The following is a 115343-nucleotide window of genomic DNA, read 5'->3' as shown; positions in this document are numbered from 1 at the left end:
TGACCTCTGCATCGTTTCCCATCAGTTCTCGACTGACGGATCAGCCATTCCACTTTATGTTCCGTCACGCTCTATTCTTGGTCGTTGCCGTTTCAGCATCTTCGGTTGTCCTTTGTAAGCCCTTAGACTTTTGGTTTCGGAACTCTAAATACATCGTTGGGATATCGGTTGCACTGCTTGTCATTGTTTTAGTTGCAGGTAAGTCTGTTAATGGTGCTTCTCGATGGATCCCCGTTGGACCAATTAATTTACAGCCGGCAGAGATTGCCAAGCTCTCTCTGTTTATGTTTATGTCTGGATACTTGGTTCGTAAACAGGATGAAGTTCGTCAGACATTCTTTGGTGGCTTCATTAAACCAATAATGGTTTTTACGGTATTTGCGGTATTACTCCTGCGTCAACCTGACTTAGGTACGGTTGTTGTGATGCTGGTGACCCTGTTTGGTATGTTATTTATCGCGGGGGCCAAGTTAACGCAGTTTTTGGCGTTAATGATTGCAGGGATAGTTGCTGTTGTAGGCTTAATTTTGATTGAGCCTTATCGTATGCGACGTGTCACGTCATTTCTTGACCCATGGGAAGACCCATTCGGCAGCGGCTATCAATTGACACAATCGTTGATGGCATTTGGCCGAGGTGAATGGTTTGGTCAAGGTCTGGGTAACTCGATTCAAAAATTGGAATATCTACCCGAAGCCCATACCGACTTTGTGTTCGCGGTGCTCGCAGAAGAACTCGGCTTTGCCGGCGTTGTATTGGTATTAATGCTGATCTTCAGTTTAGTGTTAAAAGCGGTTTATATCGGTAAGCGAGCCTTCGAAGCGGGCGAAATGTTTGGTGGTTATTTAGCATTTGGCATTGGTATTTGGTTTGCTTTCCAAACCTTAGTTAACGTTGGTGCGGCAGCAGGCATTGTGCCAACCAAGGGGCTCACCCTACCTCTGATCAGCTATGGTGGCTCAAGCCTATTAATCATGTCTATTGCAGTTGCCATATTGCTGCGTATCGATCACGAATGCCGTTTAAAGCGCGGTCAGAAAGAACAACAAGACGATGAAGAAAAATAAACGTTTGATGGTGATGGCCGGTGGTACTGGTGGTCACGTTTTCCCAGGCTTGGCCGTAGCGAAGCAGTTGCAACAGCAAGGTTGGGAGATTCGCTGGTTAGGTACCGCGGATAGAATGGAAGCGGATTTAGTGCCAAAACATGGCATTGAAATCGACTTTATCAAAGTAAAAGGTCTACGAGGTCAAGGCGTTAAACGTCTTCTTGCGGCACCATTTCAAATTGTTAATGCCATCATGCAGGCTCGTGCTCACATGAAACGTTGGCAGCCAGACGCTGTGCTTGGCATGGGCGGTTACGTGAGTGGCCCTGGTGGTATTGCGGCTTGGATGAGCGGAATTCCTGTTGTGCTGCATGAGCAAAATGCCGTCGCAGGTCTCACAAACCAATGGCTATCGAAAATCGCTAAGAAGGTGTTTCAAGCTTTCCCTGGCGCGTTTCCAAAAGCAGAAGTGGTTGGTAATCCAGTACGTGAAGACGTAACCCAGCTCGATGCTCCTGCTGCACGCATGCAAGAACGACAAGGTCCAATTCGTATTCTTGTGATGGGTGGTAGCCAAGGTGCACGCATTCTTAACCAAACGCTGCCAGAAGTGATGGCAAAATTGGGCGATGATTACTGTATTCGTCATCAAGCGGGTAAAGGTTCCGCGGAAGAAGTGAATGCGGCATACCAAGCGAATGGTGTGGCGAATGCAGAAGTAACAGAATTCATTGACGACGTTGCAGAAGCTTATGCATGGGCTGACCTTTTGGTTTGTCGTTCAGGAGCGTTAACCGTTTCTGAAGTATCAGCGGCGGGCGTGGGGGCTATCTTTGTTCCGTTTATGCATAAAGACCGTCAGCAAGCACTGAATGCAGACCACTTGGTGGATTGTGGTGCGGCGAAAATGATTGAACAACCAGATTTAACCGTTGAGTCACTGACTCAGCAGATCCAACAATTGGATCGACAAGCTTTACTTACAATGGCTGAGCAAGCGCGTGGCGCTGCAAAATTGAATGCTGACCGAGTTGTCGCACAAGCCATTGTTGCTTTGACCGAAAAGCGTTAACGAATTATTGAGAATAGAATTGATGACAATCCAACATACACAAGACTTAGCTCAAATTCGCGCAATGGTGCCAGAGATGCGCCGCGTGAAATCCATCCACTTCATCGGTATTGGTGGTGCGGGCATGAGCGGCATTGCAGAAGTACTGTTGAACGAAGGCTACCAAATCACAGGTTCTGACCTATCAGAAAACCCTGTGACCGAGCGTTTAGTATCAAAAGGTGCAACGGTATTTATTGGCCATCAAGCCAGCAATGTTGAGAATGCCAGTGTTGTTGTGGTTTCAACCGCGATTAACGAAGAAAATCCAGAAGTGATGGCGGCGCGTGAATTGCGTATTCCTATCGTCCGCCGCGCAGAAATGCTGGCTGAGTTGATGCGTTTCCGTCATGGTATTGCTGTTGCGGGTACGCACGGCAAAACAACGACTACGGCACTTGTAACGCAAATCTATTCTGAAGCAGGCCTTGATCCAACGTTCGTTAACGGCGGGCTGGTGAAGAGCGCTGGCACGAATGCACGTCTAGGTTCAAGCCGTATTCTGATTGCTGAAGCAGATGAGAGCGATGCGTCATTCTTGCACCTGCAACCCATGGTGAGCATTGTCACCAATATTGAAGCGGATCATATGGATACTTATGGAGGTGACTTCGAAACATTGAAGCAAACCTTCATCGACTTTTTGCACAACCTACCATTTTACGGCCAAGCGATTGTGTGTATCGACGATCCAGTCATTCGTGAGTTGATTCCACGTATCAGCCGTCAGGTGATCACTTACGGTTTCTCAGAAGATGCAGACGTACGCATTGAAAACTACCGTCAAGAAGGTCAGCAAGGTAAGTTCACCGTGGTTCGTGAAGGTCATGCGAATCTAGACATTACATTGAATATTCCAGGTCGCCACAATGCACTGAATGCTTCGGCAGCGATTGCGGTAGCCACAGAAGATGACATCAGTGATGAAGCCATTCTTAAAGCGATGGCTGGTACTGAGGGGACTGGGCGCCGTTTTGACCACCTTGGGGAGTTCGATACCGGTAATGGTCTAGCTATGTTGGTGGATGACTATGGTCATCACCCAACAGAAGTAGGTGTAACGATTGATGCCGCACGTAGTGGTTGGCAAAATAAGCGTTTGGTGATGATTTTTCAGCCGCATCGCTACAGTCGAACGCGTGATCTTTACGATGATTTTGCCAATGTACTTGAGCAGGTTGATGTATTGATCATGTTGGATGTCTATGCGGCAGGAGAGAAACCCATTGCTGGCGCTGATGGACGTGCGCTATGTCGCACAATTCGCAGTCGTGGCAAGGTAGATCCCATTTTTGTTCCTGAAATTGAACAACTACCATCAGTTTTGGCTAATGTTATACAAGACGGCGACTTGATCTTGACTCAAGGGGCGGGCGATGTTGGTAAAGTAGCGAAGCAACTGGCTGTTCTTGAGCTGAATGTTAATAAGATGCTCGGTTAACAGCGATGATTGATACAAAGCACAGATAAAGACCTAGATCTCGATTTTGTATCAAGAACGTTGTGATTTATCACTATCAGTGTTTGATAGTTTACAAGAGCTCAGTATAATCCCAAGGTTAAAGTCAATGCTTTTATTAGTGTGTAATAACACGATAAAAAGCACAGGACAAAAATCAGGAAACGAAGACGTTGTTGAATATTGCACTGAATGAAGAGCGGCTTAACACGGAGAATCACCGTGGTCGCCAAGAGAAGATCTTGGGTGCGCTATTTTTCGTTATCGTGATGACAATAATTAGTTCTGTTTTGTACTCAGCGATCAGTTGGATGTGGGATGACCAAAGGTTACCTCTTTCCAAAATCGTACTTCAGGGAAAGCTGGAGTATGTCACAGCAGACGATGTTCAAGCAGCGTTTGGCAGTATTGATCACATTGGAACCTTCATGTCACAAGACATTGATGTGTTGCAACAAAGTGTAGAGGCCCTTCCTTGGGTAGCCCATGCGGCTATTCGAAAGCAGTGGCCAGACACGGTAAAAGTATTTTTGACAGAACATCACCCCGTCGCCATTTGGAATGGCATCGAACTGTTGGACAACAATGGTTTGGTATTTGAAGGGGATGTCGGCCTACTAAAGGAAGAGAAAGTTAAGCTATATGGACCCACTGCAACCGGGCCGGAAGTCTTGCAAACCTATCGTGAACTTCGACCTAAATTTCAGCAGCTGGGTCTTGCAATATCGTCTCTAGTATTAAACGAGCGACGAGCTTGGCAAATCATCCTTGATAACGGTATTCGACTAGAGCTCGGTAAAGAATCTTTGGATGAGCGAATAGAGCGTTTTTTCTCACTCTATCATAAGCTTGGAAGCGACACGCAAAGAATCAGTTATATCGATCTTAGGTACGATACGGGAGCCGCGGTTGGTTGGTTTCCTGAACATGAGTTAGAACAAGAGAGTACAGATGACTAAGGTCGCCGATGACAACATTATTGTTGGTCTTGATATAGGCACTGCAACCGTTTCAGCTCTAGTGGGTGAGATTCTACCAGATGGCCAAATAAACATTATTGGTTCAGGTAGCAGCCCTTCACGCGGCATGGATAAAGGCGGCGTGAATGATTTGGAGTCGGTTGTTAAATCAGTACAACGCGCGATTGATCAAGCAGAGCTAATGGCCGAATGCCAAATTAGCCGTGTATTCATTTCGTTGTCTGGTAAGCATATCGCAAGCCGAATTGAAAAAGGCATGGGCACCATATCTGATGAGGAAGTGTCTCAAGAAGATATGGATCGCGCTATCCATACCGCAAAATCGATTAAAATCGGTGATGAACAGCGAATCCTACATGTGATTCCGCAAGAGTTCACCATCGACTATCAAGAAGGGATTAAAAACCCACTTGGTTTATCTGGAGTGAGGATGGAGGTTAGCGTCCATTTGATCTCCTGCCATAATGATATGGCACGCAATATTATTAAGGCGGTAGAACGCTGCGGCCTTAAAGTGGAGCAACTTGTTTTTTCTGGGCTTGCTGCAAGTAATGCGGTAATCACCGAGGATGAAAGAGAGCTTGGGGTTTGTGTGGTTGATATTGGCGCTGGAACAATGGATGTATCCATTTGGACTGGTGGCGCATTACGTCACACTGAAGTGTTTTCTTACGCAGGAAATGCTGTCACTAGCGATATTGCTTTTGCTTTTGGTACACCAGTGAGTGATGCCGAAGAAATAAAAGTAAAATATGGCTGTGCCTTGAGTGAACTAGTCAGCAAGGATGACACGGTTAACGTACCAAGTGTCGGTGGACGACCTTCACGCAGTCTGCAGCGTCAGACTTTGTCAGAAGTGATTGAGCCGCGATACTCAGAGCTTATGGGACTGGTTAACCAAACTATCGACTCAGTACAAGCAAAATTGCGCGAAGAAGGCATTAAGCACCATCTTGCCGCAGGTGTTGTTCTTACCGGCGGTGCTGCGCAGATTGACGGAGTGGTAGAGTGTGCGGAGCGCGTATTCCGCAATCAAGTAAGGGTCGGCAAACCGCTCGAAGTCAGCGGCTTAACTGATTATGTAAAAGAGCCGTACCATTCTACGGCAGTTGGATTACTTTATTACGCAAGAGATATGCAGTCTAGTGACGATAGCGATTATAATGAACCTAAGCGTTCTTCCGCATCTGTGACTAACTTTTTCGGTAAATTGCGTAATTGGATAAGAAATGAGTTTTAACCTGAGTTGCAGGATAAACGGAGACAACACATGTTTGAACCGATGATGGAAATGTCTGACGATGCAGTAATTAAGGTCGTTGGAGTTGGTGGTGGCGGTGGTAACGCCGTTGAACACATGGTGCGTGAATCCATCGAAGGAGTGGAATTCATCAGCGTCAACACTGATGCGCAAGCACTTCGTAAGACAAGCGTTGGTAATGTCATTCAAATCGGCGGTGATATCACTAAAGGTCTGGGGGCAGGTGCGAATCCACAGGTCGGCCGTGAGGCTGCTCTCGAAGATAGAGACAGAATTAAAGATTCCCTAACTGGCGCCGACATGGTGTTTATCGCCGCAGGTATGGGTGGCGGTACAGGTACAGGCGCTGCACCTGTTATTGCTGAAGTGGCTAAAGAGCTTGGCATTCTAACCGTAGCGGTAGTAACGAAACCGTTCAGCTTTGAAGGCAAGAAGCGTTTGGCATTCGCTGAGCAAGGTATTGATGAGCTGTCTAAGCATGTTGATTCTTTGATCACGATTCCAAACGAGAAGCTACTTAAAGTTCTTGGTCGTGGTGTAACGCTATTAGAAGCTTTTGCAAGTGCGAATGATGTTCTTAAGAACGCGGTTCAAGGTATTGCAGAGCTCATCACTCGTCCCGGCATGATCAACGTCGACTTCGCAGACGTACGTACTGTGATGTCTGAAATGGGTCACGCAATGATGGGTAGTGGCATCGCGAAAGGCGAAGATCGTGCAGAAGAAGCAGCGGAGATGGCAATTTCTAGCCCACTTCTGGAAGATATCGATCTAGCGGGCGCTCGTGGTGTCCTTGTTAACATCACTGCAGGTCTTGATATGCGTCTTGATGAGTTTGAGACAGTGGGTAACACAGTGAAAGCATTCGCATCTGACAATGCCACCGTGGTTATCGGTACTTCTCTAGACCCAGACATGACTGACGAAATCCGTGTAACAGTGGTTGCTACGGGTATCGGCAATGAGAAAAAGCCAGACATCACATTAGTTGCTGGTGGTAAAGCGAAAGTTGCACCAACGCCTGCTCCGCAACAACAAGCGGTGCTACCACAAGTTGAGGAAAAACCGGCACAAGTTTTGCAGACTCAAGTGCAAGAGAAACCGCAGGTAACTCCTCAGCCAACAAACACTGTTTCTTCTTCTGTATCTGTGGGTCAAAGCTCTGCAGCACCGAAACAAGAGAAAGAGAGTGGTTATTTAGATATCCCAGCATTTTTGCGTCGTCAGGCTGACTAATCTTTAATCCATAAATTTGACAGAGTTCAAAATTATGGTAGCATTCACGGTCGACGTTACAGGCGGCCGTGTTTTGTAGCATTTTTTAGAGAGGCAAGCAGATGATCAGACAAAGAACTCTGAAAGAAATAGTGAAAACAACTGGTGTGGGTCTCCACTCTGGTCGTAAAGTGACACTTACTCTGCGCCCAGCTGCTGCAAATACAGGCATTATTTACCGTCGTACAGATGTAAATCCACCTGTAGATTTTCCAGCTGATCCGGCATCTGTTCGTGACACTATGTTATGTACAGCATTGGTTAACGACGAAGGTATTCGCATTTCAACGGTTGAACACTTGAATGCAGCACTTGCTGGTATGGGTATCGACAATATTATTGTTGAAGTTGACGCACCTGAAATTCCAATTATGGATGGTAGCGCAAGCCCGTTCGTATATCTGCTGCAACAAGCTGGTGTCGAAACGCAAAATGCGCCAAAGCGTTTTATCCGTATTAAGAAACCAGTTCGTTTTGAAGACGGCGATAAATGGGCTGAATTTGTACCATTTAACGGCTTCCGTATGGACTTTGAAATTGACTTTAACCACCCTGCGATCGAGTCAGACGAGCAACGTCTTCTGTTTGATTTCTCATCTCAAGGTTTCGTTCGTGAGATTTCTCGTGCGCGTACGTTTGGTTTCATGCGTGATATCGAATACCTACAATCTCAGAACTTAGTTCTGGGTGGTAGCTTTGATAACGCAATCGTACTGGATGATTACCGTATTCTTAACGAAGAAGGCCTACGCTTTGAGAATGAGTTCGTAACACACAAAGTATTGGACGCGATTGGTGATCTTTACATGTGTGGTCATGCCATCATCGGCGAATTCCGAGCGTACAAATCAGGTCATGGTTTGAACAACCAACTTCTACGTGCCGTTCTTGCTGATCAAGAAGCATGGGAATGGACAACATTTGAAGAAGAAGCGGGTTCACCGGTTGCTTTTGCAGAACCAAACATGGTTCTAGCATAATACTAAATGCGCAGACGTAAATAGATTAAGAAAGCCAGGCAATGCCTGGCTTTTTGCTATCTGTAAATAAGTCGTTTAAAAAACGCTCATTTGTTGCTCTTCTTTTCTGCCATGTCAGCGAGACGCTTTAAACGCTCTTTAATTTTAGGCGGAGCGATATCTGCAATGATCATTAATGAGTTAGCCGCCGCTTCAGTGAGAGGTGGGCGTTTTGGCCGATCATCATGTTCAAAGCGATTTCGGTACAAAGAAGGGTTAATTCTCACCTCAACACTCATGAGTTTGGCGTAGCCTTGTGTACGCAGTTTATTGAGGATCATTAAACGATCGTAATCGACCTTCATTTTGATCGCTGCACTAGAGACATCAATCAACAAGTGGCCATTGCGAATATTTGCTACTCGGCAATGATCGGCGGTGCCTTTCGGTAAGATCGATTGTAGAGCTTGGTTTAGCTGTAAGATCTCTCCAGCATGCTGTTGAATCTGCTTAAACTGAGATTCAGCAATAAGATCGTCTGTAGCTGTTGGGCGATGATCACGCATAGGCAAAATCTAATTTTGTTGAGATATTGGTATTCTAGAGCAGCTTTCCATCTAGGTATAGTTTACATTATTGTCTTTATTACCCAATTGCCCTCGAAATTAACGCAAAAAGAGGTGCTTTTTAGGTAGAAATACACGCTAAGTATATCAAGATGATGATAATTGTACTGAGAATATCGATTTCGAATCTCAATGTATGAGCAAATACTGGCTAATCCGTCACCACTTTGATTAAAAACTTCAGAGTGCTTCAAACAAATACGTCTATTAATGGTTGTATGGATGAAAAATCCTTACACTAAGCCACATTGTTTCAAAATTTGGCCTTGAAATGCGGATGTTTGAACTCAATATCTTTGTTAAATGATTTATCTCAGTATTCTTAGTTCAAAATTGGCAGAGACTGAAGGCATTACGAGTAGATCGGGAACGGTCTGATTAAAGAGAGATTCACGAAAAATGATAACTAAGCTACTGACAAAAGTGATTGGCAGTCGCAACGACCGAACACTGCGCCGCCTTAGAAAAATTGTAAAAGAGATCAATAACTACGAACCAACATTTGAAGCTCTATCTGATGAAGAGCTAAAAGCGAAAACTGTTGAGTTCCGTGAGCGCCTAGAGCAAGGCGAAACTCTTGATAAGCTACTTCCAGAAGCTTTTGCTACGGTTCGTGAAGCATCTAAGCGTGTTTACGGTATGCGCCACTTCGACGTACAGCTAATCGGTGGTATGGTTCTGAACGGTGGCCAAATCGCGGAAATGCGTACTGGTGAAGGTAAAACTCTAACTGCAACTCTTCCTGCTTACCTCAACGCACTACCAGGTAAAGGCGTGCACGTTGTTACGGTGAACGACTACCTTGCAACGCGTGACGCAGAGACAAACCGTCCTCTGTTTGAATTCTTAGGTATGACCGTTGGCATCAACGTGCCAAACATGCCTCCTCAGGCAAAGAAAGAAGCTTACCAAGCCGATATTCTTTACGGAACCAACAATGAGTTTGGTTTTGACTACCTTCGTGACAACATGGCTTTCCGTAATGAAGATCGTGTTCAGCGTGAGCGTTTCTTTGCCGTTGTCGATGAAGTGGACTCAATTCTTATCGATGAAGCTCGTACTCCTTTAATTATCTCTGGTCCAGCAGAAGACAGTTCAGATCTATACACACGTATTAACCTACTTATTCCGCAGCTTCAGAAACAAGATAAAGAAGACTCAGAAGAGTATCGTGGTGACGGTCACTACACTGTGGATGAGAAGTCTAAGCAAGTATACCTGACTGAAACAGGCCAAGAATTTGTCGAAGAACTGATGGTGAAAAATGGCTTGATGGAAGAGGGTGACACACTTTACTCTCCAACGAACATCAGCCTACTGCACCACGTGAACGCAGCACTTCGTGCACACGTATTGTTCGAGCGTAACGTAGACTACATCGTCAATGACGACGGTGAAGTGGTTATTGTTGATGAACACACGGGGCGTACGATGCCAGGCCGTCGTTGGTCTGAAGGTCTTCACCAAGCGGTTGAAGCGAAAGAAGGCGTTAAGATTCAAAACGAAAACCAAACACTGGCATCGATCACATTCCAGAACTACTTCCGTTTATACGAAAAACTGTCAGGTATGACAGGTACAGCGGATACCGAAGCATTCGAATTCCAATCGATCTACGGTCTAGAAACGGTGGTTATTCCAACTAACAAACCGATGGTCCGTAACGATATGCCAGATGTGGTGTACCGTACTGAAGCAGAGAAATTTGCGGCAATCATCGAAGATATTAAAGAGCGCGTAGAAAAAGGTCAGCCGTCTCTTGTTGGTACGGTTTCTATCGAGAAATCAGAGCTATTGTCTAACGCACTGAAGAAAGCGAAGATTAAGCACAACGTACTGAACGCGAAATTCCACGAGCGTGAAGCGGAAATTGTTGCAGAAGCAGGTACGCCAGGTGCGGTCACCATCGCAACGAACATGGCGGGTCGTGGTACAGATATCGTGTTAGGTGGTAGCTGGCAAGCAAAAGTGGAAGCACTGCAAGATCCAACTAAAGAACAAATTGATGCGATTAAAGCTGAGTGGAAGCAAGTTCACGATCAAGTGCTAGAGTCTGGTGGTCTACACATCATTGGTACTGAGCGTCACGAATCTCGTCGTATCGATAACCAGCTACGTGGTCGTTCTGGTCGTCAAGGTGATGCGGGCTCATCTCGTTTCTACCTATCAATGGAAGATTCACTACTACGTATCTTCACATCAGATCGTATGGCGAGTCTTATCCAAAGTGGTATGGAAGAAGGCGAAGCGATTGAATCTAAGATGTTGTCTCGTTCAATTGAAAAAGCACAGCGTAAAGTGGAAGGACGTAACTTCGATATTCGTAAACAGCTTCTTGAATACGATGACGTGGCGAACGATCAACGTAAAGTGGTCTATGAACTTCGTGATGAGTTGATGAGTATTGATGACATCAGCGAGATGATCGAACAAAACCGCGAAGACGTTATGACCGCTATCATTGATGAGTACATCCCGCCACAGTCTTTAGAAGATATGTGGGACGTGGAAGGTCTTCAAGAACGTTTGAAAGCGGACTTCGATCTTGATGCGCCGATTAAGCAATGGCTTGAAGAAGATGACAAACTGTATGAAGAAGCACTGCGTGAAAAGATCATTAATCTAGCGGTTGAAGTATACAAAGTGAAAGAAGAAGTCGTAGGCGCTCAAGTTCTGCGTAACTTTGAAAAATCGGTCATGCTTCAAACACTGGATACGCTATGGAAAGAGCACCTAGCGGCGATGGATCATCTTCGTCAAGGTATTCATCTACGTGGCTATGCACAAAAGAACCCGAAACAAGAGTACAAGCGCGAGTCGTTTGAATTGTTTGAAGGCCTACTAGAAGCGCTGAAAACCGATGTGATTACGGTATTGTCTCGAGTTCGCGTTCAGCAGCAAGAAGAAGTTGAGCGTATGGAAGAGCAACGTCGTGCGCAAGCTGAAGAAGCCACTCGTCGTGCGCAAGCTCAACATGCAGCGGCACAAAATCCACTTGTGGAAGATGAAGCTGCTGCGGAGGGTTCAAACCAACCAATGGTTCGTGATGAGCGTAAAGTGGGACGTAATGAGCCTTGTCCATGTGGCAGTGGTAAGAAGTACAAACAGTGTCACGGTCAAATTAACTAATTGAGTTTGATTATGTATTAAAAAGAGTCGCTTAGGCGGCTCTTTTTGTATCGATAGATCTAGGGATAAACCCATGAAAAGAATTCACATTGTTGCAGCGATCATTTTCAACCAAGAAAGGTCGCAAATTTTTATTACTAAGCGTCCCGATGATAAGCACAAAGGTGGCTTTTGGGAGTTCCCCGGCGGTAAAGTTGAGCAAGGTGAAAGTGTTGAGTTAGCGATGGCTCGTGAACTGGAAGAAGAGATCGGCATTACGATCACCGAGCAATCTCTGTTTGAACACCTTGAATATGATTACCCAGATAAGTCATTGAAATTTGATTTTATTTCTGTAACGCAGTTTGATGGTCAACCTTATGGAAAAGAAGGGCAGCAAGGTCGTTGGGTTGAAATAGGCGCATTATCAAACTATGCCTTCCCAGAAGCGAACGTACCGATTCTGGAGCGAGTGATTAAAGAGTTTTCTTAACTCACAGCGAACTGTCTTGTGGTTAACACGGGATATTGTTAGTTTAAAAAGATTCAGTGAAACGAAAGAGAACGAGAGTAAGCCTCGTTATCCAGAGAAGGAGAGAAAGCGCAATGGTTCGTATTGCAATCGCAGGTGCTGCAGGCCGTATGGGTCGTAACCTAGTTAAAGCATCACACCTAAATCCAGAAGCATCCGTTACTGCGGGATCTGAACGTCCTGAGTCTTCATTAGTTGGTGTCGATGTGGGTGAGCTTTGTGGGGAAGGTAAAATTGATGTCTTCTTGACCGATGATCTTGCTAAGGAAATCGACAACTTTGATGTGATCATCGATTTTACCTCTCCAGTCAGCACGTTAGCTAACCTTGAACTGTGTAAACAGCATGGTAAGAGCATTGTGATTGGCACAACAGGCTTTAGTGAAGCAGAGCGAGCATTGATTGAGGACGCGGCAAAGCAAGTCCCTGTTGTTATGGCTCCTAACTATTCTGTTGGCGTGAATCTTGTCTTCAAGCTACTAGAAAAAGCCGCCCAAGTAATGGGTGACTACTGTGATATTGAGATTGTAGAAGCGCATCACCGTCATAAAGTTGATGCCCCATCTGGTACTGCGATTGGTATGGGCGAAGCGATTGCAGGTGCGATGGGCAATAAGTTAAGCGATGTTGCCGTTTACGCTCGTGAAGGTATCACAGGTGAACGTACCAAAGACGAGATCGGTTTTGCGACGATTCGTGCTGGTGATATCGTGGGGGAACACACGGCAATGTTTGCTGATATTGGTGAGCGTGTCGAAATCACTCACAAAGCGACCGATCGTATGACTTTCGCAAACGGAGCAGTAAAAGCAGCCGTGTGGTTAAATGCTAAGCCATCAGGTTTTTATAGCATGACCGATGTGTTGAGCTTAAATGAGCTTTAAGTACATAATCATTCACCGGCGCAAGCCGGTTTTTTTATGTTTATCGAAAATGATGTAAAAAAATCTAGTAAGATTTTTGGCCTTTCTGGGGTGGGTTAAGTGTGGTTTATGTGGCTTTTGTGGTTGTTTTTGCTTGAAGTGTCTAAAAGTTTGGTTTGTTTTTTTGGTGATGAACGTTTGCGTGATGATCACATAAATTTTTGTGAACTGTAATATGTTCAATTTTGTAAAATCTATAAAAGTGTCATCATGCTAGGTCTAATTTTAGATAAAACTTATTTTTTTAAGGCTCTTTGCTTGAAAATGGATTTACCTGCTAGAAAGCAATGATTTATTTTTCGAACGGTATTGACACTTTCTAAGTCCATCCTTAGAATACCGCCAATTTGTCAAAAATACCTGTTTATGTAGATATTCAAGGTAAAGGAAGGCAGGTTTGCAACTTAATTTATTTTTTATGCATTTTTATTCTGGAGGTTGTCTTGGGTAAATTAGCACTGTTAGTCCTAGAAGATGGGACAGTGTTCCGCGGTGTGTCCATTGGAGCAGATGGTATTTCCGTTGGTGAAGTTGTTTTTAATACCTCGATGACGGGGTACCAAGAAATTCTCACTGATCCTTCCTATTCTCAACAAATCGTTACTCTTACTTATCCTCACATTGGCAATACCGGAACCAATTCCGAAGACGAAGAATCCTCTTCAATCCACGCTCAAGGCCTTGTGATTCGCGATCTCCCTCTTATCGCTTCTAACTTCCGTAATGAACAATCCCTTTCTGATTACCTTAAGTCGCAAAACATTGTCGGCATTGCAGATATCGACACGCGTAAGCTGACTCGTATCCTACGTGAGAAAGGTGCGCAAAACGGTTGTATCGTTGCGGGCTCTTCTATAGACGAAGCCCTAGCATTAGCGAAAGCGAAAGAATTCCCTGGCTTGAAAGGAATGGATCTTGCGAAAGAGGTTACAACAAAAGAAGCGTATCAATGGAAACAAGGTTCGTGGACGCTCGAGGGTGGACTTCCTGAAGCGCAAGACGACAGCGAGTTGCCATATCACGTTGTTGCCTACGATTTCGGCGCAAAGCGTAACATCCTGCGTATGTTGGTGGATCGCGGCTGCCGCTTAACGGTTGTGCCTGCTGAAACTTCAGCAGAAGAGGTGCTGGCTCTAAATCCTGATGGCGTTTTCTTATCAAACGGCCCAGGTGACCCAGAACCATGTACTTACGCCATTGAGGCGACCAAAGTATTTCTAGAGAAAAATTTACCAATCTTTGGTATCTGTCTTGGCCACCAAATTCTTGCGTTAGCATCAGGTGCTAAGACGGTGAAGATGAAGTTTGGCCACCATGGTGCGAACCACCCAGTAAAAGATTTGGATCGTAATGTTGTAATGATTACGTCTCAAAACCACGGTTTTGCAGCAGACGAAGCAACACTACCTGAAAATCTACGCGCGACTCACGTATCGCTATTTGACGGCTCTCTGCAGGGTATTCACCGTACAGACAAGCCAGCATTCAGCTTCCAAGGTCACCCAGAAGCGAGCCCAGGTCCAGAAGACGCGGCACCGCTATTTGACCACTTTATCGAACTAATCAAAAAACACAGCGCTTAATTCGGAGTAGTAGATAATGCCAAAACGTACTGACATTCAAAGTATTCTTATTCTTGGTGCTGGTCCGATTGTAATCGGTCAGGCATGTGAGTTTGACTACTCTGGCGCACAAGCGTGTAAAGCTCTGCGTGAAGAGGGTTACCGAGTTATTCTGGTGAACTCTAACCCTGCAACCATTATGACTGACCCAGATATGGCCGATGCGACTTACATCGAACCAATCCAATGGGAAGTGGTGCGTAAGATCATCGAAAAAGAACGCCCAGACGCAGTACTACCAACAATGGGTGGCCAAACGGCACTGAACTGTGCGCTTGATCTAGAAAAACACGGTGTTCTTGCGGAGTTCGGCGTCGAGATGATTGGTGCAACCGCAGACGCGATCGACAAAGCGGAAGACCGTTCTCGTTTCGATAAAGCGATGAAGTCTATCGGCCTTGAGTGTCCACGAGCAGATACTGCAAAAACCATGGAAGAGGCATACAAAGTTCTCGATATGGTTGGCTTCCCATGTATCATTCGTCCATCTTTCACCATGGGTGGTACTGGCGGTGGTATTGCGTACAACAAAGAAGAATTTGAAGAAATCTGTCGTCGTGGTCTAGACCTTTCTCCTACCAATGAACTTCTTATTGATGAGTCACTTATCGGTTGGAAAGAGTACGAGATGGAAGTGGTTCGCGACAAAGCAGACAACTGTATCATCGTATGTGCGATTGAAAACTTTGACCCAATGGGTATCCACACAGGTGACTCCATCACGGTTGCTCCAGCTCAAACGCTGACAGACAAAGAATACCAACTAATGCGTAACGCTTCTCTAGCGGTACTGCGTGAAATCGGTGTTGAAACGGGTGGTTCAAACGTACAGTTTGGTATCAATCCGAAAGATGGTCGCATGGTTATCATTGAGATGAACCCACGTGTATCTCGTTCTTCTGCGCTAGCATCGAAAGCAACAGGTTTCCCTATCGCGAAAGTGGCAGCGAAACTGGCGGTTGGTTTCACGTTAGATGAGTTAATGAATGACATCACTGGTGGCGCAACTCCAGCATCATTCGAGCCAACCATCGACTACGTAGTCACTAAAATTCCTCGTTTTAACTTCGAGAAATTTGCCGGTGCTAACGACCGCCTGACTACTCAGATGAAGTCAGTTGGTGAGGTAATGGCAATCGGTCGTAACCAGCAAGAATCTCTACAAAAAGCGCTACGCGGCCTAGAAGTGGGCGCGACTGGCTTTGATGAGATGGTCGACCTAGACGCACCAGACGCATTGACGAAAATTCGTCATGAACTGAAAGAAGCAGGCGCAGAGCGTATTTGGTACATCGCAGATGCATTCCGTGCGGGTATGTCAGTTGATGGCGTATTCAACCTAACGCAAATCGACCGCTGGTTCCTAGTTCAAATAGAAGACATCGTTAAGCTTGAGCAAGATCTTAAAGCGAAAGGCTTTGCTGGTTTGAACAAAGAAGAGCTTAACAAGCTGAAGCGTAAAGGTTTTGCGGATGCGCGCCTATCTAAGATTCTAGGTGTTGCGGAAAGTGAAATCCGTCGCCTACGTGACCAGTACGACATCCACCCAGTTTACAAGCGCGTAGATACGTGTGCGGCTGAGTTCTCATCTGATACGGCTTACATGTACTCATCTTACGATGATGAGTGTGAAGCGAACCCAACAGACAAAGAGAAGATCATGATTCTAGGCGGCGGTCCAAACCGTATCGGCCAAGGTATTGAATTTGATTACTGTTGTGTACACGCATCACTAGCACTACGTGAAGATGGCTACGAAACCATCATGGTTAACTGTAACCCTGAGACCGTTTCAACAGACTACGACACGTCTGACCGTCTGTACTTCGAACCAGTAACACTGGAAGACGTACTAGCAATCGCTCGTGTTGAAAAGCCAAAAGGCGTTATCGTTCAATACGGTGGTCAAACACCACTTAAACTGGCTCGCGCACTTGAAGCGGCTGGCGTGCCAATCATCGGTACGAGCCCAGATGCCATCGACCGTGCAGAAGACCGTGAGCGTTTCCAAGTTGCGGTTGACCGTCTAGGTCTTCTACAGCCAGAAAACGCAACAGTAACCACGATGGAGCAAGCGGTAGAGAAATCTCGTGAAATCGGTTACCCACTGGTTGTGCGTCCTTCTTACGTACTGGGCGGTCGTGCGATGGAAATCGTATACGATGAGCAAGACCTACGTCGTTACTTCAACGAAGCTGTTAGCGTATCAAACGAATCTCCAGTACTACTAGATAGCTTCCTAGATGACGCAGTTGAAGTGGATATTGATGCTATCTGTGACGGTGAGCGAGTGGTTATCGGCGGTATCATGGAGCACATCGAGCAAGCGGGTGTTCACTCAGGTGACTCGGCATGTTCTCTTCCTGCATACACGCTAAGCCAAGAAATTCAAGACGTCATGCGTGAGCAAGTTGAAAAACTAGCGTTCGAGTTGGGTGTTCGTGGTCTGATGAACACGCAGTTCGCGGTGAAGAACAACCAAGTATACCTAATCGAGGTTAACCCTCGTGCAGCGCGTACGGTACCGTTCGTATCGAAAGCAACGGGTGCACCAATCGCTAAGATTGCTGCTCGTGTCATGGCGGGTCAATCTCTAGAGTCTCAGGGCTTTACGAAAGAAATCATCCCACCATACTACTCTGTAAAAGAAGTGGTACTGCCATTCAACAAGTTCCCGGGTGTTGACCCACTGTTGGGCCCAGAAATGCGCTCTACTGGTGAAGTTATGGGGGTTGGTGCAACGTTTGCGGAAGCTTATGCGAAAGCAGAGCTTGGCTGTGGAAATGTGTACCCAGAAGGTGGCCGTGCACTACTGTCTGTTCGCGAAGGCGACAAAGAACGTGTTGTTGACCTTGCATCAAAGCTATCTAAGCTTGGTTACCAGCTAGATGCAACACACGGTACAGCAGTCATTCTTGGCGAAGCGGGCATTAATCCACGTCTAGTAAACAAAGTACACGAAGGTCGTCCTCACATTCTTGACCGTATTAAGAACAATGAGTACACCTACATCGTGAACACTGCCGCTGGTCGTCAAGCGATTGAAGATTCTAAAGTTCTACGTCGCGGTGCACTAGCAGAGAAAGTGAACTACACGACAACGCTAAACGCTGCATTCGCAACTTGTATGTCACACACAGCAGATGCGAAGAGCACAGTGACTTCGGTTCAAGAGCTGCACGCAAAAGTGAAAGCGAGCCTAGAAGCGTAATAGATAAAAATCAGTAAGCCCGAAAAATAGGGCTTATATGACAACCTCATTGCCCGCTCATCTGAGCGGGCTTTTTTGATCTCATAAGAATTAATGAAAATCTAGAATAGGTTAGTGTCTTGAGTTTCCTTTTTCTCGTTTGTGAGGCGGTGTTATCGTTGCCTTCTTTTCGTTACACATTTTTACCAGGACGCATAAGTGGAAATCACTTTTGAGATTTTAATTGGATTGTTTTTTGTCGCATCAGTCGCTGGATTTATTGATGCTATGGCTGGTGGCGGCGGTCTATTGACTCTACCTGCTCTGCTGGCGGCGGGGCTAAGCCCAACTCAGGCGCTGGCGACCAACAAGCTACAAAGTTCATTCGGCAGTTTTTCAGCCAGTTGGTACTTTGTTCGTAATGGTATCGTTAGCTTGAAAGAGATGCGCCTTGCCATTTTATGTACTTTTATTGGCTCAGCCATTGGTGCTGAAGCGGTGCAGTATATTGATGCAGGAATATTAACTAGCCTTATTCCAGTATTGCTGATCGCGATTTCACTCTACTTCTTATTTGCTTCAAACTCGAAAGCCGCAGGCGGAGATCGGAAGCTTTCTGAAGCTATGTTTGCGTTATGCGTTGGTGGTGGCGTTGGCTTCTATGATGGCTTTTTTGGCCCAGGAACGGGGTCTATTTTTGCACTTTGTTTTGTTGCGCTTGGTCATTTCTCGTTAGTCGATGCAACTGCCCGAACTAAAATACTGAACTTTACCTCAAACATTGCGGCGCTGCTGTTTTTTATTCTGGCTGGTTTGCCAGTATTGGAAATCGGTTTCACCATGGCTATAGGGGGCTTTATTGGTGCTCAGCTAGGTGCCAAAGCCGTGGTGACTAAAGGCCAAAAGTGGATTCGACCTCTAGTAATTACCATGTCTATGCTGATGGCGATGAAACTTCTTTGGCAACAACATCAGCAATGGCTTCTATCACTGTTTTAATTCGTTCGCTGCGATACGCATTATGGCGTAAGCAGATGTGAATCGGGCGAATCAGCGGTGCTAGCTCGTCAAATGCATAGCAATACTCAGGTGCAATGTTTAAAGTTTTTACTATCGATTTGGGGATTAAAGCTGGTGCCATTCCACCCAGAGCCAACTGTGCGGCAGCAGTGTATGAGTCCATCTCCATTAAAGGCTGAATGTCGTGTTTGGACAACACAGCTTGCTGGTAAGTATTGGCTGGATTATTCAAATCATTGGTGAGAATCGTCTTTGGCATTTCAGTGAGCTTATGTTTACTGATGATAGAGAAAGGCTCATCCGCTAGATGAAAACTCATCAAACCATGATGTGGAGGTAAGTAGCCCGCGCAAAATCCCAGCGTGGCTTTGCCTGATTTAACGTTTTCAACGATTCGTGGCGTATGGTTGGTTGAAATTCTGAGGTAAGGATCTTGGGTCAAGCGCTCTTCCATGATCAAGCTGAGGTAACCTGCAACTAACGTTTCTGAGCAATCCATTCGAATCAACGATGTATCTTCGAGTTCTTGTTGATCGTGAATTTGACCACGTAATTCGTTAAAGGTTGGTTCAATGATACTGATCAGTGCAACAGCATCAGAGGTTAGCTTAATGTGGCGTCCACAGGGCTCAATCAGTTTCTTACCGAGCTTTTTTTCTAGATTCGCAATGCGTTTGCTCACGGCTGATTGGCTGATGTAGAGCTGACTGCCAGTGCGACTCATGGTTTTTTCTTTGCTCAGTACTAATAGCGTTTCAATGCCTTCCAGTAACATTATCTATCCATGAAAATGGGGAATAGTCACACCAATATAACCAAGCTTTCGGTCAGATGCTAATCGTGTGTTGAGAAATAAAAAGAGCCGATTTTTAGGTCGACTCTTCTCGAGAAACTTGCGATGCTGATTACTTATCGATTGATGGCAAAGGTTGGCAGTGATAAGTGCCAGCGAATTGCGCCCAGACGGATCATCAGCGTTGATATCACCCCAGCGAGTAAGGCTACAGAATGGTCGTAACCCATACTTAATGCTGTGGTATGGAAAATGCCACCAATGATACAAGCCGTTGCGTAGACTTCACTTCTCAAGACCATAGGGACTTCACGAGCTAGCACGTCTCGAATGATGCCACCGCCACAGCCGGTAATTACGCCCATGATCACTGCAACCATGCCTGATGCGTTATAGGCGAGAGCTTTCTCTACACCGATACCAACAAACACCGCCAAACCAATCGCATCACATACAGGAAGTACCCACCAAGGTAGGCGTTTAGGACGACGAACCAGAATCATAGTCAGTAAACAGGTGATGAAAATAACCCAAAGATAGGTGGTGTCAGTGATCCAAAATACCGGGGTTGCACCGAGCGCCATATCGCGAATGGTGCCACCGCCAATTGCGGTGACGCTACCGAGTACGATCACTCCGAAAGGGTCCATCTTTAATCGGCCTGCGAGTAAAACACCAGAAACCGCAAAGACAGCAGTACCGAATAAATCGATCATATAAAGCAGCATGGAGTCCATGTTACTTAGTACCTTTTAAACAAATTGTGGGGAACAGAAATAGGGTGGAAATTTTACGGGATTTCCAATGAAAACGTTAGCGTTTTTGCCGCACGCTTTCAAAGTGTTCACACACCTCTGTGATCGCGTTTAAGGTTCTTGGGGTCGGGCGGTTGATCAAATCGGCATTCAGAGACCAAACATGGCCATTTTTAAGCGCGGGGATGTCGTTTTTCCAGGCAACCCACTTACCATCATCACTCATTGCATGGCGAGAAGTGAACAGCACTTCAGGCTGGCGAGTCATCACTTGCTCGATGCTGACTTGCGGGTAAGGAGCAATGCCTTTGGCAAAGATATTCTCACCACCACAGAAGGTGAAAACTTCACTTGGCCAATTATTGCCCGCAACGGTGATGATCGGCTTTTCACTCAACTGATAGAAGTAGCGGACTTTCTCTTCGGTATTGTACTTTTCTTTTAACGCTTTCAGTTGTGCACGAAAATTTGCGGCGCTCTTTTGTCCTACTTCCGGTCTTTCACTGTACTGGCTGAGCTGTTCAATATTTTTGGCAATATCTTCTAGCGTCCCCGTTGTTGAAGAGTAAATAGGGATGCCAAATTGTTTGAGCTTCTCAAGTTCTTTGGCAGGATTCCCTGCAGGCCAAGCGATAACCAAATCGGGCTGAAGAGCAATGATGCGTTCAAGTTTGATACCTTGGTAGTTTGATACTCTTTCTAGGCCTTTAGCTTGCTCTGGGTAGTCACTCATCTCACTGACCGCTATCAGTTTGTCTCCAAGACCTGCGGCATAGGCGATTTCCGTTGCGTGTGGCGCTAGGCTGATGACGCGTTGAGCGGGTTCATTGGCAAAAGAAGCGGCAGAGAAGAAAAGAGGAAGAGCAAAGCAAAGTTTGTTCATCATAGTCCTTGATAAATGAGTCCGAGGATAAGGCTTTGGATAACGATCCAAGCCAAAATACGCCATACAATGAGGGTTTGGATTTGTGCCAAATGAATAGCAGATGGTGCGATACGACCACCAATTTTTGCTCGTTCAGCTCTTTGACCTTGGTACAGTGCTGGGCCGCCAAGTGACAATTGAAGCTTGTTACCAATCGAGCACAACAACCAAGCTGGTCCTGGAAGCGGCCAAGATTTCGCTTGTTGAAGCATGGAGGTGGAAACACTTGATAGGTTTTTCCCCATGCTAATGAACATGGCAAATAAGCGTAAAGGAACAATCTCCAATCCAGCCGTTAGCTGAATAGCAGGCTTACCAAAAGGTGAATACTGGCGGCGACTTGGGGACCAAGCGCGAGCGAGCTCTGCCGTTAGGCGATACATTAATGCGCCAATTCCACCAGTAAATCCATACCAGAACAACACGCACACAACGTTACGTCCGTAGCCCATGATGATGGTCTCTGCACCTGCTTTACCAATCCCTAAGAGCGATAAGCTGTCTGTATCGCGGTTAAGGTAAGGCTTGAGTAGTGCTCGGCACTGCACTTTGTTCTCATTCGACATTGCAGTGACGAGTTGTTTAGCTAGTGATTCGTTGTTTCGCCAGTCAAGAGCAATAAGCAGTAATGCCAGCTCAAATAAGGGCGCTTGCCAAACTAAGAGCTTCATCGCGAGCAGTAATATCAAACAGGGTACAAGCATAAGAAGCAGTGCGAGCCCGCCAGAGAGAACGCTTTGTGAGTAGTTGTGGTTGTTATTAACTTTATTCGCCAGTTGTTCTGCGAATTTATGCCACAAAGTGACGGGGTGTGCAGCGTGTGGAATGGGGATTAATAAGTGGAATAGTAATGCGCCCCACATGACGAGGAGCGCACCGTTGGCATAGATCTGTTGAAAGGTTTCTTCCATGAAATCTGAGAGACTTACTTAGTCAGTTCCAACATTTTGAACACCATTTCTGAAGAGCTTTTCGCTGCTAGCGGTAGGAATTCTTCGAAGCTCATTGGTGATTCTTTGTCTGCTACGTCAGAGATAGCACGAACAACAACAAACGGTGTGTTGAATTGATGGCAAGTTTGAGCGATAGCAGATGCTTCCATCTCTACTGCGATAACAGATGGGAAGTGTTTACGAATGAACTCTTGGCGTTCTGCAGTGCAAACAAACGCATCACCAGTACAGATAAGACCACGAACTGCGTGAGTGTTTTCCATTTGAGCCAGTGCTTTTTCCGCAAGATCCATTAGCTTCTCATCTGCTTTGAATGCTGCTGGTTGGCCTGCCATTTGACCCATTTCGTAACCAAACGCAGTTACGTCTGCATCGTGGTGACGAACTTCTGTTGAGATAACAACGTCGCCTAAGTTTAGGCTTGAGTCAAAACCACCCGCTGAACCGGTGTTGATCACTACATCTGGTTGGTATTCATCAAGAAGAATAGTGGTGCCAACAGCTGCCGCTACTTTACCGATGCCAGACTGAAGCAGTACCACATCTACGTCGTTAATCTGACCAGAGAAAAACGTACAACCTGCTTTGTTTACGGTTTGGCAGTTTGTCATAGCTTCTTTCAGGATGGTGACTTCTTGTTCCATCGCACCGATGATACCAACTTTCATAACACTCTCTTTGGGTAAAATTTGTAAGTTGGCGAGAGTATACCACTCTGCACCAAGATGTGGTGCTATTTGATTAATTTGGCCGTGGTTAGCAGAGAACGCAATTGGTCTGCGCGTTTGCGATTGACGCCAAAGTCGGAATAGCCTACACGAGACTCCGAGCGAACAATTAGCGTGTCACCTTCGATTTTTAATTCTAAGTCGTCTACAAATCGCATGATTTTAGATGTGCATTCAATACGTAGGTAATTGCCTGCTTTGAGGGCTGTCTTCGCCCCCGGCAGCGCAAGCGCCACTTGCTCAATCGCATCGATGTTCGCTGAATCAGTTAGGGTAAATGGCGTTAGATTATATTCTTCACGCGTGTCTTGGGTGGAAACGCAGTTTGGTTTGTCACCACAAGGTGATTGAGAACGATCTGTCATGGTTGTGACTCCTTGGCTACAAGCGGTTAAGCCGAGCAAAGTGATGGAGAGGAGAGCGACTTTTTTCATTATTCTATTCCTTATATTAGGAATTTAATTATATGTAATAAAAGAAAAAAGGATCCAACAATAGGATCCTTTTTGAGATGTTAGCTGTGATTAAACTTCGAGGTAATCGAGAATGCCTTCCGCCGCTTTTCGACCTTCATCAATTGCAGTCACGACCAGATCAGAGCCTCGTACCGCATCACCGCCAGCGAAGATCTTTTCGTTGCTGGTCTGGAATTGGAACGCTTGTTTTGCAGGGGCTTTGATACGACCCCACTGATCCAAATCGACATCAAACGGTGCTAACCAGTCCATTTTGTGTGGTTGGAAACCAAATGCCATGATCACGATGTCTGCCGGTAGAACGTGCTCGCTGCCTTCGACGGGCTCTGGACGGCGGCGACCTGCTTCATCAGGTTCGCCAAGTGCGGTTTTCACCACTTTGACCCCCGAGACTTTGCCTGATGCATCCACTTCAATCCCCAAGGGCTGCAGGTTGAACATGAACTTTACGCCTTCTTCTTTGGCATTTTTCACCTCGCGGCGAGAGCCTGGCATGTTGGCTTCATCACGACGGTAAGCACATATAACATTTGATGCGCCTTGGCGGATAGAGGTACGAACACAGTCCATTGCGGTATCACCACCACCCAATACCACGACGCGCTGTTTCGCCATGTCGATAAATGGCTGGTCGTGTTCTAAGCCCATCACTTTGTAAGTATTGGAAATCAAGAATGGCAGAGCATCGTAAACGCCCGGCGCGCCCTCATTTTCTAATCCAGCACGCATGTACTGGTAAGTACCAACCCCCAAAAAGACGGCATCGTACTTATCAAGCAGCTCTTGCATGTACACATCTTTGCCTACTTCGACATTCATACGGAACTCTACGCCCATCTCGGTAAAGACGCGGCGACGGTTTTCCATCACGCCTTTTTCAAGCTTGAATGAAGGAATACCGAAGGTCAGTAGACCTCCAATTTCAGGATAGCGGTCAAATACGACTGGTTTCACGCCATTGCGCACAAGTATATCGGCGGCGGCCAAGCCTGCTGGCCCTGCACCAATGATGGCAACCTTTTTATCGGTCCATTCCACTTTGGACATGTCAGGCTTCCAGCCCATTTCGAACGCTTTGTCGGTAATGTATTTTTCAATGTTACCGATGGTGACAGCGCCAAAGTCATCATTGAGGGTGCAAGAGCCTTCACACAGACGATCTTGCGGACAAACTCGACCACAAACCTCTGGCAAGCTGTTGGTTTGGTGTGACAGCTCAACGGCTTCAAGGATGCGACCTTCATTGGCAAGTTTTAGCCATTGAGGGATGTAGTTGTGGACTGGGCACTTCCACTCACAATATGGGTTACCACAATCCAAGCAGCGATCCGCTTGCGCGGTCGCTTGTTGCTTGGTAAACGGTTCATAGATTTCAACGAACTCGATCTTACGAATTTTGATGGGTTTCTTCGCAGGATCAACGCGCTGGACATCGATAAATTGGTAAACGTTCTGGCTCATGATTCAAACATCCTCCATGATTACTGGGCTTGAACGCGCAGTTCTGCGGCGCTACGACTTTGGTGACCAAGCAGGGTGCGTAAGTCTGCTGCTTGTGGTTTCACCAAGTAGAACTTTGGAATCCATTCATCAAAGTTCGCCAAGATATCTTCTGCGTAGCTTGAGCCGGTTTCTTCAAGATGCTCAGCAATCAGACCACGTAAGTGCTCTTGGTGGATGTAGAGATCCGACAGAGAAATTGCTTCAATTGATTCGCTGTTCACGCGACCTTGGAAGTCTTGGTTCTCATCCAATACGTAAGCAAAACCGCCAGTCATGCCTGCACCAAAGTTCACGCCTGTTGCGCCAAGAATGGCAACAATACCGCCAGTCATGTACTCACAAGCGTTATCTCCAGCACCTTCAATGACGGCAATCGTGCCTGAGTTACGCACGCCGAAACGCTCACCTGCTTTACCTGCTGCGAACAGTTTGCCGCCCGTTGCGCCATACAAGCAGGTGTTACCAATGATGGTCGCTTCATTACACTTAAACGCCGTGCCAAGGTGAGGCTTGATCACGACCTTACCACCAGCCATGCCTTTGCCGACGTAGTCGTTCGCATCACCAGTGAGGTAAAGCTCTACGCCACCCGCGTTCCAAACACCAAAGGATTGCCCTGCGGTTCCATCTAGGTACAACTTGATTGGCGTTGCCGCCATGCCTTGGTTGCCGTAACGCTGAGCAATTTCACCCGATAGGCGAGCGCCGACAGAACGGTCGGTGTTGATCACGTTGTAAAAGAAGCTTGCTGATTGACGTTTCTCAACTGCTTGCAATGCGTCTTCAACGATCTTCTGGTTTAGCTCCGCTTTATCAAATGGTTTGTTTGGCTGTGTCCAGTAAAGGGGATGTCCCTCTGGAGAGACTGGCGCTTCGAGAATATTGGAGAGATCCAACTTTGATTGTTTCGCTGTCAGACCTTCAACGGTTTCCAACAAATCCGTACGACCAATCAAGTCAGTCAGTTTTTCAGCCCCAAGTTCCGCGAGCAATCCACGCACTTCGTCCGCCAGACCAATGAAGTAGTTCATTACCATTTCCGGTAGACCTTTGAAGTACTCTTTACGCAGTGTCTCGTCTTGAGTTGCAACTCCAGTTGCACAGTTGTTGAGGTGACAAATACGTAGGAACTTACAACCCATTGCCACCATTGGCGCAGTACCAAAACCGAAGCTTTCTGCACCTAGAATTGCCGCTTTAACCACGTCTAGGCCGGTCTTTAGACCACCATCTACTTGCAGGCGGATCTTATGGCGCAGACCATTAGCAACCAGTGCTTGTTGTGTCTCCGCCAGTCCCAACTCCCAAGGGCTACCAGCGTATTTCACTGAAGTTAGCGGACTTGCTGCGGTACCACCGTCGTAGCCGGAGATGGTAATGAGATCAGCGTAAGCTTTCGCTACCCCCGTTGCGATGGTGCCAACGCCTGGCTCAGAGACTAACTTCACTGAAACTAGCGCATTGGGGTTGACTTGTTTCAGGTCGAAGATCAGTTGGGCTAAATCTTCAATAGAATAAATATCGTGGTGCGGAGGAGGGGAGATCAGAGTAACCCCTTGTACCGAATAACGCAGCTTAGCGATTTCTGCTGTGACTTTGTGTCCTGGCAGCTGGCCACCTTCTCCCGGTTTCGCACCCTGTGCAATCTTGATTTGCAGTACGTCCGCATTAGTTAGGTAATGAGGCGTTACACCAAATCGACCTGAAGCAATTTGTTTGATGCGCGAATTACGCTCAGTACCGAAGCGACGAGGATCTTCACCGCCTTCACCCGAGTTAGAGTAACCACCCAGGCGGTTCATCGCTGTTGCAAGCGCTTCGTGCGCTTCTGGGCTAAGTGCACCAATCGACATTGCTGCCGAGTCAAAGCGTTTGAACAGTTCAGTGCTTGGCTCGATTTGCTCAAGTGGTAGCGGTGAATCTGATTTTTTCAGCGACATTAAGTCACGCAGCATGGCAACAGGACGTTGGTTTACCTGTTTAGCAAAGCTCTGATAATCGTTGCTTTCACCTGATTTCACTGCGGTTTGCAGTGTGCCGACCACATCTGGGTTGTATGCGTGATATTCGCCACCGTGGACGTATTTCAGTAAACCGCCATGCTCGATGGCTTTACGTTTCGCCCAAGCTTTACGGGAAAGGTTGTACAAGTCTTGTTGGAAGTCGTCGAAGTTCGCGCCCTCAATGCGAGTGGTTACGCCTTTAAAGCATAAGTCGACCACTTCTTGGCTCAAACCAACGGCTTCAAACAGTTGTGAGCAGCGGTAAGAGGCGATGGTCGAGATACCCATTTTCGACATGATCTTGTACAGACCTTTGTTGATGCCTTGTTGATAGTTTTGCATCACATCGCGATAGTATTTTTCTAGTGCTTTATCATCAATCAGTTTACCTAGCGTTTCATACGCAAGGTATGGATAAACCGCAGTGGCACCAAAGCCAAGCAAGACCGCAAATTGGTGTGGGTCACGTGCTGTGGCGGTCTCAACAACAATGTTGGCATCACAACGTAGGTTCGCATCGATCAGGCGAGTTTGAACCGCACCGACCGCCATTGCTGCAGGAATTGGCAGTTTGCCTTTGACCAACGCGCGATCCGAAAGCACCACTAGTACCGTGCCTTCACGGACGACTTGTTCTGCTTGATCACACAGTTCATCAATGGCTTGTTTTAGATTTTTCTGCTGTGGATCATAGTTGATATCGAGAATGGTATTACGGTAGTGATCGTCACCAAGCTCGAGTAACTGTTGCATGTCGGAATAAAGCAACACTGGCGAATCGAAGGTCACTCGATATGCGTGACCATCGGTTTCACAGAAGACGTTCATCTCCTGACCGATGCTAGTCGCCAGTGACATTACGTGTTTCTCACGCAGAGGATCGATTGGCGGGTTGGTTACCTGGGCGAACTTCTGGCGGAAGTAATCAGTTACCAAGCGCTCTTTAGAAGACAGAACGGCGATTGGGGTGTCATCACCCATAGAGCCGACCGCTTCTTGGCCCATATCACCAAGGACACGCAGTACTTGATCGACTTCTTCATTGCTCATGGCGAATTGCTTTTGATAAGTCTTAAGCAAATCTTCATCAAAGCTGCGCTCGCCCACTTGATCTTCAGGTAGCTGAGCAAAAGGTGTGAGCTTATGAACGTTGTTCTCCATCCATTTGCGATAAGGGTGACGAGATTTCAGATCGTTATCGATCTCGCGAGACTGCCAAAGTTTACCTTTACGGGTGTCTATAACCAGTAGTTCACCCGGACCAACGCGTCCTTTCTCGGCAACTTCATCGGGAGCGTAATCCCAAATCCCCACCTCAGATGCTAGGGTGATCAACTTGTCTTTGGTAATCACATAACGAGCAGGACGCAGACCATTTCTATCGAGGTTACAGGCAGCGTAACGGCCATCGGATAGTACGATACCTGCCGGGCCATCCCATGGTTCCATGTGTTTGGAGTTGAAGTCGTAGAACGCTCGCAGATCCGGATCCATGTCTGGGTGATTTTGCCATGCTGGTGGCACAAGCATGCGCATGGCACGGAATATATCCATGCCGCCAGCTAAAAAGAGGTCTAGCATATTATCGAGGCTGGAAGAATCTGAACCTGTCTCGTTAACAAATGGTGCTGCCGTTTGTAGATCTGGCAACAGTGGTGATGAGAACTTGTAAGCACGTGCTCGCGCCCATTGGCGGTTACCTTCAATGGTGTTGATCTCACCATTGTGAGCAAGGTAACGAAACGGCTGAGCCAGTGGCCAACGTGGCTGAGTATTGGTTGAAAAACGCTGGTGGAACAGGCAGATAGCGGATTCCATGCGTAGATCAGCAAGATCAAGATAGAAGCGTGGTAAGTCTGCAGGCATACACAAACCTTTGTACACCAAAACCTGTGTAGACAGGCTACAGATGTAAAAATCTGGATCTTCTGTGATTTGTTTCTCGATGCGACGGCGTGCGATATAGAGGCGACGTTCAATGTCACGCTCGCGCCAACCTGCCGGTGCAGAGATAAAGACTTGCTGAATATTTGGAAGCGAATCAGCGGCAATAGGCCCGAGGACTTCTGAGTTGGTTGGAACCTTACGCCAGCCTGCAATGGTTAAGGTTTCTTGGGCGAGCTCTTTATTGACGATGTTTTTAGCGAGCTGAGCTTTCACCGGATCTTGGTTGAAGAAAATCATCCCTACGGCGTATTGCTTACCAAGATTGAAACCACTTTCTTCGGCGATAAGGCGTAAATAGGAGTCGGGCTTTTGAAACAAAAGACCACAACCATCACCGGTTTTGCCATCGGCGGCGATACCACCACGGTGAGTCATGCGATCAAGTGCAGAAATTGCTGTACGTACCAACTTGTGACTTTGTTCGCCTTCCATGTGCGCGATTAAGCCAAATCCACAGTTGTCTTTCTCAAGACTTGGATCATAAAGAGCCATTGCAATTCTCCCTTTGCTTATCTGTCATCCCTACAGATATATCAACACTGCTCAAGTTGATAACGATGACTAACTACGCGTCACTTTCTAAGTTTTATGTATTTCTATTCAATAAAATTCGTTAAATATATTAACAAAAGTTGTGCGTTTTATTTGCACCAAATTCACAACCTATAGCTTATTGTAAAAAAGGTCAAGTTATTAGTGAATCATCGCGCGAATATGCGATTTACCATTTAATTGGCTAAAATAATTCAAGTAATTCAGCGATATAGGCTATTTAATGTTACGGAGTCTTAATATTTGGTCTTGAGGGAAATAAAAAAGACCAGCACAAAATGCTGGTCAAAATATAAAGATTGGAAGGAACGGTCTTCTTTCCTGATAATCAGCCATCTATAGTGCTGATGGCTGGATTTACGGATCGAAAAGAAGAAGTGAGCGAACGCTGTTTACGTAGAAAGCATCAATGAATCTGCTTTTGCTTCTAGGTTTGTGCCACCCATTAGGTAACCATCGATAGCACGGGCACATTCACGACCTTCGTTGATGCAACGCACAACCAGAGATTGGCCTGTTCGCATATCACCTGCAGCAAATATACCTTCTTGGTTAGTGGCAAAACCTTGTGTTGCTACGTTACCGCGATCATCTAGCGCGATATCCAGTTGAGCAATCACCCCGGTTGGCTCTGGGTGTAGGAAACCCATCGCAAGGAATGCCATATCACATGGGATCACACGTTCACTGCCTTCTACTTCTTTGAAGCTTGGGCGCTCGCTTGGCTTAGCATCTTGCCAAACAATATCGGCCAGACGAAGGCCAGTGACTTCACCTTTGTCATTACCAATGAATTCTTTGGTCAGGATGTTCCAGTGACGATCAACGCCTTCTTCGTGAGACGTCGACGTACGTAGGATCATCGGGTACTGTGGCCATGGCATATTGGCAGGGCGCTTCTCTGGTGGAATCGGCATGATTTCAACCTGAGTGATGCTTGCTGCGCCATGACGGTTGGAGGTACCTACACAATCAGAGCCAGTATCGCCACCACCGATGACGACCACATGCTTACCTTTTGCATGGATCTCTTCTGTTTTGAGATCCATGTTGTTAGCACGACGGTTGTTCTGTCCTAGGAATTCCATCGCAAAATGAACGCCTTTTAGCTCGCGGCCTGGAACTGGTAAGTTACGAGGAACGGTTGAGCCACCAGTCAGTAGAACCACATCGAATTCTTGACGCAGTTGCTGGGCATTCACATCAACACCAACGTGTTGGTTAACTTTGAATTTGATGCCAGCCTCTGCCATCAGATTGATCTTACGATCAATCACATCCATTCCCAGTTTGAAGTCTGGGATCCCAAAACGCAGCAGACCACCTACTTTCTCGTCTCGCTCGAATACCGTGACGGTATGACCTGCGCTGTTTAGCTGCTCAGCAGCCGCAAGACCCGCAGGGCCCGAACCAATGATCGCGACGGTTTTACCAGTGCGAGAACGCGGTGTTTTTGGTTTGGCATACCCTTCACGATACGCCGTTTCTACGATGGTTTTCTCGATATTACAGATGGTGATTGGGTCTTGGTTGATGCCAAGTACACAAGCACTTTCACATGGAGCAGGGCAAACACGACCAGTAAACTCTGGGAAGTTATTGGTCGAGCTTAGAATGTTCCATGCTTCTTCCCAGCTATCACGATAAACTGCGTCGTTAAACTCTGGGATGATGTTACCGATAGGGCAGCCGCTATGACAAAACGGCACGCCACAATCCATACAACGAGAAGCTTGAGTATTGATCTTGTCACCAAACTCCTCGTTCAGAACGAACTCTTTGTTGTTCTTGATGCGTTGAGCTGGGTCGACCTTCTGTGGAAGTTCACGACCATGCTCTAAAAATCCAGTAGGCTTACCCATTATACTGCCTCCGCTTGAGTTTCGTTTCCTTGAGACTGTGCTTCAGCTTTACGTTTTTGAAGAACCGCTTTGTAGTCACGCGGCATCACCTTAACCATAGAGGCTAGGCTAGCTTCAAAATTGTCTAGGAAAGACTGAGCGACTTCACTTCCTGTGAATTGAACATGCTTAGTTAGCATGTCGAGCAATAGATCTCTGTCTTCTTGCTCGATTGGATCTAGGTCTACTAGCTCTGGGTTCAGTTTTGACTCAAAGTCGCCTGATTTATCCCATACGTAAGCCACACCGCCACTCATGCCTGCGGCAAAGTTACGACCTGTTGAGCCAAGGATAATTGCTGCACCACCAGTCATGTATTCACAACCGTGGTCACCAACGCCTTCTACAACCACTTTCGCGCCTGAGTTACGAACACAGAAACGTTCACCAGCCATACCGCGAATGAAAGACTCACCTGAAGTTGCCCCGTAGAAACAGACGTTACCAACCACGATGTTGTCTTCTGCGACAATGCTCGACTTCGCATCTGGGTATAGCACTAGCGTGCCGCCAGACAAGCCTTTACCCCAGTAGTCGTTGGCATCACCTTCAACTTCGAATGTCACGCCCTTAGCTAGGAATGCACCGAATGACTGACCAGCAGAGCCTTTGAACTTAACGTTCATTGGTTGAGGCAAGCCTGCGTCTTTGTACACTTTCGAGATTTCGTTCGACAGCATGGTACCCGCAGAGCGGTCTGTGTTGACGATAGGGAACTCGGCATTTACCGCTTCACCTTTCTCTAGAGCAGGAATGGCGGCTTGAATCAGTTTGCGATCCAAGACATCTTCTAAGTTGTGGTTTTGCTGTGTTTGATTGAACACGCCATCCGCTTCGCGCGCTTGTTCAACGTGAAGAACTGGTGATAGGTCAAGATTCTTGTATTTCCAATGAGATACATCTTGGCGAACTTTTAGTTTTTGTCCTTGACCAACCATTTCGTCGATCGTACGGAAACCAAGTTCAGCCATGATTTCACGTAGACCTTGTGCCATGTACTGGAAGAAGGTTACGACGTCTTCTACGCGACCATCAAAGCGTTCGCGAAGTGTTTTGTTCTGAGTTGCGATACCAACAGGACAGGTGTTCTTATGACACTTACGCATCATGATACAGCCTTCAACCACCAACGCTGCGGTTGCTACGCCCCATTCTTCTGCACCTAGTAGTGTTGCGACTGCAAGGTCACGAGGTGTCTTCATCTGACCATCTGCTTGAACCACGATACGATTACGTAGACCATTCTTCAGTAGCGTTTGGTGAGTTTCTGCCAAGCCAAGCTCCCAAGGAAGGCCGGTATGACGGATTGAAGACATTGGTGATGCACCCGTACCTCCGTCGAAACCTGCGATAAGCACAACGTCAGCTTTCGCTTTCGCTACACCAGAAGCTATCGTACCTACGCCAGCTTCCGATACCAGCTTCACGTTCACACGGCCTGCGCGGTTCGCGTTCTTCAAGTCGTAGATCAGCTGAGCCAAATCTTCGATTGAGTAAATATCGTGGTGTGGCGGTGGCGAGATCAGACCGACGCCAGGCGTCGAGTGACGTGTTGCACCGATCCAATCATCAACTTTATCACCCGGTAGCTGACCACCTTCACCTGGTTTCGCACCTTGAGCCATCTTGATTTGCAGCTCTTCAGCGTTAGTTAGGTAGTAAGAGGTTACGCCGAAACGACCTGAAGCCACTTGCTTGATTGCAGATCGTTCCCAATCGCCGTTCTCTTTGCGCTCAAAACGCATTGGGTCTTCACCACCTTCACCAGAGTTCGACTTCGCGCCAAGGCGGTTCATCGCAACAGCCAGTGTGGAGTGTGCCTCGTAAGAAATAGAACCGAATGACATAGCACCTGTCGCGAAGCGTTTCACGATGCTTTCAATTGGCTCGACTTCGTCGATAGAGATAGAACCTGCTGGGTTCTTAATGAACTCAAGTTGGCTACGCAGGGTTACCGCGTTGTCGCCTTGCTTATCTACTGCTGTCGCGTACTGCTTGAACTGCTCGTAGTTCTTGTTGCGCGTAGACTCTTGCAGTAGAGAGATAGTTTCTGGGTTGAAGAGGTGCTTCTCACCACGTTGTTTCCATTGGTAAACACCGCCAACATCCAACATTTGAATTGGGATTTCGCGTTGTGGGTAACCGATGCGGTGACGGATCAGCACTTCTTTGGCGATATCATCAAGGGTTAGACCCTGGATACGAGAAACCGTACCTGTGAAGTATTTGTCTACCACTGATTTGTGGATACCCAAAGCTTCAAAGATTTGCGCACCATGGTACGACTGTAGCGTAGAGATACCCATCTTCGAGAAGATCTTCAGAAGACCGCCATTGATCGCTTTACGGTAGTTGTTGAATAGGTCGCGAGGGTTCGCTTCTGGATCCAACTTCTTGGTGCGTTGTAACTCAACGATGGTTTCAATAACCAAGTATGGGTTAACCGCATTCGCACCGTAACCAAGTAGCGTTGCAAAGTGGTGCGTTTCACGCGCATCACCGGTTTCAACCACGATGTCACACTTCGCACGTAGACCTTTACGGATTAGGTGGTGGTGTACTGCGCCAACCGCCAGCATTGCAGGGATCGCCGCATGGTTTGAGTTCACTGCACGGTCTGTTAACAGGATGATTGAGTAACCATCGATAACAGCGTCTTCTGCGTATTGGCAGATACGTTTTAGTGCACGCTCAAGTTTGCCTTGATCTTCACTAGCTTGGAATACAATATCCAGTGTCTTCGCTTGTAGGTGCTCGTTATCGATCGCACGCAGTTTTTCAAGCTCAGAGTTCGCCAGAACAGGCGATTCCAATTCGACTTTCTGACAGTGAAGTGGGGTTTCAGTCAGAAGGTTTTGGTCTTTACCTAAGTAAGTATTCAGCGACATGACCATACGCTCACGGATCGGATCGATCGGTGGGTTGGTTACCTGTGCAAACAGCTGCTTGAAGTAGTTTGAAAGATGCTGAGATTGGTGAGATAGAACCGCAAGCGGCCAGTCGGCACCCATTGCTGATAATGGCTCTTTCGCGTCATTCGCCATTGGGACGATGATTTCGTTTACTTCTTCACTGCTCACACCGAAAGCTTGTTGACGGTGTAGCAAACGCTCAGGAGAAGGTTGGCTGAATTGGTTGCTTGCGTCTGGCAGCTTCTTCAAGCTCAGTAGGTTGTCTTCTACCCATTTCTCGTAAGGCTGGGCCGTTGCGATGGTGTCTTTGACTTCTTCATCAGAGATGATGCGACCTTGCTCTAGGTCTGCAACGAAGATACGACCTGGTTGTAGACGACCGCGGAATTCAACGTTCTCTGGCTCAATATCCACCACACCAGATTCAGAAGCCATTACTAGGAAGTTGTCTTTGGTCACTGTGTAGCGAGAAGGGCGCAGACCGTTACGGTCCAGTGTCGCACCAACTTGAACACCGTCAGTAAAACATACTGAAGCTGGGCCATCCCATGGTTCCATGATGTTCGCGTGGTACTGATAGAACGCGCGACGTTTAGGATCCATGGTTTTGTTTTCTTGCCATGCTTCCGGGATCATCATCATCAATGCATGTGGCAGGCTGCGGCCAGAAAGCACTAGGAGCTCAAGTGCCATATCAAAGTTAGATGAATCTGAACTGCCTTCCTGACAGATAGGAAGCAGCATGTCGATTTCAGCCTGAGTGAACAGATCTGATTCTAGGATTGCTTCACGGGCTTTCATCCAGTTCAAGTTACCGCGAACTGTGTTGATTTCACCGTTGTGTGCAATGTAACGGAAAGGCTGTGCAAGACGCCATTTCGGGAAGGTATTGGTAGAGAAACGAGAGTGTACCAGTGCCAGTGCGGTCACCATGGTCGGGTTTTGCAGATCAAGGAAGTACTGAGGTACTTGCTCTGTCGTCAACTGACCTTTGTATACCAATGTCTTGTAAGACATTGAGTTAATGTAGAAGTCGTCACCAATATTTGAAACGCTTTCTAGGCAAACACGTACCGTGTAGTTACGAAGTACGTACAGTTTGCGCTCTAGCTCTTCAGGTGTGATGCCAGGACCACCAGAGATAAACACATGCTCAAACTGAGGCTCTGTGCTTAGCGGATCTGCACCGATCATTGAGTTATCGGTTGGCAGTACACGGTAGCCGATAACTTCAAGGTCTAGACGCTGTGCGTTGCGTTCTAGAATGTCACGGCATTGTTCGCGTTTGTATTCGTCTTTCGGGAAAAGAACGACACCAACCCCATACTTTTCAAACGAAGGCAGTTTAATGCCTAGCTTAACAGCTTCTTCTAATAGGAATTCATGAGGTTTTTGTAGCAAGATACCCGCACCGTCACCGCTGCATGGGTCACAACCTTGACCACCTCGGTGTTCCATGCGAGCCAGCATATCCAATGCTTGAGTCACGACTTCATGAGATTTACGGTTTTTAAGGTGAGCAACAAAACCGATACCACAAGCGTCATGCTCCAGCTCCGGAGTGTACAGCCCCTGTGAATTTTGCTCTCTATCTACCATAGATACATCCTTCCAGTTCAATGTCGACGCAAGAATCCCGGACAGATCTCGACTGCCTTAGGTGCGCTCTGTGCGTCTTGTCCTTTATATTTATGATTCGCCACTGGCCGAGGTTGACCAGTCTTGATTCCTTTCCGTATCTCGCAGGAAAAGTATTGCGAGAAAAACAATCCTTGGTGATATCCCTTTATTTATTGCCACAATTTAGTGACTTATATAGGTGGGAACGAGATAACACCGACAATTCCCGTAATTGATGTCGTCTTTTTAATAACAAAAATTACGAGATTGTGTAAGTATCCTACAATTTAGTGACTTCGTAATGCAACGAAAAGTCGCTTTTGTGAGCTAAAAAAATTGTTTAAATATGCACTTTTTGTTTAACATTTGCGCAACAATGCATGCTTTGAATTGTATTTATGCAGGTTTATTGATTTCACACCACTCATGCATCGTTTGAATTGACTAAAATTGTTTGTTTTTTCTTGCAGGGATGTAATTTACTTACATTAATCGTAGTGAGATGCATTACGGTTTACAATTGGTGAGAATCTATGCAGTTACATGAATTGGTCAATACGTTAGGCCAAGACCTTCAGCGTCGTTATGGCGAAAAAGTCCATAAATTGACTTTGCACGGCGGCTTTAGTTGCCCAAACCGCGATGGTACCATTGGTCGTGGTGGTTGTACGTTTTGCAATGTGGCGTCTTTTGTTGATGAAGATGTGCAAATCAAAGGTATCCATGAGCAATTGAAAGATCGCGCCGGTGAGATCCACCGCGCTAAAAAGTACCTGGCATATTTTCAGGCATACACCAGTACCTATGCTGAAGTGCAAGTTCTTAAGAACATGTATGAAGAAGCGCTCAAGGCGGCAGATATTGTCGGTCTGTGTGTGGGGACGCGGCCAGATTGCGTGCCAGATGCCGTGCTTGATTTGCTTTCTGATTATGTGAATCAAGGCTATGAAATCTGGTTGGAACTGGGGCTTCAAACGGCCAATAACGAGACACTTAAACGCATCAACCGCGGCCATGATTTTGAATGTTATGCCGAGATCACCAAGCGTGCCCGTGCTTTAGGCATTAAGGTATGTACTCACCTGATTGCGGGCTTACCAAAAGAGACGCGCGTCGATAATGTCGAGACGATGCGAAAAGTGCTTGAAGTGGGCACGGATGGCGTCAAATTGCACGGATTGCACATTGTTGAGGGTAGCACCATGGCAAAGGCATGGCGTGCTGGTAAACTGGAAGCGCCGGAGCTGGAAGAGTATGTCGCGGTTGCTTCTGAATTGATCCGCATGACCCCCCCAGAAGTGGTCTACCACCGCGTTTCATCTGCGGCACGTCGACCAACCCTGCTATCCCCCCTGTGGTGTGAAAACCGTTGGTTAGCGATGACAGAAATTGGTCGTGCACTCAACAAAGAAGGTGCGCAGGGCAGTTTAGTTGGCAATCCCTTTGTCTACTCTAAGCCAGAATTAAAGATAGATTGAGTAAGTAGAGCGATCAACCGGTGGTCGCTTTGCATTTTAAAGGTTTATCTCCCTCATTTCCTCCCTTTGCCCTTGAGACGGAATCCGATGGGCGACAATTTCTATTTAGCGATAGTTTCTGCGCTTAGGCCGACCAAATTAAGATGGTTGGCCAATGCGTATCTGCGCGGCCTTAAATTATTGCTGATGCTTTGTGACCATTTGCTATAAGTTGAAAATAGACAGTTTAAATTGGCGTATTAAACACGCTAAACTGCATGTACTTTGGTGATTCCTCTTTGCTGGCCCTGAAGCATCTTCGATCACCAATATGTAATTCAGAAAAATTAAACAGACTGCACCTAAATGAACGGTTGTTTAAGCCTATCTAAATCCAAACGCTCAGGGCTCTATATCTCGCTTGTTCCATGGAGTAGTGAATGAAGCCCATGAAAAATCTCGCTCAGTATTACGTAGACTTACTCGTTAGGCTGGGGATTGTCCGTTTCTCAATATTATTGGCATTGGCATTAGTCGCATTGGCTGTTGTTGTTCAAGTCGGTATTACCTTGGCATTACAAGGCAATGTCGATGATATTGATATTGTCCGCTCTGTCTTTTTTGGTTTACTTATTACGCCTTGGGCGGTGTACTTCCTTTCCGTGGTTGTTGACCAGTTAGAAGAGTCTCGTCAGAGGCTAACTAAGCTGGTCGCTAAGCTTAAAGACATGCGCTCTCGTGACCAAGAGTTGAACTTTCAACTGCAGCAGAACATTGAAAAACTTAACCAAGAAATTGAAGAGCGTATTAAAGCCGAAGAAGGGCGTGAAGAAGCGATGCAAGATCTTGAAAATGAGGTCTTTCAGCGTGAACGCACTCAGTTAGAGTTGGCTGAGCGAACAGCATTATTGCGTTCTTTTATCGATGCATCTCCGGATCTGATTTATTACCGTAATGCCGATGGCGTATTCTCTGGTTGTAACCGTGCGATGGAAGAATTAACAGGCAAAAAAGAGCATCAATTAGTGGGATTGAGCCCTTGGGATGTCTATAGCAAAGAAGTGGCGGAACACATTGTCGACACTGACCAGCAAGTGTTCGATGACAATCAGGCAATCACTTACGAGCAGTGGCTTGAGTACCCTGATGGTCGCAAGAAGTACTTCGAGTTGCGTAAGGTGCCTTTTTATAGCAAGGATGGGCGCCATTTAGGCTTGGTCGGCTTTGGTCGTGATATTACAGAACGTAAGCGTCATGAAGAGTCATTAGAAAAAGCCAGTCGTGATAAAACCACCTTTATCTCTACGATCAGTCATGAACTGCGCACGCCACTGAACGGCATTGTCGGTTTGAGCCGTATGCTGCTAGATAGTCCGTTGGATGATGAACAGCGCAAGCACATGCAAACGATCAATGTTAGTGCGATTACCTTAGGTCATATATTTAACGATATCATTGATATGGATAAGTTTGACCGTCGTAAGTTGGAGTTGCTACCTGCCCCTTTGAACTTTGAAGACTTTGTTGCTGAGGTTGAGAGTCTCTCGGCATTAATGGCTGAACAGAAAGGATTGCGTTTTGATCTCGAGCGTTTGAGCACGCTACCTAAAGCGATAGAAGTGGATGCTACCCGCTTGCGTCAGGTGATCTGGAATCTGGTCAGCAACGCGATGAAATTCACCAAAGAGGGCGGAGTGGTCATGACCGTCAGTGCTGAAGTCGATGAAGATTACGCGACCATTATTATGGAAGTCGAAGATACCGGTATCGGTATACCAGAAGAAGAGCTCGATAAGATCTTTGCGATGTACTATCAAGTAAAGTCAGGCAAAGATAACTTGCATGCGGTTGGGACCGGTATTGGTTTGGCCGTATCAAAACAGTTGATCAATATGATGGAGGGTGATCTGACTGTTGCGAGTGAAGAAGGCTTCGGTAGTACCTTTACCGTGTCGATTCATGTACCGATTGTGGCGTTAGAAAAGCCGGTTATCGATGCGAAACGTGATAACGTGCATCTAAATATCTTTATGGTTGAGGATATTGAACTTAACGTGACAGTCGCCAAATCACTGTTAGAGAGCCTGGGTCACACCGTTACTGTTGCGATGACGGGTGAAGAGGCGCTAATTAACTTTGTTCCTAATGAATACGACTTAGCGCTACTCGATATCCAATTGCCGGACATGACCGGTTTTGATGTGGCGAAGTACTATCGTGAACACTACGATAATTTGCCGCCACTGGTGGCACTGACGGCAAACGTCATGAAAGACCGCCGCGAGTACCTAGATAATGGAATGGACGATGTAATCAGCAAACCGCTTGCGGTACAAGCCCTTCAAGCTGTGATTGATAAGTTCTTTGTTGAGTGCGTTGAGTGTGAGAAGGAAGTGGTTGTGGAGTCAGAAGTGGTAGAAGAGGTTACGCCAACCCCACCTCCTGTCATCAACACCCACTTGCTTGATCTGGATATGCTAGAGTCTTATGTGGATATCGTTGGTGTTAAGCCAGTGTTCGACAGTATTAAGATATTCGAAGATATGATGCCAGCGTACATAGGGGTTCTGGACTCAAACATGACCGCAAAAGATCAAGATGGAATCGTGTCGGAAGCACATAAAATTAAAGGGGCTGCGGGTTCGATTGGTTTAAAACACATTCAAAGTGTCGCGCAGAAAGCACAATCGCCAGATATGCCAGCTTGGTGGGAAAATATATCCGATTGGGTAGATGAAATTAAAAACGAGTATCAAAATGATATTCAGGTACTAAAAAGTTGGTTGGAACAGAGGAAATAATATGAAGAGACTGTTATCTGCAACACTAGCGATTGCACTGCTGGCAGGTTGTAGTTCTGCTCCACAAATTGTTTGGCAGGAAAATAGCCAAGTCACAATGAATCAAGTGAGCATTGAGCTTAAGAGTAACCTTTGGGTGAACCTAATGCCAACCATTGGTGAAGTGCAAGAACAGAACGTACACGGTGCTTTGTATTTACAAGCAAACAAAGATTTGCCTGCGAACTTGACGGTTGATGCTCTGATCATTAAACAAGGTGACTCTGAGTGGCAGATAAATGGTGACTTGCTAGAACTACGTACGCACAGTGAAAACCAATGGGAAGTGGTGTTTGTGTGGCAGATTGAAGCTAATATGGAAAATCCAGTTGATATTGCACTGCTACTTGACGATGCTGGGAAACAAGCTTGGTTAGTCGAAAAAGGCATCCGAATCGACAAGGTGTACTGAATATACCAAATCGAAGGTAGAAAAAGGGCTTGCTCATGGAGCAAGCCCTTATTATTTGTTCTGGGGCAGATTAGTCTTCTAGATCGCCACAGAAGCGGTAACCTTCACCGTGAATAGTCGCGATGATTTCTGGCGTACCTGATACAGATTCGAAGTGCTTACGAATACGACGGATCGTTACGTCTACAGTGCGGTCATGTGGTTTAAGCTCACGACCAGTCATCTTCTTAAGAAGATCCGCTCGAGTTTGAATCTTACCAGGGTTCTCACAGAAGTGCAGTAGTGCGCGGAATTCAGAACGAGGTAGTTTGTAGCTATCACCAGCAGGGCTCACTAGCGAGCGACTGTTGATGTCTAGCACCCAGCCGTTAAACTCGTATTTTTCTACCGAACGTTTCTCTTCTTGCACTGCATTGCTGCTCATAGAGCGGCTCAGTAGGTTACGAGCACGGATAGTCAATTCGCGAGGGTTGAATGGTTTTGTGATGTAATCATCAGCACCAATTTCAAGACCTAGGATCTTGTCTACTTCATTGTCACGACCAGTTAGGAACATCAGTGCGATGTTCGCTTGCTCGCGTAGTTCACGAGCTAGCAGGAGGCCATTTTTGCCTGGAAGATTAATGTCCATAATGACCAAGTTGATTGCATTTCCTGACAATACTTGGTGCATCTCTTCACCGTCACTGGCTTCAAAAACAGCGTATCCCTCTGCTTCAAAAATACTCTTAAGAGTGTTACGAGTTACTTGCTCATCTTCTACGATAAGGATCTGCGGGGTTTGCATTGGCGGTACCTAAATTTGTGACAAAATTGTGCTAATAGAATAAATTCTAGGCAAAAATATAACATACAGGTAATGTGATTTTGATAATAAATCAACTTGTTCAAAAAAACACTTCTTTCAGCTATTCGCCTTCCGTGGAATTTTGCCAACTCACCAGTATCCAATGGCGACGTTTATTCTAAAGGGCTTGTTTACCGTTCAACTCCTATCTGACAGGGACTTTAGAACGTGAACACCCTAAGACATGGTGCGGATTTTATATTGTTAACAGCATGCTAACAATGCTCAAATGTTAATTCCATGCAGTTTGTTGATTTACATCAATTGATGAAATGTAACAGTTATTAATTGCTTAAAGGTTATGATAGAAAAAAGTAACGCGAGCATAGACGCAAAGTTATGGAATGCTTATGCAGGTTCAGTGTTTCGGTTTAAGACTCAATGGCAGGTTTCAAGCTATGCAGTGATAACCGCTTGGAACCCTAATAGTAATCAGCGGTCAAAAGAAGAGAATTGCATAAGTAATCAGGCGTTAGAAAAACAGCTAAACCACGTCAATTATGTGCCAGTTACCGTTGGTGATGATTCGTTTGAGTGGTATGAAGAAAGCTATGCGGTTGAACTTTCACCAGCGGAAGCCATTATTTTGGCTAAAACGTTTGATCAAAATGCCATTTACTATGTTGTCAATGGCGTACTCTACCTCATCGCCTGCGTAGAACCTTTGGTACGGAAAAAGATTGGTGCAATCGAGGAGAGACTGGTGTAGCAAAATACGATTCGCTGGAGCGCTGCTCGGGCGATAAAATTCATGGAGGATATATGAGAGACATAACCCCCGATATTTGCGATCAATTTGAAGAGCAAGTGATGTTACTGAATTTGCCACTGCAGAGCTTTGGTGGACGTTCGGCGTTCTTTGGTGAAATTGTCACGATACGTTGTTATCACGATAATTCAAAAGTTCGCGAAGTTTTGGAACAAAATGGGACGGGAAAAGTGCTTATTGTGGATGGGCATGGCTCGTGCCAAAAAGCATTACTTGGCGATCAGCTCGCTATGCTCGGTGTTGAAAATGGCTGGGAAGGCATCATCGTTTATGGCGCAATACGTGATGTGGCACAGCTCTCTCAAATGACGATTGGCGTCCAAGCGCTCGGAACTTGTCCCTTTAAAACCGAGAAACGAGGTATGGGAGAGGTGGATGTAACGCTTACCATGCAGAACCAAATCGTTCAGCCAAAACACTACGTTTATGCGGATTTAAATGGGGTGTTGACTTCTAAAGAGGTGTTTGATGTTTAGAAACGAAAACCTAATCCAACTTCAAAGCCTTGTTGCCAGTCTTGATAATCTAATGTTGCGTGAAGATCTAAACTCTCGGTGATCTTTACTCGGCTCGATACTTCGGCAGCAAGGTTGCGATCTTCTTCGCGCACGCCCTCCACCGTTTCACCTTTGTATGAACGAACGGTACTCTTTACGGTCACGCGATCATTAAAGTGATAGCTGATCCCACTGAGAAAACCACTTTGGTTTTGAGTTGGGGAGTTGTTCACACGAGCGCCAACGTAAAGATCAACAGAATCAAACAGTTCGTATGAGTAACCACCATCAATATTCCACACATCGAAATGGTCGTTTTGGAAGTTTTCACTTGAAATGAAAAGTTTGTGAGGTGATGACACCGTTTTTCCTGGAAGATAAGGTAGGACATTTGCCAAGGAAATGCTAGGCACAATAGATAGCAACAGAAAAATCCATTTTTTCATGTCGACCACTCCTTATGTCTAACTTTGTTATTAGTATTAGCTGAAAGCTTTCACTATTAAAGCATAGAATATGAAAGCTAGCTCATTAATTTGACGATATGTTTGATCCTATAGGGCTTGATCACGATTTACTTGTGTTGAATTGCATTAGAGAGTGATCAATTCTTTGATCTTGTCCTTTGCTGCCAAGCTCAGCCATCTTTGAGTTAAACTCTTTTTCTTTGTAGGAAGCGTACTCACATACGTACAGAAAAATGAATTATCGGCAAAGTGCTTTCTCGTGATTGTTCTTTAATTTCAATAGGGTTACTTAGAATAAACCGCTGAAAGACCGAAGAATAGACAACTTTTTATTGACTCGGCATGGGAAAGTCGGTAAACGTAGAGTTAAGTAAACGCGAAATTATCGTTGAATATTTATGACACCTAGTAACTTAGTAGCAATAACCATGACCATTATTATTACCGACACATCGCATGTTGGGGCAGGCTGCTGAGCGAAAGAAATTCAAAAAAAAGGCCTGTATCCAACAAGATACAGGCCTTTTTTTATGCTTTTTTAAACGAAATTTAGACAGAATTAAGCAGATACATCGGAGGAAGGGATGCGAGTATTGAAGTTTGGCGGTTCATCACTAGCGGATGCAGAGCGCTTTTTAAGAGCTGCGGATATTATTGCGAATAACGCTCAACAAGAAGAAGTAGCCGTTGTGCTATCGGCTCCGGGGAAAACGACGAATAAGCTTGTTGCCGTGATTGAAGGAGCACTACGTAACGGAGAAGCTGAGCTACAAATTAATGAGTTGGAAGAGTCATTTAAAACACTTTTAGCCCAGATCCAAACGGTATTGCCGGGTATTGACGCCGCGGCATACGATAACCAAGTCAAAACCTCACTTTCCCAGCTGCGCCAGTTTGTTCACGGTATTAACCTTTTAGGCATGTGCCCAAATAATGTCAATGCACGCATCATTAGCAAAGGTGAGCGTATTTCTATTCAGTTGATGAAAGCAGTGCTTGAAGCCAAAGGACAGCCAGCAAGCCTGATTGATCCAGTTGAATACCTATATGCGAAGGGCGACCACTTAGAAGCAATGGTCGACGTTGAAGTTTCTACTCAAAACTTCCGCCAAAAACCACTGGTGCAAGGTCATGTAAACATCATGCCTGGTTTTACCGCCGGGAATGAAAAAGGCGAGTTGGTTACCCTAGGTCGTAATGGTTCTGATTATTCTGCAGCGGTTCTTGCAGCGTGTCTTCGTGCTGATTGCTGCGAAATTTGGACAGATGTAGACGGTGTTTATAACTGTGACCCACGCTTAGTTGAAGATGCTCGCCTGCTTAAATCTCTTAGCTACCAAGAAGCGATGGAGCTTTCTTACTTCGGTGCATCCGTTCTGCACCCGAAAACCATTGCACCCATCGCACAATTCCATATCCCATGTCTGATCAAAAATAGCTTCAACCCACAAGGTGCGGGCACGCTGATTGGTCAGGACACGGGTGAAGATAACCTAGCTATCAAAGGCATCACGACGCTAAACGACCTGACAATGGTCAACGTATCAGGCCCTGGCATGAAAGGCATGGTGGGCATGGCAAGCCGTGTTTTTGGTGCCATGTCTTCTGCAGGTGTGTCTATTGTACTTATCACTCAATCCTCTTCTGAGTATAGCATCAGCTTCTGTATTGAAGCGGAAGATAAACTAAAAGCGCAGCAGGTACTTGCCGAAGCGTTTGAATTGGAATTGAAAGATGGCTTATTAGAACCTGTAGAGTTCATTGACGACGTGTCTATCGTGACGCTAGTGGGTGATGGTATGCGTACTTCACGTGGCGTCGCTTCTCGCTTCTTTTCTTCTCTTGCTGAAGTGAACGTCAACATCGTAGCGATCGCACAGGGGTCATCTGAACGTGCTATTTCAGCGGTTATCCCAGAAGATAAAATCTCTGAAGCGATCAAAGCGTGTCACGAAAACCTATTTAACTCAAAGCACTTCCTCGATGTCTTCGTTGTTGGTATTGGCGGCGTTGGTGGTGAGCTGGTGGATCAGATTGAACGCCAACAAGCGAAGCTTGCGGAGAAAGGCATTGTGATTCGCGTATGTGGCTTGGCAAACAGCAAAGGTCTTCTACTTGATAGTGAAGGTCTGCCTCTAGAGCATTGGCGTGACCGTATGTCGGCAGCAACTGAAGAGTTCAGCCTAGCGCGTCTGATTTCTTTGGTTCAGCGTAACCACATCATCAACCCAGTATTGGTTGACTGTACTTCAAGTGAAGATATCGCAAACCAATACGCTGATTTCCTAGCTGCTGGCTTCCACGTGGTGACGCCAAACAAGAAAGCAAACACAGCAAGCATGACTTACTATCATCAGCTTCGCGATGTTGCGCGCAGCTCACGTCGTAAGCTGATGTACGAAACAACCGTAGGCGCTGGTCTACCGGTAATCGAAAACCTGCAAAACCTAATCTCAGCTGGTGATGAACTTGAGCGCTTCAGTGGCATCCTTTCTGGCTCTCTATCTTACATCTTCGGTAAGTTAGATGAAGGTATGAGTTTAAGTCAAGCAACCAACATCGCTAAGCAAAACGGCTTTACGGAACCTGATCCTCGCGACGATCTATCAGGTATGGACGTGGCGCGTAAGCTGCTTATCCTTGCTCGTGAAGCGGGTATGTCGCTAGAGCTAGAAGACGTTGTGGTTGATCAAGCTCTGCCACCAGGCTTTGATGATTCAGGCAGTGTTGATGAATTCATGGCGCGCTTACCAGAAGCGGATGCGTACTTTAAAGAGCTATCAGCTAAAGCGGCAGAAGAGGGCAAAGTGTTGCGCTACGTTGGTGAAATCGTTGATGGTAAGTGCACAGTCAGCATTGCAGCCGTGGATGAAAATGACCCAATGTTTAAGATCAAAGACGGTGAAAATGCACTGGCATTCTACAGCCGCTACTATCAACCAATTCCACTCGTGCTGCGTGGTTATGGTGCGGGTACTGAAGTAACGGCAGCTGGCGTATTCTCTGATGTGATGCGTACTTTAGGTTGGAAGTTAGGGGTATAACCACAATGAGTTCAAGTGATATGGGTGTTGTAGTTTATGCTCCAGCATCAATAGGTAATGTAAGCGTTGGTTTCGACGTTCTGGGGGCGGCAGTGTCCCCAGTTGATGGCACATTATTGGGTGACAGTGTCTTGGTTAAATCTGGGCCTGAGCCGTTCAGCCTAAAGACGGCTGGTGATTTTGTTGAGAAGTTACCAACCGAGCCAAAAGAGAACATCGTTTACGATTGTTGGGTAGTGTTTGCCCGTGAGCTAGACAAAAAAGGCATCGAGCTAAAGCCACTTGAAATGACGCTAGAAAAGAACATGCCAATTGGCTCAGGTTTAGGCTCAAGTGCTTGTTCTATCGTTGCTGCGTTAGATGCATTAAACCGATTCCATGGTCAGCCGCTTAACGAGACAGAGTTACTGTCGCTGATGGGAGAAATGGAAGGCAAGATCTCTGGTGGGATTCACTACGATAACGTCGCGCCGTGTTACCTTGGTGGTGTGCAATTGATGCTTGAAGAGTTGGGCATCATCAGCCAAGAAGTGCCTTGCTTTGACGATTGGTACTGGGTGATGGCGTATCCGGGCATCAAAGTGTCCACAGCGGAAGCGCGTGAGATCCTACCATCTCAATACCGCCGACAAGATATCATTGCTCATGGTCGTCACCTTGCGGGCTTTATTCATGCGTGTCATTCTGGTCAGCCAGAACTTGCTGCAAAAATGATCAAAGACGTGATCGCAGAACCGTATCGTGAGAAACTGCTTCCAGGGTTTGCGAATGCACGTCAATACGCCGCATCTGCGGGTGCACTGGCAACGGGTATTTCTGGCAGTGGTCCGACATTGTTCAGTATTTGCAAAGAGAAAGATGTCGCTGAGCGAGTTGCTCGCTGGTTAGAACAGAACTACGTACAAAACGAAGAGGGATTCGTCCACGTTTGTCGTCTCGATAAGCAGGGTTCGAAAGTAACAGGAAGTGAGCTATGAAGCTTTACAATATAAAAGAAAATGATGAACAAGTTTCCTTTGGCCAAGCCGTTCGCCAAGGGCTAGGCCGTAACCAAGGTCTATTTTTCCCATCGGAATTACCAAAATTTGAAGACGTTGATGCGCTACTGGCAGAAGACTTTGTCTCTCGTAGCACGAAAATCCTATCAGCACTGATTGGTGATGAGCTGACGGAAGAGCAAGTAAACGCATTGGTTGATGCTGCATTCCAATTCCCAGCACCAATCAATCAAGTGAAAGACGGTGTTTACGCATTGGAGCTTTTCCATGGTCCAACGCTCGCATTTAAAGACTTTGGTGGACGCTTTATGGCGCAATCACTTGCAGCCGTTTCGGACGGCGGCAAAATCACCATTCTGACGGCGACTTCTGGCGACACTGGCGCAGCCGTTGCACACGCTTTCTACGGTATGGAAGACATCAACGTTGTGATTCTTTACCCGAAAGGCAAGATCAGCCCACTGCAAGAGAAGCTATTCTGTACGCTTGGTAAGAACATTCATACCGTCGCGATTGATGGCGACTTCGATGCGTGTCAGGCGCTTGTTAAGCAAGCTTTTGATGATGCAGCACTGCGTGAAGAGATCGGTCTGAACTCTGCAAACTCAATCAACATCAGCCGCTTGATGGCGCAAATCTGTTACTACTTTGAAGCCGCGGCGCAAATGAGCAAGCAAGAGCGTGAAAACCTAGTGGTGTCTGTACCAAGCGGTAACTTTGGTAACCTAACCGCAGGTCTACTGGCAAAAGCACTGGGTCTGCCTATTAAACGCTTTATCGCTGCAACTAATGCGAATGACACTGTGCCACGTTACCTAGAAACGGGTAAGTGGGAGCCAAAACCAACGGTTGCAACGACATCAAACGCAATGGATGTAAGCCAACCAAACAACTGGCCTCGTATCGAAGAGCTATGCCGCGTGAAAGAGTGGGGCTTGGAGACGCTAGGTAAAGGTGCGGTTTCAGATGAGCAGAGCGCACAATCTGTGAAAAATCTTTACTCACTCGGCTACCTATGTGAACCGCACGGTGCGATTGCTTACTGCGTTCTCGAAGAGCAACTGCAAGAAGGTGAAACTGGTCTGTTCTTATGTACTGCTCACCCTGCGAAGTTCAAAGAAGTGGTGGATGATATTCTACAGTCAGACATCGATCTTCCAGCTCCGCTAGCAAAACACGCTGCGATGGAACTGCTATCAGAAGATCTTGACGCAGACTTTGATGCATTGAAACAAGTGTTGCACCGCGTACAGTAAGTAACAAAAGAGGAACAACTAAAAAAGGTGGAGTGCGATCTCCACCTTTTTGTTCAAAGAAAAACGGCGCTCTCAGAGCGCCGTTTTTAAAATCTTACTGACGAATGTCTCTATTATAGAGACTCAGTAAACGTACGAGCGATTACGTCACGTTGCTGCTCTGTAGTTAGCGAGTTGAAACGTACTGCGTAACCAGAAACACGGATAGTCAGCTGTGGGTAGTTCTCTGGGTGAGCCACTGCGTCTTCTAGCGTTTCACGCTTAAGAACGTTCACGTTTAGGTGTTGGCCACCTTCGATGCGTGGAGCCGTTTCGATTGCCACTTCACGGCTTTCGTATTCACCTAGATCGCTGATTGCGATAACTTGGTCAGCGTCGTAGCCAGTCGCCGCAGCCACACAACGTGCTTCGTTCTTCTCGCTATCTAGTAGCCAGATTGAGTTTAGTAGTTCGTCGTTAGCTGCTTTAGTAATTTGGATACCTTGGATCATTACTGTCTCCTAGACCACTTCTGTGGTGATTATTGGTGTTAATTTTCGATTTTTTGTTGAGCTAGGTATTATATAGCTAATATCCACTATATTAATATTGATTTAGGTCAAAAAAACACTAAAAACCTTAACTTTTAGGGGGTGATTTTCTTGAGTTAAATCAATAAAACGTTTGAAAACATACTGTTTACAATTTATTTGATAATATAAAAAATATTTAAAAGTTAAATTTGTTGTAAATTTACTACATTTTTGGTTTAAAATTTAACCATAAGTATGTAACGCTCTGTATTTTGGTAACCACACTGAAAGTCAAAAGTGATTAAATGACAAACATGAAAAACAAGTTCGGAAACAAATTTATTGGTGCGCACGTGTCTGCTGCGGGTGGTGTCGATCAAGCCCCTTTGCGTGCGAAAGAAATTGGTGCAAATGCGTTTGCTCTGTTTACGAAGAATCAGCGCCAGTGGGTAGCAAAACCATTGGAAGAAAAAACCATTCGAGCATTTAAAGCCAATTGCAAGATGCTAGGCTTTAGCGCAGAACATATTCTTCCACACGACTCTTACCTGATTAACTTGGGCGCGCCCGAAGAAGAGAAGCTCAGCAAATCACGCGCGGCCTTTATTGATGAAATGGAGCGCTGCAATCAGCTCGGTTTAACGCTGCTAAATTTCCACCCAGGCAGTCACTTAAGAAAAGTCTCTGAGCAGGAGTGTTTGGCGACGATCGCAGAGTCGATCAACCTCGCACATAAAGCCGTGCCAAATGTGATTGCTGTCATTGAGAACACGGCTGGTCAAGGAACCAATCTTGGCTGGAAGTTCGAACAGTTAGCTGAAATCATCGCTCAAGTGAAAGACAAAGAGCGCGTTGGTGTATGTCTCGATACTTGCCACACCTTCACGGCGGGTTATGACCTACGCACCAAAGAGGATTGTGAGCATACTTTCGCTGAGTTCGATCGCATCGTTGGCATGCACTATTTAAGAGCAATGCATCTTAATGATTCAAAAGTGGCGTTTGCGAGCAAGGTCGATCGCCACCATTCACTGGGTAAAGGTGAAATTGGTTGGAGTTGTTTTGAGTACATCGCGAAAGATCCGCGCTTCGATGGTATACCACTGATTTTAGAGACAATTGAACCTGATCTTTGGCCGCAGGAAATCCATGCATTGCGCCAGTTTTACATGGAGGAAATGGTGAATAGTTAGTGCAACAGTAAAGTTGGCATCCTTCTTTCTTAGTGACAATGGTTGAGCTGTTTACTGCTCTGCTCAATTCGCTTCTATACTATCCAAATGGGGCTGCACCAGTTAGGAGGATGACACTATGTCTCGAGCTGCTTCTTTTACTCTCGCAACACACGGAAAGCGTGTATTACGCTTACCTACACCCAACCGACATATCTCTGGTCAAGGGCACTTTCGGACTCCGCAGAAACACTAATTGATATTACTGCTCTTAAGTTGATAGGAAGTTTTGTTAGAATGTTGGCAAACTTTAGGGCAGGAATACTCCATGAATCAGTCACTTATTTGGCACGATGTAATCGGCGAAGAAAAACAGCAAAGCTACCTTATTGATACGCTAAATTTTGTTGAAGCAGAACGCGCGTCTGGCAAAGCGATTTTTCCTCCAGAAGACGATGTATTTAACGCATTTTGCTTGACTGAGTTCAATGATGTGAAGGTGGTTATTTTAGGGCAGGATCCTTATCACGGTCCAAATCAGGCGCATGGTTTGTGTTTTTCTGTGTTGCCAGGCATTAAAACGCCCCCATCTTTGGTGAATATGTACAAAGAACTAGCCCAAGATATTGATGGGTTTCAAATTCCGCAGCATGGTTTTTTGCAAAGTTGGGCTGAGCAAGGTGTGTTGCTGCTTAATACGGTATTGACCGTAGAACAAGGTAAGGCGCATTCGCACTCAAAAATCGGTTGGGAGACATTTACCGATCGAGTCATTGAAGCGATCAATCAACATCAGCATGGAGTCATATTCTTACTTTGGGGATCACACGCACAGAAGAAAGGACGTTTTATTGATCGTTCTAAACATCATGTGCTTGCCGCGCCTCATCCATCGCCGTTGTCTGCTCATCGAGGCTTCTTCGGCTGCCAGCATTTCTCACAAGCTAACCAGTTATTGATAGAGCAGGGCAAGGAGCCTATTAATTGGCATTTACCCATGAAGGCATAAGACAATATATTTTTAGCTTAAGGGGCTGCTGAGAGTAGAGCTACCATAGCATTACTGTTGTTGTTTTTTTGAACGGCGTCGACGCTGATATTCTGTTTCTCATATACACTTAATAAAAGTAGGTGCTAAGGAGAGACGCTATGATGCTCGAAAGAATCAGACGTGAACACGGCTATATGGTTCGTTTGTTGGCGATATTGCGCCACAAACTGAAGGAGATACAGCAAGAACATCCCATCAACTACTCGTTGGTGAGTGAGATTGTGGATTACTTGTCTAATCATTCTGAGAAGATCCATCACCCTAAAGAAGACATTCTTTATCATTACTTTCTTGAGCATTATGGGCAGCAAAAAAACATAGAAAACTTGGAATTAGAACACCAAGAACTTGCTGAAAAGACTAAGCAGTTTGCACTTGTCGTTGATATGATTTTACAAGACGCTGTCGTTCCTCAGGAGATGTTTGCTCGACAGTTAGAAGATTTTATTACCAGTCAAAAGCGTCACCTCGACATGGAGGAGAGAAAAATCTTACCATTGATAGAGGCATTGTTTACGACAGAGGACTGGCAATATGTCGAAAGTCAATGGCAGGAAAATGAGGACGATCCAGTCTTTGGCGACACTATCGCGGATCGCTATAAACAGTTAGCTGAACGTGTTCGCCAGAATGACAAGGAGTTCGTTTGACCTGCAGTTTGCGTCAAGTGAACGTTTGCCATTGTTGTGGTTTATTTTGTGCCTTTCTTATTTGGTGAGAAATTATCTAAATTTTAAACTTAGTAAACATGACAGAAAACTAAAGCATATTCTTACTAGGTGAGAATATGCTTTATTTAGGTGATTTTAGGCTGGTTAACCTTAGTCGTTTCATCTATTTATAAATGAAAAAGGCACCGTCAAGGTGCCTTTTGTCTGAATTAAAGTTTGATATCCTCTAAGGATATATCGTGACAGACATCCAGTTCTTTTAACTCCTTGAGCAGGTTACGTCTGTCGTTCATTTCCTCAATCTCACGCCATTTTCGCTTGATTCGTTTATTTCGAGGGCGAGTTGCAGAGCTAGTATCTAGGTCAAATGCATCATCGAGTTGAAAGCCTTCCATAAGCCACCTTACCTTTTATATCCAAACTAGTCAGTGTGGAGCTTTTTTATTACCATAATCACTGTAAGGGTAACCATGATATATTTCGCATTTGTGTCTCTAAGGTGACACTTTCATGTAAAAATACACACAGAATCACACTTTTTATGTATATGAAATGGAGAGAAAATAAGTGAACGAGCGCAAGAAAACGATTAAATAGTACGATCGCGTTTGTTAATTTGAGTCCTATAATGTGTACCTTGCCCAAGGGAGACTGTTGCATAAAGCCGACTCAATGATGTGCCGTTTAATACCCACTTCCCCGACAGGTTAGAATTTGGCGCATCACTTGTGGTTGCTAGCTTTCCCTCATACCTATGTAATTCTACGTTCCTCATTCAGCACTGGGCGACACGTTGCTGTTTTGTTGGTTTTGTATTTCCATTTGAGTGCGCTTCGGTTGTTGTTGTGTTTTTTCTTTGTACTCTTATGGTGAAAAGTAACATTGATGCCTCACCTGTTGCATATTGATTTTTGCTTGTTGAGGCTGCATTATCCGCCCGTCAAAAAATACGCGGGTACGTAAAATGGATGCATGAAGCGACGTTTACGATTCTAGATTGCGCAATAAACATTATTCAAAAAGCTAAGCACACTTTGACACTTAGCAGGCAATCTGGTGGATGGCTTGGACGCACAGACCGGCGCAACTCACTTTGAGGTACACATGACAGACTTAATCAATTTGATGAACGATCTCCTTTGGGGGTCGATTCTTGTTTATCTTCTTGTTGGTGTAGGGATCTACTTCACCGTTCGATTGGGATTCATTCAATTCCGCCATTTTGGCCACATGTTCTCGGTTCTTAAAAACAGCCGTAGAGCAGACAAAGCAGGTATCTCTTCTTTCCAAGCACTTTGTACCAGTCTTGCTGCACGTGTCGGCACTGGCAACATGGCTGGTGTTGCTGTCGCTCTAACTGCAGGTGGCCCTGGGGCAATCTTCTGGATGTGGTTGATTGCCATGCTAGGTATGGCCACGTCGTTTGCGGAAAGTACGCTAGCACAGCTATACAAAACCAAAGACGATGACGGAAATTACCGTGGTGGTCCAGCATACTATATGGAAAAAGGCTTGGGCATGCGCTGGATGGGCGTGTTGTTCTCAATTTTCCTTATCATCGCTTTTGGTTTGGTATTTAATGCCGTTCAAGCAAACTCAATCGCTAATGCAATGAGCACCGCATTTGGCTGGGATGACCTATATGTGGGTATCGCGGTAGTGCTACTTTCTGCGGTGGTTATTTTTGGTGGTATTAAACGTATCGCAAGAGTCGCTGAGCTGGTGGTTCCTATTATGGCACTGGCTTACTTAGTACTTGCGTTGTTCGTGATGTTCTCTAATCTAGACAAGCTACCAGACGTGCTAATGCTTATCTTCAAGAGTGCGTTCGGTCTGCAAGAAGCAGCAGCTGGTGGTCTGGGCTACGCAATTGCACAGGCGATGATCAACGGAATCAAACGCGGTCTATTCTCGAACGAAGCGGGTATGGGTTCTGCGCCAAACGCAGCAGCATCAGCAACGCCTTACCCGCCACACCCTGCGTCTCAAGGTTATGTACAGATGCTAGGCGTGTTCATGGATACGATTGTTATCTGTTCTGCGACGGTAGCGATCATCCTGATGTCAGGTGAGTACGTTGGCCAAGCAACGGAAGTAACAGGTATCGAGCTAACTCAGCGCGCATTGAGCTCACAAGTGGGTGATTGGGGAAGCATCTTTGTTGCGGTAGCGATCTTCTTCTTCGCGTTTACGTCAATCATTGCAAACTACTCATACGCTGAAACGAACCTAATCTTCCTCGAGCACAACCACAAAGCAGGTCTAGGCATTTTCCGTATCGTTGTACTAGGCATGGTGATGTTCGGTGCACTAGCTTCTCTACCAGTGGTTTGGTCACTCGCTGACGTCTCTATGGGTTTGATGGCGATAGTGAACTTGGTGGCAATTATACTGCTGTCAGGCATCGTGATTAAGTTGGCGAAAGATTACAACCGTCAATTAGATGAAGGTAAAGTACCAACGTTTGATGTCAACGATTTTCCTGAGCTTAAATCTCAGCTAGAAGATGGCATTTGGGACAACACAAAGAAAGAAGACTAAGTGACGTCCAATCATCGTTGAAAGCTATCAACACGATTCAAAAAGCCATGCAGACAATGCATGGCTTTTTTTGTACCCTAATGGAAAATAAAATTAGGGAAGTTAAAGTCATGCTTATCGTCGTTTCTCCTGCTAAAACGCTTGATTACGAATCACCACTCGCGACCGAGAAGTTTACTCAACCAGACTTGGTTAGCTATTCAAAAGAGCTGATCGAGGTATGCCGTAAGTTAACACCTGCCGACGTGGCATCACTGATGAAAGTAAGCGATAAGATCGCTGATTTGAATGTGGGCCGTTTCCAAGAGTGGAGTGAGACCTTCACTACAGATAATGCGCGCCAAGCGATTCTTGCGTTTAAAGGTGATGTGTACACTGGTCTTGAAGCAGAAACCCTTTCTGATGCCGATTTCGATTACGCTCAAGATCACTTACGCATGCTGTCTGGCTTATACGGTCTGCTTAAGCCGCTTGATTTGATGCAACCATACCGTCTTGAGATGGGCACTAAGCTTGCGAACGATAAAGGCAGCAACCTTTATCAGTTCTGGGGGAACGTGATTACCGATAAGCTGAATGAAGCCATTGCAGCACAAGGCGATAATGTTCTGATCAACCTCGCATCGAATGAATACTTTAAAGCGGTCAAGCCGAAGAATTTGGATGCGCAAGTGATCACGCCAATCTTTAAAGATTGTAAGAATGGTCAATACAAGGTGATCAGCTTTTATGCGAAGAAAGCACGCGGCATGATGGCGCGTTACATCATTGAAAACCGAATAAAAAGTGTCGCGGACTTAACTCAGTTCAATACGGCGGGTTATTATTTCGTAGAAGAAGAGTCGACACCAACAGATTTGGTGTTTAAGCGCGAAGAGCAAAACTGATCACGCGATGGATTCTTATCGGCGATAGAGATAAAAAAGGGTTGGCAGTGCCAACCCTTTTGCTTTTGTTATTAGAAATTAATTCGCACGATTATTTCTTCTTCGCGACTTTCTTTTTCACTGTTTTTTTCTTGTCGTCTTTTTTCTTTTTCTTCTTAAACACAGGTTTCTTGTGCTTAGGGCGCATCTCTTTAACGAAGCGCTCTTTGATGTCTTCTTTCACGTAACGCGCCACGCGATCCAGCATTGGTTGGTCGTGCGCTTCTACGATAGAGATTGCGTTACCCTTTTTACCTGCGCGCGCTGTACGGCCAATGCGGTGAAGGTATACGTCAGCAGTGCGAGGCATGTCGTAGTTGATTACGTGTGATACGTCTGGCAAATCGATACCACGAGCAGCCACATCGGTTGCCAGTAATACGTTTACGGTGCCGTCACGGAAGCGAGAAATTGCGTTGTTACGACGATCTTGTGGCATTTCACCTTGAATCCAAGAGCATGGGATTTGTGCACTTTCTAGCTGTGCTCGAAGCTCACCCAGACGCTCACGAGTCTTCAGGAACACGATGGTACGCTCTGCCTGCTCTGTGATGATGTGTTTTAGCAGGGCAAGTTTATGCTCTGCGTCATCAGCACGGTGGTACCACTGTGCGATCTTCTTACGTTCACGCAGTGGTGATTTCGCGTCGATCTCTGCGGGTTCATTCAGTAGATCGGCGGTAAAGCCTTCGACACCTTTACCTTCTAGTGTGGCAGAGAAAAGAAGGGTTTGCTTACGCCAGCGACATTCGTTAGATAGGCGGTCGACGGTAGGCGCAAAGCCCATATCTAGCATGCGGTCTGCTTCGTCCAGAATTAACCATTCAATGGCACGACAATCAAAACGTTCAGCATCAATGTATTCACGCAGGCGTCCAGGAGTTGCCACCACGATGTCTTGCGTGGTCGCTAGGATGTTTGCGTGCTCTTGGTATTGAACACCACCCGTGATGGTGAAGATGTTTAGCTTGGTATTTTTTGCCAGTGCGCGAGCTTGATCCGCTACCTGCATCGCAAGTTCACGAGTTGGTGTTAGGATCAGAATACGCGCAGGTCCAGGTTTACGACGTGGGAAATCTTGCAGATATTGCAGTGCTGGCAGTACGAATGCCGCCGTTTTACCAGTACCAGTTGGTGCAGACGCTAGAATGTCACGACCATCTAACGCTTGTGGAATCGCTTCTGCCTGAATTTTAGTTGGGCGCTCGTAGCCCATCTCTTCAATGGCTTCAAGTAAGTTTGAGTCTAGATCAAGTTCAGCAAAGGTTCTGATCACAATGAGTTCTCCACAAGCAAAGCTTGGTTAATGGTTCGCGAAAGCAGCATAGATTTTAAAAGGTCGCATATTATAAAGTGATTAGTGATAAGGATCACATGTTATTTCACATCTTAAGATAAAACTCGTGAGTTAGCTGGATAAAATCCTCGCTGTACCCCGCATCTGTGTGGATAAGCAACTGTGATTCTTGAGTATCACAAGGTTGCTTTGCTAATTCAAATAGTACGCGGTGCACAGGCTTTTTCTGTGATGGTTGCACGCGACAGATGCGTGATAGGTACCATCCTTGTTGTTTTGCTAAGGTAATAAACTGTTCGCCTTCCGTAATCGGCAGCACAAAACTGGCCGTTCCATTTTGCGAAAGTAATTCATAACAGCGTTTGAGTAATGCATCGTGCTGCAAGGTATCTGTGTGTCTTGCGGTAGCACGTTGGCTCTGCTTCGATTGCTCTCCACTGTTAAAGTAAGGGGGGTTACAGATAATGTGTTGAAATGCGTGTGGAGCTTCAAAGCTCAATACATCGGCGTGCAACAAAGACAGCCTATCTCGCCAAGGAGAGTGGGCAAAATTGTCACGTGCGGCGTCAATCGCCGTTTTTTCAATATCTACGGCGGTAATTTTTGCTTTGGTAAAGCGCTGAGCACACATCAGCGCGAGTAACCCCGTTCCGGTTCCAATGTCGAGAATATTTACTTCACGATGGCTTTGAAACCATGCGCCTAGTAGAACACCATCGGTGCTAACGGGCATGCCACTTTCACTTCCGTCGATAGTAAATTGCTTAAATTTGAAGCCCTTAGTTTTGAATGATGGATTATTCATGATGTTTCGCACTTGCTCAATATTTAAGTTAATTTTGCTGTTGTTTCGTAATTGTACAGGGTCTTGTTTTGTTGGTTATCAAATTGTTTTGTAATTTACTTGGTGTAAAAGACTGCCCTATCACCAAATGCTAGATGTATTAACTGCTTTTAGCTTCCGTAGGTAAATTAATATGGTGTTTTTTTCTTTAAGGTTGCCAAATGATGAGTCTTTCGTCATTATTCGGCGAAATATAATAGATTAAACCACGAGTATCTATTTACTTTAGATAATCAAAAGTGGTCTATGCATACACAACATTCATTAATTAGAAGTAAGGGTTATCTGTGAAGCAGACGTTAAAACTAACAGATATTATCGCAGTAGGCTTTATGCTATTTGCGTTCTTTTTGGGTGCCGGCAACATCATTTTTCCACCACTAGCAGGTCAGTTAGCAGGTGAGAACCTGCTGCCTGCAATGTTTGGTTTCTTGCTAACAGCGGTAGGTCTACCTCTTATTACCATCGTTGCTATTGCTGTGGCTGGTGGCTCTTGGGATCACTTGACTCAAGATCTTCCTAAGAAAGCAGCGGTGCTGATGGCGGCGTTGATCTTCATTATCATCGGTCCTGCATTTGCTGCGCCTCGTACTGGTCTTGTCGCTTACGAAATGGCAGTAAAACCATTCTTTTTAGGTGCATCTCAAGCGCATCTGACGGCATTCTCAATCTTGTTCTTCGCGGTAGCAATGGCTTTCGCTTGGTCTCAAGGTCGTTTGATTGATTTGATAGGTAAAGTGCTAACGCCAGTTTTGTTCCTTGGCTTGATCATTCTTGCTATTGCGGTATTTGTTGATCCTCAAGGGGAAATGATGGCCGCACGGGGCGAATACCTAACTCAACCACTGACTAAAGGCTTCCTTGAGGGCTACAACACCATGGATACTTTTGCATCGTTGATGTTTGGTATGTTAATGGTGGACTCACTGCGTAGCAAAGGTATCACTGAACGTGCAGCAACAACTAAATACTTGATCTACGCGGGCTGTATTGCTGCCGCAGGTCTTGCATTTGTTTATATTTCTCTATTTTACTTAGGCGCGACCAGTGCAACAATTGCAGCTGGCGCGGACAATGGTGGTCTAGTCCTAAGCCAGTACGTGCAAGCACTATTCGGCCCATACGGTCAGATTGTATTGTCAATCATTGTACTACTTGCGTGCTTAACAACGGCTATCGGTTTGATCTCTGCGTGTTCTGACTTCTTTAGTTCTAAGACATCCCTGTCGTACAAGCATTGGGTTATCATTAACGGTGCCGCATGTGCCCTAGTTGCGAATGTTGGCTTAGCTCAATTAATCTCGCTATCCGTACCTGCATTATTTGCATTGTACCCAGTCGCAGTGGCGTTGGTTACTCTAACGTTTGTTCGTAGCAAGCTACCAAATCCACGCGTTGCTTACCGCTCAGTACTGCTTGTGTCGCTGTTATTTGCGTTGATTGATGCAGCAAAGGTTGCTGGTCTGGACGTATCGGCATTCAGCATGTTGCCACTATTTGAAGTGGGTATGGGCTGGTTGCTACCAACTACGGCCGCGATTGTTTGCTCTTTCTTCTTCGCGAAGTCAACTCGTCAAGAGCTAGCGGAAGAAGCGGCGTAATTGTCGACTAATAAAATGTAAAAAATAAAATGTAAAAAAGCCCGGTGAATCGCTTTACCGGGCTTTTTGTTTGTAATCAGTTTGTCGCGGCTTATAGCGTGTCGTGAAATTCGACTAACACTTGCTCACACCATGTTTCGATGCGCTCATCGCTCAGTTCGTATTGTGAATCTTCATCCAGAGCAAGGCCAACAAATTGGCTACCATCTTCGGTCAGCGCTTTCGACGCTTCAAATTCATAACCTTCGTTTGGCCAGTAACCAATAAATTGTGCGCCAGTGGCTTTTAGCTCATCGTGTAAAAGCCCCATCGCATCTAAGTACCATTCGCCGTAACCTTCTTGATCACCCAAGCCAAATAGCGCGACGACTTTGTCTTTGAGTGGCGTGGTTGTGATGTCTTGCCAAATCGCACTCCAGTCCTCTTGAATTTCACCAAAGTCCCAAGTAGAAATGCCAATCAGCAGCAGATCGTAGTTAGCCATGAGTGATAACGGTGCCTCTTTCACATTGTGAATGTCGACAAGGTCTTCACCAATAATATTGCGAATTTTCTCTGCTGCCATTTCGGTGTAGCAGGTCGTTGAGCCGTAAAAGAGTCCGATTTTCATTATATTTGTCGTTTTCTATGTTGCTGTTGTAGCAGATTCTAACCATAAACTGAGGGAAATTGCAGCGAATATCCTAAGCGGGATGATTTTTTATGGTATTGGCTGGGCAGTTGCCTTACTCTCAACACTGTAAATATAAACAGATAAGGAAGCGTGCATGACGGCAAAACAGCCTGTCAATCAACAAGATTTTGGTCTTGTTGAGCAATTCTTGGATGCGATGTGGATGGAGCGTGGCTTGTCAGAGAATACACTAGCTTCATACCGAAATGATTTAATGAAATTGCTCGTGTGGATGGAACAACAGCGCTACCGCCTTGACTTCATTAGCCTGTCTGGCCTGCAAGAGTATCAATCTTATCTGGCGGATTTGGATTACAAGCAGACTTCGCGCGCGCGTATGTTATCGGCTATTCGCCGTTTATTTCAGTACCTCCACCGCGAAAAAGTGCGTGCCGATGATCCGAGTGCACTGTTGGTGAGCCCAAAGCTGCCACAACGCCTACCGAAAGACATCAGTGAAGAACAAGTCGACGCGCTGCTTGATGCGCCAGACCCCAATGACCCTATCGAGTTGCGCGATAAAGCCATGCTTGAACTGCTTTATGCGACGGGCTTACGTGTGACAGAGTTAGTGAGCCTCACTATGGAAAACATCAGCCTGCGACAAGGGGTGGTTCGCGTAACGGGTAAAGGCGGCAAAGAGCGCTTGGTTCCGATGGGGGAGAATGCCGTGGATTGGATTGACACATTTATCCAACAAGGGCGGTCTGCTCTATTGGGGGAGGCGACGTCGGATGTTGTGTTCCCAAGTAAACGAGCAAGACAAATGACCCGCCAGACCTTTTGGCACCGTATAAAATACTACGCAGTGATAGCAGGTATTGATGGGGAACAATTGTCACCACACGTTTTGCGCCATGCTTTTGCGACACATTTATTGAACTATGGCGCCGATCTTAGAGTCGTACAGATGCTGTTGGGGCATAGTGACTTATCGACCACACAAATTTATACTCACGTAGCGACTGAGCGATTGAAACAAATCCACAGTCAACACCACCCAAGAGCATAATGATGGTTTGTTGCATCCTTTATCTCATTGGATGAAACGATTTTATTTTAAGGTGAATTTAATGAGCGTATTACGCCGACTAACTCTGCTGACTTTACCGTTTTTCGTCGCCGCTTGTGGTGCTGAAGAGGGGCAGGCAAAAACGGAAACTCCAGCACAACAAGTCGCACCTGCGGCAAAGCAAAATTTTGATGAAGAGGCGCTTAAGGCGAAGTTCTCTAAACTGGGGTTGTCGATTCTTGACATTCAACCATCAGACGTCGCAGGTCTATTAGAACTTCAAACCAATGGTGGTGTATTGTTTGCCTCAAACGATGGTAATCACTTTATTGCTGGTACGCTTTATTCTGTGGATGAAAATGGTGGTTACAAAGACGTGATTGCTGAGCGTCAAGCGCCATTGAACGCGAAAAAAATCGCTGAGTTCTCTGATAGTGCTATTGAGTACAAAGCAGAGAATGAGAAATACGTGGTGACAGTCTTTACAGACATCACTTGTGGCTACTGTGTGCGTCTGCACAGCCAGATGCAGGGCTACAACGATCTAGGCATTACCGTTCGTTACCTAGCTTACCCACGTCAAGGTGCTACTGGTCCGGCCGCTGAGCAAATGGCGACGATCTGGTGTGCAGAGGATCCTAAAGCGGCAATGCACAACGCGAAAGTGGAACGTACTTTTGATAATCCAGTGAAAGATCTCAATCAGTGTAAAGAGACGATCAAAGCACACTACAATCTCGGTCGTGAGCTTGGTATTTCTGGTACACCAGCGATCTTCCTACCAAACGGTGAGCTAGTTGGTGGTTACCTGCCACCAGCAGAACTGCTAAAACGTTTAGAGCAACAATAATCCTTTAAGGAGTAGAGCCAGCCGTGATTGCTGGCTCTTTTCAAACATGATAGAAATTCAACGACGTCCTGAACCGGATCTTTCTCTTCTTCCTGATTCCATTCCCTCGATTCTCAAGCGCATTTACATCAATCGTGGCATCACGGATGTAGCACAGCTTGAAACTTCTGCACGCGGTTTGCATTCCTACCAACAGTTAGGTGGTATTGAACAGGCGGTGGAATTGCTTTTTCAAGCGATTAATGAGCAAAAGCGTATTATTGTCGTGGGTGACTTCGATGCCGATGGTGCGACTAGCTCAGCGCTGTCTGTGCTCGCGTTACGCATGTTAGGTAGCAACAACGTTGATTACCTAGTGCCGAACCGTTTTGAAGATGGCTATGGCTTGAGCCCTGAAGTGGTTGATCAAGCATTAGAGCTTGGCGCAGAAATGATCATGACGGTGGATAATGGGGTATCGTCGATTGAAGGCGTTCGTTATGCCAAAGAAAATGGCATAACCGTTCTCGTGACCGATCACCACCTTCCGGGGCACGTTCTGCCAGATGTCGATGCGATGGTGAACCCGAACCTCGACAGCTGTGCGTTCCCATCTAAAGCACTTGCGGGTGTTGGCGTCGCTTTCTATCTGATGATGGCGCTGTGTGTTTACATGCGCAAACAGAACTGGTTCGCAAAGCAACGCATGCAAGAGCCAAAGTTGATGGAGCTGATCGATTTAGTTGCGCTTGGAACTGTAGCTGATGTGGTTCCGCTTGATGAGAACAACCGCATCTTGGTGCACCAAGGCTTGCAGCGTATTCGTGCTGGTAAAGCACGCCCGGGGATTCAAGCACTGATCGAAGTGGCAAAGCGTGATGCTCGCCGTTTGGTGGCGTCTGATTTTGGCTTCGCACTGGGGCCTCGTATCAATGCAGCAGGTCGTTTGGATGATATGTCTTTCGGGGTTGAGCTGTTGATGTGTAACAATATTCACGCAGCACGTCGAATGGCGAGTGAGCTTGATGGCCTTAACCAAACTCGTAAAGAGATTGAAGAGGGCATGAAGCAAGAAGCCATGGCATTTTGTGAACGCTTACAGTTTGGTGAAAATAGCAAGTTGCCATGTGGCTTGGCATTGTTCCAACGTGATTGGCACCAAGGTGTGATTGGTATTCTCGCTTCGCGCATCAAAGATAAGTTCCATCGCCCAGTGATTGCCTTTGCTGATGGAGGTGAAGGTACCATTAAAGGTTCTTGTCGTTCGATTCCAGGTCTGCACATGCGTGATGCTCTCGATTTCATCGATACGCAAAACCCAGGTTTGATCATCAAGTTTGGTGGTCACGCGATGGCGGCAGGCTTAACCATTAAAGAACAAGATTTTGAGCGCTTTAGCCGTCTATTTGATGATGTGGTTAAGAAGGAGCTTGATGAAGCCGCCTTGAAGGGCATCATTCTTTCTGACGGCGAACTCAAACCAGAAGAGTTTTCTATGCATGTCGCTGAACAGTTGCGCGCTGGTGGGCCGTTTGGGCAGGCTTTTCCTGAGCCAATCTTTGATGGTGAGTTTAAAGTGCTGCACCAAAAACTGGTGGGAGAGAAGCACTTAAAATTGATGCTAGAACCACTGTATAGAGGGCATCCAACCAACATCATGATTGACGGTATTACGTTTAATGTAGATCTTCGTCGCTGGCCGGATGCATCCGTTAAAACGGTACGTTTAGCCTATAAACTTGATATTAATGAATTTCGTGGTAATCAATCATTGCAACTGATGATTGATCATATCGAAGCCAAGTAAATTCTCATTTTTCGCTTACTATAGAGTACGGTCGCCCTTTAGTGGACTCAAAATTTTATGACCGTGCTCTCTCTAATTGCAATCTGATTTCCCACCCGAAATTTTCCTGTATCTCCGTCACATTTTTGAGTAGAATTTCTCGGTTAAATTCTATTCTAAAATGTTGAGCCAACATGTTTGAAATCAATCCAATTAAAAACCGTCTGCAGGATGTGTCTGAACGCACAAATGTCCTGAGGGGGTATCTTTGACTATGACGCTAAGAAAGAGCGTCTAGAAGAAGTCAACGCAGAACTTGAACAACCGGATGTGTGGAACGAACCAGAGCGCGCACAAGCACTCGGTAAAGAACGCGCATCATTAGAAGCGGTTGTTGAAACGATTGATCAGCTAGAGCAAGGTGTCGAGGACGTTGAAGGTCTTCTTGAACTCGCTGTTGAAGAAGAAGATCAAGAAACGTTTGACGAAATCGAACCTGAACTGACAGAGCTTGAAGACAAGCTAGCGAAGCTTGAATTCCGCCGTATGTTCGCCGGTGATCACGATGCTTCTGATTGTTATATTGATTTACAGTCAGGCTCAGGCGGTACTGAGGCGCAAGACTGGACTTCCATGATGCTACGTATGTACTTGCGTTGGGCTGAAGCAAAAGGCTTTAAAACCGAAGTAATCGAAGTCTCTGAAGGGGATGTTGCAGGCCTTAAAGGCGCGACAGTGAAAATTTCAGGCGAGTACGCGTACGGTTGGTTACGCACCGAAACTGGCGTGCACCGCCTTGTTCGTAAGTCGCCATTTGACTCAAGCGGTCGTCGTCATACGTCATTTGCCTCTGCGTTTATTTACCCTGAGATTGATGAAAACATTAATATCGACATTAATCCTGCCGATTTACGTATCGATGTTTATCGTGCGTCAGGTGCAGGTGGTCAGCACGTTAACACCACTGAGTCTGCGGTACGTATTACTCACGTTCCTACGAACACAGTCGTGCAATGTCAGAATGACCGTTCTCAGCACAAGAACAAAGATCAGGCAATGAAACAGCTTCGAGCGAAGCTATTTGAGCTTGAGCTGCAGAAACAAAACGCGGAAAAACAAGCTAATGAAGATGCAAAATCTGACATTGGCTGGGGCAGCCAGATCCGTTCTTACGTTTTAGATGATTCTCGCATTAAAGACCTCCGCACGGGCGTTGAAAACCGCAATACTCAAGCGGTTTTAGATGGCGACCTAGACAAATTTATTGAAGCTAGCCTGAAGTCAGGCTTGTAACGCTTTTCACCGACAAAAACAGGATACATCGAAAATGACTGATGCTGTTCAAAACGAAACTGTACAAGAAGCCTCTACTCAAGAAGAGAACAAGCTAATTGCTGAGCGCCGCGCTAAATTGGATGCAATCCGAAAGAGCTGCAAAGCAAACGGCCACCCAAATGATTTCCGTCGTGACAGCCTAGCTGGCGACCTTCAAAAAGAGTTCGGTGAAAAGAGCAAGGAAGAGCTAGAAGAGCTTAACCACGTAGTAGCAATTGCTGGTCGTATCATGGCTAAGCGTGGCCCATTCCTTGTAATCCAAGAAACATCTGGCCGTATTCAAGCGTATGCTGATAAAGAAGTACAAAAAGTACTAAAAGATCAATACCAAGGTCTAGACATCGGTGACATCATCGGTGTGAAAGGCGCGCTACATAAATCTGGTAAAGGCGATCTATACGTAAACATGGAAGAGTACGTGTTGCTAACAAAAGCGCTGCGTCCACTGCCAGAGAAGTTCCACGGCCTGACAGACCAAGAAATGCGTTACCGTCAGCGTTACGTTGATCTCATTGTAAACGAAGATTCTCGCAATGCGTTCGTTGTACGTTCTAAAGTCATGTCTGCAATCCGTAACTTTATGATCTCAAAGCAGTTCATGGAAGTTGAAACGCCAATGATGCACGTAATCCCTGGCGGTGCGAGTGCGCGTCCATTCATCACGCATCACAACGCGCTAGATATGCCAATGTACCTACGTATCGCGCCAGAGCTATACCTGAAGCGTCTAGTGGTTGGTGGTTTCGATCGCGTATTCGAAATCAACCGCAACTTCCGTAACGAAGGTCTTTCTCCGCGTCACAACCCAGAATTCACGATGATGGAATTCTACATGGCGTACGCAGACTACAAAGATCTTATGGATCTAACAGAAGAACTACTAAGCTCAGTTGCTCTAGAAGTTCTAGGTTCAACCTCAATGCCTTACGGTGATGAAACGGTTGAATTTGGCGGCACTTATGCACGTATGAGCATGTTTGAAGCCATCAAGCACTACAACCCAGACCACGCTGAGATCCAAGCGTTAACTGAAGCGGATCTACAAAACCGTGATCTGATGGTTTCTATTGCGAAATCAGTTCATGTAGAAGTAGAACCTTTCTGGACATGTGGTCAGCTACTAGAAGAAATCTTCGGTGAAACGGCAGAGCCTAAACTAATGCAGCCTACATTCATCACTGGCTACCCAGCGGATATCTCTCCATTGGCTCGTCGCAGCGATGATAACCCGTTCTTCACAGACCGTTTTGAGTTCTTCATCGGTGGCCGTGAAGTGGCAAACGGCTTCTCAGAGCTTAACGATGCAGAAGACCAAGATGCACGCTTTAAAGCACAGGTTGAAGCGAAAGAGTCTGGTGATGACGAAGCAATGTTCTACGACGCAGACTACATTACTGCACTAGAGCACGGCCTACCACCAACAGCGGGTCAAGGTATTGGTATCGACCGTCTGGTTATGCTACTGACTAACACGCACACTATTCGTGACGTGATCCTATTCCCAGCAATGCGCCCACAAGCGTAATTTTCTTGCTGAGAAATGAAAAACCACCTTCGGGTGGTTTTTTTTATGTCTAAAATTCGAGTAAATTCAAATAATTGATGACTTTTTTAGTGTGACTATGCAAATGAATTCTAGAAAAATCCCAATCTGTTGCATAGTCTTAAAAGTGAGACAGACTAATCCGGCAGTAGTCTCGATAATGTTACCCGTTCTCAAAGATCGGTTTGTAGAACATAAGATTTATCAATAATGAATAAGGGTTAGCGAATGGTTGGGCAGTTTAAGATGGATTCCATTCCTGGGTCGCTTGTTGTCGTCGGTGGTAACTATGAACCTTGGTTATCAGTATTAGAGCAAGTGGGGTGGAAATGTCACCAAGTGGGGGATTTACGTAAAGCCAACACACTGTTAGAAGATATTGGGCCATGCATTGGCATCGTCGATCTCAGTCATGATGAATTCAGCTTGAATGGATTGGCAAACTTAGTGAGTTCTCACAAGCATGTTCGTTGGCTAGCATTTATCCGCGAGTCACAGCTCGGGGTCGATACTATCTGTCAGTTTATCGTGAACTTCTGTATTGATTTTTTTACTGCACCAATTCCAGATGCACAGTTGCTGAGTACCATAGGCCATCAGCTTGGTATGCTCAAGATTGAGAAAAAAGTGTGGCCAAGTTTTGGTAACAGTTTAGACATGGGCCTGATTGGTGAGTCAATCCCAATGAAACGTTTACGAGACCAAGTTAAACGCATTGGTCCTACCGATGTGAGTATCCTAATTTACGGAGAGAGTGGGACGGGCAAAGAAGCCGTTGCGCGCGCGATTCATAAGGTTTCTTCTCGCTCGCATAAGACGTTTTTGTCTATCAATTGCCGCGCATTGAATGAACAGCGCTTTCAGGCGGAGGTGTTTGGTATCAATGCTGACCCAAGTATTGGTCCTAGCTTACTAGAGCAAGCTGATGGCGGAACGGTGCTATTGAATGACATTCTAACGATTTCAAAAGATCAGCAAATGAACCTGCTGAGGTTTCTTCAAGAGGGGACGATTGAAACGAAAGAAGGCATTAAGAATGTTGACGTGCGCATCCTTGCTGCGAACTCATCAGATGTAGAAAAAGCACTGATTGATGGTGACTTTAACGAAGAGCTGTATCACTACATCAGTGTATTACGCATTAACGTCCCGAGTTTGAAAGAGCGTGCAAGTGATATATCGCTACTCGCTCGCTACTATTTGCAAGAGTTTTCAAAAGAGTACAATTCGCAGGCGAAGAGTTTCTCTGAAGATGCACTTAAAGCCCTGACGCGTTACTTCTGGCCTGGTAATGTACGCGAACTGATGAATCAAGTAAAACGTGCGGTGTTAATGTCTGATAGCATCATGATTGAAGGTATTCACCTCGACTTACCGCAACGTAACGAGTCTAAGCGTAGTTTAAAATCGATCCGAGAGAAGAGTGAGCGTGATGCATTGCTGGTGGTTCTTGAGTCGCATTCAGGTCAGGTATCAAATGCAGCCAAAGAGCTGGGGGTGTCACGCGCAACGATGTACCGTCTGCTCAATAAGCACAATTTGATTTCAGATCAAACGGTCTAGTGATGGCAGAATAGCGTAAGGGGACGTATCGTTCCCTTTTTTTATTCCGATTATGGTTTTTATAAAATCTCACAAGCAACCCATTCTTTGGGTGAATGTGTTATTTCAAAATGCATATGCAACCGATATGTGAAAATTTAATTTGTTTTTTGCTAGAAAGAAAAAACGCGGGTTGATAATTACGCAGGGTTGCTTACAATTTAACCGTAACTCATAGAGTTATATCATTTCAATCACGGATTAATTTTTAGCTAGGAGGCGCAAGATGAAACAATATGTTGTTAACACCACTGCTTGCGCTGATCGTATGCCTGTCGTTCGTCTAGCCATTAAGACGGTCAAACAGGATACAACAGGCTCATTCGATTAAATTAATCCGTCACCTATCAATCTCACTAGGCTGCGGAAAAGTAGCGGCTTAGTCTCAGCAGACTCCTTCTGTTTAAAACACGCACTATTTTTCCCCAGTCGATCATTTATCGTAATTTGGAGAAAACATTATGCGTCATTCTATCTATTTGAAACTGGCTACTTTGCTAGTAAAGGCAGACCTAAAACGTGAGGAAAAACAGTGGCAGAGAACGGTTCGTCGCAGTAGTCATAACATTCCATGGACGAACGAACATCTGTTGAGAGACATAGGTTTGGACAAAGAACGCCGTTCAACTCATAGCAGCATTCCTGATGTCGTTAAAGTTGAGCGTCGAGTCCATCACCTTCGTCGAGTGTTAACTTCGCGAATACTGACGTAATCCAAAGCCCAAGTTGAACGATCCATCATACGTATTCAGTTCAATTTGGGCTTAATATAATCAAAACAGGCTGACCATTGTGGTCAGCCTGTTTTGATTTTAGTGTTTGCTACTTTAGCGTTGCTTCGCTTATGGGCAAGGGTTCGAGTAGGTCGTACCAATGGCTTGGATTTCTGTTAATAGCTCGTCACTTAAGACGATCTCAATACTCTCTATGTTGGTTTTTAGCTGTTCTAGATTCGTCGCGCCAATGATGTTTGAAGCAACAAATGGGCGTTGATTAACAAATGCGAGTGCCATTTGTGCCGGATCTAAACCATGTTCTCTTGCTAAATTGACGTATGCCTCGGTCGCTTTTATACCCTGTGGTGTGAAATAGCGAGCAAAGCGTTCCCACTTGGTGCAGCGTGCGCCTCTAGGTTTCGCATCATTAAGGTATTTACCGCTGAGACAGCCAAAGGCCAGTGGTGAATAGGCTAATAGTTGTACACCTTCGTAATGACTGATTTCAGATAAACCGACTTCAAAGCTGCGGTTGAGCAGATTGTAGGGATTTTGAATGGAAACGATACGTGGTAAGTCATGCTTTTCAGCGAGTCGGAGCAAAGACATCACTCCCCAAGGCGTTTCGTTTGATACGCCGATGTAGCGTACTTTCCCTGATTTTACCAACTCTGTTAGTGCTTCCAATGTTTCCACTAAAGTGACTTCTTCTTGTTTATCTGGATAGGGGTAATTCAGCTCACCAAAACAGTTGGTTTGACGCTGCGGCCAATGCAGCTGATAGAGGTCTATATAATCGGTTTGTAAGCGCTGTAAGCTGTCCTCAATCGCGGTATGGATATGACGACGATTGAGACTCATATTCTCGCGAATATAAGGTACATTTCGCGGACCTGCGATCTTGGTTGCGAGTAGCACTTTCTCGCGTTTCCCGCTCTTAGCTAACCAATTCCCGATGTATTGCTCTGTGAGCCCTTGAGTTTTAGCTTGCGGTGGAACGGGATACATTTCTGCGGTATCAATGAAGTTAATCCCGTAATCAAGAGCAAAGTCGATCTGTTCAAAGGCGTCTCGTTCAGTATTTTGTTCACCAAATGTCATAGTACCAAGGCTGATCTTACTGATCTCTAGAGATGAGTGAGGGAGCTTCGTATATAGCATATCACTTCCTTGCACAGTTTACGGTCGAGTAAGTTATTACAATATAGGGGAATTCCAACCAACTGGGCAAATGATTTCCGTTCGTAGATTGGATGACTCGAAAGCGGAGCATTGTGCAACTACACTTAAACCGTAAAGGAGGTGAATTATGCAGATACATCAACTGGACATGTGGCTACATGGCCACCACAAAGATACCTACAAAAAACCTAAGGTTTTTGTGATTGGTTGTTCTGATGTCTCTGACTATTTGCTAGCAGTGGAGTATAAACATCAGCTTGAGCCAATAAAAAATGGCGAAGATCCCATTCACTTTGGGTCGTTAGAGTTGGTGAAAGAAGAGCTGCTGCGGTTAGGGATAGATAAAGCCTACTTGAGACTGCACAACGCTTACGATGAGTTCGGTAGTGAAGGCTCTGACTCGTACTGTGACATTGAACTGTCACTGGTGACGCACTGATCCAAGACAGCATCATTATTCTGATTGTGCGTTGATGTAATGCTTCAGTAGGATCTGCTCAGTAAATTGTGTTCTGAGATAGAAGCCTCGAGGTAGGGTTTTTATCGGTTTTCCATAAGAGCTATAAGCTTCCGTCAGTGCTTTTGCATTGGCGGCTTTTGGGCGCAAATGCAGTGCTTCGCCATGTCTGGCCGAAATTTGATCGAATTTGCCTAGAACGATCATTTCCATCAACTCTTCCCAATCATTTCTTAGGATGTGTTCTTCTTCTTGGTCAGGAGACCATATTAGTGGGCTGCCTACACGTCTTTCTGCGAGCGGTATTTCTCGCTCCCCCTCAACGGGTACCCACAATACGCGAGATAGTTTGTTACGCACATGGCTGGTTTCCCATGTCAGTCCTTGTACACCTGTCAGTGGGGCAACACAAACAAAGGTCGTCTCTAATGGCTTGCCAGAGTAACCAATAGGAATGCTCTTTAATTCTATCCCGAGCTTGGCGAAATCTTGCTGAGGTTTACTTCCCGCAGGCGCACCGAGATGCCATTCGAGCAGTTGACCCACCCAGCCTTTATCGCGTTTTAAGTTCTCAGGCACGATCATTTCGGCTTCTTCTGCAAGCTCAGCAAATGTTAAGCCTGCAATGTCGTGTGCTCTTTCCATGAGTTCAGCTTCAGAGTGTGGTTCTGGTTTCATAATGTGATAGTGATAACTAAAACATTGAGTTTACCAAATTACCGGAAAATACACTGCCCAAGATTGCATCAAGCTGAATTAAGAATGATTAATTCACTACTTATCCACAGAAATGACAGCAACCGACAAGATCTTGATGGGTAGTGGACGAATACACAGTGTTATGGCGGTGTATTGCGACTTGATTTTAGCGAGATAACCTGAAGTCCTACCTGTTGTATGTGGATAAATAGCCTATTGAACGATCTTTAACCGATCTGTGTGTGGTGAAAAGATCATCAAAATAAATGAGGGCGCATTTTGTTCATATAGAGGTTATAATCATTTATTATCAGTTGTTTATTGTGATTTTTCTCAATTTTAGATAATGGCGCTAAGAATGGTGTTGAACAAAAAATATTGTTGATGTCGATTTCTTCACAAAGTTATTCACAGAAAAGGTGAATAAATGTGGGTCATGTCTCAATGCTATGTTGATAAAGTTGGATTTGAGTAAAAGATATCCAGTGAAGGCGAGGTGCTAATAAATCTTGCTCATATCACATCAGTAAGTTTGCTAGTAATGGGGATATGTGGAAAAATCACGGTAATAAAAAATTATTCATAGAGGTTAGCCGGTGATAGATGGCGATGGTTACCGACTCAACGTTGGTATTGTGATATGTAATAACCATGGTCAGGTCTTCTGGGCTAAACGATACGGGCAGCACTCATGGCAATTTCCACAAGGTGGAATTGACGAAGGTGAAACACCTGAACAAGCCATGTTCAGGGAGTTATATGAAGAAGTCGGTCTGACGAATAAAGACGTTAAGATCATAGCAGCAAGCCGTCATTGGTTAAGATATAAGTTACCAAAGCGATTGGTTCGTTGGGACTCTAAGCCTGTTTGTATCGGCCAAAAACAGAAATGGTTTCTGTTGCGATTAGAATGCGATGAATCTCGTATCAATATGCAGCGTGGGAAATCCCCTGAATTTGATGGTTGGCGCTGGGTGAGCTATTGGTATCCAGTTAGGCAAGTTGTTTCTTTCAAGCGAGATGTTTATCGTCGAGCCATGAAAGAATTTGCATCTTTAGCGATGCCTTTTCGCGAGCGTAAAACGAAAGGGAAAAGAAAAAAGCAACGTAGGTAGAGGATAAACATGCTTAGTCAGCTAAGGGACATAGTTGAAAAAGTCTCCAGAGTCGATGATGTACATCTGGCTTTTGATATATTGGTAAAAGAGACTTGTGCTGCCCTTTGTTCTGAGTGTTGTACTATCTATCTTGCAAATGAAGAAATGCAGCGCCTTGAGTTGATGGCAACTCAAGGCCTTATTTTTGAAGGCGATAGTATTCATATCAACTTCAATGAAGGTCTGGTAGGGTTGGTAAAGCGTAGTGCTGAACCGCTAAACCTTGCAGAAGCGGCGACCCATCCTGATTTTAAGTTTTTTCCTCAACTTGGTGAACAGGTTTACCACTCGTTCCTCGGTACACCGATCATTCACCGCAAAAAAGTATTAGGTGTTCTGGTCATTCAGCAAAAAACGCCACGTTTGTTTAGTGAGATGGAAGAGTCTTTCCTTGTGACGCTCTCAGCTCAGCTTGCGGTGTTGATTGCTCATGCTCAAAACCTCGGTCACTGGCAGTTGGCATCGAAGCCTAAAGTGATAAAAGGATTGCCTGCTTCTACGGGCGTGGCGATTGGGGAGTTTTGGTTTGACAATACCCAGCCTAGCTTAAATGATGTATTCCCCACATCGACTCTGGATAAAGAACGTGAACACGAACTTTTGGCGGTTGCCGTAGAGAGGGCATTAAACGACTTCCGCCGTATGCGTAAGAAACTCGACAGTGAAATAAATAAAGATGCGTTGGCCATTTTTGATCTTTTTACTCACTTACTTAACGACCCTATGCTGCGCGGAGATCTTAAAAAACAGATTGAGAAAGGTGATCGAGCGGAATGGGCTTTACGTCAAGTTGTTGAGACTTACTCTAACCGCTTTGCCCGTATGTCTGACGTCTATCTGCGTGAGCGCGCACAAGATATCAAAGAGCTTGGCCAAAGGCTGTTGTACTTTCTACAAAATAGTGAGCAAGAGCATTCGGCGATTGATCGCCCGGTTATCTTGGTTGCTAATGAGTTGACGGCAACCTTACTGGCGTCCATTCCTAAGCAGCACCTGCTTGCCGTCGTATCACTGGAAGGTGCGGCGAATTCCCATGCGGCGATTTTATCACGCGCTTTAGGCGTCCCTGCTATCATGGGAGCTCACATTAACACCTGTGAGGTGAATGGTAAGCTAGGGATTGTCGATGGCTATACGGGTGAGGTTTTTTTAGAGCCGAACCGTCAGCTTCTGCGTGAATATCGAAGCCTGGTTAATGAAGAATCTGAGCTGTACGCAATGGTCAATAAAGATCTTGCGTTGCCAGCAACGACTCTCGACGACCTCCATGTTGAAGTGATGCTTAATGCGGGCCTTAGCGCAGACAGCAATATTGCGATTAACTCCGGTGTCGATGGCGTCGGTCTGTATCGAACAGAAATTGCCTTTTTACTTCAACATCACTTTCCATCGGAAGATGAGCAGTATCATCAGTACCAAGCAATATTAAATAGTTACCCAAACCAGCGTGTGGTGATGCGTACTTTAGATATTGGTGGTGATAAGCCGCTGCCATATCTACCCATTGAGGAAGATAATCCCTTCTTAGGCTGGCGTGGTATCCGTTTTACATTAGATCATCCCGACATTTTCTTAATCCAATTACGTGCCATGCTCAGAGCGAGTGCTGAGAGCGGGAATTTGAGTATTTTGTTACCGATGATTTCGGGCATTAAAGAGTTGGATGATGCCATTACCTTGATCAATCAAGCCTACAGTGAAGTCGTGTTACTGGATGAGCGGATCCCGGCGCCGGACATCGGTGTCATGATTGAGGTTCCATCCATGGTTTACTTATTGCCAGCAATTGCGCATCGAGTCGACTTTGTATCTGTTGGCACGAACGATTTGACGCAATATTTGCTCGCGGTGGACCGGAACAATTCTCGAGTTGCGGATGTTTATGAGTCTATGCACCCAGCCGTGCTCTTAGCCTTGAAGCAAATTCATGATGTCTGCCATCAGTATCAAGTGCCAGTTTGTATCTGTGGTGAGTTGGCTGGAGACCCCTTTGGTGCACTATTGCTACTGGGGTTAGGTTATACCTGTTTGAGTATGAACACCTCCAATGTTGCTAAGGTTAAATACTTAATTCGTCATAGTGAACAAAAAGAACTAGAAAAACTCGCCAAACAAGCCATGTCGATGTCTTATGGACAAGATATTCACCAGATGATGCATGATTTTTTTATTCAACAAGGATTTGCAGGCTTTATTCGTGCGGGTAAAAAGTAGGTAATTGTGACTGTTTCTTTATTTTTTTTATTGTTGGCGCTAGGCGCTTTTGTTGGCGTCATGGCGGGGCTTCTTGGGATCGGAGGCGGCCTGATTGTTGTGCCAGCATTGTTGTATCTCCTTCCACTTGCGGGCATTCCAATTGAGATGAGTATGCATATGGCTCTCGCCACATCGCTTGCGAGTATCATTGTGACATCGGGCTCATCCGCCCTGAACCACCTTAAACTCGGCAACGTGGACATGTTTGTGGTGAAATGGTTGATGCCAGGTGTGGTGATTGGTGGCTTTGTTGGTGCTAATCTTGCTGAGTGGATCCCGACCCATTACTTACCAAAAGTTTTTGGGGGAATTGTTTTTTGTCTTGCTGTACAAATGTTTCGCTCGATTAAAGTAACCAGAAACAGATCGATGCCAAGTCGTTCCGTCACCGTGATGTATGGTATGGGGATTGGTGTGGCATCTAGCCTTGCGGGGATTGGTGGTGGTTCACTATCAGTGCCATTTTTGAATAAGCATGGGATCGAAATGCGTAAAGCCGTGGGATCATCATCAGTATGTGGCTGCGTGATAGCGATTTCAGGCATGATGGGCTTTATTTTGCATGGCTATAACGTTGAAGGTTTACCTGCGTATAGTATTGGGTATGTTTACCTGCCAGCTCTGATTTCGATAGCGATGACGTCGATGATGACGACCAAATTTGGTGCGAAAATGGCAACCAACCTTCCTACAACGGTATTAAAGAAAATCTTTGCGGTGTTCTTAATGTTTGTCGCAGCAACAATGCTGCTGTGAGTTTATACCCAAGCCTCTTGAGGTTACTTAGGTATATTTGTTTTATTTGCTATAAGAAGAGAATGATTTATGTCTCAGGGATACTTTGAATTTCCCAATATTGATCCGGTTTTAATCTCTATTGGTCCTGTGTCGGTGCGTTGGTATGGCTTGATGTACTTGATTGGTTTCATCTTTGCCTTATGGCTTGCTAATCGTCGTGCAGACAAGCCGGGAAGCGGCTGGACGCGTGAGCAAGTATCAGACTTACTGTTTGCGGGCTTTCTTGGCGTCGTGATTGGTGGTCGTGTTGGCTATGTTCTTTTCTATAATTTCGATCTGTTTCTAGCCGATCCTCTTTACTTGTTTAAAGTGTGGACGGGGGGGATGTCGTTCCACGGAGGACTACTCGGTGTTATCACCGCAATGTTCTGGTATGCACGTAAGAACGGTCGAACATTCTTTGGTGTGGCCGATTTTGTTGCACCGCTTGTGCCATTTGGCCTAGGTATGGGGCGTTTAGGCAACTTCATGAACAGTGAGCTTTGGGGCCGTGTGACCGATGTACCGTGGGCAATCATCTTCCCTAATGGCGGGCCTTTACCACGCCACCCATCTCAGCTATATGAAATGCTACTAGAAGGTGTGGTGCTATTCTTCATCTTAAACTGGTTTATTAAGAAGCCACGTCCACTTGGTGCCGTGTCAGGGCTATTTTTAGCGGGTTACGGAACATTCCGTTTCCTCATTGAGTTTGTCCGTGAACCGGATGCGCAACTTGGTCTCTTCGGAGGGTACATTTCGATGGGGCAAATATTATCGTCACCAATGATTATTTTGGGCGTTGGAATGATGGTTTGGGCATATAAACGTGGCCTTTACCAAGATAAAGCACAAGTTAAAACAAAGTAAGGAACGGGTGTGAAACAGTATTTAGATTTGTGTCAGCGTATCGTTGACCAAGGTGTTTGGATTGAAAACGAACGTACTGGCAAACGTTGCCTAACAGTAATCAATGCGGACTTGTCTTACGACGTCGCAAACAACCAATTTCCGCTCGTGACCACGCGTAAGAGTTTTTGGAAAGCGGCGGTCGCTGAGTTACTTGGTTATATTCGCGGTTACGATAATGCAGAGGACTTCCGTAAGTTAGGCACTAAAACTTGGGATGCGAACGCAAACTTAAACCAAGCATGGTTGAACAACCCGTATCGTAAAGGTGAAGATGACATGGGCCGTGTATACGGCGTTCAAGGACGTTCATGGGCGAAGCCAGATGGCGGTCATATCGATCAATTGCGTAAGATTGTGGATGATTTGACGCGTGGTGTTGATGACCGTGGTGAAATCCTTAACTTTTACAATCCGGGTGAATTTCATATGGGCTGTTTGCGCCCTTGTATGTACAGTCATCACTTTTCACTGCTGGGGGATACGCTGTACTTAAATAGTACGCAGCGCTCTTGTGATGTCCCGTTAGGCTTGAACTTCAATATGGTTCAAGTGTATGTCTTCTTGGCTATCATGGCGCAAATAACGGGTAAGAAGCCTGGCCTGGCTTACCACAAGATTGTCAATGCTCACATCTATGAAGATCAGCTTGAACCAATGCGTGATATCCAGTTACAGCGTGAACCGCTAAAAGCACCGACGTTCCATATTAATCCGGAAATCAAGTCTCTAGAAGATTTGGAGACGTGGGTAACATTGGATGACTTCTGGGTAGAAGGCTACGAGCACCACGACCCAATTCAGTATCCATTTTCCGTTTAAAGATAAATCAATAATGAAAGGGCTAGCCTCTATGGGTAGCCCTTTTTTGTCGCTCTATGAAAGAGAATCTTCCTATTACTTCGCTGCAGGTATGGCGCTAAGACCAACTCGGAACAGTCAGTGACTTGCCTGTTGCGGTGGAAAAGTGGTTTAGAGCAACGTATAGATTGAAGCCAGTTCGCTGTTGTTGCGATTTCTTTCTCTGTCATTCCTTTAGAGTGATGAAGGAAGGTAAGACAACCAACAAAAAAAAGCCCACAACCAAGGTCGCGGGCTTAGAAATAAGTGATGGTAATCGTATTTTTATACTGTCAGAGCAAGAATTGAGCCTGGCAGTACTAGGAAAACCGTTAGCAAGTAAGCGGCCACTACGGCTTTGTTTTTAACTGCCATTTCAGAAATCAGCTCAGCACATTTCACTGGAATCTCACGTAAGAATGGGATGCCGAAGATGAACAGTGTCGCCAAAATATTGAACGCTAGGTGTACGAGTGCAATTTGTAATGCGAATACGGCGAACTCACCAGATACTGCAGTTGCTGCGAGTAATGCCGTGATACATGTACCGATGTTAGCACCTAGAGTGAACGGGTAAATGTCACGTACTTTCAGAACACCTGAGCCAACCAGCGGAACCATTAGACTTGTTGTCGTAGAAGAAGACTGAACAAGTACCGTTACAACTGAACCCGATACGATACCGTGGATAGGACCACGACCGATTGCATTCTTAAGGATATCACGAGCACGGCCAACCATTAGGCTCTTCATTAGCTTACCCATTACGGTGATAGCAACGAAGATAGTACCGATACCTAGAGCGATCAGGGCTACACCACCCATGGTGTCACCAAATGTCGATAGAGGCTCTTTAATCGCACTTACAACTGGCTTAGTGATTGGTTTGATGAAGTCAAAACCGCCCATGCTCATATCACCTGTTTTTAGCAGAGGTGATACCAACCAGTGAGACACTTTCTCTAGAATGCCGAACATCATCTCCAGTGGAAGGAAGATCATTACAGCAAGTAGGTTGAAGAAGTCATGAATCGTTGCACTTGCAAAGGCACGTTTGAATTCGTCTTTACAACGTACGTGACCAAGTGAAACAAGAGTATTCGTTACCGTTGTACCGATGTTCGCACCCATTACCATAGGAATCGCGGTTTCTACAGGTAGACCACCTGCAACCAAACCTACAATAATAGAAGTTACGGTACTTGAAGATTGGATTAGGGCTGTAGCCACCAAACCGATCATTAGACCTGCGACTGGGTGAGACGCAAATTCAAATAGTACTTTAGCTTGATCGCCAGTTGCCCATTTGAAGCCGCTACCAACCATAGATACTGCTAGAAGAAGCAGATATAACATGAATGCCAAGTTAGCCCAGCGTAACCAGCGAGTCGTACTCGAAATTGGCGCTGCTGTTGAAGTAGCTTGGTTCATCATAATTTTCTCCGTGGACCTTTCAGTTCGTTTATTTGGTCTGTTGTTGAATCTGGGGGCGATGTTAGAGATGAAATATTTCAGTAATATGACAGTTCGCTTTCTATAGGGATTTTTTATTGTTCTTTTTGAGAGTTAGCGGTTAACAAAAATTCATTTCAAGACAAGTTGTTGATTTTTAAGTTGAAAAATCACAATTTAAATGGGGTGTTGATTTTCATTTCCGTACGAAAGTGTGCTTTGGGGTTTTACTTTTATGACAGTGTGAATGTCTTTGTTTCGGTAAAAGTATAAGTAACCGGCAATTTATGTAGGTTTTGTCGAGTTTGTTGTTTGTTGTTGTCACATTTGGTATAAAAAGTGTCACCTTCTTTTTCGGAATAGGCTATGTCACATTTAAATTACAATCACCTTTATTACTTTTGGATGGTTTGCAAGCAAGGGTCTGTAACTAAAGCGGCGGATGCTTTATTCCTAACGCCTCAGACGGTGACCGGGCAAATTAAAGCGCTGGAAGATCGAATGAAAGGTAAGTTGACCAAGCGTAACGGTCGCACAGTGGAGCCGACGGAGCTTGGGCAATTGGTATTTAAATATGCAGACCGTATGTTTGGTTTGAGTTACGAAATGCTTGATATCGTCAACTACAGCCAGCATTCCAATATCTTGTTTGAAGTTGGCGTTGCCGATGCACTTTCTAAGCGTTTGGTTAGTAAAGTTCTTATGACAACGGTACCAGAAGATAACAGCATTCACCTGCGCTGTTATGAATCGACCCATGAACTGTTATTAGAACGCTTATCTCAGCACAAACTGGATATGATTTTGTCTGACTGCCCGGTGGATTCGACCCAAAGCCCGGGTCTGTACAGCAAGAAACTTGGTGAGAGTAGTATGAGCTTTTTTGCCTCTTCAGACATCCCAGACGCTAAATTTCCGGATATATTGGAGAACAAGAAGCTTCTGATCCCAGCAAGCCGTACGGCGATGGGGCGTAAAGTTTTGCAGTGGTTTGATAGGCAAGGTTTGCAACCGGATGTTCTTGGCGAGTTTGATGATGTGGCATTAATGAAAGCTTTTGCTCGTTACCGTGATGATGTGATTTTCTTGGCACCAACGGTATACATGTCAGAGGTTGAAGATGATCGCAGTTTACAGTTGATCGGGCATGTCGAGGATTTAAAAGAAGAGTATTACGTCATTTTTGCTGAACGAATGATTCAACACCCCGCAGTAAAGAACGTTTGTGACGCAGATTTTAGTCAAATGTTTGAGTGAATCCATTTCGTTGCTCAAACAAATAGATTACTATCGACAAAATTATAAGCGTAAATTATACGATATTTGTAACACAACAAACTGGCCAAGGTTGGAGTAAGTAGGTTGTAGCTAGAGGCCCAACATATGAATCTACAAGAAATGGAGAAAAACTCCGCGAAAGCCGTCGTGTTGCTTAAAGCGATGGCAAACGAAAGACGCTTACAAATTCTTTGTATACTTCTTAATCAAGAACTGTCCGTTGGGGAGTTGTGTGCAAAATTAGCACTAAGCCAATCGGCATTGTCTCAACACTTAGCTTGGCTTCGTCGCGATGAGTTAGTTACGACGAGAAAAGAAGCGCAAACGGTGTACTACACGTTGAAAAGTGATGAAGTGAAAGCACTGATCAAGACACTTCATGCTCTCTACTGCGAAGACAACGAATAGAACGCTCGTCGCATACAAGAAAAGCTGGCATTGCCAGCTTTTTTATTACTTTGATTTTGCGCTTTCGCAAAATCTGGATATAAAAAAACCGGCAAAAGCCGGTTTTTTCTTCACTGTATAACCAATTCTCTATTATAGAGCTTTGATTTGCGCAGCGAAACGAGACTTGTGACGAGCTGCTTTGTTCTTGTGAACAAGGCCTTTAGTCGCCATGCGGTCTAGGATAGGTGTAACTGCAGCGAATGCAGCAGTTGCAGCTTCTTTGTCGCCTGCTTCGATAGCAGCAACAGTTTTCTTCATGTAAGTACGCATCATTGAGCGACGGCTAGCATTGTGCTGACGACGTTTCTCAGCTTGGATAGCGCGCTTCTTAGCAGATTTACTATTTGCCAAGGGTCTAACTCCCAAAAACTTATTTCTATGACAATTTAAGGGCGAGGACTATCCCTCATTTGCGCCTAAATGTCAAATGATTTGTGCAAAAACCCATCGAAACCAAAACAAGTTTTGGTAAGAAAGGTCATCGCGGTTAAGATGGCGGGGATTCTAACAGTATTTTTAGACCAATGCTAATAATTATCCGCTTAGATCTGACAATAAATGGATATATTTCTAACGCCCATTTGGTGCTTTCAAAGGCTTAGCGGTATAGGGTTGGCTATATTAAGGTGATATACCGAGGTTAAAGTGAGTAAACGACTGCTCAAGTCAGGCATGATCGTCAGTGCCATGACACTAATTTCTCGCGTTCTCGGCCTAGTGCGTGACGTGGTAGTAGCGAATTTAATGGGGGCAGGCGCAAGTGCTGATGTCTTCTTCTTTGCGAATAAAATTCCTAATTTTTTACGCCGTCTGTTTGCGGAAGGTGCGTTTTCTCAGGCTTTTGTACCGGTCTTGACCGAAAGCCACGCTCAAGGCGATATGGATAAAACCCGCGAGCTGATTGCTCGTGCTGCGGGTACGCTCGGTGTCATTGTTTCGATAGTGACCATTTTGGGGGTGCTAGGTTCTGGCGTCGTTACCGCTTTATTTGGTTTTGGTTGGTTCTTAGATTGGATGCATGGTGGCCCATCGGCGGAAAAGTTTGAGCTCGCGAGTGTGATGCTCAAAATCACCTTCCCTTATCTGTGGTTCATTACTTTTGTCGCGCTATCTGGAGCGATTCTCAATACATTAGGTAAGTTTGCGGTTTCCTCTTTTACTCCTGTCTTTCTGAATGTGATGATCATTTTGTCGGCTTGGTTTATCTCGCCGCAAATGTCGCAACCTGAAATCGGCCTCGCGATAGGCGTTTTCCTTGGTGGCTTGGTTCAGTTTTTATTCCAGATTCCTTTCCTTATTAAATCGGGAGTGATGGTTAAGCCGAAATGGGGCTGGCGCGATCCGGGTGTCGTTAAAATCCGCACGTTGATGATCCCTGCTTTATTTGGTGTTTCGGTTAGCCAAATCAACTTGCTGTTTGACACCTTTATTGCCAGCTTTCTCCAAACCGGTTCGATCAGCTGGTTGTACTATTCAGATCGCTTGTTGGAATTCCCATTAGGCCTGTTTGGTATCGCAATTGCGACCGTCATTCTGCCTGCATTGTCACGTAAACACGTAGACGCTCACAGTGAAGGGTTTGCGCATACGATGGATTGGGGGATTCGTATGGTGACTCTGTTGGGGATCCCTGCAATGCTTGGTTTGATGGTATTAGCAAAACCAATGTTGATGGTGCTATTTATGCGTGGCGAATTTTCACCGCAAGATGTTCACCAAGCTTCCCTATCTTTATTGGCGTATTCATCAGGCTTGCTGAATTTTATGCTGATCAAAGTATTGGCACCAGGTTACTACTCTCGTCAAGATACCAAAACACCAGTGAAATACGGCATCGTAGCCATGGTGACGAATATGGTCTTCAACGCTATTTTTGCTTGGTTCTACGGTTATGTTGGCCTAGCTATTGCGACCGCACTGTCGGCTTTTGTGAACATGGCTTTATTGTATCGTGGTTTGCATTTGGCGGGGGTTTATCAAATTACTAAGCGTACCATCCTATTTATTGGACGTTTAGTGGTTGCTGGCGCCGCGATGGTTGCCGCTATTTTATGGCAACTTGAGGACATGTCCGTATGGCTAGAGTGGAGCTTTGTTCATCGCAGTGGGGTATTAGCAATACTCATTGGGTTAGGTGCTGCTGTATACTTAGCGGTGGTGTTTTTACTCGGAGTGCGCTTTAAAGACCTAAAAGCTGGGACAGAATAAGGTTGATTGGTATATAATCCGTCGGTTTGACACAGAGCAAAGTATAACAGGGGCATGAAGCCGTATCCAATGGAACTGATAAGAGGTATTCACAATATTAAGTCGCGCCATCATGGGTGCGTGCTGACTATTGGCAATTTCGATGGTGTACATAGAGGTCACCAACAAGTATTGCAGCAAGTGTCTGATCAAGCGGAGAAACTGTCGTTGCCTTCGGTTGTGATGACCTTTGAACCTCAGCCGATGGAGCTGTTTGCTCGAGATAAGGCACCAGCAAGGTTGACGCGGCTGCGAGACAAATTTGTGCAGCTAAGTAAGCTCGATATCGACCGTTTGCTTTGTGTTAACTTCAATCGTCATTTTGCAGACCTAACGGCGGAACAGTTTATCCGTGACTTGTTGGTTGAGCGATTGGGTGTTAAGTTTCTTGTCGTTGGCGATGATTTCTGCTTCGGTAAAGGTCGAACGGGAAACTTTGCGATGTTACAGGAAGCCGGGAAAAACTACGGCTTTGAAGTCGTCAGTACCCAAAGTTTTTGTTTACAGCGATTACGAGTCAGCAGTACAGCGATAAGAGAAGCATTGGCTCGTAATGACTTGCAGTCCGCTAAGGAGATGCTGGGAAGAGATTACAGTATCAGCGGTCGCGTTTCTCATGGGAGAAAGCTAGGTAGAACCATCGGGTTTCCTACCGCGAACCTTCCTTTGAAACGCTGTGTATCTCCGGTTTCCGGAGTTTATGTTGTTCAAGCGCTTGGTTTAGGAGATAAGCCGATTGGTGGCGTCGCTAATATTGGTCAACGACCAACGGTCAATGGCGTTCGTCAGCAGTTAGAAGTACACTTATTCGACTTTCACGCTAATTTGTATGGTAAACAGCTAGAAGTTGAACTTTTACATAAGCTTAGAGATGAGCAAAAGTTCGAGTCGTTTGAAGCACTTAAACAACAAATTGAATTGGATGCTGAAGTAGCAAGGGTGTGGCTACATCAGCTTGAGCGTTGAGCGGTTTATTCCACCGCTGAACATAATGTCTAATTTTCGCCCAATATAACGGAATTAAGAATCGATGAGTGAGTATAAAGATACCCTGAACTTACCTGAAACAGGGTTTCCAATGCGCGGTAACCTGGCCAATCGTGAGCCAGAAATGCTTGAGCGTTGGTACAAAGAAGATCTTTACGGTGAAATCCGTAAGGCTAAGAAAGGCAAAAAGTCATTCGTACTGCACGATGGTCCTCCATACGCGAACGGTGACATTCACATTGGTCACGCATTAAACAAGATTCTTAAAGACATTATTATTAAATCCAAAACACTTTCAGGTTTTGACGCACCATACATTCCAGGCTGGGACTGTCACGGTCTGCCAATCGAGTTGATGGTAGAGAAGAAAGTTGGCAAACCCGGCCAAAAAGTGACGGCTGCTGAATTCCGTGAGAAATGTCGTGAATATGCGGCAGGTCAGGTTGAAGGCCAGAAAGAGAGCTTTAAGCGTCTTGGTATCATGGGTGAGTGGGATAAGCCATACCGTACAATGGATTTCGCAACTGAAGCGAATATCATCCGTGCACTTGGTAAGATCGCAAGCCGAGGTCACTTACTGAAAGGTTTCAAACCAGTTCACTGGTGTACAGACTGTGGCTCAGCACTGGCTGAAGCCGAAGTGGAATACAAAGATAAAGTATCGCCATCTATCGACGTGCGCTTTAAAGCGGCTGACGAAGCGGCACTTCTGTCTCAGTTTGAACTGACTGAAGGTCATGAAGGTCAAGGTGACGTATCTATCGTTATCTGGACAACCACGCCTTGGACACTGCCTGCAAACCGCGCGGTATGTCTACGTGATGACTTAGAATACGTGCTTATCCAAGTTGAAGGTGACGAAGCATCAGAACGCAAGCCTGAGCGCATCATTGTTGCTGCTGAATTGGCGAAAGACGTAATGGATCGTGCGGGAATCGAGCACTTCCATAATCTAGGCTTTGCGAAAGGTGCAGACCTTGAGCTATCTCAGTTCCAACACCCATTCTACGATTTCACGGTACCGGCGATCCTAGGCGATCACGTTACGACGGATTCTGGTACTGGTGTTGTTCACACGGCTCCTGGCCACGGTCAAGAAGACTTCGCGGTTGGTAACAAATACAACCTAGAAGTAGCAAACCCAGTGGGCTCAAATGGTGTTTACCTACCAGACACTGAGCTGTTTGCTGGTCAGCACGTATTTAAAGCGAATGATGCCGTCGTAGAAGTACTGAAAGAAAGAGGTGCACTACTGCACCACCACGCTTACGAGCACAGCTACCCGCACTGTTGGCGTCATAAGACTCCAATCATCTTCCGCGCAACACCGCAATGGTTCGTGTCTATGGACCAAGCTGGCCTACGTGCAAAAGCACTTGAGTCAATCAAGAGTGTTGAGTGGATGCCTGAGTGGGGTCAAAGCCGTATCGAAGGTATGATTGAAGGTCGTCCTGAGTGGTGTATCTCTCGTCAACGTACTTGGGGTGTGCCAATTGCGCTGTTCGTTCACAAAGAAACAGCAGAACTTCATCCAAACACACTAGAGCTTATCGAGAAGGTTGCTCAGTTGGTTGAAGAGAAAGGCATTCAAGCATGGTGGGATGTTGATTCAGCAGAACTGCTTGGTGACGAAGCGGATCAGTACGAAAAAGTGCTCGACACGCTAGACGTATGGTTCGATTCAGGTGTAACGCACTTCTCTGTGGTTGATGCTCGTGAAGAGTACAACGGCAACAGCGCGGATTTATACCTAGAGGGCTCTGACCAACACCGTGGTTGGTTCCAATCTTCTCTGATTTCATCTATCGCGATGAAAGACGAAGCGCCATACAAGCAAGTACTGACACACGGTTTCGTGGTTGACGGTCACGGTCGTAAAATGTCGAAATCGATTGGTAACGTTGTAGCACCAAAAGACGTAACCAACAAGCTAGGTGCAGACATCCTGCGTCTATGGGTTGCTTCTACAGACTACACGGGTGAAGTTGCGGTATCGGATGAAATCCTAAAACGTTCTGCTGATGCGTACCGTCGTATTCGTAACACTGCGCGTTTCTTCCTTGCGAACCTAAGCGGCTTTAACCCAGCAACAGACATCGTTCCTGCAGAGGAAATGGTGGCGCTAGATCGCTGGGCTGTGGGTCGTGCACTAGCGGCGCAAGAAGAGATCATCAAAGCGTACGATGAGTACAACATCCACGCAGTAACTCAACGTCTAATGCAGTTCTGTTCTATCGAAATGGGCTCATTCTACCTAGACGTAATTAAAGACCGTCAGTACACAGCGAAGCAGGGTGGTCACGCTCAACGTAGCTGTCAGACGGCACTTTACTACATCGTAGAAGCGCTAGTTCGTTGGATGGCGCCAATCATGTCGTTCACTGCAGATGAAATCTGGAACGAAATGCCAGCGTTACTTCCATCTGGAGAGAGCCGCGACAAGTTCGTATTCACGGGTGAATGGTTCGATGGTTTATTCGGTCTTGCTGAAGGTGAAGAGCTGAACAACGAATTCTGGACTGAGGTCCAAGCGGTTCGTGGTGCAGTAAACAAACTTCTTGAAGACGCTCGTAAAGAGAAAACCATTGGTGGTGCGCTTCAGGCAGATGTGACGCTGTTTGCTGATGATGCTCTCGCAGCGAGAATCAACAGACTAGAAGATGAACTACGTTTCGTATTGCTCACTTCTGGCGCTAAAGTGAAACCACTAAGTGAGAAGTCTGACGCAGCACAAGCCACAGACATTGAAGGTCTGTTTGTGGAAGTGAAAGCCGCAGAAGGTGAGAAGTGCGACCGTTGCTGGCACCACACGCCAGATGTAGGCACCATCTCAGGCCATGAGAAGATCTGTGGTCGTTGCGTATCAAACGTTGATGGTGAAGGTGAAGTACGTAAATTCGCGTAATTACCTAGAACGACTGAACTTTTTTTAAATTTGACAGCCCCAGTATTTACTGGGGCTGTTTGTAGGTAAAGTAATGAGTGAAAAAGCACTGACGTTAAAGCAATCTGGGGTTCGCTGGCTATGGCTAGCCGTTGTGATCTTTATTGCTGATATTGGCATTAAACTGGTGGTGATGGATAACATGGGGTACGGATGGGCCAACCGCATTGAGGTGCTGCCATTCTTCAACCTACTGTACGTTCATAACTATGGCGCGGCATTCAGCTTCTTGAGTGATCAAGCGGGCTGGCAACGTTGGCTGTTCACTGGCATTGCGTTTATCGTGACGGGTCTTTTAACTTACTGGATGAGCAAACTGCCAGCCAAAGAGAAGTGGAACAATATCGCTTATGCCATGATCATTGGTGGTGCAGTGGGTAACGTATTTGACCGTGTTGTTCACGGCTTTGTTGTTGATTACCTAGACTTCTTCTGGGGTAACTACCATTGGCCAGCATTCAACCTAGCGGATACCACTATCTGTATTGGTGCGGCAATGATCATCCTCGACGGTTTCCGTAAAAAGACCCCAGAGCAATAATCTTTGCGATAGATAGAATAACCCTAAGCGTCGTCCGTTGATTCGGACGGCGCTTTTTATTATGTTGGAGCTCAATCAGGGCATCTTGATAAGAAAAGATTAAAAATAAACGCGGAAATACCCAAGAACAAGGAAGCAGTAACGTGACAATAATAAATAATGATTCGGCAGTAACACTGCATTTCACCATCAAGATGAAAGATGGCTCAGTCGCTGATAGTACTCACAATTTGGGCAAACCGGCTAAATTTGTTATGGGGGATGGTAGCTTAAGCAAAAATTTTGAGCAGTGTTTGGTTGGTTTACAGGTCGGTGAACAAAAGGTAATTGAATTGAAAGCTGCTGACGCCTTTGGCATGCCGAACCCAGACCATATTCACCATATGGACCGCACTAAGTTTGTTGGCGAAGCGGAAGTTGAAGTCGGCACGATCATGGCGTTTAGTGGCCCAGATGGTATGGAAATTCCAGGCATTATCACTGAAATTGCTGGAGATTCAGTTACGGTGGACTTTAACCATCCACTCGCGGGGCAAGACGTGACTTTCGAAGTCGAAATTTTGTCAGTAGAATAGCGAACCCAATAAAAGATAACTTCCATGAGCAATGAAATGAAAATCCTGTTAGCTAACCCACGTGGTTTTTGTGCCGGTGTTGACCGTGCGATTAGCATTGTAGAACGTGCGCTAGAGATGTATCAGCCGCCAATCTATGTTCGTCATGAAGTGGTGCACAATCGTTTTGTCGTTGAGGGCTTAAAGCAACGTGGTGCTATCTTTGTTGAAGAGCTAAGCGAAGTGCCAGACAACAACATTGTGATTTTCTCTGCTCATGGTGTGTCACAAGCGGTTCGCCAAGAAGCGAAATCGCGCGATCTAACGGTATTTGATGCAACTTGCCCATTGGTAACCAAAGTCCATATGGAAGTAGCGCGTGCAAGCCGCCGTAATATGGAAGTGGTGCTGATCGGTCATGCTGGTCACCCTGAAGTGGAAGGAACAATGGGTCAGTACTCAAGCGAGACTGGCGGCATGTATTTGGTGGAAACGCCAGTAGACGTTGAGAAGTTAAAAGCGATCGTAAAAGATCCATCCGATCTGCATTACGTTAGCCAAACCACGTTGTCTGTTGATGAAACGGCTGACGTGATTGAAGAGCTGCGTCGCGTATTCCCTGAGATCCAGGGACCACGTAAAGACGATATCTGTTACGCGACGCAGAACCGCCAAGATGCGGTGCGTGAACTATCAGGTGATGTGGATGTAATGATCGTTGTCGGCTCTAAGAACTCATCGAACTCAACACGACTCAAAGAGCTTGCAGAGAAGCTAGGCACGCCGGGTTACCTGACCGATTGCCCTGAAGACATCAAGCCAGAGTGGTTTGAAGGCAAATCAAAAGTGGGCGTGACTGCTGGCGCATCCGCACCTGAAGAGCTGGTAAACCAGATCCTAGAGCGCATCAAAGAATTGGTGGGGGCGCGATCTGTTGATGAAGTGCTTGGCCGCGAAGAAAATATGTTTTTCGAAGTGCCAAAAGAGCTGCAAATCAAGCAAGTTGATTAATACGCTCGAATACTTATGAAAAGGCGACCAGGTGTCGCCTTTTTTGATCGGATTCTTTTTCGTATTAGTGGCTAATACCCAGTGTCTCTTTGAGTACTTTAAGGTAACGGCGGCTGACGGGGATCTCAAAATCTGTTTTGGTGGTGATTTCAGCCAACCCATTTTCTAACAGCTTAATCTCGCTGATCGCTTTAATACTCACCAAGTACTGACGATGACAACGCACCAATGGCGTCTTTTCTTCCAAGGTTTTTAGCGTTAATTGTGTACAGGCGGTTTGGCTATTCGAGCGTACATGCACACCGCTGATGTCGCTGTAAGCGCACTCAACCGTGTCAGTTGCCATGATCACAATGCGGTTGTGGCCAATGCATGGGATTTGATCGAGGCTCTCTGGTGCAATGGCAGTAAACGATTGGGTAAGAGCAGATTGACTCACGACTTTGTTTAAGCGTTTGACCGTCTTAGTTAATCGGCAAGGATCGACAGGTTTTAACAAGTAATCAAATGCATTGTCTTCAAACGCTTGGATAGCGTACTGATCATAAGCGGTCACGAATACCACATAAGGCATGGTGTCTGGATCCAACATGCCCAAAAGCTCGATGCCTGTCACCTGAGGCATTTGAATATCTAAAAACACCACATCTGGCTTGAGTTCATTGATTTTCTTCAGACCGATGATGGCGTTTGGCGCATTGCCAATGACCTCAATCTGACCAGTTTCGTCTAATAGCTCTGCCAGCTCTTCACGAGCAAATGGTTCATCATCAATGATGAGGGCGGTTAACATCCAATACTACCTTTGACTGCTTTTGATTGTGTTTATGCTGATGGAGGGATGATAAAGCTCATTTTAGTAAATTGGTTCTTATCACACGTAATTTTTAGCGCTGAATCACGCCCAAATTGATTTGACAGTCGCTTATCAACAATTTCCAAGCCTAAACCAGAGTGATTCTCTTGTGGTGGCTCATAGCTGCCAGCATTGTCTTCGACGGTAATCAGGTGACCTTGTGGGTGTGGCTGGCTATAGATTTTTACTTGACCGCCTTCCAACAGATGAGAAATGCCATGCTTGATTGCATTTTCTACCAGCGGCTGCAAGGTAAAGCTTGGTAGCTTGATGTCGAGTAATGCAGGCTCAATGTTCATTTCTACTTCGAGACGATCAGTGAAGCGGGCTTTCTCAATCGAGAGGTAAGCGTTTACGTGGGCTAGCTCTTCTTTTAGCGTCACGGTATTGATATTTTGTTTTAAGTTGCTGCGGAAGAAGTGCGACAAGTTTTGGATCAGCTCTCGAGCTTTGTCGGGATCACGACGGGTGATGGCACTAATGGTATTTAACGCGTTAAACAAGAAATGTGGATTCACCTGAGCATGCAGCAGTTTAATTTCTGCTTGCGCTAATAAAGCTTGCTGCTGTTGGTAATCGCCGTAGAGAATTTGGCTCGATAGTAGCTGAGCGATCCCTTCCGCCATCGACATATTTGCAGTGGAGAACAGTTTACGCTTTGGCTCATAAAGCTTAATAGTACCCACCACCTCTTCGCCTGCCCGCAGTGGGATGATCAGTGCTGAGCCCAGTTTACAGTCTTGTGCCAATGAACATTGGTAGGGGCGTTCACTGCCATCAAGGTAGATGATGTCGTTCTTCTCCATTGAATCGAGTGTGCTTTGCGATGATATTGGAGTATTTGGCCTATGATGATCATCACTTATGCCAACGAAAGCCAGAATCTTTTCTTGGTCAGTAATGGCGACCGCACCGACTTTGGTTTCTTCATAGATGATACGGGCAATCTTATCGGCGTTCTCACTGTTAAAGCCGGTACTCAGAATACCGACTGAGCGATCGGCGATGCTCAATGCTCGGCGGGAAAAGGTCGCTGAGTACTTTTCAAAAATGGTTTTACGATCTTGCAGAATACTCATGAACAAAGCTGCACCAACTGAGTTCGCAATGATCATCGGGGCTGCAATAGTTGAAACCAACTCATAGGCTTGGTCGAAGGGTTTGGCGACAGCGAGCAACAGAACCATCTGCACGATTTCCGCTACAAAAGTGACGCTGAATACCACGCTTGGATTAAACAGCATCGCACCTTTGTTGCGCTTGATGAGGTAAACATGCAGTAAGCCGCCAATCAAGCCTTCAGCTGTGGTGGAAATCGCGCAGGCTAAATCGGTAAAGCCACCTAAAGTATAGCGATGGATGCCGCCAGTCAGTCCCACGGCGAAGCCAACCACTGGTCCACCAAACAGTCCTCCCATTACCGCGCCGATAGCACGTGTGTTGGCGATAGCATCGTTGATTTGTAAGCCGAAGTAGGTCCCAAGAATACAAAAGCCAGAGAAAAGCACATAACAAATGAGCCGATGGCTAAGGCGTGAAGAGATGCTCAGCAGAGGCAAAATGATCGGCGTTTTACTCAGCATGTAAGCCAGCACTAAGTAAACGCACATTTGTTGCAATAGGGAGATGACCAGTTCCATAGCGAGCCTAACCTGAAATCGAGATTTTTATTGTATGGGAATTATCTGAGAAACAAAAAGAGCCTGCGATAGGCAGGCTCTGTATCTTACCCCATCATGGGTAATGAGTGGGTTGATAAATGGAGGTATCGACTATGCTGTTTCAGAGACCGTTTCTGGTTTTTCTTCATCGGCGAACTCAGAGTCACCTTTGCCTTTCGAGATTTTGATAACGTAAGCCGCCGCGGCTAGTGCGAACAGAACGCCAGAGATAGTCGAAATTTGCATTGGCAGCCCAAAACCTAGGGTGCTGTTGTTTAGAATGAACGTTACACAAACGGTGGTCATGAACACGGCTGGGACAGTTGTAATCCAGTGCAGCTTGTTGTGACGCAGTAGGTAAGCTGACGCAGTCCAAAGCATCATTACTGCCGTGGTTTGGTTTGCGAAGCCGAAGTAGCGCCAGATGATGCCGAAGTCGACTTGAGTCAGGATGCCACCGATAACGAATAGTGGAATAGCCATTAGCAGACGGTTACGCAGTGTTTTCTGTTCCATACCGAAGTATTCAGCAAGAATCAGACGGCTTGAACGGAACGCAGTGTCACCAGAAGTGATTGGCAGAATAACTACACCAAGGAAAGCAATCACACCACCGAATACGCCTAGCAGACCAAATGAAGCGCTGTATACCACGTTACCAGGACCGCCGTTCTTCACTGCTTCTGCAAGACCGTCAATTGTACCGAAGAAAGACAGAGCGATAGCACACCAGATTAGCGCGATAACACCTTCACCAATCATTGCACCGTAGAATACGAAGCGACCGTTCTTCTCGTTTTCCATACAACGCGCCATCAGTGGAGACTGAGTTGCGTGGAAGCCTGAGATTGCGCCACATGCGATAGTGATAAATAGCGCCGGCCATAGAGGCATGTCGTTCGGGTTCAAGTTAGTGAACATATCGCTCACTTGGAAGTTACCCATCACTGTGTGCTCGCTAGAGAACGCAACCGCTGTCATTAGACCGACTGACATGAAGATCAGTAGAGCACCGAACAGTGGGTAGAAACGACCGATGATTTTGTCTACAGGAACAATTGTCGCGATGATGTAGTAAGCGAAAATTAACACAACCATGGTCGTCATGCTGACGCTTAGGCTGGTTTGGTCGTTGATTAGGTTCGTGATCATGCCTGCTGGCGCTGATACAAATACCACACCAACAAGAAGCAATAGGACAATGGCAAAGATGTTCATAAAGTGTTTTGCGCCATTACCTAGGTAGCGACCGGTAATCGTTGGTACTGATGCACCGCCGTTACGAACAGAAAGCATGCCTGAGAAGTAATCGTGTACCGCACCTGCGAAGATACAACCTACAACAATCCACAGCATTGCCGCTGGGCCGTATAGGGCACCCATGATTGGACCGAAGATAGGACCAACACCAGCAATGTTAAGTAGCTGAACAAGGTAAACGCGTTTGGTTGACATTGGAACGTAGTCAACACCATCCGTTTTAGTATGGGCAGGCGTTTGGCGATTCTCATTGATACCGAAAACTTTCTCAACGAAAGCGCCGTAGATGAAGTATCCGCCGATGAGGGCTGCGACACAGGTTAGAAACCACATCATAGCAATTGTCCTTGGGTGATTAGGTAGGGTAATTTTTTAAGCTCAAGATGTATGGTATTCGCCTCTTTTGTTAAGTGCATTCGCTCAGTGGATGAGTGGTCGAATAGAGAAGCGAGTGGTCGATATAAAGATTAAGTGGTTTTATCGTTTGCTTAGTGGCTATGCTAAGGATTGAGTGGTTGCTATCAAGGGTAAGCGGTTACCTCAAGAGTTAAGTGGTGAAATCGACAGATAAGCGGCAAACCACAGGCTTTAGTGGTAAGCTTGTTAGGAAACAACTAGTTAAGGAAGAATAATGGAAAAGGTAACGTTAGGCTTGACGCTGGCTTTACTGGCGGGATGTGCGGCAACCACGGAAGAACTGGCGCAATCCGGTGACTGGTATCAGATTGGCTATCAAGATGGTATCACTGGGCATACATCACGTACGATGAAAGATCTCAGTGCGTTAGGTAACGCAAAGCAAGGTGATTACGACCAAGGATATTTGGAAGGGGTTGCCGAGTACTGTAATCCAGACTTCGCGTACCAGATGGGCTTGTCTGGTCAGTACTACGAAGGTGTATGCGAAGGCACACCGCAAGCGCAGAAGTTCCGTATGGAATGGCAACGCGGTTGGAACGAATACAGTAACTAATACCATCATAGTAACTCTTTGCTCATATTAGCTTTTTACAACGCCCGATGACAGCGTTAACTTTTCGTTTCAAAGTAAATTGATTGTAGAATAACTACTTATCGAAATTTTTCGCCTTGTTCTCAAACGCTTTTCCTACGCTACTTCTGATCACTTATTTACAATGATTTGTATAACAATGATCAGCATCGAAAGGAGACCACTTGGTCTCCTCTGGTTTAGTTTGACTGGTGGCTTTCTACAGCTTTGCGCAAGAAACCATCTTGGTGATGCAGATGCGCACGAGCAGATTCAATATCCAGATCGGTCAGGATCATTAAGATCGCCAGTTTCACTTCATAATCCGTTTGCTTGAGCACTTTGGTCGCTTGTTCTTTATTGCAGTCAGTCGCTTGCATCACGATACGCGCGGCGCGAGCAACCAGCTTGTTGTTGGTTGCTTTCACATCGACCATTAGGTTTTGGTAACTCTTACCTAAACGGATCATGCTCGCTGTGGTCAGCATGTTCAGAACCAGTTTCTGTGCGGTGCCTGATTTCAAACGAGTTGAACCAGTTAAGGCTTCAGGGCCGACTACTGGGCAAATCGCGATGTTAGCAATGTCTGCAATGGGAGAGTCTGGATTACAAGACAGCGCCACCGTTGTCGCGCCAATCTCGTTGGCGTATTCCAAGCCGCCAATCACGTAGGGGGTGCGCCCACTGGCAGCAATGCCGACGACCACATCACGGTTGGTGAACTCGATGTCTTTCAAATCTTGTTCGCCGAGAGTCGGAGAGTCTTCCGCGCCTTCTTTCGCTTTTAGGATGGCTTCAGGCCCGCCCGCAATCAAGCCAATCACCATCTTGTCTGACACGCCAAACGTTGGTGGGCATTCAGACGCATCCAGTACCCCTAAGCGACCGCTGGTGCCTGCGCCCATGTAAACCAGACGACCACCGACTTTAAATGCATCGGTGATTTTATCCACGGCGAGTGCGATTTCAGGCAGCACTTTCTCAACCGCAAGCGGTACGAGTTTGTCTTGTTGATTCAGACGATGAACAATGTCCAGTGATGGCAGTAGGTCGATATCCATCGTATCTGGGTTGCGACCTTCTGATACCAGGTGGGCAAGAGCGGCAATAAGCGCGTCATTTGTCATAATGGTTTAAGCCTTTTGAATACTGAATTGGTTTCATTTCGAAGTTGTGTCTGGCACAACGCATTTAGTTTTTAGGATAGAGTACACCGAGTGAAGCAAGGCGACTCGCGCCCGTTACTTCCGGTAAATTGCTTGGCAGCCCATCAATGTGGCGCTGCGCAAGCCAAGCAAATGCCATGGCTTCCATATAGTCAGCATCAACGCCCTTGTCATTTGTTGTTGCCACTTCCCATTTTGGTAGACGTTCCGCTAGACGTTGCATTAGTAATGGATTTCTCGCTCCGCCGCCACATACTAATAGCTGAGGTGTTTGACCATAAGTGAATTTTTCCACTTCGTTTGCAATCGTCACGGCAGAGTATTCACACAGCGTGCGTTGTACATCTTGTGCGGAGGTATTGTGGTGATCTAACTGTTGATGTAGCCAATCGATATTGAATAGCTCTCGCCCTGTGCTCTTAGGCGCCGACATAGCAAGGTAAGGCGCTTCCAAGAGTTGAGTTAGCAAAGCAGAGTCGATGGTGCCTTGTAGAGCAAATTGCGCGTCTTTGTCGAAGCCTTGTCCGGTATGCTGCTCACACCATACATCCATTAGCATATTGCCCGGACCTGTATCATAACCAATGACAGGTTGCTGAGGATGCAGGACGGAGATATTGGCAATACCTCCAATGTTGAGCACTACTGTTGTGGAGTCTTGCATCGCAAAGATGCTTTTGTGGAAAGCCGGCACGAGTGGCGCTCCTTGTCCGCCAAGCGCCATGTCTTTACGGCGGAAGTCGGCCACGGTATCAATGCCAGTCTTTACTGCAATGATGTTGGCATCTCCTAGTTGGGTGGTGAAGGGCAGATCGCCAGTTGGTTGATGGAACACGGTTTGACCATGATTGCCTATGGCTCGAATTTGCTCTGCAGAATAGCCCGACTTATCCAACAGCTGTAAAACCGCATCAGCAAACAGATGCCCAAGCTGATGGTCGAGCTCGCCAATGGCTTTGAGATTCGTGTCTTGCCCTGTGCAAACCGATAATAGCGTCTGCTTGATAGGAGCGGGCATTGGATAGTCATCGTGTGCGATTAAGCGAACACGGTTATCTTCGATTTCAACCAGTGCGGTATCTACGCCGTCCATGCTGGTTCCAGACATCACACCGATATACAGTTTGTTAAGATTCACAGCCAATTCCGTCAATTCTTCGATTCACTTATTGTAAAGCAATTCTGAAGCGAATAACCTCATCGAATACGAGATATTCAGCCGATTTTGAGGAGAAAAAATGGGACCGTTATGGGTTGATGTTGCAGGCTATGAACTGACTGCGGAAGACAGAGAAATTTTGGAACATCCAACGGTTGGTGGCTTGATCTTATTTACTCGCAATTATCATGATAGCGAGCAGCTTCAAGCGCTTACCCAATCCATCCGCGAAGCGGCTAAGCGACCGATTTTGATTGGTGTGGATCAAGAAGGGGGACGAGTTCAGCGTTTTCGTGAAGGGTTCTCTTTGATTCCTTCAGCAGATGAATACGCCAAACACCAAAATGGCGAAGAACTAGCACGTATGGGCGGTTGGTTAATGGCGGCAGAGCTGATTGCTCATGGTATTGACTTGAGCTTCGCGCCAGTGCTCGATAAAGGTCACCAATGTAAAGCGATTGGTAGCCGTGCCTTTGGTGAAGATATGGACACCATTTTACGTCATAGCACCGCTTACATGCAGGGCATGAAGAGTGTCGGTATGGCAACAACGGGCAAGCACTTCCCGGGTCATGGTGGTGTGATTGCCGATTCACATCTAGAGACGCCATACGATGAGCGTAGCGATATCTTTGAGCAAGACCTAGCCATTTTCAAAGCGCAAATCGATTCTGGCATCTTAGATGCGATGATGCCTGCTCATGTCATCTTTCCAAATTATGATGACCAACCCGCAAGTGGTTCTGAGTATTGGCTAAAACAAATCCTGCGCCAGCAACTTGGTTTTAAAGGTTTGATCTTCTCCGATGATTTGACCATGGAAGGTGCTGCGATCATGGGTGGCCCTGCTCAGCGTGGTGCACAAGCATTAAACGCTGGCTGCGACATGCTGCTGGTTTGCAACAAACGCGATGCACAAGTCGAAGTGCTTGATAATCTGCCAATCACTTCTGTTCCTCTTGCTGAGACCTTGTTGAAGAAGCAAGGCTTTTCTCTAAGCGATCTAAAACTCTCGCAAGAGTGGAAAGAAGCCTCTGAAGCCATGGAACGATTGATTGGCTAACCATTTCACCTCTGAATAATGGTGTGTTCAGGGGGAGACGTAAATTTTCAAAAAAAAGCCCATTTAAAGCCGAAGTGCCCTGAGCTTCGGCTTTCTCTCTAGTGTAAACTTTAATTTGCACTAAATGTTTTTTATTGTATACAGTTGTAATTCTTTTTTAGCCTGTTATCTTGTTGGTTAAGCTTAGTTGTCTCGCTAAGGAACTGGCTTGGTGTAAAAATAAGTATACAGGTAAGGTTATGCAAAGAAGTGAATTGAGCAACATCAACATCAGCGAAGAACAAGTACTGATCACGCCTGAGGAGCTAAAAGTTAAGCTTCCTCTAAGTGAAAAGGCGCGCCGTTTCATTCAAGAGTCTCGTCAAACTATTGCTGACATCATTCACAAGAAAGATCATCGTCTACTTATTGTATGTGGACCATGTTCTATCCATGACGTAGAGGCAGCGAAGGATTACGCTAAGCGTTTAAAAGCGCTTTCAGAACAACTAAGCGACCAACTGTATATTGTAATGCGTGTTTACTTTGAGAAGCCTCGAACCACCGTTGGTTGGAAAGGCCTGATCAATGACCCACACCTAGACGGCAGCTTCGACATTGAACATGGTCTGCATGTTGGTCGTGAATTGCTGGTGGAACTGGCAGAGATGGAAATCCCGCTAGCAACAGAAGCCCTTGACCCAATCAGCCCGCAATACCTTGCTGATACCTTTAGCTGGGCAGCAATTGGTGCTCGCACAACGGAATCACAAACTCACCGTGAGATGGCAAGTGGTCTCTCTATGCCTATCGGATTTAAAAATGGTACGGACGGCAGTTTGGCTACGGCGATCAACGCTATGCAAGCCGCCTCTTCGAGTCACCGCTTCATGGGGATAAACCGCGAAGGCCAAGTGGCGCTACTGACCACACAAGGTAACCCGAATGGCCACGTGATTTTGCGCGGTGGCAAACAAACCAACTACGATTCAGTTTCTGTCACCGAGTGTGAGCAAGATATGGCGAAGTTTGGTTTAGATGCATCATTGATGGTGGACTGCAGCCACGCGAACTCACGTAAAGATTACCGCCGCCAGCCATTAGTCGCAGAAGACGTGATTCACCAAATCCGTGAGGGTAATAAGTCGATCATCGGTTTGATGATTGAGAGCCATATCAATGAAGGTAACCAATCTTCAGACCTTGCACTTGAAGAGATGAAATACGGCGTATCGATCACCGACGCATGTATCAATTGGGATTCAACTGAGGCACTATTACGTCATGCACATGAAGAGCTGGTGCCTTTCTTAGAGACTCGTCTTAAAGGCTAAAACGGAACTAATTTAAGGAACATCAATGGCAGTTGAACTTAACGCATTACGTGATCAAATTGATGCGGTCGACAAGCAAATGTTGGATCTACTGGCTCAGCGTTTAGCATTAGTAGAGAAAGTGGGTGACGTAAAAAGCGAACACGGTTTGCCAATTTACGCCCCTGATCGTGAGGCAGCAATGCTGGCGTCACGACGAGCTGAAGCTGAAAAAATGGGGATTCCTCCACAGCTGATTGAAGACATTCTTCGTCGAATCATGCGTGAGTCTTATGCCAGCGAGAAAGATTCTGGTTTTAAGTGTTTGAACCCTGAATTGCGCTCAGTGGTTATTATTGGTGGTAATGGTCAGCTAGGTGGTCTGTTTGGCCGAATGTTCAAGCTATCTGGTTACCAAGTAAAAGTGCTGGGCAGCAAAGACTGGGATCACGCGGATGATATCCTAAAAGATGCGGGGCTGATTGTGGTTACTGTGCCGATTCACCTAACAGAAGGTGTGATTGAAAAGCTAGGTAACCTGCCAAAAGACTGTATTTTGTGTGACCTGACTTCTATCAAGTACAAGCCTTTGCAAGCAATGCTGAATGTACACCAAGGCCCAGTAGTTGGTTTGCACCCAATGTTTGGTCCAGATGTATCAAGCTTGGCAAAACAGGTGATCGTGTACTGCGATGGTCGTGGCAACGAGCAATACCAATGGCTATTGCAGCAGCTTGGTATTTGGGGAGCAAGCCTGTGCCAAATCGATGCGCAAGAGCATGATCATGGCATGACACTGATTCAGGCGTTGCGTCACTTCACTTCATTTGCTTACGGCATGCACCTAAGCAAAGAGAATCCAAACCTTGAACAGCTGTTAAAACTGAGTTCGCCAATTTACCGTTTGGAGTTAGCGATGGTAGGGCGTCTGTTTGGTCAGGACCCACATCTCTACGGTGATATCATTCTTTCGTCGCAAGAGAACATCGACATGATTAAGCGATTCCACCAACGTTTTGGGGAGGCGCTAAGCATCCTAGATAGCAAAGACAAAGCAGAGTTTGTTGAAAGCTTTGAGCAAGTGAGTGATTGGTTTGGTGATTACTCTCAGCAATTTATGCATGAGAGCCAAAACCTGTTAAAACAAGCCAACGACAATATTCACCGCGGATAATTGCTGGTTTGAATGATAAAAAGAGCAGCGTCGCAAGGCTGCTCTTTTTTGTTGCACTGAAGCCAACTTCTATCAGTTGGTTTTTGTCTGACTGCTACTTTCACTCGAAACAGTACTGATACGAGTATCGCGGTACGGTGAGTTGGTCAGGTTGACCTGTAGACGAACTACATTATCAATGAGCTGTACCAGTGGCCCCCACTTTACCTTCTTCTCTTTTTCAAATACGTAGTTAAAGTTCTCTGGGGTCCAATCCATTAGATACTGCGGATTAAGAGCACGACCAAGAAAGCGTACTTCATAATGAAGGTGAGGGCCTGTTGAGTTTCCTGAGTTACCACATCTAGCAATCACATCGCCTTTACTGACAAACTCTCCACTTTTTACGTTGAACTTTTGTAAGTGAGCAAAGGAGCTAGAAAAACCAAACGAGTGGCGTAATGTCAGGTAATTACCGTAGCCTTTATTACTAGGGCGAACGGTTTCAATGACACCATCGGCAGGCGCAAGAATTTCTTCACCACGTTTACAGGTTAGATCAATGCCAGTGTGGACATGGCGTTTGCCTGAGATAGGGTTAACTCGAGAGCCGTAAGACGAAGAGATACGCTGGTAGGTCATCGGGCTGTCGTTTGGGATCAAACGAAACATGGTTGCGCGCACAGCAGAGTCAACCGCCGCCGCATCGATACGCACTTCCAATGCTAGGTTATTTTCATCTCCGACAAGCTCTTCATCAGCAAGGCCTAGTACGGACTCAACATCAAAGACACGCTTGCCTAGCAGTTGAATCTGGTTGTTTTTGTCCGTCAGAGATTGAGACAGTGAGTGGTTGGTATCCAATTGTTCTTCGTAAAGCGCAGTGATTTCTGCTTTTTCACTTTCAAGCTTAGCTATGGTCTGGCTAAGGGTCTGTGTATCATGAACCTGCTTTTGGTTCAGATACCATGCGCCGCCGACGACTGCGGGCAATGTAACAACGGATGCACAGATGGTTAGGATCGAAAGGCGACCCAAATGAAATTGCTGATTGCCATCTTTTGTCGGGATCAGCATGGTAATTTTTTTAGACATAGTTATTGTTACTAAAGTAGGCGCACAATTTATTCTTCCTCTAAACCTGAAAGGTGCTCTAACTCTCGATTCAGAAGCGCGTTATTGCCTACATTCAATTCTATAAAATGTTTTAGTTGGCTAATACTCTCGATGTCTATGTCGCTTATCTTTAACCGAATCTCATTGTTTGCAATTGAAATGATACCAGCACTTAGCTGCACCACCTGTTCTGATTGAATAAATGAGAAGCCCACTTCTACCGGAAGTGACGAATTCAACGGTTTTGCATCTTCAACTTTTAATAGCAAGCCATGTAATGAAAGATCTTGAATCGTAGCTTGCATTGCCAAGTCACCTTGCTCAATTAGAGTCGATACTTGGTAGATGATGCGTGAAAAGTGTCGTCTCTCCGTCATAGAGCTTTCTCGTAAAGTATTCAAACAATTGAAAGATTATATCAAACAGTACAAAGATTGTTCAATCTTTGCTCTTGAAATGTCGAGACAGCTACAGAGTTAGGCTAGCTAGTGGTCATGCTCTTGGCCTACTTGGGAGGCACTTCGAGTTATTTATGCAACCCATACAACAAAGGCCGCTATGATAGCGACCTTTGTACGAATGACAAGCAAAGGTGAGCGTAGGGTGATATACCACACACTCATCTTATAACCGAAATTACTTCGATACGCGCTTGTATTTGATGCGGTGTGGTTCAGCTGCTTCAGGACCAAGGGTCTTCTTCAGCCATTCCATGTACTCGTTGTAGTTACCTTCGTAGAAGTTAACCTGACCTTCATCACGGTAGTCGATGATGTGCGTAGCGATACGGTCTAGGAACCAACGGTCGTGCGAGATAACCATGGCACAGCCAGGGAATTCGAGCAGTGCTTCTTCTAGTGCTCGTAGCGTTTCAACGTCAAGGTCGTTGGTTGGTTCATCGAGTAGCAGTACGTTACCGCCAGCTTTAAGCAGCTTAGCAAGGTGTACACGGTTACGCTCACCACCTGATAGCTCGCCAATGATCTTCTGCTGATCTGAGCCTTTGAAGTTAAAGCGAGAACAGTAAGCACGCGCAGGGATTTCGAAGTTGTTGATCTTGATGATGTCAGCGCCTTCAGAAATCTCTTGGAATACCGTGTTCTTGTCGTTCATTGAGTCACGGAACTGTTCAACAGACGCCAGTTTCACTGTTTCACCCAGTTCAATAGTACCTGAATCTGGCTGCTCAGTGCCGCTTAACATCTTAAATAGGGTTGATTTACCCGCACCGTTGGCACCGATGATACCTACGATTGCACCCTTAGGTATGCTGAACGATAGATCATCGATAAGAACGCGACCGTCGAATGACTTCGTCAGGTTGTTCACTTCGATAACTTTATCACCTAGGCGCTCACCTGGCGGGATGAACAGTTCGTTGGTTTCGTTACGTTTTTGATGATCAGTGCTTTGCAGCTCTTCAAAACGAGCCATACGAGCTTTAGATTTTGCTTGGCGACCTTTCGGGTTCTTACGTACCCATTCCAGTTCTTTCTCGATGGTTTTTTGACGAGCACTTTCTTGAGATGACTCTTGCTGTAGACGGGCATCTTTTTGCTCTAGCCATGAGGTGTAGTTACCTTGCCAAGGAATACCTTCACCACGGTCAAGTTCTAGGATCCAGCCTGCCGCGTTATCTAGGAAGTAACGGTCGTGCGTGATAGCAACGACAGTACCAGTGTAGTCCACAAGGAAGCGCTCTAGCCATGCAACAGACTCAGCATCCAAGTGGTTGGTTGGTTCGTCTAGCAATAGCATGTCTGGTTTTTCTAGAAGCAGACGACAAATGGCAACACGGCGACGCTCACCACCAGATAGGTGGGCAATCTTTTGATCCCACTCTGGTAGGCGAAGGGCATCTGCAGCACGCTCTAGTGCGTTATCTAGATTGTGACCGTCTTTCGCTTGAATCAGCGCTTCCAGTTCACCTTGCTCTTTTGCAAGTGCATCGAAGTCTGCATCAGGCTCAGCATACGCTGCATATACCGCATCCAAACGCGTAAGAGCGCCAGCAACATCAGCAACGGCTTCTTCAACAACTTCACGAACCGTTTTTGATTCGTCTAGTACTGGCTCCTGAGGCAGGTAACCTACGTTAAGGCCAGGTTGTGGGCGAGCTTCACCATCGATGTCGGTATCGATACCTGCCATGATACGCAGCAGAGTAGATTTACCCGCACCGTTCAAACCTAAAACACCGATTTTGGCACCAGGGAAAAAGCTTAGAGAGATGTCTTTAAGAATTTGACGCTTAGGTGGCACGATTTTGCTCACCCGCGACATGGTATATACGTATTCAGCCATTGCCGATCGTTCCTAAATTAACTGTCATTTAAAGCGACTATTTTATACCAACTCATCCAGTTTTGTTACCGCATTGCAAGAAATTCCAATCTCGTGTGATTTCTTCTTTATCGCTGACCGGAAACTCACATGCTTAGGGTATACACTTTTGTTGTTCGCCTTTAAATAGAACGGACTCTGATGATGAACCATGACTTTTATGGAATCTATTCTTTTTGCAAGGCTCTAAAGTTTCACGAGCACAACATTTATTATATCAAGTCGCTTTACAATGAGCGTGTAATAGAATGCAAATAAATGCATATGCTTTATCTCCGTCACGTTTTGCTTTTGCTCGTGGCGGAGAGTAAAGAGAACAACGTCTGGGGAAATGACGCACATGACATTCAACGTATCTGAATTGGCTAAAAGAGTATGTTATGCAGCCGCTTTATGTGCGGTAAGTGTGACAGCAAGCGCGGCGCTAAGCTTAGAAAAGCAGCGTCAAGTCTACGAACAGGCTCAAAACCTAATAGATAACAATGATATCGATGGTTATTTGTCTATTCGTCCCAAAATCGCCGATTATCCGCTGACCCCTTATGTGGATTATCGAGTGTTTTTGAGGCAATTATCGAGTAAGTCCCCTGAGCAGGTGGATGAATTTATTAAAGACTATGAGGCTTTTCCATTCTCACGTCGGATTCGCGCCCCTTACCTAGATAGTCTATATCGCCAGAAAGACTGGAAAACTATTACCGAGTTCCAGAAGTTTGAGCCCAGTGGTGAGCGTTATCAGTGTATCTTTTATGTCGCTCAGCTAGAACAAGGCAAACAAGTCGCGGCCTTTAAAGGTGCTGAACATATGTGGCTGCGAGGTAAGAGCATTGCCGATGAATGCGATCCGTTGTTTTTTGCTTGGGATAAATCGGGCGGACGTACTGATGACATGATCTTGCAACGTATGTTGTTGGCGTTTGATGCGCGCAATGGTGGTTTAATTACCTATCTGCAAAAGCTACCGAAGTCGGCGAAAGCGCAGCAGCAAGCTAAGGCGATGAAAGCCCTGTTTGATAAGCCGGAAAGCGTAGCTGGGTTTGCCAAGAAGCAATCTGCTAATGACTTCAATCGTGCGCAGAGTGAATATGCGTTAAAAAAGCTGGCTCGTAAGAATATTGAACAAGCGCAAGTTGCATACGCGTCTGTTGTCAAAGGGCAGAAGTTCTCGCCGCAAGAAGCGCAAGCTCTCGCAGATTACATTGCGATTCGTTTGATTCGTACCGAGTCTGAATCGTTGGCTAAGTGGCGAGATGACAAAACGAAAACCAGTAAACACCTGCCATTAATTGAGAGTCGTATCCGTCTGTCGATTCAAAATGGCGATTGGGAAGGTGTGCAAAAATGGATTGCAGTACTGAATCAAGAGGAGCAGGCATCACTTCGCTGGCAGTACTGGTTAGGACGTAGTGAGATTGCTCTTGGTGAGCAAGGGGCTGGTAAAAAACGACTCGCTAAACTTGTCGGTCAGCGTAACTTTTACAGTGTCGCGGCAGCCAATGCGATTGGGCAGTCAATAAAGTATCCATCGAGCTCTGTAACGTTGGACAAGAAGGCCATTCAACCGTACCAAAAATCATTGCTTCGAATTGAAGAGTTAATTGAAACAGACAAAATTGCTGCAGCCAAAAGCGAATGGGCACATTTGCTACGTCGTGTAGACAACGATGAGAAAACGATGCTAGCGGCTTATGCTGCCTCAAAACGCTGGTACCACCTAACCGTGGCGGCGAGTATTCAGGCTAAAATGTGGGACAACATGGAATTGAGATTCCCAGTAGCACATCGCTGGTGGTTTAACTTTTATGCAGATAAGCACAATATCGATCCGATCACGATGATGTCATTAGCTAGACAAGAAAGTGCGCTAGATTCAGAGGCGCGCTCTCCTGTGGGGGCTCGTGGCTTGATGCAGATCATGCCTGCTACGGCAAAGTACACCGCGCGTAAATACAAGCTCAAGTATCAAGGAACAGAAGACTTATATAACGTGGGTAAGAACATTGAAATAGGCAGTCATTACCTGCAAGGCTTGATGGAGGATTACGATAATAATCGTATTTTTGCGCTCGCTGCTTATAATGCTGGACCTAACCGAGTAAAAACGTGGCGAGAGCGAACCCAAGGAAAAGTAGACGCTTATTCCTTTATTGAAGCGATTCCATTTAAAGAGACACGCGGTTACGTGCAGAATATCTTGATGTTTGAAACTTACTATCGTGATCTTTTGGGCGTTGATGGTGCGTTCTTGACCCAAAACGAGATCAATACCAAGTATTGAGTGAGGTAACTTGATGTCACATGAACCTGAGTACAAAGACTGGCAACAGATTGTTGAACTGATTCGCTCAAGTGTAGATAACCAGCAACATGAGATGCTGCTGACTATGCTAATGACACCGGATGAGAGAGAATCACTCACCGCGCGTGTGAACATTCTCAATGAACTGCTTAAAGGTGAGCTTTCTCAGCGTCAAATCAGTCAAATGCTTGGGGTTGGTATTGCGACCATTACCCGTGGTTCTAATGAATTGAAGTCGAAGTCTGACGCAGACAAAGATAAGCTTAAAACGTTGTTAGAGCAGGGCGCTCAATAATGTTAAGTTTCAGATAGTAAAAAGGGCGACACTATCGCCCTTTTTTAATGCTGTTTTTCTCTGTCAGTTTTACCACGCAAAAATGAACCGTTATTTACTACGATTGGTATTACAGATTTGACGGGAAGTGTTCTGGGTTGGTGAATGGAATTAGAGCCAAAATCAAGGCTTGATGATATACTGAACTGCGAGTGAGTTGGTGCTGTGTAAGTAAACCAATCGCACCGCCTTTCTGCTTGATATTCTCCGTGCCAAACACTTCATCCATTACATCACCAAGTTCGTTAGCATGTTCTAATTTTTTCAATACTTCTGGTGGTAGCATTAGGCTCGCTGAACGCGACTCCCCGCGGTGTGTTTCTGATTCAATCACCATCCAAGCAAACGTCACATTACCTTCGATACCCGCTTCAAGACCGACATAGAAATCTGCAGTTGTTATGACTTTTTTCGCATTGCGTACACGATTTAGTGCGCCAAGGTGCGTTTCCTTATTCGTCATTGGTTGTTCAGCCACTTCACTGGGGACATTTACGCCAACAAACTCGAAGCTTTGTTGTGGAAAAGCGCTTTGGAATGCACTCTCTACTGCTTTGATTTTGGCTGGGTTAAGCGAAGCAATAACGACTTTTTGGTCTACCATGATCTTTCTACTCATTGATGTCCATTAACTCAATTTTACTTGGGTTGGTTTTACGTTCTCACTTGGGTAACATCCCAATACTTTCAGATGCTTAGTTATCTTAGTGAGTTCTTCGAGCACTTGTTGCATTTCGGTTGAACCAAGATGAGATTCCAAGTCTACATAGAACATTTCTTCCCATGGATTACCCATGATTGGACGTGACTCTAGTTTGGTCATATTGATGCCGTAGCGCTGCAGAACCAACAGCGTTTCAACTAAGGATCCGGCTTCTTGTGATGTAGACATGATCAGCGTTGTCTTCGCTGGAATCTGGGGTGACACTTCAACAGGCTTACGAGCTACCACAATGAAGCGTGTGTGGTTTTCTGTTTGATTCGCAATGTTACCTTGGATAGCTTGCAGGCCGTACAGTTTGCCGCTTGATGCGTTACCAATAGCAGCTACGTCATCACGGGCAAGCTCTTGCACTTTTTGCATCGCATCAGCGGTGCTAGCACAAGATTCTAGTTTCACGCCTTTCATGCGGCTTAGGAACTCGCTGCACTGCTGATGTGGTTGCGGGTGAGAGTAAAGTGTTTTGATGTTCTCAAGGCGAATATCTTTCGTTGCAACAAGGCAGTGCTCGATAGGCTGAGTGAGTTCACCTACAATGTACAGCGTAGTGTGCTGAAGAAGGTCGTAAACTTCGTTGATAGAGCCAGAGCTCGTGTTTTCTATAGGTAATACGCCATAGTCTGCATGGCCGGATTCAACAGTTTGAGTCACTTCTTTGAAGTGTTCGCAGTTCAGTTCAATCAGCTCGGTATTCTTACGGCTAAAGTACTCACGGCTGGCAAGATGGGAGTAAGAACCCTTTGAACCAAGAAAAGCAACACGAGCTAAAGGCTTACGGCTTTGTTGTGGGTTGACTAAGTTTTGTAGGTAGCTCTGTTGAAGGAGTACAGAGTCCTCGATGATGGTATGGAAAAGTTTGGTGATGTACTGAGCGTCGAGTTCGTATTTATCACGGCCGTTAGTGATCAGTTTAACGAGAAGTTGTTGTTCACGGACTGCATCTCTAACAGGTTTTGACGTTTGTACTTTGCTTTTTGCTACTTCAATGCTGAGTTTTCGGCGTTCGGACAGTAGGCTAAGCAGTTGGTCATCGAGCTCATTCAAACGTAAACGAATTTCATCCAGGGAAATAGGTTGGTCAGTCATCAATTCTTTCCTTATAAAAAAGCCCCCCGATTTGGGAGGCTTTCTGTTTGTTTTTGACTTTTCTTTCACAAACGAGTTAGCCCCTCCTACTATGGAAGGAAAAAGAAGTCAAAAATAAACAGGTTGGTTAAATGCATAAATAGTGGTTAATTTGTGAGTGTTTAAACACAATAAGCAAGCTGGCGGGGAGCGTCAAGCAAAAAAATAGCGCCTTTCGGCGCTATTTCCTCAATCTGGTCTATTTACTCTTCTTCTTCCACTAGCTCAGGCTTATTCGCACGTCGAGCTTCAGGTTTGTGGGTCAGCTTATTCAATTGTCGTTCTAGTTTTTGCTCCACTTCGTTGATAGCTGCATACAGATCTTCGTGAGTTGCAGAGGCGATTAGCTGGCCTTTAGGAACTTTAATAACGGCTTCGAATTTCTTCTGTTTGTTTGGTTCCTCACTGAATGTTGCCTGGCATCCGATGATGTCGACTTGCCATTTTTCCAGCTTCTTGAATTTGCTCTCAATATGAGCGCGGATTGCAGAGGTGATTTCGATGTTTTTACCAGTAATGTTCATTGTCATAAAAGTTTTCCTCTGTTTCATCCCTCATGGGTTAAGTTCAGATTACCGCTTTGACGAGAAAAGAATGTGATCCAAGTCACTATTCAGGCTGGGTTTTTGGCGTTCAAAAACGAATGTGATCTGACTCAAGAACTGTCTAGATTTATGCGGAAATAGCTTGTTATCGGATTCTAAATCATTAGATTGAATAGAGTGTTGAGCTGAAAACTAACCCGTTTTTAGGGATATTTTACAGCCTGTAATTCTAGCAACTCAAAAATTAATCAATATTAAATCGTGATATGCATCGCACATTTTAGTGTTTCGATCGTGAATTAAAAGTGGGGTACCTTTCCCCAAGTGACCCCTTTACCTAGCAAGATTCATTCAGCTTAAAACATACGGTCAACTTTTCGGACTTGAACTTGAGTTGGGACTTGATGTGTCGTTTTTTTCTCCCGCTAAGCGAAGCAAATGACTATATATGACATAATAGCGATTAATATTTCGTACGTAGTTAACTGTCTCGCTAAAGCCACTTCCCCTCATAACCGTTTCAACATTTTGAAACCATATGTCTGGGTTGTAACCTTCTTGCATCGCTTTTTTACGCATCTTTTCAACGTTTCCTGGTCCTGAATTGTAGGCGGCAAGTGTTAAGTAAACTTGGTTTTCACGAGTTATCGAATTATCGCTGAAATATTGTTTACGAAGAAAGCTCAAATACTTAACTCCAGCGTGAACATTATTATCTAAGTTTTTAATATTTTTTATGTTTACATTTGCATCCCTAGCCGTACTTGGCAAAATCTGCATCATACCCACCGCCCCTCTTTTAGAAACTAAGTTATTATTAAATCCAGACTCCTGATACGCTAAAGCCGCAATCATCAAATAATTAAAATGATATTTATCAGCGTATTTTTTAAAAAGAGTGGATAGTTGTTCAAGCTTACTAAGGGTTTGTGGGCTGAGAACTTTATCGAGCCAATCAGTATTTTCTAGATAACGGCTATCTAAGATATTTCCCAACAAGGTTCCCTCTTTTGCTTTTTTAATGAAGGCATTCACAATGGCTTCTATTTCTGGGCTATTTTCTCGTACTGCCCATGCTATTTCAGCATCTTCTCTTAAGGGGATGATTTCGTGTACACGTAACGTATCCATGTGATTAAGCCATAGATCGGCTTTGTGACTATCGAGGACCATAGCTTGTATGTAACCTTTGTTTAGCATTTGAAGCAGTTCATAATCTTGTATTGTTTCATCAACAAAATGCACAGAGATTGGTTCAAGCCCTGCCTTGGCAAAAGTTTTGTTCAACGACAGAATACTTTCATAATGAGTTGAACTCTTACGAACCGACAATTCTTTGCCGCTTAACTGAGTGATGTCGGTGATCGTTGGTATATCCTTATTGGTGACTACCCACTCTGAAATGCCTGTCCGCAATGGGTCGCTAAAGTCGACAAGCTGTTCTCTACTTTCGGTTTTCGTTAAGTTAGCAATAGCTAGGTCTCCAAATCCTTCCTCTAAATATGTCAATATCTTATCTCTAGGGACGGGAATGACTTGAATGTGTAGTGATGGTTGGATTTTACGCAGATCTTTCTCAAATTCTGTCAACAGTTCAGCAGCGATGCCTTTAGATTGACCATTTTCAACGTAATAGAATCCAAGATCAGCGGTTACTAATACCCGAACGAGATTGCGCTCTTTGAGAGTGGAAAAGTCTCCGATATATGGAGGTTGCTTTAGTGGGGATAAACCTAGAGCATTAATCGATGCTGAAATGAGTAGCACTAACCAGAAAACTACCCATCGATTTATTAATGACACAATCACACCCAGACAAAACGAGAATAGTCTCTTAAGTGTAGACGTTGGAGCCTAAAAAGAACCAAGTAATTGCTTGGTGCTTAATTCATGGCTGTTTAGCTTCGATGAAAAAACGCCACAGAGTCAGCTGTGGCGGTAGGAGGTTATTTGACAGGATTGAGTTTAATGAGTTCTTCTGTTCTTACGATGGCATCGTCTAGACCGAGTTCTTTATAGGCGGCAAGTTGGATCTTAAGCGACTTACGAGCAGCCTCGGTATCTGGAAAGGCTTTTTGCAATTCCTGAGCGCGGTTAATGGCTGCGATCCAAGCTTCACGGCGTAGGTAGAAGTCCGCAGTGGCCAGATCGTACTCAGCAAGGCGATTCTTCAATGCTACCATGCGCTTTTGCGAATCTTCTGCGTATGGGCTGGTTGGGTAACGCTCTAACAGTTTCTTGAAGTCATCAAAGGCTTTCTTTACAGGTTCTGGATCACGGTCGCTACGATCAATACTGAACAAGTCATGCATAAAGTTACGGTCTTGCGCCATGTGGCTCAAACCACGCATGTAAAGCACCCAGTCCATTTTTTTGTGAGTTGGGTTTAAACGCATAAAACGAGAAATTGTTGCTAAGCCCAGTGCTAAATCGTCATTTTTGTAGTATGCGTAAATAAGGTCAAGTTGTACCTGTTCTGAGTAAGCACCAAACGGATAACGGGAATCTAATGCTTCTAGTTTTTCGATCGCAGAAAGCCAGTTACCGCTTTGTAGAGATGTTTGTGCGTCTGCATACAGTTCAGAAGGTGGCACATCAGGAACGATTTCTTCTTTGCTTGCACAGCCAAACAGAAGGGATACCGCTAAAAGGCCTATTAAAGTCTGATGTTTCATATCAGGAGTCTGTTCCTTGAATCTAAATATTTCTTAAGCTGCCGTTACTTTCTTTCCAGTAACAGATACAATGATGTAATACTCTATTTTTCCACAGTCGTGAGCATTAGTCTCACAGTTTTTAAAAAAGTTCGATATGGCTCAGCAGATTGTTTTAACCAACACCGTAAAAGATAGCCAGTTAGGTCAACGTTTAGACCAAGCTATCGCCGAATTATTCGCTGACTTTTCTCGCTCGCGCCTAAAAGAATGGTTGCTTGACGGGAAGGTTCAAGTGAATGGTGAAGTTGTCACTAAACCTCGTACCAAAGTAATGGGGGGCGAGGAAATTACCTTGCAAGCCGAGCTGGAAGATGAAGAACGCTGGGAGGCACAAGATATCCCGCTAGATATCGTCTACGAAGATGATGACATCATCGTGATCAACAAGCCTCGTGATTTTGTAGTACACCCAGGTGCAGGTACGCCAGATGGCACTGTTCTTAACGCATTGTTACATCACTACCCAGACATCGCTGAAGTACCGCGTGCAGGTATCGTGCACCGCCTGGATAAAGACACAACCGGTCTGATGGTCGTTGCGAAAACAGTACCAGCGCAAACTCGTTTAGTGCGTGCACTGCAAAAACGTAACATCACGCGTGAGTACGAAGCGATTGCGATCGGCCGTATGACGGCAGGTGGTAAAGTGGATCAGCCCATTGGTCGTCACTCTACCAAGCGCACGCTGATGGCGGTTGCGCCTCTGGGTAAACCGGCGGTAACACACTACCGTGTGGCGGAGCACTTCCGTGAACACACGCGTATTCGTCTGCGTCTAGAAACCGGCCGTACACACCAAATCCGTGTTCATATGTCTTACCTACAGCATCCGCTCCTAGGTGATACTGCTTATGGTGGCCGTGCCCGTATCCCAACGGGTGCATCACAAGAACTGACGGAGATGATTCGTGGTTTCGACCGCCAGGCACTACACGCAGTAATGCTACGTTTCGAGCATCCTATCACTGGCGAAGAGCTTGAGTTCCATGCTCCTATTCCAGATGACATGGTGATAATGACGGAAGCGCTGCGCAAAGATACGGAAGAATACGGTTTGCCAGACGAGTTCTAATATGAAGATAATTATTCCCAACTGGCCTGCACCTAAAAACGTAAAAGCTTTTGCCTCAACACGAGTCGGGGGCTTCTCTACGGGTTCTTATCAAGGACTGAATTTAGGTGCGCATGTTGGGGATGATTGGTCGTTAGTTGAAAAGAATCGTGATTGGTTGGCGCTGCAAGTAAGTATGCCGAATGCGCCAGTTTGGTTAAATCAAACGCATTCTACTGTCGTTGCTCAAATTAACGAGCCAACTTTGGATGTGTTGGATGCCGATGGTGTGTTCACCTCTTCTCAGCATGTTGTTTGTTCAGCGATGACCGCAGACTGTTTGCCGGTGTTGCTGACGAATACGCAAGGTACACAAGTCGCCGCTGTTCATGCAGGTTGGCGAGGTCTAGCGAACGGCATCGTTGAAAATGCATTAGAGTTATTTTCTGGTGAAGTTATCGCATGGCTTGGGCCAGCAATAGGTCCTCAAGCATTTGAAGTTGGTGACGATGTGTTACAAGCGTTTGTTGATTTTGATTCACAAGCTCGACATGCATTTCTACCGCGAGATATTTCCGGCAAATGGTTTGCCGATATGTCAAAACTCGCAACTCAGCGCTTGAACAAAGCTGGCGTCACACAAGTGTTCGATTCAGGTCTTTGTACTTTTCAAGACTCAGATTCTTTTTATTCTTACCGTCGTGATGGTGTGACGGGTCGACAAGCGACTTTTATTTGGATTGAAGAATAAGCATATCAACCAGACCTTACTTAAAGGTATCGCTATTGTTGCAAAGCTATCTTTATTGATTTACTCCCTTGAATTTCCCCCCAGTAGTATCCATCTTTCTAACTGTTAAAGAATTTTCTTCAGTTGAAGTTAGGAAGGTTGATATGCGTCTTGATAGATTTACCAGTAAGTTTCAAATCGCTATCTCTGATGCGCAGTCACTAGCGTTAGGTCGCGATCATCAATATATCGAACCCGTGCACTTAATGGTGGCGTTGCTCGATCAGAACGGTAGCCCAATTCGTCCACTACTGACGATGTTAGATGTGGATGTTACTCATCTTCGCTCTAAGTTGAGTGAAATGTTAGATCGACTGCCAAAAGTCAGTGGCATTGGCGGTGATGTTCAGCTATCAAGTTCGATGGGAACCTTATTCAACCTGTGTGACAAAGTTGCTCAAAATCGTCAGGATTCCTACATTTCTTCAGAAGTCTTTTTATTAGCTGCGTTAGAGGATCGAGGCCCACTTGGTCAGTTATTTAAAGAGATCGGGCTGACCGAGCAAAAAGTTAGCCAAGCGATCGAAAAGATCAGAGGTGGTCAAAAAGTCAAAGACCCGAATGCTGAAGAGCTGCGCCAAGCATTGGAAAAGTTCACCATAGATCTTACTGAACGAGCAGAGCAGGGGAAGTTAGATCCAGTTATCGGCCGCGATGACGAAATTCGTCGAACCATCCAAGTATTACAACGTCGTACCAAAAACAATCCCGTCATCATTGGTGAGCCCGGAGTGGGTAAGACCGCGATTGTCGAGGGGCTTGCGCAGCGCATCATTAATAATGAAGTACCAGAAGGCCTACGTGGTCGCCGTGTGTTGTCTCTAGACATGGGGGCATTGGTCGCTGGTGCCAAATACCGCGGTGAATTCGAAGAGCGATTGAAGTCTGTACTGAATGAGTTAGCCAAAGAAGAAGGCAATGTCATTCTATTTATCGATGAGCTTCATACCATGGTCGGTGCAGGTAAGGGTGAAGGCTCAATGGATGCGGGTAACATGCTAAAGCCAGCATTGGCCCGTGGCGAACTTCACTGCGTGGGCGCAACAACGTTGGATGAATACCGTCAATATATAGAAAAAGATGCCGCGCTTGAGCGTCGTTTTCAAAAAGTGCTTGTGGATGAGCCTACGGTAGAAGATACGATAGCGATCTTACGGGGTTTGAAAGAGCGTTATGAATTGCACCATCATGTAGAGATCACTGATCCTGCGATTGTTGCTGCAGCAAGTTTGTCGCACCGTTATGTTTCTGACCGTCAGTTGCCAGATAAAGCGATCGACCTAATTGACGAAGCGGCTTCGAGCATTCGTTTACAGATCGACTCTAAACCTGAGTCGTTAGATAAACTCGAACGTAAAATCATCCAACTTAAAATTGAGCAACAAGCGCTAAGCAACGAGCACGATGAAGCGAGTGAAAAACGCTTGGATGTTCTTAATGATGAGTTGAATGAAAAAGAGCGTGAATACGCAGAGCTAGAAGAGGTGTGGAATGCCGAAAAAGCCGCACTGTCCGGCACACAACATATTAAAGGTGAGTTAGAGCAGGCTCGCATGGATATGGACTTTGCGCGTCGTGCGGGTGACTTAAACCGTATGTCTGAATTGCAATATGGCCGTATTCCTGAGCTAGAGAAGCAACTCGATCTTGCGACACAGGCCGAAATGCAAGAGATGACTCTGCTGCGAAATAAAGTAACAGATAACGAAATTGCCGAAGTGCTTTCTAAGCAAACCGGTATCCCGGTATCGAAAATGCTAGAAGCAGAAAAAGAAAAACTGCTTCGCATGGAAGATGTTCTACATAAGCGTGTTATTGGTCAGGCAGAGGCGGTGGAAGTGGTATCAAATGCAATTCGCCGTAGTCGTGCTGGATTATCTGATCCGAATCGACCGATTGGATCGTTCTTATTCTTAGGTCCAACTGGTGTAGGTAAAACAGAACTGTGTAAGACACTCGCGAGCTTCATGTTTGACAGTGAAGATGCGATGGTGCGTATCGACATGTCAGAGTTCATGGAGAAACACTCCGTAGCAAGGTTGGTTGGTGCTCCTCCAGGCTACGTTGGTTATGAAGAAGGTGGCTACCTAACCGAAGCTGTTCGTCGTAAACCATATTCTGTCATCTTGTTAGATGAAGTAGAGAAGGCACATCCGGACGTATTTAATATCTTGCTTCAAGTGTTAGACGATGGTCGCCTCACCGATGGACAAGGTCGCACAGTTGACTTCCGGAATACAGTAGTGATCATGACATCGAACTTAGGTTCTGCTCGAATCCAAGAGAATTTTGCAACTTTGGATTACCAAGGTATTAAGAATGAAGTGATGGACGTGGTTAGTAAGCACTTCCGACCGGAGTTCTTAAATCGTGTTGATGAAAGCGTGGTGTTCCATCCTCTAGGTCAAAACCACATTAAGTCAATTGCATCTATTCAACTAGAACGTTTAGCGAAACGACTAGAAGAGAAAGGCTATCAATTTGAGGTGTCTGAGAAAGCGCTCGATTTGATTGCTCAGGTTGGTTTCGACCCTGTGTATGGTGCGCGCCCACTAAAGCGTGCCATTCAGCAATATGTTGAGAACCCACTAGCGAAATCCATTCTTGCTGGGCAAATTTTACCCGATAAGATAATTCAGTTAATCGTTAGCAATGACCAAATTATCGCTCACCAATAAAGGCATTAATTCAAAATTAAATGTGTTCAACTTCAACTATTAGGGGCCGTAAGGCCCCTTTTTACTCCCCTTTTACTAGGTTTTGATTGTTTTTTATTCGAACGGTTTAAAAGAGGCAGTTTTTTTTGAAAAATAGGCTTGCGTTCTTAAACGAACTCCCTATAATTCGCCTCCGTTGTCTAGGGGAAGCAAGCAAAGCAGAACCGAGGTGGCAAAGCGGTTGAGTTGGAAAGTAACTCGCAGAGAAATAACTTAAAAAAGTGTTTGACACGAAAAGTTATATCGATAAAATGGCCGTCCACTTTGAAGGTAACTTCAGAGTGTGCTCTTTAACAATATAGACCTATCAATCTGTGTGGGCACTCGTTGATGATAATCCAATTAGATACCTTGGTATCAAA

The 115343-nt window shown here is 45.6% G+C and carries 92 protein-coding genes and 2 other annotated features (1 of these 94 running past the window's edge); of the genes, 57 read left to right on the top strand and 35 right to left on the bottom strand.

Annotated elements, in window-relative coordinates; genetic code table 11:
- The 7 genes from ftsW to lpxC all read left to right on the top strand — a co-directional run.
- On the top strand, nt 1–1067 hold the 3' portion of the coding sequence (gene ftsW / locus ACVA54_RS08120) for a cell division protein FtsW (protein WP_099078866.1). 124 nt of this gene lie to the left of the window's left edge; only the last 1067 of its 1191 coding nucleotides appear in the window; its start codon lies beyond the left edge, outside the window; its stop codon occupies nt 1065–1067.
- Nucleotides 1054–2121 (top strand): undecaprenyldiphospho-muramoylpentapeptide beta-N-acetylglucosaminyltransferase, encoded by a 1068-nt coding sequence (murG, locus tag ACVA54_RS08115; protein WP_099078867.1) that lies wholly within the window; start codon nt 1054–1056, stop codon nt 2119–2121. Before ftsW ends, murG begins: the two co-directional genes overlap by 14 nt.
- A 22-nt stretch (nt 2122–2143) precedes the next feature.
- A complete protein-coding gene (murC, locus tag ACVA54_RS08110; RefSeq protein WP_172438091.1) occupies nt 2144–3601 on the top strand; it encodes a UDP-N-acetylmuramate--L-alanine ligase in 1458 nt (485 codons plus the stop codon).
- A gap of 191 nt (nt 3602–3792) precedes the next feature.
- A complete protein-coding gene (locus ACVA54_RS08105) occupies nt 3793–4578 on the top strand; it encodes a cell division protein FtsQ/DivIB (protein WP_119464061.1) in 786 nt (261 codons plus the stop codon).
- Complete coding sequence (gene ftsA, locus ACVA54_RS08100) at nt 4571–5839, top strand: cell division protein FtsA (RefSeq protein ID WP_099078870.1); 1269 nt, start codon at nt 4571–4573, stop codon at nt 5837–5839. The genes ACVA54_RS08105 and ftsA overlap by 8 nt, the downstream gene beginning before the upstream one ends.
- 30 nt (nt 5840–5869) lie before the next feature.
- Nucleotides 5870–7096 carry a cell division protein FtsZ gene (gene ftsZ / locus ACVA54_RS08095; RefSeq protein WP_099078871.1) on the top strand — a complete coding sequence of 409 codons (1227 nt, stop codon included), beginning with the start codon at nt 5870–5872 and terminating at the stop codon, nt 7094–7096.
- A gap of 101 nt (nt 7097–7197) precedes the next feature.
- Nucleotides 7198–8115 (top strand): UDP-3-O-acyl-N-acetylglucosamine deacetylase, encoded by a 918-nt coding sequence (gene lpxC / locus ACVA54_RS08090; RefSeq protein ID WP_099078872.1) that lies wholly within the window; start codon nt 7198–7200, stop codon nt 8113–8115.
- 86 nt (nt 8116–8201) lie between these two features.
- Here the strand turns inward: lpxC and ACVA54_RS08085 are convergent, their stop codons facing one another.
- A complete protein-coding gene (locus ACVA54_RS08085) occupies nt 8202–8660 on the bottom strand; it encodes a DUF721 domain-containing protein (RefSeq protein WP_099078873.1) in 459 nt (152 codons plus the stop codon).
- Nucleotides 8661–9119: 459 nt separating this feature from the next.
- Between ACVA54_RS08085 and secA the strand changes: the two genes are divergently transcribed.
- The 6 genes from secA (at nt 9120) to ACVA54_RS08055 (ending at nt 19094) form a co-directional block, all read left to right on the top strand.
- Complete coding sequence (gene secA / locus ACVA54_RS08080; protein ID WP_446644810.1) at nt 9120–11849, top strand: preprotein translocase subunit SecA; 2730 nt, start codon at nt 9120–9122, stop codon at nt 11847–11849.
- Between the two features lie 73 nt (nt 11850–11922).
- On the top strand, nt 11923–12321 hold the full coding sequence (gene mutT, locus ACVA54_RS08075; protein WP_099078875.1) for an 8-oxo-dGTP diphosphatase MutT: 399 nt from the start codon (nt 11923–11925) through the stop codon (nt 12319–12321).
- Between the two features lie 113 nt (nt 12322–12434).
- Nucleotides 12435–13244 carry a 4-hydroxy-tetrahydrodipicolinate reductase gene (gene dapB, locus ACVA54_RS08070; RefSeq protein ID WP_119464063.1) on the top strand — a complete coding sequence of 270 codons (810 nt, stop codon included), beginning with the start codon at nt 12435–12437 and terminating at the stop codon, nt 13242–13244.
- 482 nt (nt 13245–13726) lie between these two features.
- Nucleotides 13727–14866 carry a glutamine-hydrolyzing carbamoyl-phosphate synthase small subunit gene (gene carA, locus ACVA54_RS08065; RefSeq protein ID WP_099078877.1) on the top strand — a complete coding sequence of 380 codons (1140 nt, stop codon included), beginning with the start codon at nt 13727–13729 and terminating at the stop codon, nt 14864–14866.
- A 16-nt stretch (nt 14867–14882) separates the two neighbouring features.
- On the top strand, nt 14883–18116 hold the full coding sequence (gene carB / locus ACVA54_RS08060; RefSeq protein WP_099078878.1) for a carbamoyl-phosphate synthase large subunit: 3234 nt from the start codon (nt 14883–14885) through the stop codon (nt 18114–18116).
- A gap of 198 nt (nt 18117–18314) precedes the next feature.
- Nucleotides 18315–19094: a TSUP family transporter gene (locus tag ACVA54_RS08055; protein WP_446649514.1), complete on the top strand. Its 780-nt coding sequence runs from the start codon at nt 18315–18317 to the stop codon at nt 19092–19094.
- Here ACVA54_RS08055 and ACVA54_RS08050 read toward each other — a convergent pair.
- From ACVA54_RS08050 to gltB (ACVA54_RS08005), 10 genes are all read right to left on the bottom strand, one after another.
- Nucleotides 19030–19890 (bottom strand): LysR family transcriptional regulator, encoded by an 861-nt coding sequence (locus ACVA54_RS08050; RefSeq protein WP_446580534.1) that lies wholly within the window; start codon nt 19888–19890, stop codon nt 19030–19032. The two genes, ACVA54_RS08055 and ACVA54_RS08050, sit on opposite strands and share 65 nt — an antisense overlap.
- A gap of 134 nt (nt 19891–20024) precedes the next feature.
- Nucleotides 20025–20645 (bottom strand): TRIC cation channel family protein, encoded by a 621-nt coding sequence (locus ACVA54_RS08045; RefSeq protein ID WP_099078881.1) that lies wholly within the window; start codon nt 20643–20645, stop codon nt 20025–20027.
- 76 nt (nt 20646–20721) lie between these two features.
- Nucleotides 20722–21546: a vitamin B12 ABC transporter substrate-binding protein BtuF gene (gene btuF, locus ACVA54_RS08040; protein ID WP_446580580.1), complete on the bottom strand. Its 825-nt coding sequence runs from the start codon at nt 21544–21546 to the stop codon at nt 20722–20724.
- Entirely contained in the window at nt 21546–22499 is a 954-nt protein-coding gene (locus tag ACVA54_RS08035; RefSeq protein WP_446649513.1) for a cobalamin biosynthesis family protein, read from the bottom strand. The genes btuF and ACVA54_RS08035 overlap by 1 nt, the downstream gene beginning before the upstream one ends.
- A gap of 14 nt (nt 22500–22513) precedes the next feature.
- A complete protein-coding gene (mtnN, locus tag ACVA54_RS08030; protein ID WP_005447825.1) occupies nt 22514–23209 on the bottom strand; it encodes a 5'-methylthioadenosine/S-adenosylhomocysteine nucleosidase in 696 nt (231 codons plus the stop codon).
- A 65-nt stretch (nt 23210–23274) separates the two neighbouring features.
- A complete protein-coding gene (locus tag ACVA54_RS08025; RefSeq protein ID WP_446649512.1) occupies nt 23275–23703 on the bottom strand; it encodes a DUF1499 domain-containing protein in 429 nt (142 codons plus the stop codon).
- Nucleotides 23704–23793: 90 nt separating this feature from the next.
- Nucleotides 23794–25206: an FAD-dependent oxidoreductase gene (locus tag ACVA54_RS08020; protein ID WP_099078885.1), complete on the bottom strand. Its 1413-nt coding sequence runs from the start codon at nt 25204–25206 to the stop codon at nt 23794–23796.
- A gap of 20 nt (nt 25207–25226) precedes the next feature.
- Nucleotides 25227–29690: a glutamate synthase large subunit gene (gene gltB, locus ACVA54_RS08015; RefSeq protein WP_446649511.1), complete on the bottom strand. Its 4464-nt coding sequence runs from the start codon at nt 29688–29690 to the stop codon at nt 25227–25229.
- 452 nt (nt 29691–30142) lie between these two features.
- Entirely contained in the window at nt 30143–31612 is a 1470-nt protein-coding gene (locus ACVA54_RS08010; RefSeq protein ID WP_099078887.1) for a glutamate synthase subunit beta, read from the bottom strand.
- Nucleotides 31612–36162, bottom strand: coding sequence for a glutamate synthase large subunit (gene gltB, locus ACVA54_RS08005; RefSeq protein ID WP_099078888.1), 4551 nt, complete (start codon nt 36160–36162; stop codon nt 31612–31614). Before gltB (ACVA54_RS08005) ends, ACVA54_RS08010 begins: the two co-directional genes overlap by 1 nt.
- A 554-nt stretch (nt 36163–36716) precedes the next feature.
- On the opposite strand from gltB (ACVA54_RS08005), the gene ACVA54_RS08000 reads away from it, so the two are divergent.
- The 3 genes from ACVA54_RS08000 (at nt 36717) to ACVA54_RS07990 (ending at nt 40892) form a co-directional block, all read left to right on the top strand.
- Complete coding sequence (locus ACVA54_RS08000; protein ID WP_099078889.1) at nt 36717–37661, top strand: TIGR01212 family radical SAM protein; 945 nt, start codon at nt 36717–36719, stop codon at nt 37659–37661.
- Nucleotides 37662–38080: 419 nt separating this feature from the next.
- Nucleotides 38081–40441: an aerobic respiration two-component sensor histidine kinase ArcB gene (arcB, locus tag ACVA54_RS07995; protein ID WP_099078890.1), complete on the top strand. Its 2361-nt coding sequence runs from the start codon at nt 38081–38083 to the stop codon at nt 40439–40441.
- Between the two features lies 1 nt (nt 40442).
- The gene (locus ACVA54_RS07990) at nt 40443–40892 is read left to right on the top strand and encodes a lipoprotein (RefSeq protein ID WP_099078891.1); all 450 of its coding nucleotides are present in this window, start codon (nt 40443–40445) and stop codon (nt 40890–40892) included.
- Nucleotides 40893–40962: 70 nt separating this feature from the next.
- Here ACVA54_RS07990 and arcA read toward each other — a convergent pair whose 3' ends face one another.
- Nucleotides 40963–41679: a two-component system response regulator ArcA gene (arcA, locus tag ACVA54_RS07985; RefSeq protein WP_099078892.1), complete on the bottom strand. Its 717-nt coding sequence runs from the start codon at nt 41677–41679 to the stop codon at nt 40963–40965.
- Between the two features lie 361 nt (nt 41680–42040).
- On the opposite strand from arcA, the gene ACVA54_RS07980 reads away from it, so the two are divergent.
- Nucleotides 42041–42448: a DUF3293 domain-containing protein gene (locus ACVA54_RS07980; protein ID WP_119464070.1), complete on the top strand. Its 408-nt coding sequence runs from the start codon at nt 42041–42043 to the stop codon at nt 42446–42448.
- 53 nt (nt 42449–42501) lie between these two features.
- The gene (locus ACVA54_RS07975) at nt 42502–42984 is read left to right on the top strand and encodes a putative 4-hydroxy-4-methyl-2-oxoglutarate aldolase (protein WP_099078895.1); all 483 of its coding nucleotides are present in this window, start codon (nt 42502–42504) and stop codon (nt 42982–42984) included.
- Here ACVA54_RS07975 and ACVA54_RS07970 read toward each other — a convergent pair.
- Nucleotides 42981–43451: a ribonuclease regulator gene (locus ACVA54_RS07970; RefSeq protein ID WP_172438093.1), complete on the bottom strand. Its 471-nt coding sequence runs from the start codon at nt 43449–43451 to the stop codon at nt 42981–42983. The genes ACVA54_RS07975 and ACVA54_RS07970 overlap by 4 nt on opposite strands.
- A gap of 431 nt (nt 43452–43882) precedes the next feature.
- Nucleotides 43883–44003 (top strand) — a sequence feature (Thr leader region).
- Nucleotides 44004–44056: 53 nt separating this feature from the next.
- On the opposite strand from ACVA54_RS07970, the gene thrA reads away from it, so the two are divergent.
- From thrA to thrC, 3 genes are read left to right on the top strand one after another with little or no spacing between them, the layout of a single operon-like run.
- Complete coding sequence (gene thrA / locus ACVA54_RS07965) at nt 44057–46516, top strand: bifunctional aspartate kinase/homoserine dehydrogenase I (RefSeq protein ID WP_099078897.1); 2460 nt, start codon at nt 44057–44059, stop codon at nt 46514–46516.
- Nucleotides 46517–46536: 20 nt separating this feature from the next.
- Complete coding sequence (thrB, locus tag ACVA54_RS07960; RefSeq protein ID WP_446649520.1) at nt 46537–47493, top strand: homoserine kinase; 957 nt, start codon at nt 46537–46539, stop codon at nt 47491–47493.
- Entirely contained in the window at nt 47490–48770 is a 1281-nt protein-coding gene (thrC, locus tag ACVA54_RS07955) for a threonine synthase (protein ID WP_446649510.1), read from the top strand. Before thrB ends, thrC begins: the two co-directional genes overlap by 4 nt.
- A gap of 113 nt (nt 48771–48883) precedes the next feature.
- Here the strand turns inward: thrC and grcA are convergent, their stop codons facing one another.
- On the bottom strand, nt 48884–49261 hold the full coding sequence (grcA, locus tag ACVA54_RS07950; RefSeq protein WP_099078900.1) for an autonomous glycyl radical cofactor GrcA: 378 nt from the start codon (nt 49259–49261) through the stop codon (nt 48884–48886).
- A 326-nt stretch (nt 49262–49587) separates the two neighbouring features.
- Between grcA and nfo the strand changes: the two genes are divergently transcribed.
- The 3 genes from nfo (at nt 49588) to ACVA54_RS07935 (ending at nt 52155) form a co-directional block, all read left to right on the top strand.
- On the top strand, nt 49588–50475 hold the full coding sequence (gene nfo / locus ACVA54_RS07945; protein ID WP_099078901.1) for a deoxyribonuclease IV: 888 nt from the start codon (nt 49588–49590) through the stop codon (nt 50473–50475).
- A gap of 307 nt (nt 50476–50782) precedes the next feature.
- Nucleotides 50783–51463 carry a uracil-DNA glycosylase gene (ung, locus tag ACVA54_RS07940; RefSeq protein ID WP_446649509.1) on the top strand — a complete coding sequence of 227 codons (681 nt, stop codon included), beginning with the start codon at nt 50783–50785 and terminating at the stop codon, nt 51461–51463.
- 140 nt (nt 51464–51603) lie between these two features.
- Nucleotides 51604–52155 carry a hemerythrin domain-containing protein gene (locus ACVA54_RS07935; RefSeq protein ID WP_172438094.1) on the top strand — a complete coding sequence of 184 codons (552 nt, stop codon included), beginning with the start codon at nt 51604–51606 and terminating at the stop codon, nt 52153–52155.
- A gap of 230 nt (nt 52156–52385) precedes the next feature.
- On the opposite strand, the gene ACVA54_RS07930 is transcribed toward ACVA54_RS07935, so the two are convergent.
- Nucleotides 52386–52571 carry a DUF3545 family protein gene (locus ACVA54_RS07930; protein WP_119464073.1) on the bottom strand — a complete coding sequence of 62 codons (186 nt, stop codon included), beginning with the start codon at nt 52569–52571 and terminating at the stop codon, nt 52386–52388.
- A gap of 709 nt (nt 52572–53280) precedes the next feature.
- On the opposite strand from ACVA54_RS07930, the gene ACVA54_RS07925 reads away from it, so the two are divergent.
- Both ACVA54_RS07925 and yaaA read left to right on the top strand, forming a co-directional pair.
- Nucleotides 53281–54717: an alanine/glycine:cation symporter family protein gene (locus ACVA54_RS07925; RefSeq protein WP_099078955.1), complete on the top strand. Its 1437-nt coding sequence runs from the start codon at nt 53281–53283 to the stop codon at nt 54715–54717.
- Between the two features lie 110 nt (nt 54718–54827).
- Entirely contained in the window at nt 54828–55604 is a 777-nt protein-coding gene (gene yaaA / locus ACVA54_RS07920) for a peroxide stress protein YaaA (protein WP_099078956.1), read from the top strand.
- A 91-nt stretch (nt 55605–55695) separates the two neighbouring features.
- On the opposite strand, the gene srmB is transcribed toward yaaA, so the two are convergent.
- A complete protein-coding gene (gene srmB / locus ACVA54_RS07915; protein WP_099078906.1) occupies nt 55696–56919 on the bottom strand; it encodes an ATP-dependent RNA helicase SrmB in 1224 nt (407 codons plus the stop codon).
- A gap of 106 nt (nt 56920–57025) precedes the next feature.
- Nucleotides 57026–57745 (bottom strand): tRNA1(Val) (adenine(37)-N6)-methyltransferase, encoded by a 720-nt coding sequence (locus ACVA54_RS07910; RefSeq protein ID WP_446580547.1) that lies wholly within the window; start codon nt 57743–57745, stop codon nt 57026–57028.
- Nucleotides 57746–58071: 326 nt separating this feature from the next.
- Between ACVA54_RS07910 and brnQ the strand changes: the two genes are divergently transcribed.
- Nucleotides 58072–59385 (top strand): branched-chain amino acid transport system II carrier protein, encoded by a 1314-nt coding sequence (brnQ, locus tag ACVA54_RS07905; protein ID WP_099078908.1) that lies wholly within the window; start codon nt 58072–58074, stop codon nt 59383–59385.
- 91 nt (nt 59386–59476) lie between these two features.
- Here the strand turns inward: brnQ and fldB are convergent, their stop codons facing one another.
- Nucleotides 59477–59995, bottom strand: coding sequence for a flavodoxin FldB (gene fldB, locus ACVA54_RS07900; RefSeq protein WP_099078909.1), 519 nt, complete (start codon nt 59993–59995; stop codon nt 59477–59479).
- Nucleotides 59996–60152: 157 nt separating this feature from the next.
- Here fldB and xerD point away from each other — a divergent pair, with 157 nt between their 5' ends.
- The 7 genes from xerD (at nt 60153) to ACVA54_RS07865 (ending at nt 68878) form a co-directional block, all read left to right on the top strand.
- Complete coding sequence (xerD, locus tag ACVA54_RS07895; RefSeq protein WP_446596593.1) at nt 60153–61070, top strand: site-specific tyrosine recombinase XerD; 918 nt, start codon at nt 60153–60155, stop codon at nt 61068–61070.
- Nucleotides 61071–61131: 61 nt separating this feature from the next.
- The gene (gene dsbC / locus ACVA54_RS07890) at nt 61132–61920 is read left to right on the top strand and encodes a bifunctional protein-disulfide isomerase/oxidoreductase DsbC (protein WP_099078911.1); all 789 of its coding nucleotides are present in this window, start codon (nt 61132–61134) and stop codon (nt 61918–61920) included.
- A gap of 46 nt (nt 61921–61966) precedes the next feature.
- A complete protein-coding gene (recJ, locus tag ACVA54_RS07885; RefSeq protein WP_099078912.1) occupies nt 61967–63706 on the top strand; it encodes a single-stranded-DNA-specific exonuclease RecJ in 1740 nt (579 codons plus the stop codon).
- 173 nt (nt 63707–63879) lie between these two features.
- Nucleotides 63880–64978, top strand: a protein-coding gene (prfB, locus tag ACVA54_RS07880) for a peptide chain release factor 2 (protein WP_099078913.1) whose coding sequence is annotated in 2 segments (ribosomal slippage) — nt 63880–63954 and nt 63956–64978 — 1098 coding nt in all. Because the reading frame shifts where the segments join, the coding sequence is not laid out codon by codon here.
- A gap of 34 nt (nt 64979–65012) precedes the next feature.
- Nucleotides 65013–66545 carry a lysine--tRNA ligase gene (lysS, locus tag ACVA54_RS07875; RefSeq protein ID WP_099078914.1) on the top strand — a complete coding sequence of 511 codons (1533 nt, stop codon included), beginning with the start codon at nt 65013–65015 and terminating at the stop codon, nt 66543–66545.
- A gap of 246 nt (nt 66546–66791) precedes the next feature.
- Nucleotides 66792–68126: a cyclic-di-GMP-binding transcriptional regulator VpsR gene (gene vpsR / locus ACVA54_RS07870; protein ID WP_099078915.1), complete on the top strand. Its 1335-nt coding sequence runs from the start codon at nt 66792–66794 to the stop codon at nt 68124–68126.
- Nucleotides 68127–68626: 500 nt separating this feature from the next.
- Nucleotides 68627–68878 (top strand): DUF1127 domain-containing protein, encoded by a 252-nt coding sequence (locus tag ACVA54_RS07865; protein WP_099078916.1) that lies wholly within the window; start codon nt 68627–68629, stop codon nt 68876–68878.
- Nucleotides 68879–69007: 129 nt separating this feature from the next.
- Here ACVA54_RS07865 and ACVA54_RS07860 read toward each other — a convergent pair whose 3' ends face one another.
- The gene (locus ACVA54_RS07860; RefSeq protein ID WP_099078917.1) at nt 69008–70042 is read right to left on the bottom strand and encodes an NADP(H)-dependent aldo-keto reductase; all 1035 of its coding nucleotides are present in this window, start codon (nt 70040–70042) and stop codon (nt 69008–69010) included.
- A 148-nt stretch (nt 70043–70190) separates the two neighbouring features.
- Here ACVA54_RS07860 and ACVA54_RS07855 point away from each other — a divergent pair, with 148 nt between their 5' ends.
- Complete coding sequence (locus ACVA54_RS07855) at nt 70191–70502, top strand: DUF6482 family protein (RefSeq protein ID WP_099078918.1); 312 nt, start codon at nt 70191–70193, stop codon at nt 70500–70502.
- Between the two features lie 15 nt (nt 70503–70517).
- On the opposite strand, the gene mutH is transcribed toward ACVA54_RS07855, so the two are convergent.
- A complete protein-coding gene (gene mutH, locus ACVA54_RS07850) occupies nt 70518–71198 on the bottom strand; it encodes a DNA mismatch repair endonuclease MutH (RefSeq protein WP_099078919.1) in 681 nt (226 codons plus the stop codon).
- Nucleotides 71199–71815: 617 nt separating this feature from the next.
- Here mutH and rppH point away from each other — a divergent pair.
- From rppH to ACVA54_RS07825, 5 genes are all read left to right on the top strand, one after another.
- Nucleotides 71816–72334 (top strand): RNA pyrophosphohydrolase, encoded by a 519-nt coding sequence (gene rppH / locus ACVA54_RS07845; RefSeq protein ID WP_099078920.1) that lies wholly within the window; start codon nt 71816–71818, stop codon nt 72332–72334.
- 9 nt (nt 72335–72343) lie between these two features.
- Nucleotides 72344–74590 (top strand): phosphoenolpyruvate--protein phosphotransferase, encoded by a 2247-nt coding sequence (gene ptsP / locus ACVA54_RS07840; protein ID WP_099078921.1) that lies wholly within the window; start codon nt 72344–72346, stop codon nt 74588–74590.
- A gap of 6 nt (nt 74591–74596) precedes the next feature.
- Nucleotides 74597–75388 (top strand): sulfite exporter TauE/SafE family protein, encoded by a 792-nt coding sequence (locus ACVA54_RS07835; RefSeq protein ID WP_099078922.1) that lies wholly within the window; start codon nt 74597–74599, stop codon nt 75386–75388.
- Between the two features lie 69 nt (nt 75389–75457).
- On the top strand, nt 75458–76279 hold the full coding sequence (gene lgt / locus ACVA54_RS07830) for a prolipoprotein diacylglyceryl transferase (RefSeq protein WP_099078923.1): 822 nt from the start codon (nt 75458–75460) through the stop codon (nt 76277–76279).
- A 9-nt stretch (nt 76280–76288) separates the two neighbouring features.
- Nucleotides 76289–77140, top strand: coding sequence for a thymidylate synthase (locus tag ACVA54_RS07825; protein WP_099078924.1), 852 nt, complete (start codon nt 76289–76291; stop codon nt 77138–77140).
- A 303-nt stretch (nt 77141–77443) separates the two neighbouring features.
- Here ACVA54_RS07825 and ACVA54_RS07820 read toward each other — a convergent pair whose 3' ends face one another.
- Nucleotides 77444–78589 carry a Na/Pi symporter gene (locus ACVA54_RS07820; RefSeq protein WP_182852648.1) on the bottom strand — a complete coding sequence of 382 codons (1146 nt, stop codon included), beginning with the start codon at nt 78587–78589 and terminating at the stop codon, nt 77444–77446.
- A gap of 387 nt (nt 78590–78976) precedes the next feature.
- Between ACVA54_RS07820 and nhaR the strand changes: the two genes are divergently transcribed.
- Together nhaR and ACVA54_RS07810 are read left to right on the top strand one after the other, a co-directional pair.
- Nucleotides 78977–79867 carry a transcriptional activator NhaR gene (nhaR, locus tag ACVA54_RS07815; RefSeq protein ID WP_099078926.1) on the top strand — a complete coding sequence of 297 codons (891 nt, stop codon included), beginning with the start codon at nt 78977–78979 and terminating at the stop codon, nt 79865–79867.
- Between the two features lie 126 nt (nt 79868–79993).
- Nucleotides 79994–80296, top strand: a complete 303-nt coding sequence (locus tag ACVA54_RS07810; RefSeq protein WP_099078927.1) for an ArsR/SmtB family transcription factor — start codon at nt 79994–79996, stop codon at nt 80294–80296.
- Nucleotides 80297–80428: 132 nt separating this feature from the next.
- On the opposite strand, the gene rpsT is transcribed toward ACVA54_RS07810, so the two are convergent.
- Nucleotides 80429–80689: a 30S ribosomal protein S20 gene (gene rpsT / locus ACVA54_RS07805; protein ID WP_005440571.1), complete on the bottom strand. Its 261-nt coding sequence runs from the start codon at nt 80687–80689 to the stop codon at nt 80429–80431.
- A gap of 294 nt (nt 80690–80983) precedes the next feature.
- Between rpsT and murJ the strand changes: the two genes are divergently transcribed.
- The 6 genes from murJ to ispH all read left to right on the top strand — a co-directional run bounded on the left by murJ (nt 80984) and on the right by ispH (nt 88622).
- Nucleotides 80984–82546 carry a murein biosynthesis integral membrane protein MurJ gene (gene murJ, locus ACVA54_RS07800; protein ID WP_446649508.1) on the top strand — a complete coding sequence of 521 codons (1563 nt, stop codon included), beginning with the start codon at nt 80984–80986 and terminating at the stop codon, nt 82544–82546.
- A gap of 69 nt (nt 82547–82615) precedes the next feature.
- Entirely contained in the window at nt 82616–83551 is a 936-nt protein-coding gene (gene ribF / locus ACVA54_RS07795; protein WP_099078929.1) for a bifunctional riboflavin kinase/FAD synthetase, read from the top strand.
- Between the two features lie 64 nt (nt 83552–83615).
- Nucleotides 83616–86477 carry an isoleucine--tRNA ligase gene (ileS, locus tag ACVA54_RS07790; RefSeq protein WP_446580563.1) on the top strand — a complete coding sequence of 954 codons (2862 nt, stop codon included), beginning with the start codon at nt 83616–83618 and terminating at the stop codon, nt 86475–86477.
- 73 nt (nt 86478–86550) lie between these two features.
- Entirely contained in the window at nt 86551–87057 is a 507-nt protein-coding gene (gene lspA, locus ACVA54_RS07785; RefSeq protein WP_099078931.1) for a signal peptidase II, read from the top strand.
- A 143-nt stretch (nt 87058–87200) separates the two neighbouring features.
- Nucleotides 87201–87632, top strand: coding sequence for an FKBP-type peptidyl-prolyl cis-trans isomerase (gene fkpB / locus ACVA54_RS07780; protein WP_446580566.1), 432 nt, complete (start codon nt 87201–87203; stop codon nt 87630–87632).
- Nucleotides 87633–87656: 24 nt separating this feature from the next.
- Entirely contained in the window at nt 87657–88622 is a 966-nt protein-coding gene (gene ispH / locus ACVA54_RS07775) for a 4-hydroxy-3-methylbut-2-enyl diphosphate reductase (protein ID WP_172438095.1), read from the top strand.
- A 64-nt stretch (nt 88623–88686) separates the two neighbouring features.
- Here the strand turns inward: ispH and btsR are convergent, their stop codons facing one another.
- From btsR to ACVA54_RS07760, 3 genes are all read right to left on the bottom strand, one after another.
- Nucleotides 88687–89415 (bottom strand): two-component system response regulator BtsR, encoded by a 729-nt coding sequence (btsR, locus tag ACVA54_RS07770; protein ID WP_099078933.1) that lies wholly within the window; start codon nt 89413–89415, stop codon nt 88687–88689.
- Nucleotides 89416–89447: 32 nt separating this feature from the next.
- The gene (locus ACVA54_RS07765; RefSeq protein WP_446649507.1) at nt 89448–91118 is read right to left on the bottom strand and encodes a LytS/YhcK type 5TM receptor domain-containing protein; all 1671 of its coding nucleotides are present in this window, start codon (nt 91116–91118) and stop codon (nt 89448–89450) included.
- Nucleotides 91119–91250: 132 nt separating this feature from the next.
- Nucleotides 91251–92735, bottom strand: a complete 1485-nt coding sequence (locus ACVA54_RS07760) for a carbon starvation CstA family protein (RefSeq protein ID WP_119464081.1) — start codon at nt 92733–92735, stop codon at nt 91251–91253.
- 295 nt (nt 92736–93030) lie between these two features.
- On the opposite strand from ACVA54_RS07760, the gene ACVA54_RS07755 reads away from it, so the two are divergent.
- Nucleotides 93031–93372 (top strand): DUF2799 domain-containing protein, encoded by a 342-nt coding sequence (locus ACVA54_RS07755; protein ID WP_119464082.1) that lies wholly within the window; start codon nt 93031–93033, stop codon nt 93370–93372.
- Nucleotides 93373–93590: 218 nt separating this feature from the next.
- On the opposite strand, the gene murQ is transcribed toward ACVA54_RS07755, so the two are convergent.
- Complete coding sequence (gene murQ, locus ACVA54_RS07750) at nt 93591–94517, bottom strand: N-acetylmuramic acid 6-phosphate etherase (RefSeq protein WP_099078937.1); 927 nt, start codon at nt 94515–94517, stop codon at nt 93591–93593.
- Nucleotides 94518–94581: 64 nt separating this feature from the next.
- Complete coding sequence (locus ACVA54_RS07745; RefSeq protein ID WP_099078938.1) at nt 94582–95694, bottom strand: anhydro-N-acetylmuramic acid kinase; 1113 nt, start codon at nt 95692–95694, stop codon at nt 94582–94584.
- 100 nt (nt 95695–95794) lie between these two features.
- Here ACVA54_RS07745 and nagZ point away from each other — a divergent pair, with 100 nt between their 5' ends.
- The 3 genes from nagZ to tyrA all read left to right on the top strand — a co-directional run bounded on the left by nagZ (nt 95795) and on the right by tyrA (nt 99244).
- A complete protein-coding gene (nagZ, locus tag ACVA54_RS07740) occupies nt 95795–96778 on the top strand; it encodes a beta-N-acetylhexosaminidase (protein WP_099078939.1) in 984 nt (327 codons plus the stop codon).
- 239 nt (nt 96779–97017) lie between these two features.
- Nucleotides 97018–98091, top strand: a complete 1074-nt coding sequence (locus ACVA54_RS07735) for a 3-deoxy-7-phosphoheptulonate synthase (protein ID WP_119464083.1) — start codon at nt 97018–97020, stop codon at nt 98089–98091.
- A gap of 25 nt (nt 98092–98116) precedes the next feature.
- Nucleotides 98117–99244, top strand: coding sequence for a bifunctional chorismate mutase/prephenate dehydrogenase (gene tyrA, locus ACVA54_RS07730; protein ID WP_099078941.1), 1128 nt, complete (start codon nt 98117–98119; stop codon nt 99242–99244).
- 72 nt (nt 99245–99316) lie between these two features.
- On the opposite strand, the gene ACVA54_RS07725 is transcribed toward tyrA, so the two are convergent.
- The 3 genes from ACVA54_RS07725 to ettA all read right to left on the bottom strand — a co-directional run bounded on the left by ACVA54_RS07725 (nt 99317) and on the right by ettA (nt 102643).
- A complete protein-coding gene (locus ACVA54_RS07725) occupies nt 99317–100318 on the bottom strand; it encodes a M23 family metallopeptidase (RefSeq protein WP_099078942.1) in 1002 nt (333 codons plus the stop codon).
- Nucleotides 100319–100347: 29 nt separating this feature from the next.
- The gene (locus ACVA54_RS07720) at nt 100348–100716 is read right to left on the bottom strand and encodes a PilZ domain-containing protein (protein WP_099078943.1); all 369 of its coding nucleotides are present in this window, start codon (nt 100714–100716) and stop codon (nt 100348–100350) included.
- A 259-nt stretch (nt 100717–100975) separates the two neighbouring features.
- Nucleotides 100976–102643 (bottom strand): energy-dependent translational throttle protein EttA, encoded by a 1668-nt coding sequence (gene ettA / locus ACVA54_RS07715; protein ID WP_099078944.1) that lies wholly within the window; start codon nt 102641–102643, stop codon nt 100976–100978.
- A 370-nt stretch (nt 102644–103013) separates the two neighbouring features.
- Between ettA and sltY the strand changes: the two genes are divergently transcribed.
- Both sltY and trpR read left to right on the top strand, forming a co-directional pair.
- Nucleotides 103014–104960: a murein transglycosylase gene (gene sltY / locus ACVA54_RS07710; RefSeq protein WP_099078945.1), complete on the top strand. Its 1947-nt coding sequence runs from the start codon at nt 103014–103016 to the stop codon at nt 104958–104960.
- A 13-nt stretch (nt 104961–104973) separates the two neighbouring features.
- Nucleotides 104974–105276 (top strand): trp operon repressor, encoded by a 303-nt coding sequence (trpR, locus tag ACVA54_RS07705; RefSeq protein ID WP_005440603.1) that lies wholly within the window; start codon nt 104974–104976, stop codon nt 105274–105276.
- Nucleotides 105277–105385: 109 nt separating this feature from the next.
- On the opposite strand, the gene yjjX is transcribed toward trpR, so the two are convergent.
- The 5 genes from yjjX to ACVA54_RS07680 all read right to left on the bottom strand — a co-directional run bounded on the left by yjjX (nt 105386) and on the right by ACVA54_RS07680 (nt 110381).
- The gene (yjjX, locus tag ACVA54_RS07700; protein ID WP_172438097.1) at nt 105386–105919 is read right to left on the bottom strand and encodes an inosine/xanthosine triphosphatase; all 534 of its coding nucleotides are present in this window, start codon (nt 105917–105919) and stop codon (nt 105386–105388) included.
- A gap of 24 nt (nt 105920–105943) precedes the next feature.
- Nucleotides 105944–107122: a prephenate dehydratase gene (gene pheA / locus ACVA54_RS07695; protein ID WP_099078947.1), complete on the bottom strand. Its 1179-nt coding sequence runs from the start codon at nt 107120–107122 to the stop codon at nt 105944–105946.
- Nucleotides 107123–107134: 12 nt separating this feature from the next.
- Nucleotides 107135–107256 (bottom strand) — a sequence feature (Phe leader region).
- A gap of 108 nt (nt 107257–107364) precedes the next feature.
- On the bottom strand, nt 107365–107691 hold the full coding sequence (gene hpf / locus ACVA54_RS07690) for a ribosome hibernation-promoting factor, HPF/YfiA family (RefSeq protein WP_005447957.1): 327 nt from the start codon (nt 107689–107691) through the stop codon (nt 107365–107367).
- A gap of 384 nt (nt 107692–108075) precedes the next feature.
- A complete protein-coding gene (locus ACVA54_RS07685) occupies nt 108076–109509 on the bottom strand; it encodes a transglycosylase SLT domain-containing protein (protein ID WP_446649506.1) in 1434 nt (477 codons plus the stop codon).
- 143 nt (nt 109510–109652) lie between these two features.
- Complete coding sequence (locus ACVA54_RS07680; protein ID WP_099078948.1) at nt 109653–110381, bottom strand: outer membrane protein assembly factor BamD; 729 nt, start codon at nt 110379–110381, stop codon at nt 109653–109655.
- 136 nt (nt 110382–110517) lie between these two features.
- Between ACVA54_RS07680 and rluD the strand changes: the two genes are divergently transcribed.
- From rluD to clpB, 3 genes are all read left to right on the top strand, one after another.
- Nucleotides 110518–111495, top strand: a complete 978-nt coding sequence (gene rluD, locus ACVA54_RS07675) for a 23S rRNA pseudouridine(1911/1915/1917) synthase RluD (RefSeq protein WP_099078949.1) — start codon at nt 110518–110520, stop codon at nt 111493–111495.
- A 1-nt stretch (nt 111496) separates the two neighbouring features.
- The gene (gene pgeF, locus ACVA54_RS07670; protein WP_099078950.1) at nt 111497–112225 is read left to right on the top strand and encodes a peptidoglycan editing factor PgeF; all 729 of its coding nucleotides are present in this window, start codon (nt 111497–111499) and stop codon (nt 112223–112225) included.
- Between the two features lie 143 nt (nt 112226–112368).
- Nucleotides 112369–114942 carry an ATP-dependent chaperone ClpB gene (gene clpB, locus ACVA54_RS07665; RefSeq protein ID WP_099078951.1) on the top strand — a complete coding sequence of 858 codons (2574 nt, stop codon included), beginning with the start codon at nt 112369–112371 and terminating at the stop codon, nt 114940–114942.
- Nucleotides 114943–115343 lie beyond the last annotated feature (401 nt).

It is taken from the genome of Vibrio sp. PNB23_22_6, assembly GCF_052877535.1.
The sequence above is the reverse complement of the archived record's forward strand: the minus strand, read 5'-3'. Positions and strand labels throughout refer to the sequence as shown.

Excerpts from the sequence above, each read along its gene's own strand:
- murG (WP_099078867.1), top strand. The coding sequence starts at position 1,054 with ATGAAGAAAAATAAACGTTTGATGGTGATGGCCGGTGGTACTGGTGGT.
- murC (WP_172438091.1), top strand. The coding sequence starts at position 2,144 with ATGACAATCCAACATACACAAGACTTAGCTCAAATTCGCGCAATGGTG.
- ftsA (WP_099078870.1), top strand. The coding sequence starts at position 4,571 with ATGACTAAGGTCGCCGATGACAACATTATTGTTGGTCTTGATATAGGC.
- ftsZ (WP_099078871.1), top strand. The coding sequence starts at position 5,870 with ATGTTTGAACCGATGATGGAAATGTCTGACGATGCAGTAATTAAGGTC.
- lpxC (WP_099078872.1), top strand. The coding sequence starts at position 7,198 with ATGATCAGACAAAGAACTCTGAAAGAAATAGTGAAAACAACTGGTGTG.
- ACVA54_RS08085 (WP_099078873.1), bottom strand. The coding sequence starts at position 8,660 with ATGCGTGATCATCGCCCAACAGCTACAGACGATCTTATTGCTGAATCT.
- secA (WP_446644810.1), top strand. The coding sequence starts at position 9,120 with ATGATAACTAAGCTACTGACAAAAGTGATTGGCAGTCGCAACGACCGA.
- mutT (WP_099078875.1), top strand. The coding sequence starts at position 11,923 with ATGAAAAGAATTCACATTGTTGCAGCGATCATTTTCAACCAAGAAAGG.
- dapB (WP_119464063.1), top strand. The coding sequence starts at position 12,435 with ATGGTTCGTATTGCAATCGCAGGTGCTGCAGGCCGTATGGGTCGTAAC.
- carB (WP_099078878.1), top strand. The coding sequence starts at position 14,883 with ATGCCAAAACGTACTGACATTCAAAGTATTCTTATTCTTGGTGCTGGT.
- ACVA54_RS08050 (WP_446580534.1), bottom strand. The coding sequence starts at position 19,890 with ATGTTACTGGAAGGCATTGAAACGCTATTAGTACTGAGCAAAGAAAAA.
- ACVA54_RS08045 (WP_099078881.1), bottom strand. The coding sequence starts at position 20,645 with ATGGACTCCATGCTGCTTTATATGATCGATTTATTCGGTACTGCTGTC.
- btuF (WP_446580580.1), bottom strand. The coding sequence starts at position 21,546 with ATGAACAAACTTTGCTTTGCTCTTCCTCTTTTCTTCTCTGCCGCTTCT.
- ACVA54_RS08035 (WP_446649513.1), bottom strand. The coding sequence starts at position 22,499 with ATGGAAGAAACCTTTCAACAGATCTATGCCAACGGTGCGCTCCTCGTC.
- mtnN (WP_005447825.1), bottom strand. The coding sequence starts at position 23,209 with ATGAAAGTTGGTATCATCGGTGCGATGGAACAAGAAGTCACCATCCTG.
- ACVA54_RS08025 (WP_446649512.1), bottom strand. The coding sequence starts at position 23,703 with ATGAAAAAAGTCGCTCTCCTCTCCATCACTTTGCTCGGCTTAACCGCT.
- ACVA54_RS08020 (WP_099078885.1), bottom strand. The coding sequence starts at position 25,206 with ATGAGCCAGAACGTTTACCAATTTATCGATGTCCAGCGCGTTGATCCT.
- gltB (WP_446649511.1), bottom strand. The coding sequence starts at position 29,690 with ATGGCTCTTTATGATCCAAGTCTTGAGAAAGACAACTGTGGATTTGGC.
- ACVA54_RS08010 (WP_099078887.1), bottom strand. The coding sequence starts at position 31,612 with ATGGGTAAGCCTACTGGATTTTTAGAGCATGGTCGTGAACTTCCACAG.
- gltB (WP_099078888.1), bottom strand. The coding sequence starts at position 36,162 with ATGGTAGATAGAGAGCAAAATTCACAGGGGCTGTACACTCCGGAGCTG.
- ACVA54_RS08000 (WP_099078889.1), top strand. The coding sequence starts at position 36,717 with ATGCAGTTACATGAATTGGTCAATACGTTAGGCCAAGACCTTCAGCGT.
- arcB (WP_099078890.1), top strand. The coding sequence starts at position 38,081 with ATGAAGCCCATGAAAAATCTCGCTCAGTATTACGTAGACTTACTCGTT.
- ACVA54_RS07990 (WP_099078891.1), top strand. The coding sequence starts at position 40,443 with ATGAAGAGACTGTTATCTGCAACACTAGCGATTGCACTGCTGGCAGGT.
- arcA (WP_099078892.1), bottom strand. The coding sequence starts at position 41,679 with ATGCAAACCCCGCAGATCCTTATCGTAGAAGATGAGCAAGTAACTCGT.
- ACVA54_RS07980 (WP_119464070.1), top strand. The coding sequence starts at position 42,041 with ATGATAGAAAAAAGTAACGCGAGCATAGACGCAAAGTTATGGAATGCT.
- ACVA54_RS07975 (WP_099078895.1), top strand. The coding sequence starts at position 42,502 with ATGAGAGACATAACCCCCGATATTTGCGATCAATTTGAAGAGCAAGTG.
- ACVA54_RS07970 (WP_172438093.1), bottom strand. The coding sequence starts at position 43,451 with ATGAAAAAATGGATTTTTCTGTTGCTATCTATTGTGCCTAGCATTTCC.
- thrA (WP_099078897.1), top strand. The coding sequence starts at position 44,057 with ATGCGAGTATTGAAGTTTGGCGGTTCATCACTAGCGGATGCAGAGCGC.
- thrB (WP_446649520.1), top strand. The coding sequence starts at position 46,537 with ATGGGTGTTGTAGTTTATGCTCCAGCATCAATAGGTAATGTAAGCGTT.
- thrC (WP_446649510.1), top strand. The coding sequence starts at position 47,490 with ATGAAGCTTTACAATATAAAAGAAAATGATGAACAAGTTTCCTTTGGC.
- grcA (WP_099078900.1), bottom strand. The coding sequence starts at position 49,261 with ATGATCCAAGGTATCCAAATTACTAAAGCAGCTAACGACGAACTACTA.
- nfo (WP_099078901.1), top strand. The coding sequence starts at position 49,588 with ATGACAAACATGAAAAACAAGTTCGGAAACAAATTTATTGGTGCGCAC.
- ung (WP_446649509.1), top strand. The coding sequence starts at position 50,783 with ATGAATCAGTCACTTATTTGGCACGATGTAATCGGCGAAGAAAAACAG.
- ACVA54_RS07935 (WP_172438094.1), top strand. The coding sequence starts at position 51,604 with ATGATGCTCGAAAGAATCAGACGTGAACACGGCTATATGGTTCGTTTG.
- ACVA54_RS07930 (WP_119464073.1), bottom strand. The coding sequence starts at position 52,571 with ATGGAAGGCTTTCAACTCGATGATGCATTTGACCTAGATACTAGCTCT.
- ACVA54_RS07925 (WP_099078955.1), top strand. The coding sequence starts at position 53,281 with ATGACAGACTTAATCAATTTGATGAACGATCTCCTTTGGGGGTCGATT.
- yaaA (WP_099078956.1), top strand. The coding sequence starts at position 54,828 with ATGCTTATCGTCGTTTCTCCTGCTAAAACGCTTGATTACGAATCACCA.
- ACVA54_RS07910 (WP_446580547.1), bottom strand. The coding sequence starts at position 57,745 with ATGAATAATCCATCATTCAAAACTAAGGGCTTCAAATTTAAGCAATTT.
- fldB (WP_099078909.1), bottom strand. The coding sequence starts at position 59,995 with ATGAAAATCGGACTCTTTTACGGCTCAACGACCTGCTACACCGAAATG.
- xerD (WP_446596593.1), top strand. The coding sequence starts at position 60,153 with ATGACGGCAAAACAGCCTGTCAATCAACAAGATTTTGGTCTTGTTGAG.
- dsbC (WP_099078911.1), top strand. The coding sequence starts at position 61,132 with ATGAGCGTATTACGCCGACTAACTCTGCTGACTTTACCGTTTTTCGTC.
- recJ (WP_099078912.1), top strand. The coding sequence starts at position 61,967 with ATGATAGAAATTCAACGACGTCCTGAACCGGATCTTTCTCTTCTTCCT.
- lysS (WP_099078914.1), top strand. The coding sequence starts at position 65,013 with ATGACTGATGCTGTTCAAAACGAAACTGTACAAGAAGCCTCTACTCAA.
- vpsR (WP_099078915.1), top strand. The coding sequence starts at position 66,792 with ATGGTTGGGCAGTTTAAGATGGATTCCATTCCTGGGTCGCTTGTTGTC.
- ACVA54_RS07865 (WP_099078916.1), top strand. The coding sequence starts at position 68,627 with ATGCGTCATTCTATCTATTTGAAACTGGCTACTTTGCTAGTAAAGGCA.
- ACVA54_RS07860 (WP_099078917.1), bottom strand. The coding sequence starts at position 70,042 with ATGCTATATACGAAGCTCCCTCACTCATCTCTAGAGATCAGTAAGATC.
- ACVA54_RS07855 (WP_099078918.1), top strand. The coding sequence starts at position 70,191 with ATGCAGATACATCAACTGGACATGTGGCTACATGGCCACCACAAAGAT.
- mutH (WP_099078919.1), bottom strand. The coding sequence starts at position 71,198 with ATGAAACCAGAACCACACTCTGAAGCTGAACTCATGGAAAGAGCACAC.
- ptsP (WP_099078921.1), top strand. The coding sequence starts at position 72,344 with ATGCTTAGTCAGCTAAGGGACATAGTTGAAAAAGTCTCCAGAGTCGAT.
- lgt (WP_099078923.1), top strand. The coding sequence starts at position 75,458 with ATGTCTCAGGGATACTTTGAATTTCCCAATATTGATCCGGTTTTAATC.
- ACVA54_RS07820 (WP_182852648.1), bottom strand. The coding sequence starts at position 78,589 with ATGAACCAAGCTACTTCAACAGCAGCGCCAATTTCGAGTACGACTCGC.
- nhaR (WP_099078926.1), top strand. The coding sequence starts at position 78,977 with ATGTCACATTTAAATTACAATCACCTTTATTACTTTTGGATGGTTTGC.
- ACVA54_RS07810 (WP_099078927.1), top strand. The coding sequence starts at position 79,994 with ATGAATCTACAAGAAATGGAGAAAAACTCCGCGAAAGCCGTCGTGTTG.
- ribF (WP_099078929.1), top strand. The coding sequence starts at position 82,616 with ATGGAACTGATAAGAGGTATTCACAATATTAAGTCGCGCCATCATGGG.
- ileS (WP_446580563.1), top strand. The coding sequence starts at position 83,616 with ATGAGTGAGTATAAAGATACCCTGAACTTACCTGAAACAGGGTTTCCA.
- lspA (WP_099078931.1), top strand. The coding sequence starts at position 86,551 with ATGAGTGAAAAAGCACTGACGTTAAAGCAATCTGGGGTTCGCTGGCTA.
- ispH (WP_172438095.1), top strand. The coding sequence starts at position 87,657 with ATGAGCAATGAAATGAAAATCCTGTTAGCTAACCCACGTGGTTTTTGT.
- btsR (WP_099078933.1), bottom strand. The coding sequence starts at position 89,415 with ATGTTAACCGCCCTCATCATTGATGATGAACCATTTGCTCGTGAAGAG.
- ACVA54_RS07765 (WP_446649507.1), bottom strand. The coding sequence starts at position 91,118 with ATGGAACTGGTCATCTCCCTATTGCAACAAATGTGCGTTTACTTAGTG.
- ACVA54_RS07760 (WP_119464081.1), bottom strand. The coding sequence starts at position 92,735 with ATGATGTGGTTTCTAACCTGTGTCGCAGCCCTCATCGGCGGATACTTC.
- ACVA54_RS07755 (WP_119464082.1), top strand. The coding sequence starts at position 93,031 with ATGGAAAAGGTAACGTTAGGCTTGACGCTGGCTTTACTGGCGGGATGT.
- murQ (WP_099078937.1), bottom strand. The coding sequence starts at position 94,517 with ATGACAAATGACGCGCTTATTGCCGCTCTTGCCCACCTGGTATCAGAA.
- nagZ (WP_099078939.1), top strand. The coding sequence starts at position 95,795 with ATGGGACCGTTATGGGTTGATGTTGCAGGCTATGAACTGACTGCGGAA.
- ACVA54_RS07735 (WP_119464083.1), top strand. The coding sequence starts at position 97,018 with ATGCAAAGAAGTGAATTGAGCAACATCAACATCAGCGAAGAACAAGTA.
- tyrA (WP_099078941.1), top strand. The coding sequence starts at position 98,117 with ATGGCAGTTGAACTTAACGCATTACGTGATCAAATTGATGCGGTCGAC.
- ACVA54_RS07725 (WP_099078942.1), bottom strand. The coding sequence starts at position 100,318 with ATGTCTAAAAAAATTACCATGCTGATCCCGACAAAAGATGGCAATCAG.
- ACVA54_RS07720 (WP_099078943.1), bottom strand. The coding sequence starts at position 100,716 with ATGACGGAGAGACGACACTTTTCACGCATCATCTACCAAGTATCGACT.
- ettA (WP_099078944.1), bottom strand. The coding sequence starts at position 102,643 with ATGGCTGAATACGTATATACCATGTCGCGGGTGAGCAAAATCGTGCCA.
- sltY (WP_099078945.1), top strand. The coding sequence starts at position 103,014 with ATGACGCACATGACATTCAACGTATCTGAATTGGCTAAAAGAGTATGT.
- trpR (WP_005440603.1), top strand. The coding sequence starts at position 104,974 with ATGTCACATGAACCTGAGTACAAAGACTGGCAACAGATTGTTGAACTG.
- yjjX (WP_172438097.1), bottom strand. The coding sequence starts at position 105,919 with ATGGTAGACCAAAAAGTCGTTATTGCTTCGCTTAACCCAGCCAAAATC.
- pheA (WP_099078947.1), bottom strand. The coding sequence starts at position 107,122 with ATGACTGACCAACCTATTTCCCTGGATGAAATTCGTTTACGTTTGAAT.
- hpf (WP_005447957.1), bottom strand. The coding sequence starts at position 107,691 with ATGACAATGAACATTACTGGTAAAAACATCGAAATCACCTCTGCAATC.
- ACVA54_RS07680 (WP_099078948.1), bottom strand. The coding sequence starts at position 110,381 with ATGAAACATCAGACTTTAATAGGCCTTTTAGCGGTATCCCTTCTGTTT.
- rluD (WP_099078949.1), top strand. The coding sequence starts at position 110,518 with ATGGCTCAGCAGATTGTTTTAACCAACACCGTAAAAGATAGCCAGTTA.
- pgeF (WP_099078950.1), top strand. The coding sequence starts at position 111,497 with ATGAAGATAATTATTCCCAACTGGCCTGCACCTAAAAACGTAAAAGCT.
- clpB (WP_099078951.1), top strand. The coding sequence starts at position 112,369 with ATGCGTCTTGATAGATTTACCAGTAAGTTTCAAATCGCTATCTCTGAT.